Origin of the sequence: Paenibacillus amylolyticus, from assembly GCF_051136285.1 — a bacterium.
GTDB classification, from domain to species: domain Bacteria; phylum Bacillota; class Bacilli; order Paenibacillales; family Paenibacillaceae; genus Paenibacillus; species Paenibacillus amylolyticus_F.
In genome coordinates this window covers 692,058-807,400 of sequence record NZ_CP194938.1, presented here as the reverse complement: position 1 = coordinate 807,400, position 115,343 = coordinate 692,058, and the positions used below count along the sequence as shown (strand labels likewise).

95 protein-coding genes, 1 pseudogene and 1 other annotated feature (2 of these 97 cut by a window edge) are annotated in these 115,343 nt (G+C 45.5%); of the genes and pseudogenes, 82 read left to right on the top strand and 14 right to left on the bottom strand.

Translation table 11 applies throughout. The features are described from left to right. The 4 genes from ACR8BL_RS03565 to asd all read left to right on the top strand — a co-directional run. Positions 1 to 1,526, top strand: partial view of an ATP-binding cassette domain-containing protein gene (locus tag ACR8BL_RS03565; RefSeq protein ID WP_434751340.1) — the 3' portion only. 259 nt of this gene lie to the left of the window's left edge; the window shows 1,526 of its 1,785 coding nt (coding positions 260-1,785); the start codon falls outside the window, past its left edge; its stop codon occupies positions 1,524 to 1,526. A gap of 141 nt (positions 1,527 to 1,667) precedes the next feature. After that, positions 1,668 to 1,967, top strand: a complete 300-nt coding sequence (locus tag ACR8BL_RS03560) for a hypothetical protein (RefSeq protein WP_434751339.1) — start codon at positions 1,668 to 1,670, stop codon at positions 1,965 to 1,967. 106 nt (positions 1,968 to 2,073) lie between these two features. After that, positions 2,074 to 2,712, top strand: a complete 639-nt coding sequence (locus ACR8BL_RS03555) for a GNAT family N-acetyltransferase (protein ID WP_434751338.1) — start codon at positions 2,074 to 2,076, stop codon at positions 2,710 to 2,712. A 95-nt stretch (positions 2,713 to 2,807) separates the two neighbouring features. Then, positions 2,808 to 3,168 (top strand) — a binding site (T-box leader). A gap of 163 nt (positions 3,169 to 3,331) precedes the next feature. After that, a complete protein-coding gene (gene asd / locus ACR8BL_RS03550) occupies positions 3,332 to 4,417 on the top strand; it encodes an aspartate-semialdehyde dehydrogenase (RefSeq protein WP_434751337.1) in 1,086 nt (361 codons plus the stop codon). A gap of 100 nt (positions 4,418 to 4,517) precedes the next feature. Here asd and ACR8BL_RS03545 read toward each other — a convergent pair whose 3' ends face one another. After that, complete coding sequence (locus ACR8BL_RS03545) at positions 4,518 to 5,486, bottom strand: bile acid:sodium symporter family protein (protein WP_434751336.1); 969 nt, start codon at positions 5,484 to 5,486, stop codon at positions 4,518 to 4,520. A 140-nt stretch (positions 5,487 to 5,626) separates the two neighbouring features. Between ACR8BL_RS03545 and ACR8BL_RS03540 the strand changes: the two genes are divergently transcribed. The 4 genes from ACR8BL_RS03540 (at position 5,627) to ACR8BL_RS03525 (ending at position 10,930) form a co-directional block, all read left to right on the top strand. Beyond that, positions 5,627 to 6,097, top strand: a complete 471-nt coding sequence (locus ACR8BL_RS03540) for a DUF6376 family protein (RefSeq protein ID WP_434751335.1) — start codon at positions 5,627 to 5,629, stop codon at positions 6,095 to 6,097. A gap of 266 nt (positions 6,098 to 6,363) precedes the next feature. Next, positions 6,364 to 7,119 carry an SDR family NAD(P)-dependent oxidoreductase gene (locus ACR8BL_RS03535; RefSeq protein WP_434751334.1) on the top strand — a complete coding sequence of 252 codons (756 nt, stop codon included), beginning with the start codon at positions 6,364 to 6,366 and terminating at the stop codon, positions 7,117 to 7,119. Between the two features lie 489 nt (positions 7,120 to 7,608). Then, entirely contained in the window at positions 7,609 to 8,406 is a 798-nt protein-coding gene (locus tag ACR8BL_RS03530) for a sulfite exporter TauE/SafE family protein (RefSeq protein WP_434751333.1), read from the top strand. Between the two features lie 127 nt (positions 8,407 to 8,533). Next, positions 8,534 to 10,930: a polyprenyl synthetase family protein gene (locus ACR8BL_RS03525; RefSeq protein WP_434751332.1), complete on the top strand. Its 2,397-nt coding sequence runs from the start codon at positions 8,534 to 8,536 to the stop codon at positions 10,928 to 10,930. Positions 10,931 to 11,097: 167 nt separating this feature from the next. Here ACR8BL_RS03525 and ACR8BL_RS03520 read toward each other — a convergent pair whose 3' ends face one another. Further along, positions 11,098 to 12,867, bottom strand: coding sequence for an ABC transporter substrate-binding protein (locus tag ACR8BL_RS03520; protein ID WP_434751331.1), 1,770 nt, complete (start codon positions 12,865 to 12,867; stop codon positions 11,098 to 11,100). A gap of 159 nt (positions 12,868 to 13,026) precedes the next feature. Between ACR8BL_RS03520 and ACR8BL_RS03515 the strand changes: the two genes are divergently transcribed. The 3 genes from ACR8BL_RS03515 (at position 13,027) to ACR8BL_RS03505 (ending at position 18,379) form a co-directional block, all read left to right on the top strand. Continuing rightward, a complete protein-coding gene (locus ACR8BL_RS03515) occupies positions 13,027 to 14,265 on the top strand; it encodes an MDR family MFS transporter (RefSeq protein WP_434751330.1) in 1,239 nt (412 codons plus the stop codon). Between the two features lie 602 nt (positions 14,266 to 14,867). Then, positions 14,868 to 16,613 (top strand): ABC transporter ATP-binding protein, encoded by a 1,746-nt coding sequence (locus ACR8BL_RS03510; protein ID WP_434751329.1) that lies wholly within the window; start codon positions 14,868 to 14,870, stop codon positions 16,611 to 16,613. Then, a complete protein-coding gene (locus ACR8BL_RS03505) occupies positions 16,610 to 18,379 on the top strand; it encodes an ABC transporter ATP-binding protein (RefSeq protein WP_434751328.1) in 1,770 nt (589 codons plus the stop codon). The genes ACR8BL_RS03510 and ACR8BL_RS03505 overlap by 4 nt, the downstream gene beginning before the upstream one ends. Positions 18,380 to 18,546: 167 nt before the next feature. On the opposite strand, the gene cyoE is transcribed toward ACR8BL_RS03505, so the two are convergent. Then, entirely contained in the window at positions 18,547 to 19,464 is a 918-nt protein-coding gene (gene cyoE / locus ACR8BL_RS03500; RefSeq protein ID WP_434751327.1) for a heme o synthase, read from the bottom strand. A gap of 433 nt (positions 19,465 to 19,897) precedes the next feature. Between cyoE and ACR8BL_RS03495 the strand changes: the two genes are divergently transcribed. Further along, on the top strand, positions 19,898 to 20,812 hold the full coding sequence (locus ACR8BL_RS03495) for an NAD(P)/FAD-dependent oxidoreductase (RefSeq protein ID WP_434751326.1): 915 nt from the start codon (positions 19,898 to 19,900) through the stop codon (positions 20,810 to 20,812). Positions 20,813 to 20,918: 106 nt separating this feature from the next. Here ACR8BL_RS03495 and ACR8BL_RS03490 read toward each other — a convergent pair whose 3' ends face one another. Next, entirely contained in the window at positions 20,919 to 22,451 is a 1,533-nt protein-coding gene (locus ACR8BL_RS03490; RefSeq protein ID WP_434751325.1) for a collagen-like triple helix repeat-containing protein, read from the bottom strand. 262 nt (positions 22,452 to 22,713) lie between these two features. Here ACR8BL_RS03490 and ACR8BL_RS03485 point away from each other — a divergent pair, with 262 nt between their 5' ends. Both ACR8BL_RS03485 and ACR8BL_RS03480 read left to right on the top strand, forming a co-directional pair. Next, positions 22,714 to 23,301, top strand: coding sequence for a TetR/AcrR family transcriptional regulator (locus tag ACR8BL_RS03485; protein ID WP_434751324.1), 588 nt, complete (start codon positions 22,714 to 22,716; stop codon positions 23,299 to 23,301). A 73-nt stretch (positions 23,302 to 23,374) separates the two neighbouring features. Further along, on the top strand, positions 23,375 to 24,856 hold the full coding sequence (locus tag ACR8BL_RS03480; RefSeq protein WP_434753000.1) for a DHA2 family efflux MFS transporter permease subunit: 1,482 nt from the start codon (positions 23,375 to 23,377) through the stop codon (positions 24,854 to 24,856). 111 nt (positions 24,857 to 24,967) lie between these two features. Here ACR8BL_RS03480 and ACR8BL_RS03475 read toward each other — a convergent pair whose 3' ends face one another. After that, positions 24,968 to 25,948 carry an alpha/beta fold hydrolase gene (locus tag ACR8BL_RS03475; protein ID WP_434751323.1) on the bottom strand — a complete coding sequence of 327 codons (981 nt, stop codon included), beginning with the start codon at positions 25,946 to 25,948 and terminating at the stop codon, positions 24,968 to 24,970. Positions 25,949 to 26,154: 206 nt separating this feature from the next. On the opposite strand from ACR8BL_RS03475, the gene ACR8BL_RS03470 reads away from it, so the two are divergent. Continuing rightward, positions 26,155 to 27,132: an MBL fold metallo-hydrolase gene (locus ACR8BL_RS03470; protein ID WP_434751322.1), complete on the top strand. Its 978-nt coding sequence runs from the start codon at positions 26,155 to 26,157 to the stop codon at positions 27,130 to 27,132. Positions 27,133 to 27,180: 48 nt separating this feature from the next. Here ACR8BL_RS03470 and ACR8BL_RS03465 read toward each other — a convergent pair whose 3' ends face one another. Continuing rightward, a complete protein-coding gene (locus ACR8BL_RS03465) occupies positions 27,181 to 27,768 on the bottom strand; it encodes a LysE family transporter (RefSeq protein ID WP_434751321.1) in 588 nt (195 codons plus the stop codon). A gap of 132 nt (positions 27,769 to 27,900) precedes the next feature. On the opposite strand from ACR8BL_RS03465, the gene ACR8BL_RS03460 reads away from it, so the two are divergent. Continuing rightward, entirely contained in the window at positions 27,901 to 28,455 is a 555-nt protein-coding gene (locus tag ACR8BL_RS03460) for a helix-turn-helix domain-containing protein (RefSeq protein WP_434758317.1), read from the top strand. A 103-nt stretch (positions 28,456 to 28,558) separates the two neighbouring features. Here the strand turns inward: ACR8BL_RS03460 and ACR8BL_RS03455 are convergent, their stop codons facing one another. Beyond that, positions 28,559 to 28,687 (bottom strand): DUF4023 family protein, encoded by a 129-nt coding sequence (locus ACR8BL_RS03455; RefSeq protein WP_090924048.1) that lies wholly within the window; start codon positions 28,685 to 28,687, stop codon positions 28,559 to 28,561. A 211-nt stretch (positions 28,688 to 28,898) separates the two neighbouring features. Between ACR8BL_RS03455 and ACR8BL_RS03450 the strand changes: the two genes are divergently transcribed. Beyond that, the gene (locus tag ACR8BL_RS03450; protein ID WP_434751319.1) at positions 28,899 to 29,651 is read left to right on the top strand and encodes a TrmB family transcriptional regulator; all 753 of its coding nucleotides are present in this window, start codon (positions 28,899 to 28,901) and stop codon (positions 29,649 to 29,651) included. Positions 29,652 to 29,798: 147 nt separating this feature from the next. Further along, a complete protein-coding gene (locus tag ACR8BL_RS03445; protein WP_434751318.1) occupies positions 29,799 to 30,962 on the top strand; it encodes an MFS transporter in 1,164 nt (387 codons plus the stop codon). A gap of 236 nt (positions 30,963 to 31,198) precedes the next feature. Here the strand turns inward: ACR8BL_RS03445 and ACR8BL_RS03440 are convergent, their stop codons facing one another. Continuing rightward, a complete protein-coding gene (locus ACR8BL_RS03440; protein WP_434751317.1) occupies positions 31,199 to 32,632 on the bottom strand; it encodes a glycoside hydrolase family 1 protein in 1,434 nt (477 codons plus the stop codon). Between the two features lie 165 nt (positions 32,633 to 32,797). On the opposite strand from ACR8BL_RS03440, the gene ACR8BL_RS03435 reads away from it, so the two are divergent. Continuing rightward, complete coding sequence (locus ACR8BL_RS03435) at positions 32,798 to 33,766, top strand: LacI family DNA-binding transcriptional regulator (RefSeq protein WP_434751316.1); 969 nt, start codon at positions 32,798 to 32,800, stop codon at positions 33,764 to 33,766. 180 nt (positions 33,767 to 33,946) lie between these two features. Further along, positions 33,947 to 34,240 carry a DUF3817 domain-containing protein gene (locus tag ACR8BL_RS03430; RefSeq protein WP_434751315.1) on the top strand — a complete coding sequence of 98 codons (294 nt, stop codon included), beginning with the start codon at positions 33,947 to 33,949 and terminating at the stop codon, positions 34,238 to 34,240. Between the two features lie 177 nt (positions 34,241 to 34,417). Here the strand turns inward: ACR8BL_RS03430 and ACR8BL_RS03425 are convergent, their stop codons facing one another. Further along, a complete protein-coding gene (locus ACR8BL_RS03425) occupies positions 34,418 to 35,254 on the bottom strand; it encodes an AraC family transcriptional regulator (RefSeq protein ID WP_434751314.1) in 837 nt (278 codons plus the stop codon). 119 nt (positions 35,255 to 35,373) lie between these two features. Here ACR8BL_RS03425 and ACR8BL_RS03420 point away from each other — a divergent pair, with 119 nt between their 5' ends. The 23 genes and pseudogenes from ACR8BL_RS03420 (at position 35,374) to ACR8BL_RS03310 (ending at position 68,388) form a co-directional block, all read left to right on the top strand. Continuing rightward, positions 35,374 to 36,831 carry an alpha-L-fucosidase gene (locus ACR8BL_RS03420; RefSeq protein WP_434751313.1) on the top strand — a complete coding sequence of 486 codons (1,458 nt, stop codon included), beginning with the start codon at positions 35,374 to 35,376 and terminating at the stop codon, positions 36,829 to 36,831. A 731-nt stretch (positions 36,832 to 37,562) separates the two neighbouring features. Next, the gene (locus tag ACR8BL_RS03415) at positions 37,563 to 42,800 is read left to right on the top strand and encodes a S8 family serine peptidase (RefSeq protein WP_434751312.1); all 5,238 of its coding nucleotides are present in this window, start codon (positions 37,563 to 37,565) and stop codon (positions 42,798 to 42,800) included. Between the two features lie 225 nt (positions 42,801 to 43,025). Then, entirely contained in the window at positions 43,026 to 44,213 is a 1,188-nt protein-coding gene (locus tag ACR8BL_RS03410) for a GntR family transcriptional regulator (protein WP_434752999.1), read from the top strand. Between the two features lie 317 nt (positions 44,214 to 44,530). Further along, positions 44,531 to 45,832 (top strand): glycoside hydrolase family 125 protein, encoded by a 1,302-nt coding sequence (locus tag ACR8BL_RS03405; protein ID WP_434751311.1) that lies wholly within the window; start codon positions 44,531 to 44,533, stop codon positions 45,830 to 45,832. Between the two features lie 22 nt (positions 45,833 to 45,854). Further along, complete coding sequence (locus tag ACR8BL_RS03400; protein ID WP_434751310.1) at positions 45,855 to 47,234, top strand: extracellular solute-binding protein; 1,380 nt, start codon at positions 45,855 to 45,857, stop codon at positions 47,232 to 47,234. Between the two features lie 64 nt (positions 47,235 to 47,298). After that, on the top strand, positions 47,299 to 48,165 hold the full coding sequence (locus ACR8BL_RS03395; protein WP_090924060.1) for a carbohydrate ABC transporter permease: 867 nt from the start codon (positions 47,299 to 47,301) through the stop codon (positions 48,163 to 48,165). A gap of 27 nt (positions 48,166 to 48,192) precedes the next feature. Then, positions 48,193 to 49,017 carry a carbohydrate ABC transporter permease gene (locus tag ACR8BL_RS03390; RefSeq protein WP_123063799.1) on the top strand — a complete coding sequence of 275 codons (825 nt, stop codon included), beginning with the start codon at positions 48,193 to 48,195 and terminating at the stop codon, positions 49,015 to 49,017. A gap of 12 nt (positions 49,018 to 49,029) precedes the next feature. After that, positions 49,030 to 51,822, top strand: coding sequence for an alpha-mannosidase (locus tag ACR8BL_RS03385; protein ID WP_434751309.1), 2,793 nt, complete (start codon positions 49,030 to 49,032; stop codon positions 51,820 to 51,822). A 297-nt stretch (positions 51,823 to 52,119) separates the two neighbouring features. Next, entirely contained in the window at positions 52,120 to 53,118 is a 999-nt protein-coding gene (locus ACR8BL_RS03380; RefSeq protein ID WP_434751308.1) for a Gfo/Idh/MocA family protein, read from the top strand. Positions 53,119 to 53,385: 267 nt separating this feature from the next. Next, on the top strand, positions 53,386 to 54,309 hold the full coding sequence (locus ACR8BL_RS03375; RefSeq protein ID WP_434751307.1) for an AraC family transcriptional regulator: 924 nt from the start codon (positions 53,386 to 53,388) through the stop codon (positions 54,307 to 54,309). A gap of 12 nt (positions 54,310 to 54,321) precedes the next feature. Further along, on the top strand, positions 54,322 to 55,437 hold the full coding sequence (locus tag ACR8BL_RS03370) for a Gfo/Idh/MocA family protein (protein ID WP_434752998.1): 1,116 nt from the start codon (positions 54,322 to 54,324) through the stop codon (positions 55,435 to 55,437). A gap of 192 nt (positions 55,438 to 55,629) precedes the next feature. Then, positions 55,630 to 56,343, top strand: a complete 714-nt coding sequence (locus tag ACR8BL_RS03365) for a glycosyltransferase (RefSeq protein ID WP_434751306.1) — start codon at positions 55,630 to 55,632, stop codon at positions 56,341 to 56,343. Positions 56,344 to 56,611: 268 nt separating this feature from the next. Next, the gene (locus ACR8BL_RS03360) at positions 56,612 to 57,364 is read left to right on the top strand and encodes a FadR/GntR family transcriptional regulator (RefSeq protein WP_434751305.1); all 753 of its coding nucleotides are present in this window, start codon (positions 56,612 to 56,614) and stop codon (positions 57,362 to 57,364) included. After that, complete coding sequence (locus ACR8BL_RS03355) at positions 57,361 to 58,572, top strand: M20 metallopeptidase family protein (RefSeq protein ID WP_434751304.1); 1,212 nt, start codon at positions 57,361 to 57,363, stop codon at positions 58,570 to 58,572. Before ACR8BL_RS03360 ends, ACR8BL_RS03355 begins: the two co-directional genes overlap by 4 nt. Then, complete coding sequence (locus ACR8BL_RS03350) at positions 58,569 to 60,140, top strand: ABC transporter substrate-binding protein (RefSeq protein ID WP_434751303.1); 1,572 nt, start codon at positions 58,569 to 58,571, stop codon at positions 60,138 to 60,140. Before ACR8BL_RS03355 ends, ACR8BL_RS03350 begins: the two co-directional genes overlap by 4 nt. Before the next feature lie 105 nt (positions 60,141 to 60,245). Further along, the gene (locus tag ACR8BL_RS03345; protein ID WP_434751302.1) at positions 60,246 to 61,163 is read left to right on the top strand and encodes an ABC transporter permease; all 918 of its coding nucleotides are present in this window, start codon (positions 60,246 to 60,248) and stop codon (positions 61,161 to 61,163) included. Between the two features lie 15 nt (positions 61,164 to 61,178). After that, on the top strand, positions 61,179 to 62,111 hold the full coding sequence (locus tag ACR8BL_RS03340) for an ABC transporter permease (RefSeq protein ID WP_434751301.1): 933 nt from the start codon (positions 61,179 to 61,181) through the stop codon (positions 62,109 to 62,111). Positions 62,112 to 62,129: 18 nt separating this feature from the next. Next, complete coding sequence (locus ACR8BL_RS03335) at positions 62,130 to 64,268, top strand: S9 family peptidase (protein WP_434751300.1); 2,139 nt, start codon at positions 62,130 to 62,132, stop codon at positions 64,266 to 64,268. A gap of 353 nt (positions 64,269 to 64,621) precedes the next feature. Then, positions 64,622 to 65,799, top strand: a pseudogene (locus ACR8BL_RS03330) (IS110 family transposase). A gap of 211 nt (positions 65,800 to 66,010) precedes the next feature. Next, a complete protein-coding gene (locus ACR8BL_RS03325) occupies positions 66,011 to 66,373 on the top strand; it encodes an Asp23/Gls24 family envelope stress response protein (protein WP_434751299.1) in 363 nt (120 codons plus the stop codon). A 66-nt stretch (positions 66,374 to 66,439) separates the two neighbouring features. Continuing rightward, entirely contained in the window at positions 66,440 to 67,048 is a 609-nt protein-coding gene (locus ACR8BL_RS03320; protein WP_434751298.1) for a GNAT family N-acetyltransferase, read from the top strand. Positions 67,049 to 67,151: 103 nt separating this feature from the next. Next, positions 67,152 to 67,757: a pentapeptide repeat-containing protein gene (locus ACR8BL_RS03315; protein ID WP_434751297.1), complete on the top strand. Its 606-nt coding sequence runs from the start codon at positions 67,152 to 67,154 to the stop codon at positions 67,755 to 67,757. A gap of 64 nt (positions 67,758 to 67,821) precedes the next feature. Continuing rightward, positions 67,822 to 68,388, top strand: a complete 567-nt coding sequence (locus ACR8BL_RS03310) for a TetR/AcrR family transcriptional regulator (protein ID WP_434752997.1) — start codon at positions 67,822 to 67,824, stop codon at positions 68,386 to 68,388. Between the two features lie 362 nt (positions 68,389 to 68,750). Here ACR8BL_RS03310 and dapA read toward each other — a convergent pair whose 3' ends face one another. After that, positions 68,751 to 69,620: a 4-hydroxy-tetrahydrodipicolinate synthase gene (gene dapA, locus ACR8BL_RS03305; RefSeq protein WP_434751296.1), complete on the bottom strand. Its 870-nt coding sequence runs from the start codon at positions 69,618 to 69,620 to the stop codon at positions 68,751 to 68,753. A gap of 122 nt (positions 69,621 to 69,742) precedes the next feature. Between dapA and ACR8BL_RS03300 the strand changes: the two genes are divergently transcribed. The 7 genes from ACR8BL_RS03300 to ACR8BL_RS03270 all read left to right on the top strand — a co-directional run bounded on the left by ACR8BL_RS03300 (position 69,743) and on the right by ACR8BL_RS03270 (position 77,160). Then, positions 69,743 to 70,654, top strand: coding sequence for a LysR family transcriptional regulator (locus tag ACR8BL_RS03300; protein WP_434751295.1), 912 nt, complete (start codon positions 69,743 to 69,745; stop codon positions 70,652 to 70,654). A 299-nt stretch (positions 70,655 to 70,953) separates the two neighbouring features. After that, positions 70,954 to 72,108, top strand: a complete 1,155-nt coding sequence (locus ACR8BL_RS03295) for a glycosyltransferase family 2 protein (RefSeq protein WP_434751294.1) — start codon at positions 70,954 to 70,956, stop codon at positions 72,106 to 72,108. A 48-nt stretch (positions 72,109 to 72,156) separates the two neighbouring features. Then, positions 72,157 to 73,452 carry an aminotransferase class III-fold pyridoxal phosphate-dependent enzyme gene (locus ACR8BL_RS03290; RefSeq protein WP_434751293.1) on the top strand — a complete coding sequence of 432 codons (1,296 nt, stop codon included), beginning with the start codon at positions 72,157 to 72,159 and terminating at the stop codon, positions 73,450 to 73,452. Between the two features lie 35 nt (positions 73,453 to 73,487). Beyond that, entirely contained in the window at positions 73,488 to 74,519 is a 1,032-nt protein-coding gene (locus ACR8BL_RS03285; RefSeq protein ID WP_434751292.1) for a zinc-dependent alcohol dehydrogenase, read from the top strand. A gap of 38 nt (positions 74,520 to 74,557) precedes the next feature. Further along, on the top strand, positions 74,558 to 75,802 hold the full coding sequence (locus tag ACR8BL_RS03280; protein WP_434758316.1) for an MFS transporter: 1,245 nt from the start codon (positions 74,558 to 74,560) through the stop codon (positions 75,800 to 75,802). Between the two features lie 81 nt (positions 75,803 to 75,883). Next, positions 75,884 to 76,477 carry a DUF1349 domain-containing protein gene (locus tag ACR8BL_RS03275; protein ID WP_434751290.1) on the top strand — a complete coding sequence of 198 codons (594 nt, stop codon included), beginning with the start codon at positions 75,884 to 75,886 and terminating at the stop codon, positions 76,475 to 76,477. A gap of 35 nt (positions 76,478 to 76,512) precedes the next feature. Continuing rightward, positions 76,513 to 77,160: an HAD family hydrolase gene (locus ACR8BL_RS03270; RefSeq protein WP_434751289.1), complete on the top strand. Its 648-nt coding sequence runs from the start codon at positions 76,513 to 76,515 to the stop codon at positions 77,158 to 77,160. Here ACR8BL_RS03270 and ACR8BL_RS03265 read toward each other — a convergent pair. Beyond that, on the bottom strand, positions 77,151 to 77,966 hold the full coding sequence (locus ACR8BL_RS03265) for a helix-turn-helix domain-containing protein (RefSeq protein ID WP_434751288.1): 816 nt from the start codon (positions 77,964 to 77,966) through the stop codon (positions 77,151 to 77,153). The genes ACR8BL_RS03270 and ACR8BL_RS03265 overlap by 10 nt on opposite strands. A 225-nt stretch (positions 77,967 to 78,191) precedes the next feature. On the opposite strand from ACR8BL_RS03265, the gene ACR8BL_RS03260 reads away from it, so the two are divergent. The 22 genes from ACR8BL_RS03260 to ACR8BL_RS03155 all read left to right on the top strand — a co-directional run bounded on the left by ACR8BL_RS03260 (position 78,192) and on the right by ACR8BL_RS03155 (position 103,069). Next, on the top strand, positions 78,192 to 79,325 hold the full coding sequence (locus ACR8BL_RS03260) for an NAD(P)/FAD-dependent oxidoreductase (protein WP_434751287.1): 1,134 nt from the start codon (positions 78,192 to 78,194) through the stop codon (positions 79,323 to 79,325). Between the two features lie 24 nt (positions 79,326 to 79,349). After that, entirely contained in the window at positions 79,350 to 79,640 is a 291-nt protein-coding gene (locus tag ACR8BL_RS03255) for a hypothetical protein (protein WP_434751286.1), read from the top strand. A 33-nt stretch (positions 79,641 to 79,673) separates the two neighbouring features. After that, positions 79,674 to 80,216: a GNAT family N-acetyltransferase gene (locus ACR8BL_RS03250; RefSeq protein WP_434751285.1), complete on the top strand. Its 543-nt coding sequence runs from the start codon at positions 79,674 to 79,676 to the stop codon at positions 80,214 to 80,216. Positions 80,217 to 80,311: 95 nt separating this feature from the next. After that, positions 80,312 to 80,989 (top strand): response regulator transcription factor, encoded by a 678-nt coding sequence (locus tag ACR8BL_RS03245; RefSeq protein ID WP_434751284.1) that lies wholly within the window; start codon positions 80,312 to 80,314, stop codon positions 80,987 to 80,989. Beyond that, complete coding sequence (locus ACR8BL_RS03240; protein WP_434751283.1) at positions 80,982 to 82,352, top strand: sensor histidine kinase; 1,371 nt, start codon at positions 80,982 to 80,984, stop codon at positions 82,350 to 82,352. The genes ACR8BL_RS03245 and ACR8BL_RS03240 overlap by 8 nt, the downstream gene beginning before the upstream one ends. Positions 82,353 to 82,600: 248 nt before the next feature. Beyond that, positions 82,601 to 84,055, top strand: coding sequence for an alpha/beta hydrolase family protein (locus tag ACR8BL_RS03235; RefSeq protein WP_434751282.1), 1,455 nt, complete (start codon positions 82,601 to 82,603; stop codon positions 84,053 to 84,055). Position 84,056: 1 nt separating this feature from the next. Continuing rightward, positions 84,057 to 86,186, top strand: a complete 2,130-nt coding sequence (locus tag ACR8BL_RS03230; RefSeq protein ID WP_434751281.1) for a serine hydrolase domain-containing protein — start codon at positions 84,057 to 84,059, stop codon at positions 86,184 to 86,186. Between the two features lie 199 nt (positions 86,187 to 86,385). Then, a complete protein-coding gene (locus tag ACR8BL_RS03225) occupies positions 86,386 to 88,104 on the top strand; it encodes an ABC transporter ATP-binding protein (protein ID WP_434751280.1) in 1,719 nt (572 codons plus the stop codon). A gap of 286 nt (positions 88,105 to 88,390) precedes the next feature. Continuing rightward, positions 88,391 to 88,852 (top strand): MarR family winged helix-turn-helix transcriptional regulator, encoded by a 462-nt coding sequence (locus ACR8BL_RS03220; RefSeq protein ID WP_434751279.1) that lies wholly within the window; start codon positions 88,391 to 88,393, stop codon positions 88,850 to 88,852. Continuing rightward, the gene (locus ACR8BL_RS03215) at positions 88,849 to 89,961 is read left to right on the top strand and encodes a threonine aldolase family protein (protein WP_434751278.1); all 1,113 of its coding nucleotides are present in this window, start codon (positions 88,849 to 88,851) and stop codon (positions 89,959 to 89,961) included. The genes ACR8BL_RS03220 and ACR8BL_RS03215 overlap by 4 nt, the downstream gene beginning before the upstream one ends. 470 nt (positions 89,962 to 90,431) lie before the next feature. Further along, positions 90,432 to 91,265: a class I SAM-dependent methyltransferase gene (locus tag ACR8BL_RS03210; protein WP_434751277.1), complete on the top strand. Its 834-nt coding sequence runs from the start codon at positions 90,432 to 90,434 to the stop codon at positions 91,263 to 91,265. Between the two features lies 1 nt (position 91,266). Further along, positions 91,267 to 91,896 (top strand): pentapeptide repeat-containing protein, encoded by a 630-nt coding sequence (locus tag ACR8BL_RS03205; protein WP_434751276.1) that lies wholly within the window; start codon positions 91,267 to 91,269, stop codon positions 91,894 to 91,896. A gap of 105 nt (positions 91,897 to 92,001) precedes the next feature. Continuing rightward, positions 92,002 to 93,498, top strand: coding sequence for a DEAD/DEAH box helicase (locus ACR8BL_RS03200; protein WP_434756548.1), 1,497 nt, complete (start codon positions 92,002 to 92,004; stop codon positions 93,496 to 93,498). 147 nt (positions 93,499 to 93,645) lie between these two features. Then, complete coding sequence (locus ACR8BL_RS03195) at positions 93,646 to 93,996, top strand: MmcQ/YjbR family DNA-binding protein (RefSeq protein WP_434751275.1); 351 nt, start codon at positions 93,646 to 93,648, stop codon at positions 93,994 to 93,996. A gap of 68 nt (positions 93,997 to 94,064) precedes the next feature. After that, on the top strand, positions 94,065 to 94,964 hold the full coding sequence (locus tag ACR8BL_RS03190; protein WP_434751274.1) for an alpha/beta hydrolase: 900 nt from the start codon (positions 94,065 to 94,067) through the stop codon (positions 94,962 to 94,964). Between the two features lie 182 nt (positions 94,965 to 95,146). Next, entirely contained in the window at positions 95,147 to 96,700 is a 1,554-nt protein-coding gene (locus tag ACR8BL_RS03185) for a hypothetical protein (RefSeq protein ID WP_434751273.1), read from the top strand. Positions 96,701 to 97,065: 365 nt separating this feature from the next. Beyond that, a complete protein-coding gene (locus ACR8BL_RS03180) occupies positions 97,066 to 98,220 on the top strand; it encodes a type III polyketide synthase (protein ID WP_434751272.1) in 1,155 nt (384 codons plus the stop codon). After that, complete coding sequence (locus tag ACR8BL_RS03175; protein WP_434751271.1) at positions 98,207 to 98,935, top strand: methyltransferase domain-containing protein; 729 nt, start codon at positions 98,207 to 98,209, stop codon at positions 98,933 to 98,935. The genes ACR8BL_RS03180 and ACR8BL_RS03175 overlap by 14 nt, the downstream gene beginning before the upstream one ends. Continuing rightward, the gene (locus ACR8BL_RS03170; protein ID WP_434751270.1) at positions 98,932 to 100,071 is read left to right on the top strand and encodes an NAD(P)/FAD-dependent oxidoreductase; all 1,140 of its coding nucleotides are present in this window, start codon (positions 98,932 to 98,934) and stop codon (positions 100,069 to 100,071) included. Before ACR8BL_RS03175 ends, ACR8BL_RS03170 begins: the two co-directional genes overlap by 4 nt. A 176-nt stretch (positions 100,072 to 100,247) precedes the next feature. Continuing rightward, positions 100,248 to 101,438, top strand: a complete 1,191-nt coding sequence (locus ACR8BL_RS03165; RefSeq protein WP_434751269.1) for a PLP-dependent aminotransferase family protein — start codon at positions 100,248 to 100,250, stop codon at positions 101,436 to 101,438. A 153-nt stretch (positions 101,439 to 101,591) separates the two neighbouring features. Further along, the gene (locus tag ACR8BL_RS03160) at positions 101,592 to 102,443 is read left to right on the top strand and encodes a lysostaphin resistance A-like protein (protein WP_434751268.1); all 852 of its coding nucleotides are present in this window, start codon (positions 101,592 to 101,594) and stop codon (positions 102,441 to 102,443) included. 17 nt (positions 102,444 to 102,460) lie between these two features. Then, positions 102,461 to 103,069: a TetR/AcrR family transcriptional regulator gene (locus tag ACR8BL_RS03155; protein WP_434751267.1), complete on the top strand. Its 609-nt coding sequence runs from the start codon at positions 102,461 to 102,463 to the stop codon at positions 103,067 to 103,069. A gap of 244 nt (positions 103,070 to 103,313) precedes the next feature. Here the strand turns inward: ACR8BL_RS03155 and ACR8BL_RS03150 are convergent, their stop codons facing one another. Continuing rightward, the gene (locus tag ACR8BL_RS03150) at positions 103,314 to 103,739 is read right to left on the bottom strand and encodes a MaoC family dehydratase (protein WP_434756547.1); all 426 of its coding nucleotides are present in this window, start codon (positions 103,737 to 103,739) and stop codon (positions 103,314 to 103,316) included. Positions 103,740 to 103,936: 197 nt separating this feature from the next. Between ACR8BL_RS03150 and ACR8BL_RS03145 the strand changes: the two genes are divergently transcribed. From ACR8BL_RS03145 to ACR8BL_RS03110, 8 genes are all read left to right on the top strand, one after another. Beyond that, on the top strand, positions 103,937 to 104,812 hold the full coding sequence (locus ACR8BL_RS03145; RefSeq protein WP_434751265.1) for an AraC family transcriptional regulator: 876 nt from the start codon (positions 103,937 to 103,939) through the stop codon (positions 104,810 to 104,812). Positions 104,813 to 104,897: 85 nt separating this feature from the next. Further along, a complete protein-coding gene (locus tag ACR8BL_RS03140) occupies positions 104,898 to 106,175 on the top strand; it encodes an ABC transporter substrate-binding protein (RefSeq protein ID WP_434751264.1) in 1,278 nt (425 codons plus the stop codon). A 230-nt stretch (positions 106,176 to 106,405) separates the two neighbouring features. Beyond that, a complete protein-coding gene (locus ACR8BL_RS03135) occupies positions 106,406 to 107,296 on the top strand; it encodes a carbohydrate ABC transporter permease (protein WP_434751263.1) in 891 nt (296 codons plus the stop codon). Between the two features lie 15 nt (positions 107,297 to 107,311). Further along, entirely contained in the window at positions 107,312 to 108,193 is an 882-nt protein-coding gene (locus ACR8BL_RS03130) for a carbohydrate ABC transporter permease (protein WP_434751262.1), read from the top strand. Positions 108,194 to 108,358: 165 nt separating this feature from the next. Continuing rightward, positions 108,359 to 110,119, top strand: a complete 1,761-nt coding sequence (locus tag ACR8BL_RS03125; RefSeq protein ID WP_434751261.1) for a spore germination protein — start codon at positions 108,359 to 108,361, stop codon at positions 110,117 to 110,119. Positions 110,120 to 110,159: 40 nt separating this feature from the next. Next, positions 110,160 to 111,275 carry a GerAB/ArcD/ProY family transporter gene (locus ACR8BL_RS03120; RefSeq protein ID WP_434751260.1) on the top strand — a complete coding sequence of 372 codons (1,116 nt, stop codon included), beginning with the start codon at positions 110,160 to 110,162 and terminating at the stop codon, positions 111,273 to 111,275. Further along, positions 111,247 to 112,470, top strand: coding sequence for a Ger(x)C family spore germination protein (locus ACR8BL_RS03115; protein WP_434751259.1), 1,224 nt, complete (start codon positions 111,247 to 111,249; stop codon positions 112,468 to 112,470). The genes ACR8BL_RS03120 and ACR8BL_RS03115 overlap by 29 nt, the downstream gene beginning before the upstream one ends. 69 nt (positions 112,471 to 112,539) lie before the next feature. Continuing rightward, a complete protein-coding gene (locus ACR8BL_RS03110; protein WP_434751258.1) occupies positions 112,540 to 112,758 on the top strand; it encodes a hypothetical protein in 219 nt (72 codons plus the stop codon). Positions 112,759 to 112,984: 226 nt separating this feature from the next. Here ACR8BL_RS03110 and ACR8BL_RS03105 read toward each other — a convergent pair whose 3' ends face one another. Beyond that, complete coding sequence (locus tag ACR8BL_RS03105) at positions 112,985 to 114,265, bottom strand: stalk domain-containing protein (protein WP_434751257.1); 1,281 nt, start codon at positions 114,263 to 114,265, stop codon at positions 112,985 to 112,987. A gap of 426 nt (positions 114,266 to 114,691) precedes the next feature. Between ACR8BL_RS03105 and ACR8BL_RS03100 the strand changes: the two genes are divergently transcribed. Then, complete coding sequence (locus ACR8BL_RS03100) at positions 114,692 to 114,841, top strand: hypothetical protein (RefSeq protein ID WP_434751256.1); 150 nt, start codon at positions 114,692 to 114,694, stop codon at positions 114,839 to 114,841. Between the two features lie 109 nt (positions 114,842 to 114,950). After that, the gene (locus ACR8BL_RS03095) at positions 114,951 to 115,202 is read left to right on the top strand and encodes a hypothetical protein (protein ID WP_434751255.1); all 252 of its coding nucleotides are present in this window, start codon (positions 114,951 to 114,953) and stop codon (positions 115,200 to 115,202) included. A gap of 94 nt (positions 115,203 to 115,296) precedes the next feature. Here ACR8BL_RS03095 and ACR8BL_RS03090 read toward each other — a convergent pair whose 3' ends face one another. After that, positions 115,297 to 115,343, bottom strand: partial view of a hypothetical protein gene (locus ACR8BL_RS03090; protein WP_434751254.1) — the final stretch only. The gene runs 379 nt beyond the window's last position; only the last 47 of its 426 coding nucleotides appear in the window; its start codon lies beyond the right edge, outside the window; its stop codon occupies positions 115,297 to 115,299.

Below are 115,343 nucleotides of genomic sequence, written 5' to 3'. Positions count from 1 at the left end.
AGTTTCCGGAACAGCAATTGTTTGCGCGGAATATCAAACGGGAGTTCCTGTATTCATTACGCCCTTATCATCTGAATAAAGCCGAGCAGGAGTTGCAGGTTGAAGAAACGCTGGCACATTGGGACCCTCCTCAAGGGGACAACAGTGAGCGGCGTTTTCAGTTGCACAAATCTCCTTTTGCCCTAAGCGGTGGAGAAAAACGAAGGCTAGGGCTTGCACTTGGTCAAGTGACAAAACCAGACTGGCTTTTGCTGGATGAGCCTAGCGCAGGTCTTGAGAAACAGAGTGTAGCGCTGCTTCTGAAATCACTGCATGGGCATCGTGTGGCAGGGGGAGGAGCCGTGATCGCTACTCATGATCTGGATACGTTTTTACCACACGCAGACCGTGTGCTTTTATTGAAGCAAGGTCGTCTTGTTGCAGATATGACCCCGCTCGAATTACATAACGAGCCAGAGCGGCTGGTGCAGGCCGGGATTGGTCTACCGCCATCGATGCGACTAGCAGAACAGTTGCGGGCAGCAGGAGTGCAGATCAATTCTCCAACGATAACGCCGGAAGAGATGGCGGAATCAATTATGCGAGCAGCAAAGGAGAGGACATCGACTTCGTCCAACGGCGAGTGCGATAAAGGGACAGTAGCATTAGCGAAAGGAACATCTTCAGGATTATCAACAGCAGTTAATTCAAAAGCAGATGCCCATGTATCCCTGGAACCAGCTCCAGCGTTTAATGATGTAGACATAACGTCACCTACTCTGAGTTCTCCCAGCGATTTGAAGAGCATGATGGACCCTCGCTTAAAATGGACTTTGTATGTTTTGCTCGTTACAGCAGCAATGCTTCAGCATCAGTGGGGCGGATTGACCTTAACTTTGATGCCTGTGGTCGGTGCGCTAGCTTTACTGCCGCGTCAGATGCTGATGGGCTGTATCAAGCTGATGAAGCCGCTATTGATCTTTTTTCTCCTGTCTACAGCGTTATCAGGCAGTACTCTGACTACGGGAGAAGGCGGGTTTCAATGGGGGTTTTCTCTAACACAGGCTGAGGGAACATTATTGAATCTTTACCGCTTATTCATCGTAACGCTTGCAAGCTTGTGGTTCTCGCTAACAACGCCGTACGGGCGAATGGTTGAAGGACTGAACTGGGTACTGGCTTATGGTCGAAAGATAAGGCTGCCTGTAGCCTCGTTTGCACTTGCAGTATCACTCATCTTTCGGTTTATTCCGCTACTCTGGGGTGAGTGGCAACGGTTCTCCCTGATCGTACGGGCGCGGGGAAAAGTGGCACTGAAACCCAACTCGGTACGCATACGGGATCTGGGACCCATGGTTATTCCGCTGCTCATGGCGCTGTTCCAGCGTGCAGAGGATATGACGATTGCAATGGAGATGCGTAAGGTGAGAGAGAACAATGCGTTTGGCGCTCGTTCCTCACTGTTGTCGTGGAGCAGGCGGGATACCCGAATTGGTATCCTTGGGTTGCTCGTATTTGCCGTGCTGGTATCGTTGCGGCACTTGTAATGGCGCGGATGGAAGTGCTGATTCGCTTGCGGCATCAGCAGCTGAAACGCAGTGTTTTCCAAGAAAAATGCATAAAATCTTCCCGCTTCGCCCACCTTAAAGGTGCGTTGATCATCTCAAGACGATCAGGAGGCACGAGTGATGGATGAGAAGTTTTTGCAAGAAGACAGACATGAATATACCGATGTGTCCACCGTAGAATCACAGCGGAATGACATTACGCTTGAGGAGTTTCCAGAGGGCCCTTACGGTTCATCCTTGCTGTCTGAATCGCTTGGGAAGAGCTCCCCATGGCGGGTGGATCAGAGGACTGCACACCGTTTTGATTACGAGAATCATGAGCTTCATGAGGGAGAGGTTCGGGATTATCCGGGTCAGGATGTTTTTGATGAAACGGTACCGGATGATGTGCATGAACCTCAATATCCAGGCAAGATGTAAGGATGTTCTGTTAGCTTAGATTAAGCTTCACTCACTTTAACCAAGCCTCCGACAGGATCATCCTGTATGGGGGCTATTTTGGTTTTATCTTTTTGGTTATAATTGGATGAGTTATTTTGAAACGTATGTTGAAGAGTATGCGAACCGGATGGGGGATTGGAACATGAGAGAAATCAACTACAGCAGTTATTATTGGCAGGATGAGAAGATTCGTTTGCGTGCTTTGCGTGAGGAAGATTGGGAGACGCATTTTTACAACCGTTTTGACACGCCAGCACGCAGGCTTCTGGAATGTGCAGTAGAACTGCCACCAACACATGAAGAATCCAAAAGATTTGCTGATTCCTTCTCAGGATTTACAATGGCTCATGGTCGTTTGATGTTTACAATTGAGGACATGCACGGTAGCAATGTTGGCGCAGTGAACCTAAACAGTATTGACGAGAGAAATGGCACGTTCAGTATTGGCATCCAGATTGACAGGGATCATCGGGGCCAAGGATATGGAACAAGAACCATTCGTATTTTGTTAAAATACGCCTTCTTTGAACGCAGGCTGAATAAGTTTAATGACGCTGTTCTCGAAGGGAATGAAGCTTCTGCTGCGCTGATGAGAAAACTTGGATGTGTACAGGAAGGGGTGCGTCGTCAAGTTGTGTATACGGATGGCAAGTATCATGACCTGCTTTTATTTGGTTTAACCAAAGAGGAGTTTGTGTTAAAAGAGGGACTTAAATCGGTTTAAGAGGTAAATAATGAAATAATGAGTGAACTGGAACATCAATTATAAAAAAAATGTGTTTACTTCCGTACTGGAATTTTGATATTATAATCGCAATATCAAATGCAACGACGAGACGAGTAGATAAAAATCATTCTTTCATCAGAGAGCTCCGGCAGCTGAAAAGGAGTAAAGAAACTTTTATCGAATAAAGACTCTGAGCAGCACATCGGAATCAGCTCAAGCTGAAGGATGGTGTGACAGGTGCTCCTGTTATAGAGCTAAAGTATAAACGGATGAGGACAGCATCTCAATTAGTTGAACTTTTATTTTACACAACAACGGAGAGTTTCGTGTAAATGATAATTATCTCAACTTATATTAGGTAGCTTGGTCATCTTTCACATACTTGAAGAGGTGAATATGGCGACATATTTTCGAATCTGGGTGGTACCACGAGTGTTCAATCTCGTCCCTGAGACAATGTCTTGGGGATGGGATTTTTTGGTTTTTTCGGAGCCGTGATTACACGCTTTGAATTGGCCTGAATAGTGTGAATGATAGGGGAAATGAAAGCTTCCAATCCCATGTACAATGAGAATAACAAATGATCTCATTCAAATCGAAAGGAAATGATGATTCCATGTCAGCAAAATTAAAAGTCGGTATTGTCGGAGGAACAGGAATGGTAGGTCAGCGTTTTGTAGACCTGCTGGATCAACATCCGTGGTTTGAAGTAACAGCGATTTCTGCAAGTGCCAACTCGGCAGGCAAAACATATGAAGAGTCCGTTCAGGGAAGATGGAAGCTTGCGGTTCCGATTCCTGAGCCGGTGAAAAACATTGTGGTACAAGATGCATCCCAAGTGGAAGCTTTTGCGAGCCAGGTAGATTTTATTTTCTGCGCGGTAGATATGAAAAAAAATGAAATTCAGGCACTGGAAGAGGCTTATGCCAAAACGGGTACTCCTGTGGTGTCCAACAACTCCGCTCATCGTTGGACCGCTGATGTGCCGATGGTTGTGCCTGAGATTAACCCGGGTCATTTGGCTGTTATTGAAGCACAGAGAAAACGTTTGGGTACAACAACAGGTTTCATTGCTGTAAAACCAAACTGCTCCATCCAGAGTTATGTGCCAGCGTTACATGCGTTGCGTGAATTTAATCCAACACAGGTTGTTGCTTCAACATATCAGGCAATCTCTGGTGCAGGAAAAAACTTCACGGACTGGCCTGACATGTTAGATAACGTTATTCCTTACATTGGTGGCGAAGAAGAAAAAAGTGAGCAGGAGCCACTTCGCATCTGGGGTAGTGTTGAGAACAACCAGATCGTCAAAGCATCCGCACCACTCATTACGACACAATGTATTCGCGTGCCGGTAACTGACGGACATCTGGCTACTGTGTTCGTGAACTTTGAGAAAAAACCGAGCAAAGATGAAATTTTGGAGCGTTGGTTGCAGTTCAAAGGCCGTCCACAAGAGTTGGCTCTGCCAAGCGCACCGAAACAGTTCATTACGTATTTTGAAGAAGAGAACAGACCACAGACCAAGCTGGATCGTGATATCGAGCGGGGGATGGGCGTATCTACAGGTCGTTTGCGTGAAGACTCCCTGTATGATTACAAATTCGTGGGATTATCCCATAACACGCTTCGCGGAGCAGCAGGCGGTGCTGTACTGATTGCAGAACTGCTCAAAGCGGAAGGATACATTCAACCGAAATAAGTGATTTTCTTATATAATGTGAAAAGGCTCTTGAATCTGTCATCTCCAAGTGACAGTTCAGGAGCTTTTTTCATTCTATTTTGTGCAAGTGAAATCGAAGTCAAGCCGCTGAAGTTTTGTCCGAGTTGCGCAATAGCTCGGAACGCCTGCCGAGCAAGTACCCTGAAAGGGAAGCGAGCATCTGCTGGAATACCATGCCTAACACGACAGGAACGGCAACAGGCGGCGGGAAATAAGTAACTGCAAGAACGGCGCCAGCGCTAATATTACGCATCCCGCCGTTAAAGACAAGAGCCACTTGATCTGCTTCATTCCAGCCCAGCCACTTCGCTATAAAATAACTAAGCGCATAGCCGAAGGAAGCGAGGAAAACAATGATCACTGCAAGCCCGGCCAAGCGCCAGTTGAAGTTAGCCAGATATGGTGCAACCACGGAGCCATTAATAGCAACGACCGAAGCCATAAACAACTTGGATAATGGATTAAGCCGAGGGCCCCATACAGGTACGATGCGTCCTTTAGTCCATTCATTGAGGAGCATGCCCAGCAGAGACGGAAACACAATCATCCAGAAGAGGCTGCTCATCATGGCTGCCGTATCGAGGGTAACACTTGTGCTAACAAGCAGAGATAACACACCAGGCACAACAAACGGAGCTAGCAAGGTATCGATGAGTATAATGGAAAGCGTAAGCGCAATATTTCCCCGGTAGATACTCACCCATATAAAGCTGCTAATCCCTGTCGGAATAACAGCAGCGAGAACAAGTCCTGTGATGGTATAAGCATCTGTTGGAAACACCAGATGACCCATGCCCAGCGCGATAAGTGGCATAGCCAAATGCAAGATTAGCAGACAAACAAACAGGGGAAAGGGCTTTTTCAGCACATTCACAAAATCTCGTACGCTTAGACTAATGCTACCTGCAAACGTCATGAAGGCAAAAAGCCAAGGTGACAAGTACGTGTAAGAAGATAAAAAACTGCCGCACAATACACCAATGATAATACTGCTGGGGGTAATCAGTGGCATGATGCGGTTCAAGCGTTGATTCAAGACCTGAAGCATAATGATGACATCCCTTTATTGTATGATTCTCCTATTATACATCGTAATGCAAAGGCACGCAGACTCATTTGAATATAGCATTGCGAACAAGTATCATTAGAAGTGGAACCATCATTTGAGATGAAGAAAGGGAGATGATCATGCCCAGGCAAAAAAGAACACGCAAGATTATGATGACTGCTATTATCGTATCCAGTATGCTTCTGATGTCCGCTTGTTCTATCGTGGAGCAAGCGAATCAAAGTTTGAATTATGTAAGCGGTGCGACAGATTATATAGAACAGGTATCAAGTGCTGGAACGGAGCTGCAACAACTTGCAGCGGATGCCGTTAACAATCCGGGGGTAACGGGTCAGATTCAAGAGAAGATCGATCTGATTCAAGCGGAAGCGGCAGAATTTTCCCAGTTGAGTGCGCCCGCAATTGGAGAGAATATTCATGAAAATCTCGTTAGTTATAATAATCAACTGACAGAGGTTGTTAATCAATTCGAGACAACGATCGCCGAGCAGGGGGTTACTGCAGAGAATTGGGAAAAAACAGGAATTCCGGAATTGATTAATAACATCAACAGTCTGAAAGATCCGCTTAGCGGTTTGCAAAATGAATAATTTGTTTAATGAATAGATAAGTGAAATTTTTCCTTCTCGTTGAGGGGTATGAAAACAGGATGGAACCAAAAGACGGGTAATCTCGAAGACTACTCGTTTTTTTTTGCATATTTAATTCGTAAAAAGAAAAACTACATACAGTCCAGATCAATTTTGATTATTTGACAAAAGAATTGTAGATTAGTATTATAGGTTAATATACATTTATATAGTAACTAACTTTTTTTAACTAACATCAAATATACTTAGCAAAGGGGATCTATGTTATGTCCGAACATACAGGAAAAGTCATTATTATCACAGGCGGAGCAAGCGGAATCGGAAAAGAAACAGCATTACAGTTAGCTGCGCAGGGAGCGACAATCGTTGTCGCGGACTTTAACGAAGATGGTGCCAAACAGGTTGCGACTGAAATTGAGGCAGCTGGTGGCAAGGCCGGAGCTTACAAAGTGGATGTATCCAAAGGTGAAGAGATTAAAGCATTAATGGATTGGACTGTCGAAAAATATGGAACATTGAACGGTATTTTCAACAATGCGGGTATTGGTCTTGTAAAACCGTTTCTGGAGATGGACCCGGAATCCTATCACAAAGTCATTGATGTAGATCAGCATAGCGTATACTACGGCATGTATTATGGCGCGAAGAAAATGGTTGAATTAAACGTGCAAGGTACGATTGTAAATACGGCTTCGATCTATGGAAGTGTGGCAGCGGTAGGTAGCTTTAACTATAACGCGGCGAAAGCGGCAGTGGTTATGATGTCCAAATCTGGTGCACTCGAACTGGCGGAGCATGGAATTCGTGTTCTCGGAGTTGCCCCTGGTTTCATTGAAACTCCAATTTTGGGAGAAAACAAAGCAGTGAAGGATGCACTGGCAACTCAGCACATGCGCGGGGAGTTGATTCAACCCGAGAAAGTAGCGAGTGTAGTGACTTTTCTGTTCAGTGATGCAGCAAGTGCGATGAACGGAACAACAGTCGCGGTTGATGATGGTTTCCTGAGTTTCAAAACAAAATAACGGGTTGAACCTGCTTCGAAATCACACGGCGCTTGAAACAAATAAAATGGCACAGGATGTTTTATCCTGTGCCATTTTATTTGTTCACTTTTGCAATAGATCGTATGAAATGTCGAATCTCCCCGAAGTATGGGAGTTCGTGATACAATAAAATCACTGACTCGTTTTATCCATTTGTGGTGTCGTAAACAATACGGACGCCCAGTGAGCCATAACTTTCTTCTTTATAATGACAATGAGTGCAGGTTTTGACGGAGCATAATGCATCGTGATGTGCTTGTAATTTTTCGTTACAGCGAGGACAGGTGTTCACAAAAAGTGTCTTCAACACGTTGAACATGCTTAATCACTCATTTCTGATTAATTTACTTGGTTTTAAAGTATTATAACCGAAACGAAGTGTCATGTATACGTTTTTTGAAATATAAATATAGTCCTTATTTCGGTCTTTAATCTTCAAACTATTCTCTGAAAGGAAGCGTATAACCGATGGATCTTCTGCTCTTTTTCATCATGTTTATACTGGGTCTAATCGGTTCATTTTTCTCCGGCCTGCTTGGCATTGGTGGAGCAATTATTAATTTTCCCTTGTTGCTGTATGTCCCGGCAATGGCAGGTCTCACACCGTTTAACGCGCATCAGGTGTCAGCCATCAGCATGTTTCAGGTTTTCTTTGCATCGCTTGCAGGTGTAGTTGCCTTTCGCAGAAAAGCAAAAGCAGGCAAAACAGGTGGTGCTGTCATCGATTCCGAACTGGTGCTGTATATGGGAAGCAGCATTTTAGTCGGCAGTTTGATGGGTGGTTTTATCTCGGGCATGCTGGACGAAGGTATGATTCATCTGATTTATGGGATTCTTGCCATCATTGCAATTGTCTTAATGCTCATCCCGAGCAAGGGACGATTGGATACAGACGAACCGTTAACGTTTAATAAAATCATTGCTTCAAGCACATCGCTTGCCGTTGGCATCGTGTCAGGTATCGTAGGGGCTGGTGGAGCTTTTGTACTCATTCCTGTTATGCTGACGGTTCTGAAGATTCCTGTTCGAACAACGATTGCTTCTTCCCTCGCGATTGTGTTCATCTCTGCGATTGGGGGTGTCATTGGCAAGCTATCTGCCGGAGATGTCCCGGTGGAGCCGATCATCTACACTGTGTTTGGCAGTTTGATTGGTGCGTCACTTGGCTCCAGAGTAAGTTCTATGATCAATGTGCGTTTGCTGCGGTATGCGTTGCTGCTTCTCATTGCCATTACAGCGGTTAAAGTCTGGTCTTCCATGTTCTAGATCGAATCAACGGTTCGTACTATCTTATACATGAGCGATTACGTAACCAAATGTCTCAATCGCCGTATATAGGATATAAACATGAACGGAACATGTTTAATTTTAACTGAAGTTGAGGTATCAACCGATGAATAACTTACTTATGGATCAGACCAAGGCCGAAGAAAATGCAGATGAAGCTTACCATGTGGCGGAGCAGAAAGCATCTCAATATTTTGCAAAGCTCTCTCAGCAGCTATTGAATCATACACATATACATGCACTTATAGAAGATTTCAGAATTTGGCAGAAAAAACATATACATCGATTCGACTGGCTATCCTGGTTTGCTGGCAAAAGAAAACCGGATTCCAAAGATATTCAGAAATATATCCATTGGCTGAATGTGACGGGCAAGATGGATGATTATCTCGACCGCAGTATCTCTTATATCTACATGCGTGATCTGGGGCAGGCACTGGATACTCCGCAAACAAAAGATAACATTCAGCGTGTAGCCAAAGATACCAAAAACTACTTTATGCGTTCTGGGAGCGAGCAACAACATCAGGCTGATTACATTAGCCCTGCAGCATTATACCGATGGGGTCAACGTGAGCAGATCGAAGAAGCCGTCATCTGGGTGATGGATAAATTGAAACATGTTGCAGCAAACCTCCCGCCAGAACTTGATGCGGCACAGGCGCAGCGAAAACTGATCAAAATTATTCTGGGCGTCGTGCTTCATGTCCATGACGAGCTGACAGAGGAGACCCCGCGCGAGGAACGGATTGCAAGACTGGATGCAGCCATTCGACTAGGTTATTCCTACGGATTAACCTACCCTTTTGTGGATGATCTTCTGGATTCTCAGGCGCTTACCGCAGAGGAGAAGGAACAATACTCTGCGATGATACAACAAGCCCTTCTTACAGGTATTGTGCCTGATCTTGGCGAGTGGAAGGGGCCGCAGCTTGAAGTAATTCGATATGTTCACTCCGAGCTTCGAGAGGCCTTTGAATATATTCGGAATTATCAGCGTGAGGAGATGCGGCGCACTTTTTTTGAACAATCGTATGTGTTCTTTCACTCCCAGGAGATGGATCGCAGCAAGAAATTATCCAATGCACATTATACTAATGAGGAACTGTACATTCCGATTATTATCAAATCGGCATCGTCCCGGTTAATCGTGCGTTCTGTTCTCAGCGCTCCGGAAGACGAAGGGTTTGATCTACGCACGTTTTATTACGGGATATATAATCAGCTCGCGGATGATTTTGCAGATATGTTCGATGATATGCAAGATGAGGCAGTGACACCATACACGTATTATTTAAAATATCGAGACCTTCGTCCGGATCTTATGAATCCCTATGAATTGTATTGGACGGTTATCTCCTATCTAATCCATGATGTCTATGATAATAACGCCAAGGCACGGGAGGTTATACTGGATCGTGCGATTAACGGACTGAAGCGTTGCAGAGAACGATTAGGACAGGTGAAGTATGATGAAGTCATGAACATCTTTGCCTCAGGGCAGCCTGAACTTAATCATGTGGTACAGCAAATGGTGCGAAAAGCGGATGATGTAGATTTTCTGGACAAATTGTTACGGGATCAGGTTGTACTGCAGCTCAGCAATGATAAACAGGAGAGGGAAGCATTCCAGCAGACGATTCGAACGGTGCGTGAACAGATCAATGTAGAGTTGCAAATCAACAAGCCCGTTGAAGAACTCGAAATGAAAGGCAAACTGATGGATGCAGCGAATTACAGCCTGCAAGGGGATGGCAAACGCTTGCGTCCAATTCTGACTTGGGTGATGGGCGTACAGGAGTATGGACTCGCGGAGTCGGCGATTATGCCGTTGTTAAGATCCATGGAATATATGCATACGGCTTCGCTCATCTTTGATGATCTGCCCACTCAGGATAATGCGGAGACTAGGCGTGGGCGTTCTACGCTTCATCAGCTGCACAACAGCGCTACAGCAGAGCTAACCGGCCTGTTTCTGATTCAACGGGCTATCCGCGAACAGTCCTCACTGCATCGGTTTGATGCGCAAACGGTATTGAAGCTGATTAAATATTCGGCTGTGAAAGCAGAAGATATGTGTATGGGTCAGGCGATGGATCTGGGTTCAAAAGGAAAAGCGCTGTCCCTGGAGGAACTGAATACGATCTGTTTTTACAAAACAGGCATTGCCTTTGAGGCAGCGCTGGTTATGCCAGCTATTTTGGCAGCAGTGAAAGAAGAGGAGATCGACGCATTAAAAACGTTTGCGTATCATGCTGGCATAGCCTTTCAGATTCGGGACGACCTGCTGGACTATGGAGGAGATCACCGGGTGCTTGGTAAACCTGCCGGTCAGGATGAGCGTAATAACAACTCTACCTTTGTATCCGTACTAGGGGAGCTTGGCGCTCAGAAAGCGATGTGGGAGCATTACTGTCTCGCCACCGATGCATTACGTCTAATGCCCAAACCGATACCTTTTCTGAAACATTTGCTGGATTATCTGGTCGGTCGTGAACGTTAACAGTAGTGCTGAGATGAGGATGGTGTTGTATATCCATTCATTTGCGCCATATAAAAACAACGAATCGACCGAATTTAGGTTTATAAGAAAAACCCTCGCCCGTATTGAATCGGAGCTGAGGGTTCTTTCTTTTGCGTTCCTTTTTCCGGTGCAATGGGCAAGAATGGTCACGGATTTTTGATCCATAACTTTGAAATATCCAAAAAGCCAAACTCGGAAGTCTGCATGCCATAGATACTCTGGTGCAGTTCAGCTTTTTTGTTCATATGACAGCCGTACAACATCCAGCCGTTTTCTCGTAGCAAGCCTTCAGCCTGTTCCAGAAGCTCAGTTCGCGCTGAATGTGGAAGCCGCGGGAATTCGTCCAATACGTCGTCGAATATGGATTGTATCTCAGGTGTTATATACTCATGTAAGGTGTTGCTTTGGTTTTTGAAAAAATGAATCATGCCATACTGCCAATCGTCCTCCAGTATTTCTTCTCTCAAAATCAAAGGTGCGTCTGAGGTCTTCACAACATCGAGATAATCATCAAAAGGCTCCAGTTCAATCTTTAGCCCAATTTGACATGCGCGTTGTTGCAGCCACTCGGCGACGTCCGAATCTTTATTTTTTTTATAAGATAACAAGTAGGGCTCGCCTTGATAACCAGATTGTTCAAGCAATGTTTGGGCATCATCTAGTGATGCAGACCTCCAGTGTCGGGCAGCGCTTTTCCATGGCAGAAAACTGCTCGCGGGTGTAATTCGATTTTTACCCAGTTCATTCACCAGTGTGACCGGATCATAAATGATGCGCATTGCCTGGCGGAAGGACAACCGATGATGACAGCCCGGAGTATGAAAATTGAAAAGCATATACTGACAGCCCAGTGCAGGATAGTCAATATAATGTGGTGTCTCATGGCTGCTCTCAGGCAGGCTAAGCCGATCAGTGCCAGGCAAATCATAGTACCCATCATGCGAAGCTGGCTCGGGAAGGAACCAGATATGAACCTGATCCAGATGAGGACGGATGCCATAATAAGCATCAAATGCCGTAAGTTTAATCACTTCTTCACTCATCTCGGTGATCTGAAATGGGCCTGTGCCAATCAATGTCTGATTTGAATCATGATCTGCAGGCAGTATTGTCATGCGGATGCAACTGAACAGATGCAGAAAAAAACGGTTGGCACGGTACAGTACAAATCTGATACAGTGATCACTGATCACATCCGTCTGCTTAATGTCGCGGTACAGCCACAGAGATGAACAGTTCGTCTCGAATAAGCGCTGCAAGGAAGCTTGAACATCTTGCGAGGTCATCACGCGCCCGTCATGGAAACGAACCCCTTTTCGCAAATAAAATACCCATTCCCGATGATCGCTGTTGCACTCCCATGTATGCGCAAGTGCAGGCAGAAAGGTATCGGTATCAGCATCGTATGTAATCAGCGTGCTGCATACCTGTCCCAGCAAATAGGTTTCAAAGGCCGTGTATACAGAAGCGGGATCCAGATCGCCAAGTTGACGTGATCTCAATATTCGAAGCGTATCCTGTCCGGAGGCGGTTTCGGTATAACTGCGGAATCCCATCTGTTGATGAAGGGTGGCCATAAGCTTTTCCCGCATGAGATCATCGATTTTAACGCTTCCAATCAGTTCGATGGCTTCTTTCAACTTGCCTTTGGATAAAAGTGCGGTGAAGTTAAATTCCAATGCATCATTCAGACTCCGCAGCAGTGTAAGCTCTGAATGGTGGCCTCGTCCACGTCCCGGCTTCCACTGGATAAAATGTTGTTCTTCCAGTTTCCGTAGAATAAATTTGACGTTCCGTGGAGTACAGCAAAGGACGGAAGAAAGATTTTCGATTGTTATGCGTACTGGTTCACCGGGTTTCAATGAGAGCGGCTCTGATGCAGCCAGTCGTAGAAAGTGGGTGTATATCATGTCCATGCAAGATGCTCCTCCATAAAGGTGAAAAGTGCTGCCGAACTATTACACTTTTATTTCCCCCTTTTATCTATACAATTATACATATCAGGATGACAGAATTCATCCATTTTCGAAGCAACATGATAGATAGAGAGAAGCAGCAAGATAGGAGAATGAAAGATGAAGCAAGTTTTAAAGCAAATACATCCGCTGGCCTGGACGATTATTATCGGAACGATGTTCGGACGCCTCGTGACGTCGATGAGCATTCCGTTCCTGTCTATCTATCTGACACGAGTGCTTGAAGCTACTCCGACTCAAACCGGAATCACGGTTGCAGTAAGCTCGCTGGCAGGAGTCATGGTCAGCTTTTACGGGGGATATATCTCAGATCGGATCGGACGCAAGATCGTCATGCTGGTGTCGGTGTTTAGTTGGGCCGCTGTGTTTTTTATTTTTTCAGCAGCAGAGCATTTGTGGGTGTTCTTTGTTGCCAATACGTTAAACGGTTTATGCCGGGCTGTGTTTGAGCCAACGTCAAGAGCGTTGTTATCCGATATTACTTCACCACAGAACAAACTACTGGTGTTTAATCTGCGATATGCTGCGATTAACCTGGGGGTTGTGTTTGGACCGATTATTGGATTCCAGTTGGGATCATCGGAATCGACATTTCCTTTTATCATCTCGGGACTTGTTTATATCGCTTACGGTCTGATCCTGGTTCTGCAATTCAAGGTGCATCATGCCAATCTGCCGGAACGTCTGGATGTTGCTGCACCTCGCCTTCGTGAAGCACTTATGACAACCGGGCGTGACCGGGTATTTCTGCCGGTGCTGATCGGTACAACATTTTGTGTGCTGGGTTACGGCCACTTTAGTTCCACATTAGCGCAGTATTTGGCGAGAAGTCCTATTTTTGAAAATGGGAGTCAGATGTTCTCGTACATGCTCTCACTCAATGCGGTCACTGTGCTGGTTATTCAATATCCGCTCGTCCGTACCTTCCGTAAAGCGCCGCCGCTTGTGCCGCTTATTTTGGGTAATCTTCTCGTTGCTGCAAGTCTGTTGTTATTTGGTTTAGCTGACGGAATTGTGCTGATGATGTGCAGTGTTATTCTGTTCACAGTAGGGGAAGTACTGCTCTTTACGATGATGGATATGCTGATTGATCGAATTTCCAAGCCGGAATGGAAAGGAACATACTTTGGTACAATCGGTTTCAACAATATAGGTAGTGTAGCTGCTCCGGTCATTGGAGGGCTGCTCCTAAGCCAGTTTGGTGCAGGGAACGGACCTGCAGTGTTTATCCCTATTGCATTGACGACGGCACTTGGAGTTCCATTTCTACTCATCGCACACAAGCGACTTGTTCGTAGAGAAAAGGAGCAACCTGAACCTGTACAAGTGGGGTTGTAAGGGATGAATTTAATAACAATTCAGTTAATAATTATGTTGACGTATAAACAATGAGCGAATACAATAAACAACAAATATGTGAAACGGGTGGGATATACGATGATTGATCAGCCAGCGCAGAACCTTCAACCAATAATTGAATATGCATGAGCATAGTGACATCATATTCTGGTAGAATATTGACCATGTTTGGACAGTCCAGCTTACTGCAATCCTGTCTGGACGCTCATTCATACTGCGATGTTAGAGAAGAAGCTGAAATGAAACATTTTCTGGCTGGCTTTTCAATCCAATCAAGCTGTAGATGAACTTCATTCATCTATGGCTTTTTTTATTCCATCAGACTGTTTACATGGAAAGGAGTAGGAGCAAGGATAGTGTTAGTTTGAAGTAGTTATAATTCAGATCTATGAATATGGATCACACTAAGAAAGGAAGAATGAACTATGGTTAACCGTCCTGAACAACGTGTTTCTTATGGAGGCAATGCTGACTACACTAAGCTACTACATGATTCATCATAGCGTAAGAATTGCAGAAGAGATACGAAAGATTAAGTTCGAATAGATCACAATTAATTTAACATTAAAGAGGTGGGGCTCATGCCCAAAACAGAGAAACGCTCCATGTCATGGCTACTGCGATATTTAAAGCCGGTCAAAGGGAAATTGGCTGTGCTTATGGTCATGTTGTTAACGTCAACAGGGCTACAGCTTCTCAATCCACAGATTATTCAACGATTCATTGATACAGCTGCAAGTGGTGGTATTCTTGGTGATCTGATGCAACTTGCGGGACTGTTCCTGCTCATCGCTGTGACCAATCAACTTATCACGATAGCTGTAAGTTATCTGGGGAATGACGTGGCCTGGCGGGCAACCAATCGGATGCGCGGAGATCTGCTGAAGCATTGCTTGCGGCTGGATATGCGTTTTCATAACGTGAAAACACCAGGAGAGATGATTGAACGTGTCGATGGCGATGTGACTAGCATTTCGAACTTCTTTGCGATGTTTATCGTGCAGGTTATCGGAAGTTTTGTCCTGCTTGCAGGCATACTGGGATTCATGTTTACGATTAATGTACCGATTGCACTGGTTATGACGGTATTCACGCTTTTATCTATTCTGTTCATGGTGGTTATTCGTAACCTGGGGGTCGAATCTTCCAAAAATGAGCGGGCTGCCAGCGCTTCGCTGTTCAGCTTGATCGAGGAACGAATTGCTGGAATTGAGGATGTGCAGGCGAATGGACACGTACCTTATGTAATGAATCGCTTTTATCGTACGATGCGCACTGTTTTTCTCAAAGGTCGAAAAGCATGGATGTTACGGGTGATTCCGTGGAACACCACGGTTGTCCTGTTTATTATATCCGTGACGGTTGTTTTGCTGCTGGGCGTGCACTATTACATCGAGGGTGAGATCAGCATCGGAACCTTGTTCCTGATCTATCAATATAGCCAGATGTTAAATGAACCTATTGAGTTGTTAGGTGATCAGGTACAGGAGTTCCAAAAGGCAAAATCAGGTATGCTTCGTTCGCGCGAGTTATTGTCATTGCGAAGCGAGATTCAAAACGGAAGTGAAGAAAAGTTGCCTGATGGTCCGCTTGGCCTGGAATTTAATCAGGTGCACTTTAGCTACAACGAAGATAAACCTGTGCTTCAGGACATTACATTTGTAGTGAAACCGGGAGAACGTCTGGGGATCATCGGTCGGACGGGAAGCGGGAAGTCAAGTCTTAGCCGTGTGCTCCTGCGTTTGTACAATTTGGATCAGGGGACGATTCGCATTGGTGGAACCGATATTACGAAGTTGTCCATGCAGGCTCTTTATCGCAGAGTAGGTATGGTTACACAGGATGTGCAGTTATTTGATGGCACACTGCGTGACAATCTGACTTTGTTCAATTCGGAAGTGTCGGATGTAATGATCAGGCAAACAACCGAGCGGCTGGGACTTAGTCAGTGGATCGATACTCAGCCTGAGGGACTGGATACACATTTGAGTGCAGGGGGTGCCTCGTTATCTGCGGGGGAAGCTCAACTATTTGCTTTAACCCGAGTATTTCTAACGGAGCCTAGTCTGGTGATATTGGATGAGCCTTCTTCGCGACTTGATGCAGCGACCGAGAGTCTGCTTCAATCGGCGATTGATGAGTTGATGAAGCGCTCTACAGGCATTATTATCGCACACAGACTCGCCACACTGGAGAAGGTAGATAAAATGTTGGTTTTGGGCGGGGGAAGATTGCTGGAATTCGGATCAAGAGAAGAGTTAGCCAATGATCCGGCCTCCCATTATGCAAGGCTTCTCGTTACGGGCCGAGAGGAGGAACTGGCATGAATGTCACGGGATTTATAGGGCGTCTATTTCGCTTCAAGCCTTACCTGTTTCTAATTAACGGCTTGTTATGGTGTATATTTCATTCGCTTCCGCTTGCAATGGGGCTTGGTATGCAGTGGTTCTTTGACCGGACAGCGACGGGAAGTACAGATTACATGTGGCTTGCTGTACCATTGATTGTGATTGGGCTGTTCCGGTTGACACGGGTGGGAACTTTTTTTGTAGCTTTCCATGCCTGGGTTACGTATATGTATCATATTCAAGCTATTTTGCGGACGAATATGCTGGCTGGTATTATGCGCTGGCCGGGACGAAATCTCCCTGCATCACCGGGTGAGGCTATGAGCCGTTTTCGGGATGACGTGGATGAAGTGGTTGAATATATTGAATCCTGGGTGGATTTCTGGGGACGATTGGTTTTTGCGGTAGTTTCAATTATCATCATGGCCAACATTAACTGGAAGATTACACTTGTCGCCGTTTTACCGCTCCTGGTCGTGACATTGCTGAATAATTTGTCGGGTAATCGCGCGAGAAAGTATGCACAGGTTAACCGGGAAGCAACAGGTCGCATTACGAGTTTTATTGCAGAGACGTTTGGGGCAGTGCAGGCACTAAAGCTTGGTCAGGCGGAAGAACATGTCTCCACACGATTCAATCAGCTCAATGAAGAACGACGTCAGGCTGCTCTGCGAGATAATCTGTTCAAACAATGGATGAAATCGCTTAATCAGCACGTACTGAGTATATGTACAGGGCTTATTCTGTTGATGTGTGCTGCTGAGATGAAGGCTGGTCACTTCACAGTGGGTGATTTTGCCTTGTTCACCAGTTATCTCGTCAATATCGGGTTCAGCATTTCTTTGTTCGGATACATGGTGTTTCAGCATAAAAGACTCAAGGTGTCTTATGACCGTATGCGTACACTCTTTCGTCCAGGTGAAGAGGATCAGATTATGGATAAACGGGAAATCTATCTGAATGAAGATCCTCCAGAGCCAGTAAGTAAACGAAGAGACCCCAATGAGAAATTGCGTAAACTTGAAGTTAGCGGACTCAGCTATCAGTATGCGCAGTCTTCAAACGGTATAAAGGATGTTCATTTCAAATTAAGACAGGGTCAATTTCTTGTCATTACGGGTCGAATCGGTTCGGGTAAATCCACTTTGGTTCGTACACTGCTGGGGCTGTTGCCCAAGCAGCAGGGTGAGATTCTCTGGAATGGAGAGAAGGTAGATCCTGCAACATTTCTTATGCCGCCCAGAGCTGCATATACTCCTCAGGTTCCAAGGCTGTTCAGTGACACGCTGAGAGAAAATATCGTTCAGGGGAAGCGGGAGAATGCAGACGAAGCGTTGGAAAAAGCCATTCGACTGGCTGTATTGGATAAGGACATCAAGCATTTAGATCAAGGACTGGAAACACCTGTAGGACCAAGAGGTGTCATGTTATCTGGTGGCCAGATCCAGCGATCGGCAACAGCACGAATGTTAATGACCGAGGCAGATTTGTTTATCTTTGATGATCTGTCCAGTGCGCTGGATGTGGAGACGGAGCAGCAGGTGTGGGATGGACTGTTTCAGGAGAAAGAAGTTACCTGTATTGCGGTATCTCACCGAAAGGCAGCCCTCACCAAAGCTGATCACATTATCGTCATGAAGGATGGACGCATTGAAGCCGAAGGAACACTCGCGGATCTGCTTGAAACCAATGAAGAGATGCAGCTGTTATGGCAGGGAGAGCAGGTGCCCGTGATGGTGGGATGATACAGGTTATGATCGGAATAGAAGCATTCGCTTAATAAGGATATTTAAACTAAAAAAAACTAAAAGACAGACAAAAAACCGTACAGAACATGCCTGAATGCAGGCGTTGCATCTGTACGGTTTCTTATTTCTTTTAGAATCATTCAATGGTGTATCCATATCGTTACTTAAGCAATCAAGGAATACGCGATGATAACTAAGAAGATGATTGTAATATGATTAATGGAGAAAATAAACATGCGCTGTGACCATTTTTTTGTTTCTTTTTTGTCAAAAGTAGCCACACTAAGAATGAGCCAGGCCAAGCTTACAAGAAAGGCTACTATGGCGACAAATGGACTCATTGGCCAGAACAGGAAGCTGGAAAGCAACAGTAATACCAGATAAACATTCGTTTGTACATAAGTGCGCCCAATGCCTTTGACAACAGGTAACATCGGAACACCAGCCGCCTTGTATTCATCGAAGCGACGAATGGCTATCCCATAGAAGTGAGGCATTTGCCATAACAGCATTGTTACGACCAGTGCCCAAATTTCGAAATGTCCCAGTTCTGGAGAGATGGCTGCCCAGCCGATCAGCGGTGGAACAGCACCAGACAGGCTTCCTACCTCCGTATTATAGATCGTTGTACGTTTGGTCCACATCGTATATGGAATGACGTAAAGGAACAAACCAAGAAGGCCAAAAAAAGCGGCCGATGGAGATGCGATGTACAGCATGATCGCACCAATCAACGTAATCGTAAACCCAAGAATCAGACCTGCCTTGGTATCGACCCGTCCTGTAACGGTAGGACGTTTCTTCGTACGCTCCATAATCGCATCAATGTCCCGGTCATACAGATTGTTGAACACCCCAGCTGCTCCGATGATTAATGAAGAACCGAGAAATGAAAGTAAAATCGGAACAATATTAGCTGCAATAGATGCATCAAACACATATAAAGCTAGACTTAAACCTGCAAACATGGCGATCAAGTTGGACTTGATGATTCCAATTTTGATCGTATCTAAAAATACTTTAGGAATCGAGCTGTACTCCAGGCTGATATTGGCTTGTGATTCATTATTTAATGTTTTCAAATACTCACTTCCTATTGTTTATACTTAATATAATATGTGTCCATTATATCATCCAATTCATGTTGTGATTTATGTAACACTCTAGTATTTATAATAATGTCATTTGATTGTGAACAATTTAAAAACAAGAACTTTTTTAATTGTTAAAACAACAGTTCTGTGCTACGCGCGTATTTTCATTAGATTGTCATGTTTCCATTGTAGAAATGAAATAAATATATTGCAAATAAGATATAATGTCTATATTATAGATATAAGATGTCTCTAATAGATGTATTTGTATGGCATAAACGATGTAGCCTCATGACTCTGTAAAGGCCTGCTATTAAATATCTCACAGGTGTACACCTTGCAATTAGCTAGTGAGGGAGTACGAAGAGAGCAATTTTTCGTTCTAATTAGAGATATTAAATATCTGGAAAGGGTGATTTCGATGGATAAAGCTCATAATAAATACGATGTTGTAATTGTGGGAGGAGGACCCGCTGGGCTGAATGCTGCGTTGGTACTTGGTAGAGCTAGAAAAAACGTACTTGTCATTGATGATCAAAAACCTCGTAATTGGGTGACTCGGGAGACACATGGTTTTTTAACCAGAGATGGGGTAAGCCCTCGTGAATTCCGCAGAATCGCAAAAGAAGAGATCGCTGCATATCCTTCGGTGCAATTTACATCAGATACGGTTACAGAGCTTACTGGACATGATGGTGAGTTTGTTGTTAAGACAGTCGAGGGAGGGACATATCGTGCGAAAAAGATTTTATTTGCTGTAGGTAAAAAAGATTTGCCTTTGAATATTACGGGTTTATCTGAAGTCTACGGGAAAAGTGCTTTTGTCTGTCCTTATTGTGATGGATGGGAACTAAGGGATCAGCAGCTTGTCATCATTACAAGCGTGGACAAAGCGTTACATATGGCTAAATTAATATCTGGATGGACAAGCCGTTACACCCTTTGCACAAACGGTGATGATTCTATGTCAGAAGAGCATTTGGAGGATCTCTCACGCCATGGTGCTAAAGTATACGAAACACCTATTCAATCGATCATATCCCAAGAGGGCATGATTAGTGGAATTGAACTGAGCGATGGAACGGTGATTTCTTGTACAGGAGTTTTCTTTCAGCCCAAACTTCACACAGGTTCGGAACTGCCAGAGACGATGGGATGTGAGATGACAGAAACAGGTACGATCATCGTAGATGCACAAGGCAAAACGTCTGTTCCTGGCGTGTTTAGTGCCGGAGATGCAGCGTCTGAACTGTATCAGGCAATCACGGCAGCTTCATTCGGGGCGTTAACTGCGGTGAGCATTAACCATGAATTAAATGTTGAAACATGGAACTAGGTCGATAATACGTAGTTCATATAAAAGCGTAACAAAACAAAGTGAAACCGCCAGCGTATTATCGATGTATATCGACGGTGCTGACGGTTTCTGTTTTTCGTTGTTTTTATCTTGAATCCTGAATGGTTGCTGAACTGTTGTTGGCACTGAGGTCGGTTAATGGGTCAAAGGGAGGACCTGTTATGGTTCCTACGAGCAGCGCAATATCTACTGCATTCACAGGGCTTCCCCAGGAATTGCCGGAGAAGACCATAATGGCCTGATCATTGACAAATCCTCTTGTGTTATAGACCACATTGTTAACGATCTCGCCCGTTGTATTCGGGTTAAAATAAGCCGGCTGACGCAACGAGTAGAAAATATTATTCCTGACAATAAGTCCGGTCATGTTACCAATCTGGGTTACAAGACCGCGATTAACAACCCAGCCACTAGAAGGGCCTGCCTGTGGAGGACCGAATATCGTATTGTTTTTCACCGTATGATTTGTGCCACCCAATTGAATAAACTCGACTGCATAAGGATTGTCACTTGTCAGGGTCAAGCCGTCTACCGTGACTCCGCTTCCGATGATGGTGAGTGGGACGACTGCAGCCTGTAAAAGAATAATGGTATTCGGATAACCCTGGAGTGTTATTCCGGCCTTGTTAATCGTGATGTTCGACGTAATCGGATAAGTTCCCCCAAGGATATGAACTGTACCTGTCGGGGAAACTGCGGTTACACCCTGCTGAATCGTTCCAAATGGGCTGGCTTGCGTTCCATTCCCTCCGACTGCTCCCTGCAAGACATATACGTCAAATGGATTAGGCTCAAATGTACCAGTAGCACCTGTTACCCCCGTGGCACCAGTTGCACCAGTACTTCCCGTCGCGCCGATGGCTCCAGTAGTGCCCGTTATGCCAGTTGCACCAGTTGCCCCGGTTGGTCCTTCAGGGCCTCCTGACGGCCCTGTATCTCCAGTAGCGCCAGTCACGCCTGTCGCACCGGTGGTCCCGGTAGCGCCGGTCACGCCCGTGTCTCCAGTAACACCGGTAGGTCCGGATAAGCCTGTGCTGCCCGTCGCGCCAGTTAAGCCTGTCGCACCGGTAGTCCCGGTAGTGCCCGTCGCGCCCGTGTCTCCAGTAACACCGGTAGGTCCGGATAAGCCTGTGCTGCCCGTCGCGCCAGTCACTCCTGTAGCACCGGTGGTCCCGGTAGCACCAGTCGCCCCCGACACTCCTGGGGAGCCTGTCGTGCCAGTGGCTCCAGTGGCTCCGGTTACGCCCGTAACCCCGGCCGTATTATCGCTACCCGTCCACTCCGAGTTTACGAGCCGATGGGCAGCGATTAGTGCTCCAGCACTGTTTTTGCCCCATAATGACAACAGGATATCATCCGGGGTTGAACCTGTTACCGTAATAACATACTCGAAACTGTCCAGATCAGCGTAATAATTACGTGTCACTACTGCGTTGGGCAAAAGAGAAATCTGTTCACTAACATACAACGAGCGTGTCGCACTCAGTACATAGCCCTGTATGAGTACGATAGCTGTAGTTACAGAATTCACATTATCAATCTTGATGGAGACGGTTTGTGTAGGTCTAACACCGTTAACGGGACTATTATCGATTGGGCCTGTAAGCAAAACAGCCAAAGATTCCTCCTCCTTTTTTAAAGAAAAATACAAAAAAATATCATGAAGCATGCTTATGTATGTATATTCCATAACATCTGTGAAATATGCAGGTACGTTACAGAAAACGAGAAATTCGCAGTATCCGGCTTCATTGCTAAGTTTTGAAAAAAAGGATGTTATTTTTCTGCAAAATTTTAATTAAATACATTGACTTGTCTTATGTGAGCGGGTTTAATTATATAGACCGATTGTTATAATTTATTGAAGGAAGTGGCTTTCTTTGAGTGAAAAGTCAAATGCCAGAGATCTTATTGTTGGCACAGCAGCGAGACTTTTTTTTTCACAAGGGTATCATGCGACCGGTCTGAGCCAGATCATTAAGGAGAGTAACACGCCGAAAGGCTCGTTATATCATTATTTTCCGCAGGGAAAAGAAGAGCTTGCTCTCGAATGTATTCAATCCGCCAATGCACATATCATGCAAAAGTTTGAGGAAACCTTTGCGGCCCATGAGACGACTGCAGAAGGTATTCGGCAATTCATCTATGATACTGCCCATGAAGCCGAAGCCTCTAACTATACCGGGTTTTTGCCATTCAGCTTCTGGGCTGCTGTGGAGACCTCCTGTATCAGTCAACAGTTACGTATGGCTTCACAGAACGTATTTGCAGGTTGGCAGGGTATCATTGCAAAGCATCTCATGTTGGACGGAATTGATGAAGGGAAGGCTCGTGAGACAGCACTACTGGTTATTTCCCTGATAGAAGGCGCATTGATCATTACGTTGACCAATCAGGATAAACAGCCCATGCTTACGGCTGCTGATTATTTGTCAGTGGTAGCGAAGAATGTTAACAAGAATCAATAGGTTGTACCAAGAGAAAGAGAGAAAAAAGAAATCGTTGGATACGTTTGAGGAGGATGGGATCGTGGAAGCTTCCATGAAGGCTGATACAGCAAAGGATCAGCAAGAAACACAGCAGTACAAGGTTTTCCCGATTTTGTTTGCCATGTTGCTGAGCGGGTTTATTGGTTTATTTGGAGAAACGGCGCTGAATGTCGCTTTGACACCACTAATGGGTTTACTTGAGGTTGGACCAACAACCATTCAATGGTTAACCACAGGATATTTGCTTGTACTCGGTATCCTTGTACCCGTCTCGGGTTTGTTGTTGCAATGGTTTACGACGAGGCAGCTGTTTACAACATCTTTAATATTCTCTATTGCAGGAACATTGGTTGCTGCGATTGCACCTAGCTTTGAGATTTTGTTGGTAGCTCGGGTGTTACAAGCGGTGGGAACCGCACTATTGCTACCATTGATGTTTAACACGATATTGGTGATTTTCCCGATTGAAAAACGTGGAGCAGCCATGGGCTTGATTGGTCTGGTTATCATGTTTGCACCAGCAAGCGGCCCAAGCATTTCGGGTCTGATTCTGGCGAACTTGAGCTGGCACTGGATTTTCTGGATTTCCTTGCCGTTTTTCCTGATCTCCTTAGTGTGCGGATTGTTATTCCTGCCGAACATCTCCAAGTTGACCAAGCCCAAGATTGATGTGTTGTCGATTGTCTTGTCTACGCTAGGGTTTGGCGGTATCGTTTATGGTTTCAGCAGCGCAGGAGGACATGGTGAATCTGGCGGAGGCTGGACCAGCCCGGTTGTTATCGCTACGTTAGCCATTGGTATTGTGGCATTGCTCTTGTTCAGCATCCGTCAATTGAGTATGAAAGAACCCGTGATGAATCTAAGAGCGTTTAGATATCCGATGTTTACGATTGGCTTGCTCTTGGTGTTTATCTGTATGATGATGATTCTGTCATCCATGCTGATTCTGCCGATGTATCTGCAGCAGGGGATGGCTGTTACAGCACTTACCGCTGGATTGGTTTTATTGCCTGGTAGTCTGTTGAATGGATTTTTGTCTCCTGTCATGGGAAGATTGTTTGACAAGTTTGGTCCAAAATGGCTTGTAATTATCGGTATGGCCACCGTTGCTATTGTCCTGTACTTGTACACAGGCATTGAAGCCACAACGCCACTGATTAAGATTATTCTGCTGCATGTCTTCATGATGGTAGGAATTTCGATGGTGATGATGCCGGCGCAGACCAACGGATTGAATCAGTTGCCGCGTGAGTTTTATCCTCACGGTACTGCAATTATGAATACACTTCAGCAGGTATCCGGCGCTATTGGTACAGCTGTTGCCGTAAGTATTTTGAGTGCCGGACAGACTCGGTTCCTGAGCAATGTAGATAACCCGCAAAATCCAGAGAATATTCTTGCAGGATTCACATCAGGTGTACAGAATGCCTTTGTTTTTGCACTTGTTCTGGCCCTTGTTGGTTTTGTTATCGCACTGTTTATAAAAAGAGTGAAGGTCGGCTCGGCTGATAAACAGCAGAGTCCAATGCACTAAACCAATAGATAGAATAAGAGCGATGTTCCCTTCATATGCAAGGGAACATCGCTCTTTCTGTCTTTCTGGAAACGATCTTTTTGGATCGATACGGCTGTTCGTTTATCTCCATTATTTCTGAACAAGTTCCAGGATTTCATCTGCCACCATATCCGGGTGGTATTGATGAATGTAATGCTCCGTATCCTTGACAGTTACTTGTTTGGATGAAGTTGACCAGGATTTGAATTCAGCTTGTGTTTTGATCCAATCCGGTTCCGATTTACCAAAGTAATCTGCGGTCAGAATCGTAAGCGGGAATGGAAAAGGCTGTTTATTAGCTACAACAACTTTGGCATTGGCTTGCATCTCGCGTAACTCATCAACCGTGTTGGCGTTCCCGTAGTTCAGCAAAAGCGCCGTTTTATCCGCTTTTTTCAGATCTTCTGGTACCAGCTTCAACTCATTTCGATTGGCATTCGAAGTATCTACGACTTGCTGAGCTTGCATACTGAGTCGGAAGAGACCGGTTTTGATACGGAATTGATTCGCGAAACCACCAATGGTGTCCGCCGGGTTATCTTGATCCGTTGCGTAGTATTCAGGACTTCCACCGTCAATCATCACGATACCTTTGACCAGATCAGGATAATTCTGTGCGAATCGAAGTGTCTCCAATGAGCCAAGGGAATGAGCTACAAGTACGTAAGGTGGTTTTTGTCCAGAAACCTGGAGCAATTCATGCAATTCGTCAGCTACCGTGTCTACATCCCGCTTTTTATCGGTTCGATCACTGTATCCATAGCCAAAGCGGTCATATACCGCAAATTTCGTGTTAGGAGCAAGCTTTTCATATAATGGATAGTAGTCTACATAAGGATTGGCCGTTCCCCAGCCTGAGGCAAGAACGACAGTGACATCGCCTTCTCCACCTGTATACAGGTGCATCTTATCTCCATGTACTTCATATAGCTTGCCTGGTGGTGTAAATGTTTTTTCATCCTGTGAAGAACTAACCTGCTGATAGATCAATCCGGAACTTAACAGAATAATGATTAACGAAAGGTCGACAATCAGAAATTTAACAAGTCTTTTACGCCATTTTTTGCTCATGGTTGCTCACACTCTCTCTTGTTTTTCTATATCATATATGCCAAGTCTTATACGTGTGGAAACAGTATCTTAATTCTAGCTTAACGCAACCATGGGTCTCTCATTCACACAACATTGAATATCGGTATTCGATGAATTAATATGAAATAAGATTATAATTTCTCCATAAGACAAACTAAGGAATACGGGGAACAGAAGGGTGAACGATGACGAAATACGAAAATCAGATTCCAACAACCGCTGGAATGAACATAAAGTCTCTGACAAGTATATTGAGGGATTCCATGCGCAGACATGTGGAGCGAAGACCGACAGTGAATATACCCGTGGAGCACTATCAAGCTGCTTCAACGTTGGTTGCGTCTGATCACACACAGGTGACGTGGTTTGGACACTCGGCATTTCTACTTGAAATGGAGGGACACAGATTGCTCTTTGACCCCATGCTGGGTGATCGACCGTCACCCGTGTCCTGGGTGGGTACGAAGCGTTTCAGCAAGGAGCTGCCCATACAGCCAGAAGACTTTCCTGCTTTGGACGCCATCGTGATCTCTCATGATCATTATGATCATCTTGATGCTTCTTCTATTCGCAAATTAAAAAGCAAAACCAATCGTTTTATCGTTCCACTTGGGGTACGCAAACGGTTGATTAAATGGGGCGTACCTGCTGACCGGATTACGGAGCATCAGTGGGGAGATGAATTTTCCTTCAAGGGCCTGACCATTGCTTGTACGCCTGCTCGTCACTTCTCAGGAAGAGGACTGTTTGATCGAGATTCCACATTATGGTGCTCATGGGTCATTGCCGGGCGGGAAACAAAAGTGTTTTTTAGTGGTGACAGCGGTTATGGTCCTCATTTCAAGGAGATTGGAAGCAAGTATGGGCCATTTGATCTTACCTTGATGGAATGTGGACAATATGATGAACGCTGGTCCAACATTCATATGATGCCTGAGGAAACGGTACAAGCCCATCTGGATGTGGGCGGAAATGTATTGATCCCTGTTCATTGGGGAGCGTTCACGCTCGCCTATCATGCATGGAATGAACCGGCAGAGCGGGTTACCCTCGCCGCACGAACCTTGAATGTACCGATCGTTACACCGGTTATAGGTGAAACGGTTGTGTTCAATGGTGAAGCTCATGAGATGCGTTCCTGGTGGAGAAGAAAACAGGAGTAATTATTACAAACTAGCGTTCCACTCAACAGATGAGTGGACGCTTTTGTTTTATTTGATAAATGAAATCGCGGTAAAGATCAATATAAGACCCATGATGATATTAAAAGGTCGTTCATATTTTAACAGGAACTGTTGAAATAAACGTCCACCCAATGCCCAGGTGAGATTCGCACTGATCCCAATCAGGGTGAGCAGTAGCGAGTATAGTATGAGTTGGGCATGTGACTGTGTATAGGGCAGGACAAACACCGACAGGGCTGTAAGCCCGTATAAGATGACCTTGGGATTGATCATTTGAAGAGTGAATCCAAACGAAAAGGAATAATGAATCTTTGACTTGTCCTCAGCCTCGCTCTTAGCAGACGTGCTCTTCATTATTTTGAAGGCCAGATAGAGCATGTAAATACACCCAAATACATTTAAGGCCGGGGTAATGACCGGGATGTACTGATAAAGAATAAGGTTGAAATAACTGGACAGCATCATGATAAGAAGACATCCGGCAGCGACTCCGCTAATAAAAGGAAATGTACATTTGAAACCTTGTTCCTTTGCATGAGACATGGCGATGATGTTGTTGGGTCCTGGCGTAAAAGAAGCAATCATTGCGTAAGTGACTAAAGATAAAATATCCATGTGTTCTCCTTGTAAGATTAGATTGTATGTTATAATGCACTATAAGGTCGTTATAACGTATGTATGTTATGATTGTACATTATGTGCTGTATATTGCACAAGAGGACTATGAAGAAGTGAGGTGTATTTTTCGTGGAAAATATTAATTTGATTTTGGCTCGGAACCTCAAGCAAATCAGGGAACAAAGAAAGCTGAGCCTGGACAAGGTCGCAGAAATGTCAGGCATTAGCAAGACGATGCTTGGTCAGATTGAACGAGGGGAATCCAATCCGTCGATTGCAACGGTCTGGAAGATTGCAAACGGGTTAAAAATATCATTCACTGCACTTATTCATGAACCGCAGTCTGACGCAACTGTTCTCATGAAGGAGGACATCAAAGTTTTGCGGGAAGATGGGGGAAGAGTCCGGATCTATCCTCATTTTTCTTTTGAAGAAGGGCGTCGTTTTGAAATGTATATGATGGAGATGGACGAGAAGTCATCGTTGAGTGCTGAACCACACATTGAAGGGGCTGAGGAATTCATAACCGTGTATGAAGGGGAAGTCACGATCCGAGTAGGGGAAGTGGAACACAAGTTAAGGCAGGGAGATTCGATTCGTTTCAAGGCAGATCTGCCACATGGTTACGATCATTCGGGAGCAGGCAGTAACAAACTAAGCATGGTCATACACTATTCCAAGTAGTAAGGAATATGATGCACTCACCGATGTGAGGCACCATATTACGTCTGTATTCATCTGCTTCAATGTTTGAATCAAAGCTACGTGGTTCATGATTACTGCGTTCTTATTTGTTCGTGGAGTGCTGTTTGTTTGGTAACTTGTCTCCGGGTGTTCCTTTACCATTGTTTTTGTTGTGGCGCGCTTTCTCCGCATTTTCATTAACCTTTTTCACAAATTCTTGTGTACTTTCCATCCGGGTTCATGCTCCTTTCCAAAACAGGGAATGGGTAATTCAAGCTTAATATAACCAGCAGCAGTTCATTTTATTTGAACAGTCACCAGGAAACTGGACAGGTACTGAACAGGTATTTAAACTAGATATGAGTTGAACTTTTTTTCGAGTGTTTCGTGTAAACATTTGTAGTCCAACACAATAAGAATGGAAGGGATGTCTTAAACTACATATGTTACAAAAATTCGGGTTTACCCAATATGAAAGTCAGGTCTATGAGGCTATACTTGCGCAGGATGAGCCGCTTGATGCGACAACGATTGTAGGCACCTCGAACGTACCTAAGGCCAAGATTTATGAAGTACTCAACCGTTTGATTGATAAGGGGATCGTGCTGACAACGATGGATGGCAAGAAAAAACTGTACATGGCAGTGGATCTGCAAACGGTCATTCACAAAATCAAACTTGATTTTGATAAGGATATCGAAACCTTGAAACAATACAAAATCAAGCGAACCTTCACCGACGAGCATATCTGGACGTTAAAGGATGAGTCATCTATTGCTTCGAACATTGAGCAGTTGATTGAAGAGGCGGATTCGTCGATTCTTTTTCTGGCCTGGAATGAGAGGATGGAGAGTTACCGCAGTTTGTTGGAGCAGAAGGAGAAGCAAGGCGTGTATGTAGAAGTGCTAGCGGTTGGTGGTTTGGAAAGTTCTCTGACTCGCAAATACTCACTTATCCCGCTACTTGATGCGCCGGAACCTTCACAACTGCTTATTGTGGATCACGCCTATCTGCTGTTCGCCGGATTGGAAAATGAATCGTGGAAAGCAATCAAGACGATGTCCAAACCCATTGTTAAAGCAATGACGGATTATTTCTATCACGACGTGGCTCTGACACAGATTACCAAAAAATACGGAGATCAACTATTGCAGGACGAAGAAATTGAACGTTTGCTTACGAGATTGATCTACTAGGAAACTATTCTTTCGGAGAATAGTTTTTGTTTTTTATATTTTTGAAAATGAGATGAAAGCAAACTGAAATAATTCGAAATTATTCATTGAACTTTCCTCTTTAATGGGTTACTATCGTAGTTGTAACTTGTTAGGGGGATTTGGAACATGAATAAAAAAGTATATGTTTTGGCGATTGCTGCCTTTGTGGTTGGAACGGTTGAACTGATTTTGGGTGGCATTCTGGATCTGATTGCAACCGATCTTCATCTGTCTTTGGCGAAAGCCGGATATCTGATCTCGATCTTTTCACTTGTATATGCGCTGTCTGCGCCGATCTTGTTAAATGTAACGGCCCGATTTGAGCGTAAAAATGTATATATGGTTACGTTGCTTGTATTTCTAATCAGTAATCTGATCTCTGCATTCAGCGTTAACTTTTACATGTTAATGGCAGGACGCATGCTTGGAGCTGCAGCAGGTTCTCTTATTTTTGTATTATCTCTGACGTTAGCTTCACGCATCGTTGAACCTGAGTACAAAGGGCGCGCGGTTGGCACGATTACGATGGGGGGAAGTGCATCACTGGTTCTGGGCGTACCGATAGGTATCTATGTAGGCAATGCATTTGGATGGCGTGAGGTGTTCATGCTAATTGCCATATTGACTGTACTCGTGATGGTGTCTATTGGCCTCGCGATGGATCGTGTGCAGCCTGCTCCTGCCGTGAGTCTGAAAAATCAGCTTAAAGCACTATGGAATCCGAAAATGCTGGCGATTCACACCACGACACTGCTCGTTCTCGCGGGACATTTGACGTTATATGCGTACTTTACACCGTTTCTGCAGGAAACCATTGGAGCTAGTGCAACGGCGATTACCTTGATCTACATGATGTTTGGGCTCGCCGCAGTTGCAGGCGGGGGTATTGGCGGTATGTTATCCGATCGTCTTCATCCGGCGAAAGCCATTTTGATCGTGCTGGTTCCGTTTATGATCAGTATGGCGGTTATACCGTTTACCACGGGACTGCCTTTGATCGCTTTTCTGCTGCTGTTAAGTGTCTGGGGGGCTCTAAGCTGGACGGTTACACCGGTGCAAAATAGTCTGATTATCAAGACCTCACCTGAAACATCTGAAATATTGATTAGTACTAACTCAGGTATAGCCCATGCGGGTATCGCGCTCGGAACCTATATTGGCGGCCTTGTTATTGACCATTCATCCATTATGAACACGGGATGGGTTGGCTCGATCCTTGTATGTGCCGGACTTGTTACAGCCGTTCTCGCAATTAGTATGAAAGAAAAGCATGCTCATGTGATGGCTTGAGAATAGGAAGCATGCCTCATTTCAGATAAAATAAAACCTTTGTATTTCCGAAATTGCGGAAGTGCAGAGGTTTTTTTTTGTGATTTAATGAGCAGTGTTATTGGGAATAACGTGGTTATTGCATCGGGATAAAAAAAAGACCTCTCTCGGCATACGGATCAAGCTGAAAAGCCGCACTGTGGCGAATTTCTTGATCTCGTGTTGCCGAAGAGAGGTCTCCTTTTATATCATGAAGCTTAGCGCTTCAGACTTTTTCCGTTGCTGCTAATAATCTCTTTGTACCAGTGGAATGATTTTTTGCGATAACGCTCCAATGTGCCTGAACCATCATCGTGACGGTCAACATAGATGAAGCCATAACGTTTTTTCAGCTGAGCGGTGGATGCACTCACAACATCGATACAGCCCCATGAGGTGTATCCCATAATGTCTACTCCATCTTCCAGTGCTTCGCCAACCTGAACCAGATGGTCATTCAAATATTGGATGCGGTAGTCATCTTCCACGGTTTTCTCGCCATCCGGACCTGTAATTAACTCGTCTACTGCACCAAGACCATTTTCAACGATAAACAGCGGTTTCTGGTAACGGTCATAGAACATGTTCAACACATAGCGCAGTCCTTGCGGGTCAATCTGCCAGCCCCACTCACTCGCAGGCAAATACGGGTTAGGGATTCCACCGATCAGATTTCCTTCACCAGCCACTTGTTTGGCAGGATCAGCCGTCTGACATGTGCTCATGTAATAACTGAAGGAGATGAAATCCACGGTGTTAAGCAGTATCTCTTGATCGCCGTCTTCCATATGAATTTCAATACCTTTTTCACGGAAGTAACGTTTCATGTACCCAGGGTAGCGTCCACGGACGTGCATATCACCGAAGAAATAGTTGCTGTGTTCATACTCCATCACTTTGATGACATCATCCGGGTTCGGAGTTAACGGGTACGTCGGCATACTCAAAATCATACATCCAATCTGAGCATCAGGGATGATCTCATGACACAGCTTCACTGCGGACGCACTTGCCACGAGTTCGTGGTGGATGGCTTGATACAGATCCTGTTTGCTCAGCTTCTCCTTAGGTGTGAAGATTCCTCCACTCATGAATGGGAATTCAAGAATGGAGTTAATCTCGTTGAAGGTAAGCCAGTATTTGACTTTGTTTTTGTATCGATTAAAGACCGTTGTTGCATAGCGCTCATAAAAGCCGATCATCTTCCGGTTAACCCAACCGTCGTATTCTTTGGCAAGGTGCAGTGGTGTCTCATAGTGAGATAACGTGACTAAAGGTTCAATACCGTATTTGCGGCATTCGTCAAACAGATTGTCATAAAATTGCAAACCTTCTTCATTCGGCTCAAGCTCGTCCCCTTTAGGGAAAATGCGAGACCACGCGATGGAGGTGCGGAATACTTTGAACCCCATCTCGGCAAACAGCTTTACATCTTCCTTATAACGGTGGTACAGATCGATACCGATCAGCTTCATGTTATCTGCGGTAGGCTCTTCTGTGATCGGACCCATGACACCTTGAGGAGCTACGTCTTGTGTGGACAAACCTTTGCCACCCTGATTATATGCACCCTCAGCCTGGTTCGCGGCAATGGCACCACCCCATAGAAAGTTTTCGGGAAATGAATACGTTTGATTCGAAGATTTGCTCATATATATCGCTCCATTCGTATAATTCATGGTGAACCTGTGTGAAGTTCACTTTATTCTCTCCAAAAAAGCTTAAACGTTGTAACGGGTTACACGTCAAGTTTTACTTTTGCAGAGGAGATGAGGCATACTATATTTGGTGTTTGTTCGCAGGAAAGGAGCATCGGAATGTCCAAATTTGATGAAATCATGAAACGCTCCGGTTATTCGAGAGCCACAGTATCCCGGGTGATCAACCGTTCGCCTCATGTCAGCGATGAAGCCAGAAGGGTGATTACCGAAATTATGAAAGAGCTGGATTACATACCGAACCGAAATGCGGTATCTTTGTCTACAGGACAGACGAAACAGATCGGGATCGTAACGGCCATGATTGATGAGCTTAGTTTGACCTTTATTAACCAATTTATGGATACCGCGATGGATTACGGATTTCAGACGATTGTTTATACGTCGCGAAGTGATAAACATATTGAGTTACAGGCATTCGAGGATTTACGGAGTAAACGTGTGGACGCTGTGCTGATTGTGACTTGCGTCAATGATCCGGGCGAATTGAAAGCTTATATGCAATATGGACCGATAGTGTCCTGGCAACGCATGGGGAATGATGAGATTCCTTCCATTGCCATGGATCAGGCTCAAGGGTACAGGTTGGCACTGGAGCATCTGGTGTCGAAGGGTTACACACGTATTGCCAATGTGTTTGGCCGTAGGGGCAGTTTGAATACACAGAGCCGGCGCGAAGCATATGAGACATACATGACAAGTAAAGGTTTACCTGTCTGGCGTGAAGCTTATCAATATTCAGTATTTACTTCATCCGACGGGGAAACAGCCTTGCGACGAATGGTCGAAGGGGGCGAACTACCGCAAGCGGTGCTCTGTTCCAATGACTATGCTGCGATAGGCATCATGAGTGAGGCGCGCAGACAGAACATACGGGTTCCTGATCAACTTGCCATTGTGGGATTTGATGATATTGAATTGTCGCGTGTGCTCGAACTAACAACGATTCATAATCCAATTGCTGAGCAAGCAAAGCAGGCTTTCTATCATTTGTGGGCCGTATTGGGAAAAGAGGAGCATAAGGCGGCATCACTCGCATATCGGTTGATCGAACGATCAACGACTTGAGTGTGAAGCAATTCTATTCAATAATTTTTCAAATTTAAAGTAAATTCGACTCGTGTTCATGCTTTATACTGAGAAAGAGCTTACATCCGTTGTCTGAGAATGGAGATACAGCGTTGTAAAGCGTCATGTTGTAAGTTACATATTTCACTAACAATCTTGCGGAAAGGTGAGAACACAGGAATGAACACGGTAACAGGTCGATTCAGAATTGCTGGTATTTGGGAGGGTATATCCTTTCTGCTGCTTGTATTTATTGCAATGCCGTTAAAGTACTTTGCCGATATCTCTATAGCTGTAGCTGTAATGGGGATGATTCATGGTATTTTATTTCCTCTATATCTGATTGCACTAGCACATTTAGGTTTGGTCAAAAGGTGGAAGGTGTCACTTTGGATCATGGGCTTATTGGCGGGGGTGCTTCCTTTTGGAACATTTGTATTCGAGTCGTATCTTCGAAAAAGAGACTGGCAATAACATATAACACATCACGCAAAATGCAAAGTAACGTGAACAACCTCCTGAACAGAAATAGGAGGTTGTTTTTGTATAAGCTTTTGCACATATATGCGAACCTCCTTTCTGCAAGTACGAGTCAAACATCCATTTTAATCCATAATTGAAACTTGTGGGAATTTTTTTTGAGGCGAATTTTCAAGTTTGGGCGATCACAGTCATTTGTTTGCGATATTCTGTCGGATTCAATCCGGTGTGTTTCTTGAACTGTCTGGAAAAATAATATGAATCGCTGAATCCGAGATTGTCGGCAATTTGGGTCATCGTCAGAGAGGTGCAACTAAGCATCTCTTTGGCCTTGTCTATTTTTCGGCTGGTTATGTAGTGAATAGGGGGCATACCCATCTGCTGTTTGAAAAAACGAATGAAATAATTCGGATGCATATGCAGCATCTGAGCCAAATCCTGAACGGACATGTTCTCTTCGATATGTGCATCGATATAGGTGAGTAGGGTGGACAATTTTTCAACAACGGGCACGTTTAAATAGCTAATCTGATCCAGTTCCAGGTTCATGATGTAATGGGACAGCAATTCGGTCAGTTTACTTTTGGCCATCATATGTGCGTAAACTTCATTGGAATTCGCATAGGTAAGCACACTATCAAAGATGTTCTGAAATCGTTCGGGCTGACTTACGTTAACCACGTGCGGAAATTGCAGAATCTGAAATAGATTGATCCCCCCGACTTTGGCGGAAAAATGACACCAATATTTGAGGAAAGGCTTGTCACTAATTGAGGAATACGATTGCTTTACCCCTTCTGGCATCAAAAAGAGCTGTCCTGGCTTGGGGTAATATTCCTCATCCCCGATTTTAAGCCAACCTTCACCCTCGCAAATCCAGTACAACTTGCTATAGTCCGGTGTATAGTCCAGATCTCTCCAATGAGGGCCGCAGCGGTTATAGTTCACCATAAACAGATCCACTTGCAGATTGGACAAATAGTTGGTCAGTAGTGTGTGATGATCCATGAGCATATCTCCCTGAAAGTTATTATCGTCCATCTAATCGTTAATGTTCTGCATGTGCAACGGTACCCTGCCAAACTACAATACAAATGTAGTCAATTAGGGAAGGGTGGGAATTGCACATGAACAAAAACGAATATTTGAAGCAGATCGATGCAACAATTGCCGGTGGGAAATTCAAGGATAACTGGACTTCACTTCGTGAATCCAGCGTTCCCGATTGGTATCAACAGGCAAAATTTGGTATTTTCATCCATTGGGGCGTTTATTCTGTTCCGGCTTATGATAGTGAGTGGTACTCACGTAATATGTACATTCAAGGCTCCAAGGCCTATGAACACCACCTTGAAGTGTATGGGAATCATAAGGAATTCGGATATAAGGATTTCATCCCGATGTTTAAAGCAGAGAAGTTCGATGCAGATGAATGGGCAGCTTTATTCAAACAAGCAGGTGCAAGATACGTTATGCCAGTTGCAGAGCATCATGACGGTTTCCAGATGTACAAGAGTTCTATCTCTCACTATAACACATATGAAATGGGTCCCAAACGTGATGTGCTTGGCGAGATGAAAGCCGCCTATGAGAAGCAGGGGTTAACCTTCTGTGTATCATCCCACCGTGCCGAACACTGGTTTTTCATGTCACATGGAAAAGAATTTGATTCTGATATCCAAGAGCCGATGCGGTGCGGGGATTTTTATTGGCCTGCCATGCCGGAGCCAGATCATCAAGATCTCTACGGCTCCCCACCTTCAGATGAATATATGGAAGATTGGCTCATTCGATGCTGTGAACTGGTGGATGAATATCAACCAAGAGTATTTTATTTTGACTGGTGGATTCAAACAGCAGCATTCAAGCCATATCTCAAAAAGTTTGCAGCCTATTATTACAATAAAGGTGAGGACTGGGGCATTCCGGTTGCTATTAATTACAAGCATGAAGCATTCATGTTTGGCACGGCAGTTCCTGATGTGGAGCGTGGACAATTTGCGGAGCTGAAGCCTTATTTTTGGCAAACAGATACGGCTGTTGCAAGAAATTCCTGGTGTTATACGGAAAACAACGATTATAAAACGGCAGAAGAGATCATCCGGGATCTCGTGGACATCGTCAGCAAAAATGGGAGTCTCTTGCTGAATATCGGGCCGAGAGCAGACGGTACGATTCCAGACGAGGATCGGGATATCCTGCTCCTCATCGGGAAGTGGCTGGAGGTCAATGGGGAGGCGATCTACGATACCTCGTTCTGGCGCACGTACGGGGAAGGACCCACAGAGGTGAAGGAAGGGCAATTCACGGATGGGGATACGAAGGTTTTTACAAGTGAAGATATACGCTTTACGGTGAAAGGCAGCAGTCTGTATGCCACGGTTATGGTATACCCGGATAATGGAATCGTGCACATTAAATCGCTGAGCGAAGGATCTTCGCATTTTCATGGCATTATTAAGAATGTTCAAATTCTGGGATATGAGGAGCAGCCGATGTGGGAGCGTAATGAAGATGCTTTGACGATAACTACAACGGGTGTGAAGAGCATTGTACCTGTCGTATTTAAAATTGACCTGGATTAAGTATAATTACAAGGGAGAATCTGATTGTGGAGAGAACCGGCGAGCAGGCTGGTTCTTTTTTTGTGTTTTATAAAAAGAGGGTGACTGTTAAAGTGATAGGGGGTATAAAGACCTTGATGTTGAAATTGAACAACTTATATAGTGCACGATTGCGAAAGTTGTAGGAGGTAAGGTTAGAGACAAAAGACTTATAAAAGCATGATATAGACTTATTTTCTAATATTTTCAAATAAAGGTCTTGTATGTATCGCACTTTGAATCTATACTATACCAATAAAATCCAATTTAAGCCTAAATTTAACTTATATATGTAATTTAAGATGTATTCTTCCATCCAACCCGCATGTATCACCCGGATTCACTTACCCACTTCATGGCAAGCGTTCTGCTAACGCTTCTGAATATCCTCCACACGAATGCTTATTGACATTCAATCACACAATGATGCCACCAACACCAATGGTGGATTACTTCAACTATGCGCTTTGCACCCAACCATATCTCTTCGCGTATATTTTGACCTATGGCCAATTTATCCGGATATAAACCCTGTATTTACCTAACCAGACCTGTAAAGGAGGTGAGGCTATATGTGAAATGAAAAGCAAAGTTAGACAGAGCATCTTATGATTCTTATTTAACCGCCACAGAATTAACGATTGGCTTCTTTCACAGAGAAGGGTATTTGAACTAGACCAAACTATAAAGCCGGGTAAAAGGAGTGGAAAAGTTTGATTAAATTAAAAACGTTACGCAAGCCCGTCTCCATGGGGCTCTCGCTTCTCCTTGCATTTTCAATGGTACTTCCGGTTTCTGCACAGAACTCATCTTCCTCCAAAATCGATATGAAGTCCAGCCTGGCTGAGATTTCAACATCCAAAGTGAATGCCAAACTGACCAAAGCATTTGAAGGCAGCGAATATGTAACCTATCTTGTCAAAATGAAGGAACAGGTGGACACCGCAGCTGTCTCCAAACAAGCGATGGAAAAAGCAACGATTGCCAAAGAAACACCTTCGGCAACCAAGTTGTCTGTACGTAACTCGGTGGTTAGTTCCCTTCGGGAAACCGCCTCACGGACACAATATTCTATTGAACATTATCTTGAAAAGGAAATTGACCTCGGCAAGGTCAAAGAATATAAAAGTTATTTTATCGTGAACTCTCTCGCTGTCACCAGTACCAAAGAAGTGATGGAGCAAATTGCTTTGCTGCCAGAGGTAGAGAAAATTCTGCCGAATGAAACGCGATATCTGGATAAGGCAGAAGTAAGCAAACAGCCAGCAGTGAAAGACTCCGCTTCCCAAGGGACAGCTACCAAGGAAGTGGATTCGAGCGTAAAAAAGCAGACGGAGAATGTGGAATGGAACCTTGATTACATCAATGTACCTGCAGTCTGGGAGCGAGGCATTGACGGCACGGGCATCGTGGTTGCCAATCTGGACAGTGGCGTGGATTACACGCATCCGGCGCTTCGCAGTAAATGGCGTGGTCTGGACGCTTCAGGCAACGTCGTTGATCCAGAGCTAAGCTGGTACGATCCGCATAGCCATGCATCTCTTCCTGCTGATGCAGACGGACATGGTACCCACACCATGGGAACGATGGTGGGTTCTGAAGCAAACGGCACCAATCGGATTGGCGTTGCACCTGGTGCAAAGTGGATCGGCGTCCGCATTTTTAATCCGGAAACAACGGATGCCATTATTCTGGATGGTGGACAATGGCTCATTGCTCCAGTGGATGCCGAGGGCAACCTGCATCCAGAGCTCGCACCGGATGTTGTAAATAATTCATGGGGCGGAGGAGCAGGGCTCGACGAATGGTTTAGACCGATGGTTCAGGCATGGCGTGATGCTCAGATTTTCCCTGAGTTTTCTGCGGGAAATGTAACCTTGACCAATCCGGGAGGCCCAGCTTCAGTTGCGAATCCAGCCAACTATCCTGAGAGTTTTGCTACAGGAGCAACCGACATTAACGGTAACTTGGCTTCCTTCTCATTGTTAGGACCGTCCCCGTATAGTGAAGTCAAACCGGAAGTATCCGCCCCTGGTGTGAACATTCGTTCATCCGTGCCTGGAGGTACATATGAAGGTGGATGGAACGGGACATCCATGGCAGGTCCGCATACGACAGCACTTGCCGCACTGTTGCTTCAAGCCAACCACTCTCTTAACGTGGATCAGCTGGAGCAGATCATTATGGACACAGCAACACCGCGAACGGATAACAAGTATCCAATTTCCCCGAATAACGGTTATGGGCACGGGATCATTAACGCGCTGGATGCGGTTGGATCGGTTCTGGAAGGCATCGGAACCGTCTCCGGAAGAGTGGTCACAGCCGGAGATGATCTGGAAGAGCCGGTATTACAGCATACCCCGGTCAATACAGCTTTTAAAGGTTTGGACATTCCTTTGACGGCACGTGTGACAGATAATGTTGCGGTGGTTTCCGTTGAAACATATGCCAGAACCAAAGGTTCGAAGCAGTACACATACCTGCCAATGAACCGGATTGAAGGAGACACGAAAGCAGGTACTTACACAGCGACAATTCCAGCTTTCCTGATTGAGCCAGAGGGCGTTGAATATTATATTCGTGTCAATGATTATGGCAACAATGGTTTCGAAAGCACGGTATACAACATTGCTGTATCCAATGGAGTGAAGCCAGGGTATTTCCAGGATTTTGAAGCGGATCAGCTTGGTTTTACTACGGGCGGTGCAGGAAGCACCTGGGCTTGGGGAGCACCTGTGAGCGGACCGAAGGCTGCTTATTCAGGTGACAAAGTCATCGCTACGAATCTGCAAGGCACATATTTGCCTAACAGCAATGCCTACTTGCTTGCTCCGCCTATTGATTTGACAGAAAGTCCTGAAGGGGCATTGCTAACCTTTAAGCATTGGTATGACATAGAGAATAATCTCGATTTTGGCAAGGTATACATTGCTTCTGAGGATAGTGACTATGTATTTGAGGAACTGCTCAGTTACACAGGAACTAGCGGAGGATGGAAAACGCAGTATATTGATCTTCGCGAATATGCCGGACAGCAGGTGTTCATCCAGTTCAATCTGACCAGTGATGCTACAGTTCAGAAAGCTGGCTGGTATATCGATGACTTCGCGGTGCAGGAACTGGACGATATTGCTCCAGAAGCGCCTTCAGCGTTGTCCGCAACAGCAGATATTCTGGGTAACGTTACCCTGAACTGGACGGGTTCAGATGATGAGGATCTTAAATCTTATGTTGTCTACCGTTCCGAAACGGCCGGTTCCGGTTATGAGTCTCTCGGTACGGTGAAGAAAACCTCATTTACGGATACGGCTACGGAGTCGAACACTACGTATTATTACACCGTGGCGGCGCTGGATTACAGTGGCAATGAAAGTGAGAAATCCAATGAGGTTTCCATCACCATACAAGTACCGGAAGATATTTATATCGATTCGTTTGATGGAAACGATGATAATGGCTGGACGCACGCCGGAACCAAGGACGAGTGGGAGCGAGGTATCCCGTTAACCGGCCCTTCAAGTGCGGTATCTCCGCCTAACGTTTGGGCCACCGACCTCGACAACACGTACGAAAATGGTTCGAATTATTCACTGATCTCTCCGGTAATTGATCTAAAGGATGTGTCCGAAGCGACGCTTGCGTTTAATCACTGGTACGAGATCGAAAGTGGATATGATTTTGGATATGTTGAAGCAACCAAAGACGGAGGAACAACATGGACGGAACTCGGCAAATTCTCGCATAGTACGAACGGGAAACAGTGGACGCCAGTGTTCTACGATCTGAACGCACTGACTGGCAATGACGTTCAATTGCGCTTCAGATTAACCTCGGATAACAGTGTAGTGAAAACAGGTTGGTTTATTGATGATTTCCGTGTGCTGGGTGTTGCTGCAGAAACGGTAACAAAGGATGAAGCCGTTGTACTTTCGAGTGACAAACCTAAACCGAACTATGATAATCCATGGTATAAAGTGACCAGAACAGACAAGGCAGAGTTTAATAAAACCAAACAACAAGAGCCTGCTATCGACAAACCGGGAACAGGTTCGGTTCAGCCGCAGAGTCTGCCAGCCAGTGCAACGGTAACGGTACTTGAAACTGGACGCTCTGTGAAAACAGATTCATCAACAGGTAAGTACAGCTTCACACATGTTGCAGGAGAGTATACGTTAAAAGCGGAGGCTTACGGTTATTATCCGCAAAGCAAAACGGTAACCATCACGGATGGTAGTGAAGCCAAAGCCAATTTCAATCTGGAGACGATCCCTTATGGACAGATTAAAGGGATAGTGAAGGATGAACGCACAGGTCAACCGCTAGCCGATGCCTCGGTGCTCGTCGTGGAGGATGCCAAGGTAGCAGAGGTTCGTACAGGAGCAGACGGAAGCTTTACTCTTCAGGTGTTGGAAGGAAGTTATACGTTGTCCGTGCAGGCAGCGGATTATTACAACAAAAAAGTTACGGTGACTGTACCGGGCGACGGTACGGTAGAGAGTAGCATCGCATTGAAACCATTTATCGGTTTCCCTGGTGAGATTGCTTATGACGATGGTACAGCCGAGAATGCCAGAGCTTTTAATGCTGCTGATAACGCGTGGGCCGTTCGAATGACTCCGGAGCTTGAAACAGCACAAGTCACGGGTGCTTCGTTCCGGTTCTGGAATACGGAGTGGCCTGTACCTGGAGGAACATCTTTCCAATACGCGGTTTATGATGCATCTGGCGCTGGTGGAGCACCAGGTAAACAGCTTGCCGGGCCGTTCGATGGTACGGCACTGCGAAATAATCAGTGGACTTCTGTAGAATTCCCTGAGCCCATTATTGTGACAGGTGATTTCTACATCGTTTATATCCAAAGTTTGGCGGGTACAGCTGCTCCTGGGCTGGCTACCGACGAGGACGGGACTTATGCGGCCCGGAGCTGGCAGCGTGTGAGTGGGGCATGGAGCGCATCGCCTGCTGGAGAGGGAAATTACATGATCCGTGCGGTTGTGAAATATCCGGTTAATGCGCCGTTGCTTACAACGCTAGCAAATACCTATACCAATCAGTCCACCTTTACGATATCCGGAACATCGCCTGCTTCCGGAGCGCAGATCAAGTTTTACAATGGCAAGGATGCTGCAGGATCAACAACCGTAAATAACGGGAAATTCTCACATGGCGTGAAGCTGCGGGCGGGTGTTAATGTGATTACCGCAGAAGCCGTCATTAATGGTAAAACGACAGATCGTTCGCTTCCAGTCATTATCATTCTGGACCAGACCAAACCTCAGGTGAACCTTGTCAGCCCGGCGGAAGGAGGCCGGATCAACACTGAAGTAGTTCATGTGACGGGCAGTGTAGTGGAACAATTCCTTAACAAAGTCACCGTCAATGGGCAGACCGTGCAAGTTGACAGGGACAGAAAATTCAGTCAACGTGTACTGGTGAACGAAGGTGAAAACATCATTACCATTGTGGCAACCGATCTTGCCGGTAATAAAACGACGGTAACACGTAAAGTATACGTTGAAACCGGAGTACCGGAACTTACTGATATCACCCCGGCGGAAGATGTAAACATTATATCGGGTGAGCCTGTCAGCGTCTCCTTTACAAGCAAACCTGGCTTGCAAGCTTCTTTCCGAATTCAACTGCCTCTGAATCTGAACGCAAGTGGTGCGGGAGAAGTGCCTCTGGTGGAGACAGAACCGGGTGTATACACAGGCACATATACTACACCTGCTTCTCTTGTGCTTGAAGGTGGAGTCATTGTGATTCAGGCACAGGATGCAGCGGGCAATAAGGCCGAGGCTCAAGCGGCCGGAAGATTGTTTGTCCGTGCCGCACAAGAAGAAGTGGAGAAGCAGCCGGCTCCGGAGAAAGAAGCTGAGGCAGGGAGTGACCTGAAATCGGATCAAACCGGCGCAGGTTCTAATCCCGCAGAAAGTCTTGAACCATAAACTGATCAGCAAGAGGGTATCACCTACCGACGCTTTGAGATGATCTAAATGGAAGTTCTGTAAGGTATAATCAGCGTATGATAAAAACGGTAAGCCTGAAATTAGGGCTTGCCGTTTTTTGGTTTAATCTATGCATACGTACAATAATTCTCATCTTTCCTTCACTTTAATGATATATCATGATATATTAGGGTATAAGACTGATGAAGTGAAGTGTTTATGGAGGTGCTTGTATTGGGGAAAGACTCGGCTTCCAAGCCGATGTATGAACAGATATTTGAGTCGTTGAGAGAACGAATACAGCAGCAGCAATATAAAATTGGTGATCGTGTTCCATCGGAAAAAGAACTATGTGACGAATTCGGCGTGAGCCGGATTACAACGAAGAAAGCGCTGGAAATGCTGGCAAATGAACAGTTAATTGTTCGACAGCCGGGACGTGGTTCTTTTGTGGCTGATACTGCCTTGGATGAGTTAGGACGTGAAGCTGCGTCAGCAGCAACCAAAGGACTTAGGCAGGAGCGTAAACTGCTCATTGGTCTGGTCATTACCAACTTCAGTGATATGTATGGAACGGAACTTTTATATGGCATGGAGGAAGCTTCACGAAAACATGACAGTTTTCTTGTACTTAGACGCTCTTTCGGTATTCCCGAGCAGGAGGAACAGTGTATTCGTGAGTTGCTGGAGCTTGGGGTAGACGGTTTGATTATTTTTCCTGCACAGGGGGAATATTTTAGTGACGAAATTTTAAAACTCGTTGTTGGAAAGTTCCCGTTTGTGATGATTGACCGTTATTTAAAAGGCATTCCCGCTTCTTCGGTCAGCACAGACAATGTCAGAGCAGCAAGAGAAGGGACAAAGTATTTGTTTGATCTGGGGCATCAGCACATTGCCTTTCTGACGCAACCTCCAGTGAATACAACGACCATTGAGGAACGAATTGAAGGTTTTATTGAGGCACATAACGAACAGGGTATACTTGTGAATCGAGAAATGTGGGTGGAGTCGATCCTTTCGTCCTTGCCGAATGAGTTCGATCCTGAAGCCAAGCATCGTGACGTGCAGAAGCTCGTTGCCCATTATCAAAAACACCCGCAGATTACAGCGGTTTTTGCCGCTGAATATGACATTGCTCTGCTTGCGTTAGCGGCCGCAGAACAACTGGATATGCGCGTACCCGAAGAACTGTCCATCCTCTGTTTTGACAGTCCGCATACCGAAAGGCACTCGCGAATCACCCACCTCAAGCAGAACCAGTTTGATATGGGGGAAAAGGCGTTTGAGATGGTGTTGCAGCATATGCACGCTCAAGAACCCAGCGGGGTCAAGCGTGTTGTACTGCCTGCATCCTTGGTGAAGGGGACATCGACAAGTCAGGTAAGAGAGCATGCGGTTTCTCAACCCAAATAAGTGGGTGAGGTTCAGAAGTTTGATGGACATGATGGAGAAGAGTATACGAATATAATGGAGGCTTCGGTGACGGAGTCTCTTTTTGTTGTGCAAATGCAAGCCAGGAAACATCCCGGTTCCAATATAAAATTGTGACGGGTTGAATACAAGGCCTATTGTGCATATGATCTTATTGCCTTTAATGACAAAAGTTAACATATCATTTGAATGATTTTATTCAAATAACATGATGATATAAAATTAAATATATTGACATAACATTTAATTCGTTTTAGGATGATGAAAGCGGTTAAACTTTTGATGTTTAAGGAGGACTCATGCACACAACGAGAAAAGATCAGAACATTTCTCCTTCCATTCAGCAGATGATCAGCAAAGTGAAGGCTGGCTTGCCAGACCATCCCAAGCTTGTGGAGATGTTTGAAAACTGCTTTACCAATACATTAACAACGACGATTCAGCGTAAGGAAGACGGAACAACATTTGTCATCACCGGGGATATTCCCGCAATGTGGCTCAGGGATTCCGCAGCTCAGGTCAGACCGTATCTCATTCTTGCTTCCGAAGATCAGGAACTGTCGGATATGATCGCCGGGCTGGTTGAAAGGCAACTGAGATACATTCTGTTAGACCCTTATGCAAACGCTTTTAACGAAACAGAGAGTGGTAATGGCCATCAATCGGACCTAACGGATATGAATGCATGGATCTGGGAGCGGAAATACGAGATCGATTCACTGGCGTATCCGATTCAGCTTAGTTACCTGTTATGGAAAAACACAGGCCGAACCGATCAGTTTAATGCCACGTTCCGTGACGCCGTCAACGAGATCATCTCTTTATGGCAAGTGGAGCAGCATCATGAGAGCCGTTCCCCATATACATTTCAGCGTCTGGACGCCCCCGAGACGGATACACTCGGAAGAGAAGGCCGAGGCACGGAGACAGCTTATACGGGCATGACCTGGTCCGGTTTCCGTCCGAGTGATGACAGGTGTGAGTACGGATATCTGATTCCATCCAATATGTTCGCGGTGGTAGCCCTCCGATATGTAGAGGAGATTGCATTTGCGCTACTGGATGAACCTGTGCTGGCTGAGGCAGCTCGGAAACTAGCGGAACAGATCGATGAAGGGATTCGGAAATACGGAATTGTGGAACATCCTGACTACGGGACAATCTATGCGTATGAAACGGATGGAAAAGGCAATCACAACCTGATGGATGATGCCAACGTACCAAGCCTCCTGTCTTTACCTTATCTCGGTTATGTTTCGGAAGATGACGAGATCTATCAGAACACCCGCCGATTCATTTTGTCCGCACAGAACCCTTATTTTTACGAAGGTTCTGCGGCTTCCGGAATGGGTAGTCCGCACACACCGGAAGGATATATCTGGCATATCGCTTTATCGATGCAGGGACTGACCTCCGTGGATCTGAAAGAAAAAATGAACATGCTTCAGCTGATCCAGCGGACGGATGCGGATACAGGTCTGACGCATGAAGGTTTCTCGGCGAATGATCCACATGAGTATACCCGTCCATGGTTTTCCTGGTCCAACATGTTATATAGCGAACTAGTTATGGATTATTGCGGATTCCGCATACAGAAATAGGACAAAAAAAGGAGACCCCGACATGAGAAAATTTTCGATGAAACTGCCAGTGGCAGCTGTGATGACTTCTTTGCTTATTCTGACGACTGCTTGCTCAAGCGGCAGTACTTCCACAGGTACGACTAGCGATGGAAAAAAAGAAGTAACTGTATCGTTCCGTTCCTCCGGTTCAGAGGATACTCTAACGAAGTTTTTTAAATCCGGATTGGTCGAGCAGTTTGAGAAGGAGCATCCTGATATCCAGATCAACATAGCCCCTGTGCTTGCAAGTGAAGGCGATTACACCTCCAAAATGGTGTTACAGATGAAGTCGCCGGATACTGCCCCTGACGTCATTGCCGAGGATACCTCCATCATTAAATCGGACGCGGCAGCAGGTTATCTGCAACCTTTGGACGAGCAGGTGAAAGGCTGGGCGGATTGGAACGACAAAATTATCGATAACCTGAAAGCCGGAGTAACCGGCGAGGATGGCAAAATATATGGTATACCAGCCACTTCAGATACACGCGGCATCTGGTATAACAAAGAGCTGTTCCAGCAAGCTGGACTGCCTGTTCCGTTCAAACCGGCAAGCTGGAATGAAGTTCTTGAAGCAGCGCGTATGATCAAGCAGAAGCTGCCCGGCGTAACGCCGCTGAATCTCATTGTGGGTAAAGCCAACGGTGAAGGTGTAACGATGCAGACGTTGGAGATGTTGTTGTATGGTACAACGGATACGCTCTACGACGATGCAACGAAGAAATGGGTTGTGAACAGCCCGGGGTTGCTGGACTCCTTCAAATTCATTGATCAGGTGTTCAACCAGGACAAAACTGGACCAACCATGCAAGTAGCACTCAACGGACAAGCAGGAAGCATTGCGTTCCAGCAGCAATTTCCACAAGGCAAGCTGGCAATGGCGGTTGATGGAAGCTGGGCTGGTTCCACATGGGCAGCAAATGGGGCTGCTCCGATTCCGAATGTAGAAGAAAAAATCGGTTTTGCACCGTTCCCGACACAAAATGGGCAGGAACCAGGTGCGACCACGATGTCTGGAGGCTGGGCATGGTCCGTTCCCGCTCAGGCGAAGAATAAAGAAGCGGGCTGGACATTTATTGAGTTTCTGATGAACAAAGACAATGCAACAGCGCGTGTTGTTGCCGAAGGCAGTCTCAGTCCACGCAGCGATTCAACAGAAGTGGAAGGATACACGGATCGCCCTTATACGAAGGAAGCGCAAGAGCTGTTGAATGTGGCTCACTTCCGTCCGGCCAATGATCAATATGCAGCGGTATCTGCTCAATTGCAAAGCATTGTGGAGAGCATTGCCTCTGGCAAACTCACACCGGAAGATGCCATCAAGCAATTCAAGGATAATGTCTCCCGATCGGTGGGAGCGGAGCATATCGAAGAAAAATAACATCGATAGATTCGGAGGGGGAGCGAAAAACTCCCCTTTTTCCGGTTCGAATGGAGAGTGACGTATGAAAAGAAAAGCCCCGGGCTCATTTCTGTTTCTGATGCCTTCCGTAACGCTGTTACTGGTGTTTTTTATTGTGCCGATTGTGCTGACGATCTGCTTCGCCTTTACCAATATGGCATTGACAGGTGCCGCAGCCAAAAGCCTGGAATTCGTAGGATTCCAAAACTTTATCAACATGTTTCAAGACCCAGACTTTCGAATCAGTGTATGGCGTACGCTGGTATTTCTGATCTTCTCCGCAGTGATTGGTCAGGTGGTGCTCGGATTTATTCTTGCATTACTTATGAAAGAAAAAAATGTTACCTTCCGCCGAATCATCGGCATTATTGTTATCGCTGGTTGGGTCACGCCGGAAATTGTTGTGGCGTTCTGTATGGTAGCCTTTTTCAGTGACAATGGTTCACTGAATCAGATTCTGGGCTGGTTCGGCGTGAGTCCAATCTCGTGGCTGTTCAGTTTTCCCATGGTGAGTGTCATTATCGCCAACATCTGGCACGGAACGGCTTTTTCCATGATGGTTTATCAGTCTGCACTGGATGATATTCCGAAGGAAGTCGAAGAGGCAGCCATTATTGACGGTTCCACCGGATTCCAGATCATTCGCCATATCACCATTCCAATGGTGAAAGGCTCTATCGTTACCAATATGATGCTGGTTACTTTGCAGACGCTGGGTGTGTTTACCCTGATTTATACAATGACGGGTGGTGGCCCGGGTACATCTACACAGACCTTGCCTATATTTATGTATAATCAGGCATTTGTGAATTACCAATTCGGATATGGTACAGCCATTTCTCTTGTGCTACTGTTCATTGGCATTATCGCCAGCCTGTTCTACATCCGTTCAATGAAAGTAAAAGTGTAACGATGAAGGAGGTGTCATGTTCTTATGATGGTCAAACACGGTATTCAACGCAAAATCCAGTACGGTATTCTGGTTTTCCTCGGCCTATGTTTTTTATTGCCGTTACTTTGGATTATTCTGGCATCCTTTGATCCGAACGCACAGCAAGGCATCAAGATGCCTGCAACGTGGACACTGCAAAATTTCAAGGATGTACTTGGGGATGAAAGTAATCTGCGCTCGTTCGGGGTAGGTCTGATTCTGTCAGGAGGGCAGGCGGCACTTGTTGTCGCTGTATCTGTGCTGGCGGCCTATCCATTATCACGCTACGAAATGCGGTTTAAGAAAAGCTTTTTATTATCCATTCTGTTTATGACTGCTTTGCCGATTACAGCTGTAATGGTGCCGGTGTTCCAGATGTTCCTGTTCTTCAAAATGCAAAATTCCATTATTGCCACAATGCTTTTCCTGACGGCTTCATCTCTTCCATACGGAATCTGGATGATGAAAAACTTCATGGATTCTGTTCCGATTGATCTGGAAGAATCCGCCTGGATTGATGGTGCATCGGTCTGGAGAGGCTTGCGAAGCATTGTTGCTCCGCTGATGCTGCCAGGCATTGCAACCATTGCGATCTTTACCTTTTCAGGCAGCTGGGGCAACTTTTTTGTACCTTACATCTTGCTTCAGACTCCGGAGAAATTGCCGGCATCAGTCACGATTTATCAATTTTTCGGTAGTCATGGCATGGTGGAATACGGCAGATTGGCCGCATTTTCGATGTTATACACGATGCCTTCGGTAGTACTCTATATTTTCTCTCAGCGTTATATGTCCAAAGGATTCAGCATGGGCGGAGCGACAAAAGGATAGGAGGATACACATATGACGAACCAAAAAACAGCGCATCTGATCTCGCACACGCACTGGGATCGGGAATGGTATATGCCATACGAGCATCATCATGTGTTACTGGTTGAACTGATGGACAAGCTGCTGGGTACGCTCGACCGGGACCCGGAATATCGGTACTTCCATCTCGACGGACAGACCATCATTCGGGAAGATTATTTACAAGTTCGGCCAGACCAGCAAGAGCGTTTGGATCGTTACATTCGTGAGGGACGCATTCAATTTGGCCCGTGGTATGTGCTTCAGGACGAGTTTCTGACGAGTAGTGAGGCTAACTTGCGCAATCTGCTCATTGGGCATCGAGATGCCAAACCTTTTGGAATCATCTCCAAAACCGGGTATTTCCCGGATTCGTTTGGCAATATGGGACAGGCTCCGCAGATTTTGCAGCAGGCCGACATCCAGAATGCGGTCTTTGGGCGCGGGGTAAAACCTACCGGCTTCAACAACGCTGTTGTGGATGCAGAAGCGTATGAATCTCCCTATTCAGAGATGATCTGGCGTTCCCCGGACGGTTCGGAAGTGCTCGGTATTCTGTTTGCCAATTGGTATTGTAACGGGATGGAAGTGCCTGTAAATCCGGAGAAAGCACGAGAATACTGGGATAAAAATCTGCAGGATGCCGAGAAATTCGCATCAACATCACATCTACTCTTCATGAACGGATGTGATCATCAACCTATTCAGACGGATCTGCCTGAGGCACTTCGTACCGCTTCCGAGCTGTACCCTGAAGTGAAATTTGTACACTCCAATTTTGAAGATTATATCGAGGCGGTATCGCAGCAGGTTCCTGATCATCTGACAACGATTGAAGGGGAGCTTCGCAGTCAACATACGGATGGATGGGGAACGCTGGTCAATACGGCCTCTGCGCGTGTGTATCTGAAACAGTTAAACCAGCGAGGTCAGACGTTGTTGGAAAAAGTAGCAGAACCCCTGGCAGCCATGGCCCATATAGCCGGGGTTAAGGAATACCCGCATCATCTGCTCACGCATGCCTGGAAGATGCTTATGCAGAATCATCCACATGACAGCATCTGTGGCTGTAGTGTAGATGAAGTGCATCGCGAGATGGTAACCCGGTTTGCCAAGAGCCGGCAACTCGCCGAGAAGCTGGTATGCCAGACCTCGCAAGCAATAGCGGAATGCATTGATGTGCAGAATGCAGAAGCTTGGGCAGAGGATGCCGTTTTGTTCACCGTGTTTAATACGGCTGGCTGGACGAGAAGCGGCATCATTGAGAAAGAACTGATCATAGCTAAGTCCTTTTTCCCGGAAGGTCCGAATCCGCAGGCTCTTGCACGCAGACTGGAAGAAATCGTGCTGCAGACATATCAGGTGACTGATGCAGAAGGCAATGTATACGCAGCCGAAATCCTTGACCTCGGTGTCCACTTTGGGTATGAGCTTCCGAAAGACCGCTTCCGTCAGCCGTACATGGCACGGAAAGTTAAGGTGATTTTTCAGGCAAATCATGTTCCGGCACTTGGATATCAGACGTATGGTCTGGTTCCTGTCGGGGAACGCGTAGAAAGGCTGACGTCTGACGTTGAAGTTAACGTTGATATTGAAGCGAACGTGATGGAGAATGAATATCTGCGAGTAAGTGTGGGGGAGAACGGAACGATCACACTGACCGATAAACGCTCTGGAACAGAATATAGCGGACTGAACGTTTACGAAAATACAGGGGATATCGGTAACGAATATGTGTATCGTCAGCCGGAAGGTGAGCAAGCGTTAACCACCGAACATCTCAAGGCTGAGCTGCGTCTTGTGGAGCATTCTCCCTATCGTGCTGTAATGGAAAGTATGCTGCATTGGAACATTCCAGCTGGGGCAGATGAGTTGTTTGAACGGGAGAAGCGTTACATGGTTCCTTTCACGGAGCGTAAGGCTCAGCGTGTTCAGGATACTGTTCCTCTCACGATCACAACAACATATACACTGGAAGCAGGCAGTGATATGGTCAAGGTAAAGACTGAATTTAACAATCAGGCCAAGGATCATCGTCTGCGTGCACTGTTCCCTTCCGGGCTGATGACGGACAATCATTATGCCGATTCCATCTTTGAAGTTGCCAAACGGCCGAACACGCCGGCGAAGGAGTGGGTGAACCCGAGCAATGCGCAGCATCAGCAGGCATTTGTTCATGTAACCGATGGTAACGCTGGGCTGATGATCGCGAACAAAGGACTCAATGAATACGAGATTAGGCAGGAAACCGTAGGAAGTACGATTGCTGTTACCCTTCTGCGAGCTTCATCCGAGTTGGGAGACTGGGGTGTTTTCGAGACACCGGAAGCTCAATGTCTAGGGTCTCAGTCGGTGGAGTATGCTATCCTTCCGTTTGCAGGCGATGCAGCGAAATCAGGTGCTTGTGCAAGTGCGTATACGTATCCTATCCCGTGGACGACAGTGCAACTCGGAACACGGGCTTATACGTATGAGCAGGAAGCACAGCCAGTAAAGGGAACGAATAGAGGGGAACTGAAATTACCACTGAGCAAACAGTGGCTTAACTGGCAAGCCGAGAATTCAACGCTGGCATTTTCTACATTGAAGATTGCGGAAGAAACAGGAGATGTCATTGCGCGTTGGTTCAACTTGAGTGCTGATTCGGCTGATTTACATGTGCAGACTGGTTTTGAGTGTGCCTCCACTTATGAGAGCGATGTGCTTGAACGGGTGAAGGGTGCGATTGAAAATCATCAGACGGTGGCGGGGCATAAAATCGTTACTCAAGGTTACCGGCATGTGTGATACAGAACGAATAACAGAGTTAGCTGAAGTTTAGAGTTAAAATGTTGGATCAGAAGCCGCCTTCGAGCGGCTTTTTCATGTTTAGGGAGATTGCAGGCGGCTTATCTTATGAGCTTAGCCAACACGCAGTGGAGAATATCTAAGAGAATGAAAAGTTGGATGTACATAGAGTTTTATAGATACCATGTCGTAATATTATATATGAATTGTCGTGAGTTTCGATTAAAAATAGATGGATCATGTGATACCTTATAGATACATTGTCAGAATATTATATACTACGGAGGGAAGACACTCGTGACCATTCGAATCGGCAAAATCAGTTTATGGCATGTTCATGCATGGGACTACATTAAGCAAGCACAGGAACACGAGGATACAGTGATGGCAGGTGTATGGGATGAAGATCCAGAGCGTGGGCAGGAAGCCGCTGATCGCTTGAACGTGCCTTTCTATGCATCGCTTGCGGATATGTTAGCTCAAGACAACATTGATGCGGTAATTGTGGATGCACCCACACGTCTACATGAAGAGGTGATTACGGCTGCTGCCAAGGCAGGCAAACATATTTTCACTGAAAAAGTCATTGCTGCGACACAAGTGGAATCTAATGCTATCCTGAGAGTAGTTCAGGCAAACCGGGTCAAAATGACCGTTTCTCTTCCACGTCTATATGCAGGGTATACAGCCACTATTCAAGATGTCCTTGAGCGAGGATTACTAGGCCAGGTTACATACGTGAGGGCACGATTATCTCATGATGGAGCCATCACTGACTGGTTGCCGCCGCATTTTTATAGCCTCCAGGACTGTCAGGGCGGTGCATTGATTGATCTGGGCTGTCACCCGATGTATTTAACCCGGTTGTTTCTGAATCAGGAAGTGACAGACGTACACGCACACTTTGGTTATATCACAGGCAAAGAAGTTGAAGATAACGCAGTGGCAACACTCTCCACATCATCAGGAGCCATCGGGGTAGTGGAAGCGGGATTCGTGAATAGTCACTCGCCGTTTGCCATTGAAATACATGGCACCGAGGGCACGTTGTTATATGGTACGCCTGAGCCAAAATTGTTGATGCGTACGAAAGCAGCGGAAGGGCAGTATACCGATTGGACCGAAATTCCTGTTGCTGAAAATGTGGAAAGCGCATTCAATCAATGGATATCCCATATCCAGCAGGATACAGAAGACAGCGCCAACATCAACATGGCGATGGAATTAACTCGTCTGATGGAAGCAGCCAATCGCTCAGCGAAGGAAGCAAGACGGATTTCGCTGACTGAGTTGTGAAGTTTTTGATAAGAGGGCCATACAGGATTAGATTGGATTATATAAGTTGAATGATTTATTTGCACTGCGTTCGCCTAAAAGCTTTCTGAAAGAAAGCTACATCGGAAGCATACGCTTATCAACGGATTTTCCCTTTGGAAAAGGGAATCAAAAAAATCTGGGGATAACAGCGATTGTAAGGTTATCCTGTCATCGGAGTGGACTGTGTAAAACCCTTAGTTCAACTTATATAGATTCGTCCTGTAAGGCGTTAAGGAGGAAGGCATCTTGAGTCTGTATCCGTATGAGAAAATGCTTGATCGGCAGGATCTCCTGGAGCGGCTTGATATTACCGTGGTATGGGGGCATTACGAGATTCGTGTGCTGCGATTTCATCTGACGACGTTTCCCGCGGGACGTATTGTCGATTTTCATAACCATGCGGAGTATGAGTTTCATCTGATCCCTAGAGGTAGAGGCAGGGTTATCATTGATGAGCAATCCCATGCGCTATCGGAAGGCATGCTCTATCTCACTGGGCCGGGGGTTGTTCATTACCAGGAGGCTGATGCCGAGCAGGATATGGATGAGCTGTGTCTTCATGTGGATATCGTGCACGAACCAAGAGAGCACGTCGACCCATGGGAAGCTGCGGAATCGGAAGAAACGATGGAGAAACTGAAGACACTTCCACATGTTCCGGTTCAGGATTATCACCGGGCGATGCTCTGTTTTCTCGAAGCCTATGAAGCCTGTGATCACAAGATGGTCGGATATTATACCTCGATCAAACAGCTGGTCGTTAGCATTTTACTAAAAACGGTTCGCGCTTATGATACAGGCGGGATTCGAGCCGAAGCACCCGTAAGGGATATGGCGGTGTACCGATATGATTATGCCGTTCAGTACATGGAGGCCAATCACACATCTGCAGTTACGCTGGAGCAAGTTGCCGAGAAGCTGAATATTAGTAGCCGCCAGTTGCAACGAATCTTTAATCAGATCCAGCCAGGTATGCCGTTCAGTCGTGTGCTGGAGGACATTCGCCTGCGTGAGGTGTGTCGTAATCTACAGGAGAGCAACGAGTCCATCGAGCAGATTGCGCTTGCTTCCGGTTTCAACAACGCGAATTATTTACATGCTGTGTTTCGTAAACGACTCGGGATAACCCCGTCGGCTTTTCGCAAAATGAAACAACCAATACTAAAGTGAGGGTGACTTATGATGAATAAAGTGTATCGCATTGGAATTATCGGTTGTGGCGGGATCGCAAACGGCAAACATCTGCCAAGTCTGAGTAAATTGAATAACGTGGAGCTGGTTGCTTTCTGTGACATTGTGGAAGCGAGCGCTATTGAGGCGAAGAAACAATATGGTTCAGTGGATGCAAAGGTATACACGAATTACCAGGAGTTGCTGAAGGATGCGTCGCTGGATATTGTACATGTGCTTACACCGAATATTTCCCACGCAGAGATTTCGATTGCTGCGCTGGAGGCAGGCAAACATGTCATGTGTGAAAAACCGATGGCGAAGACAGCGGCAGAAGCACAGCTTATGTTGGAAGCCGCAGAACGTACGGGGAAAAAACTGACCATCGGATACAACAACCGTTTCCGTCAGGACAGTATGGTTCTGAAGCAGCTGTGCGAGGCTGGGGAGCTGGGATCGATTTATTTTGCCAAAGCCCATGCCATTCGCAGAAGAGCCGTTCCAACTTGGGGTGTCTTTCTGGATGAAGAGAAACAAGGTGGCGGGCCATTAATTGATATTGCAACACATGCACTGGATCTGACGTTATGGATGATGGACAATTATCAGCCGAAAGTTGTGCTTGGTACGACGCATCACGAGCTCTCCCAGAGAGAAAATGCAGCGAATGCGTGGGGACCGTGGGACCCTAAGAAGTTCTCGGTGGAGGATTCAGCCTTTGGTATGATTGTTATGGAAAACGGGGCAACCATCATGCTGGAATCCAGCTGGGCGCTGAACTCACTTGATGTGGATGAGGCTAAATGCAGTCTGAGTGGCACCGAGGCAGGGGCTGACATGAAAAATGGACTGCGTATTAACGGCGAGAAGTTCAGCCGCTTGTATACCAGTGAAATAGAACTCAGCTCGGGCGGCGTGGACTTCTATGAAGGACAGTCCGAAAATGCGCCGGATGTAGAGATGCGCAAATGGATTGAAGCGATTGATCAGGATTTGGAGCCTGTAGTTACACCGAAGCAGGCACTGGTCGTATCGCAAATTTTGGAAGCTGTTTATGAGTCGGCACGAACAGGTAAAGCTATTTATTTTAATAATAACGCAGAAGGTAAAATCAATTTTACTTTTTGATGCCATTGCCCTCGTTGTGCTACAAAGCAATGAGTAATAAGTAATATGGAAAAGTTGTTCTCCGAAACCTTTGTCCGTTTATCCGGGCAGAGGTTTTTGTGTTATTTTTCAGGACTAGGGGGGAGCAGTCTATACCTGGTATGAATCAAGCACATAGGATGACAGAAAATGAGCTGAAAAGAGGGGGATGTTTTGACCAGACGTCATACTTCTCTGGGAGTATCCATCGTTGTTTGCACCAATCGTCCGCAATTTCTTGATAACATCCTGCAAAATTACAATCGTCAGCGTTACAAAGGAAAGGAACTGATCATCATTCTGAATCTGGACAGGATGAACCTGCGTTTGATTCGGAAAAAAGTACAGAAATACGCCAATGTCCACGTATACCGGGTACCTGAGAGGGTATCACTGGGGCAGTGTCTGAATGCCGGAATAACGAGAGCCCGCTTTTCACTCCTTGCGAAGATGGATGATGATGACTACTACTCTCCTTACTATCTGGAAGAACAAGTACATGCACTCCGGCGAACTGGAAGTGATATTGTGGGCAAACACTCCTGTTTGGTTTATCTGGAAGCATCCCGAACATTGTTGGTAAGGTCACCGGGCGAGAGTAATAAACCTGTGGAATTTATTCAGGGAGGCACGTTGCTATTCAGGAAAAAGGTGTTAAAAAGAGTTCGCTTCACCGATCGTTCTGTTGGAGAAGATGTCACATTTCTTAGACAATGCAGAAAGAGAGGGTACAAAACGCATGCAACCTCACCTTACAACTATGTATATCTTCGCAGGCAAAACAAGGCAAGTCATACCTGGAGAGCGGAGGATCAGTTCTATCTCGAAGGAAGCGAGCGTCTGGCTGTAACCCGAAATTTCAAACCTTTTGCCAATAAAGAGCTATAGAAGATCGACAAATAGGGGATAAGGGTGTCCTATTCGTTCTCGTTTGCAAAAAAAATGATAGGTGCATATTCTCAATTTAAAGAGGTTCTGACCCGTGGCAGAGCGTCTTTTTTCTGTTGGTCAAGTTAATCTTCATCTAATAGATTGTAATTTTGAGATGATTAATAAAATAAATATTGGATTTTATCAAAAAAGTATTGCATATAAGTTTAGTCGGAATTATATTAATGGTATAAGGTCTAGACCATATACAGATCGGAGTGTTTAGATGTCTAATCCATTCTCCTTTCATTTCGAAAAAGTATCGACTAAAAAGGTTAGTGAGTTTATTCGGGAGCAGCTGGAGGAAGCCATTATTTTAAAAGAGTTGATGAGTGAGGAGCAGCTTCCGGCTGAACGGGATTTAGCCGAGATGTTCAATGTAAGCCGCATTACGGTTCGCGAAGCGCTCTCCGCACTGGAAGATAAAGGACTGATTGAAAAAAGAGTTGGAGCCAAAGGTGGAACCTTCGTCCTTCCACTGACAGCCAACTCGCATAAACGTACAAGAGAAGAGATCAAACGCGGCTGGGCTCAGATGCTCAAAGTGTTTGAATATCGGACGATTATTGAGCCGGAAGCGGCTTTTCTGGCTGCCGAGCGGATCACCGCAGGTGAGCTGGAGCTTCTTCATAACTATGTGGAGCAGAGCATCGAGCCGGATTGTACGAGGGAGTGGTTCAGAGCATTGGATGTGAAATTCCATCTGACCATAGCCAAAGCGTCGGGTAATCCGTACTGTGAGAGAGCTGTCAGACAGATTCGAACCAAGATTAACCCGGCGCTGGATCTGATGCCTTACGATGAACGAATCCGTTCCGTGAACTACGAGGTACATATGGAGATTCTTGAAGCGCTGAGGTCACGAGAAAGCATAAAATCCAGAGATACGATGAAAAGACATATTGAGTTCTCGGCTGATGCCATCTATGCACGGCTGGTGTCTGAATCAAAAGTACACGAAAGGAATGACAGCCAATGAAACAATCGGATTTAATACAGCTGGCTCAGCCATTGCAAGCCAAGTTAAGTGCCTGGCGCAGAGACTTACATCGCCATCCGGAGATCGGTTATGAGGAACATCGTACTTCTGCTATTGTAGCTGATCATCTGGAAAGCCTTGGACTTGAGGTTACCCGTCATGTTGGACAGACCGGAGTAACCGGCCTGCTTCGTGGAGAGACAGATGGCCCTACCTTTGCACTTCGGGCTGACATGGATGCCTTGCCTATTGAGGATCAGAAAACGGTGGAATATCGTTCGACTATGAAAGGTAAGGCTCATCTCTGTGGTCATGACGCGCACACATCCATCTTGATGGGGGCAGCTGAACTGCTCACAGGGCTTGGCAAACCCAAGTCTGGCAATATCAAGTTCATCTTTCAACCTGCGGAAGAAGGACTTGCCGGTGCAAGATCCATGATTCAAGATGGGGTACTCGAAAATCCAAAGGTGGATGCGATTGCGGGTCTTCACATGACGCCCGGTCAGGACACGGGAACAGTGGGTGTGAGTCAGGGGGTTGCCTTTGCATCAGCTGATCCGCTTGTCATCAAGATTCATGGTCAGGGAGGTCACGCAGCTCGACCGCATGAAGGCATTGATGCCATTGCCGTATCGGCTCAGGTAATTACTGCATTGCAAAACGTAGCCAGCCGGATGGTTGACCCGCTTGAACCTGTCGTTGTCACGATTGGTAAAATTACCGGAGGTTATATGGGAACCGCTATTGCACCTGAAGTAGAGATGATCGGAACGGTTCGCACCTTGTCTCCTGCTGTGCGCGAACGGATGCCAGCCCTGATCCAGCAAGTAGTGAGCGGGGTGTGCAGTTCATTCGGAGCTGAATGTGAGGTTGTCTATGGGGACGGTTATCCGGTTGTGGTGAATGACCTTGGTATGGTTGATCTGCTGACCGATATCTGTGACGAGGTTAATGCGCAGAAGGGGTGGAGTTATATCAAACCGTCGACAGGCGGGGAAGATTTTGCTTTTTATTGCGAACATGTACCTGGTGTGTTCTTCCGACTGGGATCAGGCAATGAAGAGGCACGTACACGGTATCCGCTTCATCATCCGAAGTTTGATCTTGACGAAACGGTTATGCCATATGGCGTAGGCCTGTTGTCAGCAATTGCGCTTGAATTTTTGGCTAGAAATACAACTTCCAAGGGGGAAGAATCACAATGAAAAAGAGACAATGGACAGGCTTGTGGATTACCTTGCTGGCAATCGTGATGGTACTGAGTGCATGCGGCGGAGGCAACAAAGGTGCGACGAACAATACAGCATCTGAGGGAAGCGGGAGCAAAGGTGCAGCTGCCAGTAACACGTTAACGATTGCGGCAGCAACGGATATTGAAAGCTTTGATCCACACAACAATAACAATACCGCTAGTGAAGCTGTGCTTGTAAACGTGTTTGATTATTTGATCAAAAATGACAGTCAGCAGAAAAAGGTATCTGCGCTCGCCACTTCATGGGAGCAAGTGAACGATACAACATGGAGATTCAAGCTGCGTGAAGGCGTAACATTTCACAATGGTGATCCGTTCACATCCGCTGATGTAAAGTTTACGCTGGAACGTGTAGCTAAAGATAATACGCTGAAACAAAATAGTTACTTCAAAAATATCGTTGAAGTTAAAGCAGTGGACGAGCATACAGTAGATATCATTACCGATGGACCAGACCCGTTGCTACTTAATCGTTTGTCCAAAATGGGTGCTGGCATCCTGCCAGCAAAATATATTGCAGACAAGGGTATGGATGCGTTCCTGAAAGAGCCAGTAGGCACCGGACCATACAAATTCAGCAAATGGACGAAGGACGACCGTGTTGAGCTTGTGAAAAATGATAAGTATTTTGGTGGTGAGCCGAAGTGGAATGAAGTGGTGTTCCGGGTGATCCCTGAAGCTTCCACGCGTGTCTCCGAATTGCTTGCTGGCGGAGTTGATGTTGCTGCAGCGATCCCGCCTACGGACATTGCACGTGTCGAAGGCGAAGCAGACAAAAAGATAGTCAAAGCACCAATTCAGCGTGTTCTCCAATTGATCTTCCGTCAGACTGAGGGCAGCATCACAGCTAATCCAAAGGTGCGTGAGGCGATTGATCTGGCGATCGACAAACAAGGTATTGTAGACAGCATCGCCGGCGGAGCGGGCATTGTTACACGCACATCTGTTACACCAGGCAACTTCGGTGCAGACCCGTCACTGTACAAAACATCGTTGTACGACTTGGAGAAAGCAAAACAACTGCTGAAAGAAGCTGGCTACGCTGAGGGGAAAGCAGAGATGACTATCTCAGTCTCTTCCCAGTACAAGGAACAGGCTGAAGTTGTTGCAGCGATGCTGGATCAGGCCGGATTCAAAATCAATCTGGACGTACTGGAGCCAAGTGCATTTAGCGAGCGATACAGCTCCAAATCATTCAAAGAAATTTTCATGATTGGTATTGGTAATTCCCTGTTTGATGCTTCGAACAACTATAACCGTTATATGGTGGAAGAAGCCAAAGGGGAGTCCGATTACAACAATCCGGAAGTGGAGAAGCTGCTGCAATCTGCACTTGTGAACATGAACCCTGAGTCTCGTGAAAAAGAATACCAGCAAGTACAGCAGATTTTTGCTGAAGAACGCCCGGCCGTGTATTTGTATCAGATGGAAGGCGTGTATGGAACCAATGACAAAGTGAACTTTGCACCACGCAGTGATGAGATGTTCTACGCGGACGAGATTACATCTGCTGCAAAGTAAAATCAGGTTTATAACCACCTGTCATTGCATCAGTAAGTCAGAACGGCAGGGACTGAATGAACAAGTTCCTGCCGTTCTTTTTTTGGAATAGGAGGTGAGCCGGGAGTGGGCAAATACGTATTTAAATCCTTACTGCAGGTCATTCCGGTCCTGTTTATTGTGTCATTAATCGTATTTATTCTTGTTCGGGTAACGGGTGATCCTGTTGCTTTGATGTTACCTGAAACGGCTACGGCAGAAGACCGGGCTGTGTTAACGCAGGCATTGGGGCTGGATCAGCCTCTGTACACACAGTATGTGAAATTTTTGGGCAATGCGATACAGGGGGATTTCGGTCAATCCTTCCGTTACGGGCAACCTGCACTGGAGCTCGTGCTGGAGCGATTACCTGCCAGTTTTGAACTGGCCGTAGCTGCGATGTTGTTTGCAGTATTGATGGCAGTGCCTCTGGGAGTGATCTCGGCGGTGAAAAGGAATACGTTTACCGATCTGCTCATTTCAGGCATTTCGGTGATTGGGAAGGCGATGCCGAACTTCTGGATGGGCATTATGCTGATCCTGCTGTTCTCCGTTATGCTGGGTGTTTTGCCCGTTTCGGGTCGGGGAGGGTTATCACATCTGATTCTGCCTGCATTTACGCTGGGCGTAGGACTTGCTGCACAGATGACAAGGCTGATCCGGTCAAGCATGTTGGAGATTCTGAATCAAGATTATATTCGCACGGCTCGCAGCAAAGGTCTCGGACGAATGACGGTGATTGCAAGACATGCGTTCCGCAACGGATTAATTCCGGTGGTGACGATCATGAGTCTTCAGTTCACCAGTCTGATCGGGGGTACCTTGATTACAGAAACGGTATTCTCTTGGCCCGGTTTGGGGCAACTGCTGGTTGTGGCTGTAAATACACATGATATGGCAATTGTACAAGCAGCTGTGTTTGTCATTGCATTTATTGTGGTGGTTGTAAATATTCTAACGGACGTGTCTTACAGACTGTTGGACCCACGTATCAAATATGACTAGAAGGAGGTGCGATCGATGAGAGACGGCGATGAAACATCCGTTCTGGTTACAGAACAGGATCACAACAGACAGCGCACGATTGCCGGAATTCAGTCCATCTGGCAACAGCTAATCATCAGCAAGACCGGTTTATTCGGTGCAGTGCTTGTATTGGTTGTTGTCCTGATTGCTATAGCCGCACCTCTGTTAACGAGTCATGATCCGGCAGCAGTGAATCCGCTGAATCGTCTCAAACCCCCTGCATGGCTTGAAGGTGGAACGGCTGAGTACTGGCTGGGAACCGACAACCTCGGTAGAGATATGTGGAGCCGTATCGTGTATGGGGCACGCGTATCTTTGATTGTGGGTATGGGGGCGGTCATTGTCTCGGGTATTCTTGGAGCAATTCTGGGACTGATATCGGGATTCTACGGAAAATGGCTGGATGCCGTTATTATGCGTGTGGGCGATGCGTTTATGGCTATTCCGACGATACTTTTCATGCTTGTTGTGATGGCTATTGTTGGTCCGGGTATGACTACACTGATCTTTGTGATCGGTTTAACGAACTGGGTTCCATTCACCCGTGTAGTTCGAAGTGAAGTGCTCAGCATCAAAGAACGTGATTTCGTGTTTGCAGCCAGGTCTATCGGTGCCAAAAACGGACGTCTGATTATCAAACATATTTTGCCTAACGTAATATCGTCGTTTATTGTCATCTGCGGTATGAATGTAGGCACAACGATCATCATGGAAGCTTCGCTGAGTTTCCTGGGACTAGGGATCAAACCGCCGGATGTATCGTGGGGAGGCATGTTGAGCGATGGACGTCAGTATATAGCCACGAGCTGGTGGGTTGCGACATTTCCGGGTCTTGCTATTACGTTTACCGTGCTTGGTGTTATTTTCCTTGGTGATTGGTTACGGGATGTACTTGATCCTCGCACAGAGTCAACTCAAAAATCATGACGGAAGGGAGATATGGATATGAAAAAAAGCCAGATTACACCGGAGGATCTTGTTCACTATCGCTGGATCAGTCAGCCGGTGGTCAGTGCAACCGGACAAGTTGCATACGTTGAACAGACCGTGGATCAGATGAAGAACGAATATAAAACACAGATCCGAAGAATTTCGCTTGATGGTACAGAAGATGTAGCGCTGACGGATGGTACGAAAGATACCTCGCCAGCATGGTCACCAGACGGCAGCAAGTTGACGTTTATTCGCCAGGCTCAGGCTGGTAAAGGACTATGGTTCGTTCGGGCGGAAGGGGCGCAACCGGACATGCTCATATCTCCTGAACGTAAAATCGTGAGTTACGTCTGGTCACCCGATGGGAAATATATAGCGTTTACCAGTAAAGTTGAACCTGATCCCACTCCGTTGAATGCTGTTCCATCCGGGACTGATGAGCCGGCGAAAGCTCTAAACGTTGAAACAGCTGCTCAGCAGGCGCCTTTATTACGCGGTAAAGTCTATGAGCGTACTACGCCAAAAGCCGAAGGTGCAGGGTGGTGGGATGGTCAGTACAGTCATCTGTTTCTATACGAGATCAAGAGTGGACACATACAAAAGTTAACGTCCGGACTGTGGAACATTACTACACCAGTCTGGTCACCGGACAGCCTGAATCTTGCATTTATTTCTAAACAAATACAGCAGGAAGGAGTCGATCCAGATTTACTTCATCACACGGATGTCTATATGGTCAGCGTTGAGTCGGGGACAGGAGAAGTTCAAGAACCCTTCAAAGTAACGGACTCCACTCTCCAGATCAGCCAGTTTTCTTTTACAGCCGATGGAAAGCAACTGATCCTGATAGCCAGTGATCGTGAATATGGGAGTGGGAGTCATCATCAACTCTTTACACTTCCAGTGCAGCGGGGGATACCCAGGCTATTCGCACCTGAATTAGATATGCAGATCGGCAATGCTGCGCTGGGAGATATGAAGTCGGCAAGTGCCTCTCCTTCGCCAATCATAAGTCTCTCGTTTCCACACCAGGCGGTATATGTTCTGGGAACGCATCATGGAAATGTCGATGTCTACCGGATTCAGACGGACGGAAGTTACGAAGTTATCACCCCTGCAGGCGAGAAAGATGTCTATCAATATACGATCTCAGCGGATGAGCAAACGTTGGTTGTAGCTGCTTTGACGGATAATCATCCGGGAGAGCTGTACACCGTAGAAATGAGAAGCGGTAAAATGACTAGACTTACTCATCGCAATGATGAATTTATGGCTAAACGCATTGTAAACGTGCCGACAAGAGTTGAATTCACTTCATCGGACGGCTGGTTGATTCAAGGGTGGCTAGCGATTCCCGATGTAATGCAAGACACATATGCGGCTGAAACTAAGGTTACTACATCCGCGGGGTCACCATCTGCATCTACAAGCCAAAGTTTAGATGCATTACAAGCTCACCGTAAATTGCCGTTAATACTACAGATTCATGGTGGTCCTCATGCGATGTATACCGGATCATTCAGTCATGAGATGCAGACACTTCTTGCCGAAGGTTATGCAGTATTATGGGTTAATCCCCGTGGCAGCATGGGTTATGGACAGGCGTTCGCCAAGGCTTGTCGTGGAGACTTCGCTGGCGGTGATTATCGGGATCTGATGGAAGCTGTGGATTATGCGTTGTCAACGTATTCGACTCTGGATGCATCCCGCATGGGGGTTGCAGGTGGCAGTTACGGGGGTGTCATGACGAACTGGATTGTCGCTCACAACAATCGTTTCAAAGCTGCTGTGACGCAGCGCTGTATCTCCAACTGGCTATCCATGTATGGCACAAGTGACATCGGTATTTCTTATGTGGAGGGCGTGATTGGAGGCAATCCGGCGGAGCATGCTGCATACCTGTGGTCCCGTTCTCCGCTCGCTCATGCGCACAACATCGAAACACCGCTGCTCATCATGCATGGCGAACAGGATTATCGAACACCCATTGCTCAGGCTGAGGAGTTATATACGACGCTGAAGCGTTATGGTAAAACAACCAGGCTGATCCGTTATCCGGGTTCTAATCATTCACTGCTCAAGAGTGGCAAACCTTCTCTTCGGGTAGACAGCTTTGAACAGGTGAATGCCTGGTTTAAGGAGTATTTATAACTCATAAGACGTAGAACAAATTAGGGAGACAATCTCTAATATAAACTTCTAACATAGAAGAAAAACCTCATATGAAAGAAACGAAAAACCGCGATTCATGCGGTTTTTTCGTATTATCAGGTTAGCCAGTAATTACTGGTTGGCCTTTTTTTGTGGTCGTTTTACGATGGGGGAAGCCGGGAGAACGTGGCGGTTTTAGGGGCTAGGACCTCGTAACAAAAACAGTTCTCCCACGACCTCCAAAAGACCATGTTTGGGCTGGTAGGGGCAGTTGACCCCGTATAACAAGCGAAGCTATGGGTTTGGAACCATCGTGGAAAGGACCGGCGAAACGAAAGACAAGGAGTGAGGACATGGAACCTGTTGTTGGTGTAGATGTCGCTAAAGGTTCAAGTGTGATACAGGCATTTCAAAAACGAAATGAGCCCGTTGGTAAAGCTATCGTCATTGAGCATGTTGCGAGTGGGTTCGAACGATTCACGGAGATATTAGGCGCCCTTCAAGCCGAAACGGGAGTTGAGCCAGTGGTTGTTTTGGAGGCGACTGGACATTACCATCGTGCCTTAGTGTCCTGTCTGAATCGGAGCGGCTACACCTACTACATTGTGAATCCCTTGCAATCCAAGCGAGCCAAGGGAACACAGTTGCGCAAAGTTAAAACAGATGCTGCAGATGCTTGGCATCTGGCAGAGATGTACTATCGCGGCGACGTGAAACCACATCGAAATTGGGATGAGATGTTTACAGAACTACAGCATTTGACTCGGCAGCATGAGTTTGTCACGGGAATCTTTGTGCAGGCGAAGCTGAACAGCAGAGCCTTGCTGGAGCAAGTTTTCCGGCGTATGAGCAGATATTTTACAATGTGTTTTCAACAACATCATTGACCGTGCTGTCTCATTGTTTGGAGGGAAGTGTGACGAATTGGAATGAAGTCATTCAGGGTAATTCGGGACGATCCCATTCCAAGCGATGGGCCCATGAAAAAGCGAGAAAACTGGAGGAAGTACTGAATGAATGGAGAGAAATTCGGCGTAGCCCTGCTCAAAGCAAGGCACTGCTTGGAATGGTCTCTTTATTGCTCGCGATGATTCGGCAACTGGAGGAACTCGAAAAACAAATGGAGGAACTCGCAGAAAATCTGCCTGAAGTGGAACTAATGAGAAGTATTCCGGGAATTGGAACGAAACTGGCCGCAGCCATTGTAGCTGAACTAGGTGATGTGAAACAGTTTAGAGATGCGAAGCAACTTGTAGCGTTTGCGGGCCTTGACCCCGGGATTTTCAGTTCAGGAAAGTTCACAGCGACAAGTACACGAATCACGAAACGAGGCTCTAAAAGGCTCAGACGTTCGCTATATTTAGCGGTTCAATGTGGAATGCGAAAGAATGCGAATGCAAGAATCCGCTCGTACTACGAGAAAAAAAGAAACGAGGGCAAGCCCTACAAGGTGGCCGTGATCGCCTGCGCAAACAAGCTGTTGCATCACATTTTCGCCATCTTGCAGAAGGGCCAGCCCTACCAAGTATAATCCATATTTAACCAAAACCTCCATTGCAGTGGAGGTTATTTGCATTGGTCGAAAAAAGTATAACATGAAAAGAAAACTCATCCAAGCTGAAATGCTTGACAAACATTAGCTGGTTTTTGTTTTATACAGTAAAAGTTGAATTCGGCTTTCGGATGATATACAATTTAATTAAATGATAGTATTTTCTATCAAAAATATCGGAGGTGATCATATGATGATCAAACAAACAATAGGCCATGTCCAAATATCCGATGAAGTCATCTCCAAATTGGTCGGTAAAATAACGGGGGCTACTCGTGAGATTTCTTCCATGTCGGCTGGATTGGTTGAGAGTATTAGCAAAATATGGAGTGGTCGTAGCCTGCAAAACGGCATTACGATTCGCAGAGTAGACAATAGCGTGGAGATCAACGTCAAAATTATCGTTCTTTACGGTAGTAAAGTACACGAGGTTTGCAGAGAGCTGCAACATAAGGTCATTGATCAGGTTGAACATCTTACAGGATTATCGATTCAAGCAGTTAACGTTTTCGTGGATGGCATTACATCCGAACCGCATTCGTCCAAAGTTTAGAGCGAGCGGCTATAACAAGTGACCATAACAAGCGAACATAATACACAAACATTAGGAGTGAAAGTTATGAGCCAAATATCCATTGTAAAAGCAAATCCTCAAACCGCTGTTGGAGGAAAATTAACAGAGATGGCGCTGGACTATATGAAGTATTCTTTGGCTGGTTCCAGAGAACCCGCAGTTATAGATAACACATTTCAGAGGCTGTGGAAGGCACGAAATAATCGCTTTAGTCACGAGTACGCTTATGAAGCGGTGCGGGAGGGGAAAACACTTGGTATGATTATGTGTTATCCGACGACGCTGATGAACAAGCTGGCATGGACGACGTTCTCTCAGCTGTTTCATATACATAAATGGAAGCTGATCGGATACAACTTGCGGAACTGGAAAGAGTTCTATACCATGGTGACGTTAAAAGAGGCAGAGAATGATGAATATCATATCGGGACCATTGCGGCTTTACCCGAAAGCAGGGGGCTTGGGATCGGAACAGAGTTGATCGGACATGTGGAGAAGCAGGCCGTCCGGCAAGGATATTTCAAATCTTCGTTAACGGTCAAACAGGAGAATGTGGGTGCGATCAAGCTTTATGAACGTCTGGGATACAACAAGGTAGGAAAGATCGATAAACCAGCTGTATCCATGTACAGGATGTCAAAAGTACTTGTCTAATTCAGTCGTATCCGTATGGTATAGTAGAAATAGGTAGTTATTAAAATATATTAATAGTCCAAAATGACTGCGACGTTAGACGATACCAAACGAGGTGTAAGGAATGTATCAATATAAGGATCAGGAGTATGAGGCCGTTCACTTTGAGGGACGTGATCTGCGTTACGGCGAGTTAATTCGTTGTGTGTTCAAGCGCTGCACGTTCATGAACGCTTCCATGGAAGAGATCGAAACGAGCCATTGCCGTTTCATTGAATGTGATTTCAAGGGTGCATTGATGAATGGGTCCATGCATACGGAGTCTGCGTTCGAAAACTGCCTGTTTGGTGGTGCGAACTTGTTTGCCTCGAAGTTTACGGCTTGCAAAATGACAGGATCGGATTTCTCCGGTGCCCAGATGGATGGCATTACCCTTGTAAAAGGAGACTGGTCTTATACCAATCTGAGACATACGCGTCTCGGAAGACAGGATTTGCGTGGTATTCGATTTTTTGAAGCCGATCTAGCTGAGTGTGATTTATCCAAAGCTGATCTGCGTGATTGTGACCTGACGAGAGTGTCAATGAGCAAGGTGAAGCTACAGGGAGCTGATCTGCGGGGTGCCATTTTAGACGGAATTGATCTGAAATCTTTGGATTTAAAAGGGGTACGTATGGATCGTGAACAGGCCGTTCTGATTGCACGCTCCTTCGGAGCCAAGGTGGATTAGTCCGCTCGAATAATTTACATTCTATTGGATGGAATATAATTTTGGTTCCGAGGTGTCGTTTATGATGAAAAATGAGAAGTTAACGTTCAAGCAAAATCGAATGTTTACCATTCTGGACGAAGCAACGAAGCTCCTTATAGAGAAGCCAAATGCGTCGATGAACGACATTGCTGAAGCTGCAAATATCGGAATTGCAACGTTACATCGCTATGTGGAGAGTCGTGAGCAACTGATGATTCATCTGGCTTTGCGTGCGATTGAGGTTGTTAACGAGACATTGCAGCATGTGAAGCTTGATGAGGAGCGGGTCGAACGGTATATCCCCGAGCTGATTGAAGCACTGATTCCACTGGGTGATAAGATATACTTTCTGGCTCATGATGCAACCGTCAATTATAATGCCGAGATTGAAGGGGCAGATCAGAAGCTGAGAGAACCGGTGTTACATGCTATTGGTGTACTACAGGAGAAAGGTTTTTTTCGTTCGGATGTGGACAAAACATGGATTGTGGAGGTGCTGTATTCCATCGTCTTTCTGACTTGGCAGCAAGTGATCAGTGGAAATATCGCCAGAAATGCGGCACCTGCGCTTGTAGTGGACACGTTCTATCACGGTTTTGTTGCGAGATGAGCTGAAAAGACAACATGAACTTCATCCAATTCAACGTTGTTGCTAAGATGGAGTGTTAAACAAGTGCACAACAAAAGCCGCAGAAGAAGCTGCGGCTTTTTATATTTCGACCTATTGCTATGTTCTATATAAGTTGAACTATTTATTTACACTTTAACGGAGAGGGAAGAAAAAACCTGAAAAGCGAAGCTAAAAGCTTTCTGAAGGAAAGCTACATCGGAAGCATAGGCTACACCTTTATCACCGGATTTTTCCCTTTGGAAAAGGGAAATCCATAAAATCTGGGGATAACAGCGATTGGAAGGTTATTCTGTCATCGAAGTGTTCCGTGTAAAAACCTTTAGTTCAACTTATATAGGTATTTACAGTGCGATTTTTGCTTTTAACTGTTCGGATGCTGGCATCAAAGGCAAACGCAGCTGAGCAGAAGCGATAATACCTTGCTGAGCAAGCAGATGTTTCAGCATAGCGGGAGCTGGCTCCTCAAATAGATTTTTAATAAACGGAACCAACTGTGTGTAGAGACGGTGAGATTCTTCTTTTTCACCCGCAACAAAACGGTTATATACTTCCAGGAAACGCTCTGGATTGATACTTGCCGATGCCATCATACCACCAGCTGCACCTTTCGTTAACATATCGTAGAAGAATGTATCATCTCCGCACAAAATGGGCTTGGAGCCGCAACGTACAAGTTCGGTCATGAGGTCGAGGTTATTTGTACTATCTTTAAGGCCAATAACGCCATCGATGTTCATAATTTTCTTCATCATCTCTATGGAAACTCTAACCCCTGTACGGGCTGGAATTTCGTATACCATTACCGGGATGCCTACCCCAGCTGCCATGCGGAAGTGCTCATAAATGCCCTCTTCCGTTGGTCTGTTATAGTATGGAGTAACAACAAGAACAGCGTCAGCGCCGAGTGCTGCTGCTTTCTTCGTTCTCGCTACCGTTGAAGCGGTGTCATTGGTTCCAGTTCCAACCATAATGGGTACGGACGAGTTAATACTGCTCAGTGTTTCCTTTGCGGCTTTCACAAGCTGTTCCACTTCATCCCATGTCACGGTTGGTGATTCTCCTGTTGTACCATTAATCACCAAGCCATGAATACCGCTGCCTGCCATAACTTTGATGTAATTTTGGAACGAAGGAAGATCAAGCTCGCGCTCCTGGGTAAAAGGTGTGATTACAGGTATATAAATACCTTGAATCTGTTGTTCGGTTAACATCGTATAACCCCCAAATGTATGTTGGAATTCCATTTCATCCACTTTACCATGGGAAAAGGTATCATAGTTAGCTATAATAGATGATGGGTGTTATCAATAATATTGATGATGTGAGGGAGTACATGATGGATTTAAATTATTTTCAAACCTTTCGCGAGGTTGCTTTGCGACAAAGCTTTACGAAAGCGGCCGAAGAACTTGGCTACGCGCAGTCCAGTGTCACAACCCAGATTCAAAAGCTGGAAAAAATCTATCAGGTCAAGCTGTTTGAACGATTTAATAACAATAAAATTCGGCTGACTTCGGCTGGAGAAGAACTGTTCAAGCTTTCGGGACAGTTGCTAGAGATATTTGAACATTCGCAAGAGAAGCTGACCAAGCAGGGCGGGGGTTCACTTACCATTGCTACGATGGATTCGCTTGCGTCCTACTATCTGCCTGTGCCCATTCAGACCACACGGAAACAATATCCCGAGCTTGGGATTCGGCTGCAGACGGATCGAGAAGATCTGATTTTGCAAAAAGTAAGAGAAGGCGAAGCGGATGTCGGTCTTATTCTTGCGAATGCTTCACCCGAGTCGGGATTGCAGTGGATCACCATTCGGGAGGAGCCGCTGGTGCTCATCGTGAATTCGGATCACCCACTTACGACTAAGTCCGAGGTTGCACTCAGCGATCTGGCGGACGAGGAGTGGATCATGCCGGAGGATTCGTGCAATTACAGACAGCTTCTGGAGAAGGTGCTCAGAACCAATGGAATCCCCTATAAAGTGGGATTGGAGCTTGGGAGCCCTGAAGCGATTAAACGTAGTATTATGGCTGGGCCAGGTATCTCGCTTTTGCCACGTATGATTGCCATGGATGAGATCCAGAGACAGCAGCTCACAGTGTTACCATTAGTTCATACGGACTTTACACTCGAAATTCAACTTGTTATTCATGCCCGGAAGTGGATCTCTCATGCGCTTCAGCAATTCATTACAAATCTTGGTGCGAAAGAATCGGATTGGTTGCCTGCGAGAGCGGAAAGCTAATCTAGGAAAAGAATAGATATTACGGAGCAACTCTTGATAGGTCTGCCGCATGTGATGTGGAGCCCAATCGAGAGTTTTTTTGATTTATTTCAAGATTCAGATATTGATAGTGTTCAGAATTTAAGATTTAAAACTTCCAATAAATGATATAAATTTCTATTATATTCAAATCATCACCGAATTAAGACCAACTTTTTGGATGAAGGAGGCTAAAGGGGAAGCATTCGTTATATGACTGCATATGTCTATGTTCTGTACGTTTTCATCTCATGATTATGCACTTCATTAGGAGGGATCACATGCTCTACACGATTATTGTACCTGTCAATCAAGACTATAACATTCTGAACCTGTTTACTGATTCACTGCTTCGGACCGTTAGTCCGTCAACTCAGATTATTTTCATCAACGATGGTTCCGGATCAGCTGTCTTCCAGCATCTGGACAGACTGAAACAAGATATTAGAGAAGATGTAACGATTGAGATTCTTCAGCATGATTTTCCACTTGGCTGTGCTGTATCCATTAATAGTGCTCTGGGTCGTGCTGAGGGAGAATATATCTTCTTCCTGGATTCTGACACTATTCTACAGCCGAATTGGCAATCCATGATGAAAGAAACGCTGGACACTGACATTACGATTGGCATGATCGGTGGGGTCCTGTTATATCCGCAGACTGGTGGTGTGCAGCATTGTGGTATCGCGTTTGCTGACACGATTGGACGACATTTGTTCCTGAATGCCTCCCCGGATGATATCCCGAAGCAAACCTTCTCGGTGCAGCTTGTTGTGTTTGCAATGTTTGGTATGAAGCGGGAAGTGTATGAGACGATTGGCAATCTCGATGAGAAATTTTTCAACGGATATGAAGATTTTGATTATCAGATGCGTGCCAGAGCAGCGGGGTATGATACGGTCATTAACCCGAACATACAGGCATATCACTGGGAACGAAGCAGTGGCATTCATCGCAACTTCAACCGTAAGAACAATCTGGCACGATTCTGGAAAAAGTGGGGGAGTCAGATCGAAGCTGACGTATGGCCTTTCGTATTCGGTCATCTAAAAGAACAGTTGGAACATCAACGCGAATATGAGCATCTGCCCATGATCGGAATCGATCTTGCTGAAGTGCGTAGTGACGCGGATACATTCTGGGCCAGGCTCGAAGAGAAGGGAATTGCTCCACTTGCCGAAGTGCGTGATTACTCCAACCGCTTTAACTCCAATGGAGCGATCTGGTTGCCTCAAGTGTTAGGCAAGGAGCTGATTCATAGCGAAAACAGGTTGCTTTTCCTGGTGGACAACTTCGCCCGTTTGCTAGAGAACCGTTATTGGATTGAGATGAGACATGCCCACCGGGACAAGGATCTAATCATTGACCTATATGGCAATGTGATTACGATGGATCGAATCTATGATGGATGCTGGCCGGGAACTAAAGTGCGATGAGTTAAGCGGCGAGATACCATAATCAAGCAAAAGGGAGGGAACCTCAAAATGAGCGATCAAAAGAGCACGTTGGACCGTGCCGTAAGGTTTACCCAGAATCTGGAGTGGTTGGAGAAAGTCAAAAAGGTGATTCCAAGTGGATGCAGCACATTAGCCAAAGCTCCAGAGCGTTTGTTCCCTGGGCACACCCCCGTCTGTTGTGCGGAGGCACATCATTCCCGATTTACGGATATTGACGGTAATGAATGGCTGGATTGTGAGATGGCGATGGGTTCGGTTCCTTGGGGTCATGCCAGACGTGAAATTCAGCTTACCGTGATTCATCAGTTGAAAAAAGGAACAGGCTTTTCGCTTCCAGCGGATATTGAACTGGAATGTGCCGAGTTAATTGTGGAACGGTTTGAGGGGCGTTATCCGTCCCTTCGTTTCACCAAGAGCGGCGCAGATGCGGTAAGCGGCGCGGTGCGGCTGGCCCGTGCGGGAAGCGGTAAAAGTAAGGTGATTGCAACGGCTTATCATGGATGGCACGACTGGTCTGCGTACGGTTATTACGGTAGTCAGACGAAAGAACGTGGTATTCCGGTTGATATTGAGCGTTCCACGGTCTGGATCAACAAGCCTTCCTATACACATATCCAGGAACAGATTTCTGCTCTGGAGGATATCGCTTGTATCGTCTTGTGCCCGAACGAGTGGAAGAAGGACGAACTTGAGAAGGTGGTAACGTTATGTCGTTCCTTGGAGATCATTATTATATTCGACGAGGTCACTTCGGGAATACGAATGGGCAAGCAAGCAACTGCGGGCGAATATGATATCTGGCCAGACTTGCTCTGCATTTCGAAGGGGATGGCCAATGGGCTTCCACTTGCAGCAGTATTGGGGCCAGAGCACCTCATGTCTCTTGCTGGACAAGTTCGGTTTAGCAATGCTCATTCCAGTGAGACAACAGCTCTCGCGGCCGCTATTGCTTGTGAAAGGTTGATGAAAAAGACAAAAGTGTGGCCGACATGGCGAGAACCTGCAACTCGGATCATGAAACAACTGGAATCCGAACTTGTGCTGTTAGGTCTTACCGAGCAGTTAGCTCTAAGAGGTACCTATGCAAGTTTTTACATTCACTCCATTGAAGAGGAAAACTTTCAGACCGACCCGTTCCGTGAATTTGTTGTGAAAAGAATGGCTCACTATGGCATCTTCACCAAAGGTTACTTTATCTTCTCCGATACCCACACACGGGAGGAATTGATCTGGGTGGAGGAGGCGCTACTTCAGATTTTGTCTGATTGGAAAGAGAACCAGAAGCATCTGAAATATGCCAATCTGGAATTGTCTGAACAATAAATTATAAATTACCTAATAAATCAGGAGGTTTTTCTATGAAAGCACTCGTATATCAGGATTTAAAACAGGTGGAACTGCAAGAGATTGAGGAGCCTGGCATTCAGAAAGCAAATCAGGTCAAAGTGAAAATCTATGGATCAGGTATCTGCGGCACGGATCTGAACATTGTAAAAGGTAAAGTACCTGCAAACAAAGGAACGGTTATCGGTCATGAAGGCGTTGGAACCGTTGTTGAGGTGGGGGAGGAAGTACGTGGCGTTCGGGTAGGAGACCGGGTTCTCGTTGACCCAACCCAATCCTGCGGTTACTGCTCTTATTGTCGTGAAGGTTTGTTCATTTACTGCGAGAATTTCGATGATTATCAGGTAGGGATGACCACACATGGGACTTTTGCCGAATATTTTGTCGGGGACGAAAAATATATCTATCCCATCCCGGATTCCATGAGCTGGGAAACGGCAATGATGATTGAACCTCTGGGGTGTGTGCTGCAAACCTTCATGAAAGCAGGCGTGAAGCCCAGTGACTCTGTGCTCGTACTTGGTTCAGGTGCCATTGGTTCACTGTGCCAGCTTGTGAGTAAACGATTGGCAAGACTCACGGTGGGTACGGAAATTGACCCTTATCGCAAACAATTTGCAGAAGGTATCGCGGATCATGTGTACTACCCGCAGGATCTAACACTGGAGAAGGTATACGAGATCAACAATAACAAAAAGTTTGACATTATCGTGGATGCTGTAGGGAATCAGCTTCATGTCGGACTTGAGCTGATTGCCAAAGGCGGACGGATTATCCCCATGGGATATGACGACAGCTACGAAGTAACTTTTAAATCAACCCATGTCATTAACGATGGAATCAGTATCATTGGTGCAGTAGCTGTACACTCCATGATTAGCACAGCGTTGAAATTCGCACAAAGCATTCCTGAACTGGAGCAGATGGTAACGGCCAAAGAATATTTGACGGATTATGAGCAGGCATTCAATGGCACGATCGGTTATGACCTGCGTAGTGGTGAAAAGCTGCCAATGAATTCGGTGAAAACGGCTCTGATCCTGTAAGGTTGTGGAGATTCGCAGAGAGAAAGAAGGGATATGGAGTGAAGCTGCTTCGGGATTTGCCGAGAAATCCGCGGTATTCCATTTTACTTGAGCCGGTATGGGCCATTCCGGGAACGATTGTGTTGTTCTACGCCCCTTTATATATGAAAGAAGCCGGCCTGGCCGACATTGAGATTGGTATCATTAATTCGGTGAATCTTTATTTTGCCTTCATATTTCAGCTGTTTGCAGGGTCTGTGACCAACAAGCTGGGACGTAAACGAACGACGCTGATCTTTGACTTGCTCGCCTGGAGTGTGCCGATGTTGATCTGGGCGTTTTCACAAAATTTCTGGCTGTTCCTTATTGCGTATTTGCTCAATGCGACATCAAAGTTTGTCACGGTGTCTTTCAATTGCCTGATCATCGAGGACGTGGAGGAACATAAACGATCCAAGGTGTTTGCCATTTTGAATATGATCATTACGGGTGCGGGAGTACTTACGCCAATTGCAGGTGTTGTGATTGCAGATTTTGGCATTGTGCCAACACTGGCCAGCATTTATTTTGTGGGCGGCCTGTTGATGACAGCGATGTTTTTCATTCGTAATCGCTACACGGACGAGACTGAAGTTGGCAAAGAGCTCATGGGTATACACAGCAAGACCCGTGTACTTCGCAGCCTTGGCGATAGCCTGCGTCTGTTTGCAGGATCGTTCTACAAGCGCAGATTATTTCCTATTATTTTAATTACAGTGCTATCCAATCTCGTGCTGCAATTGAATTTCTTTCAGGTTATTTATTTCAAAGAGCAGTTGCGCTTTGATGATCGTATTATTTCATTTATTCCGGTCGTGACCGCTGTTACAGTCATGTTGTTATATCTGGTTATTCTTCCACGCCTGAAGCGGAGGTCGGAAGAGAAGTATGTGAGCTTTTCCATTGTGCTCAGTACCGCGGGCGCCGTGTTATTTCTTCTGATACCGGCCGGGAATATGCTGATGCTGTTTTTCACCCTTACTGTGCTTGCAGCGGGAAACTTCATTCTGCAAACGTATCGTGATTCGTTACTGATGAACCGACTGGGTACACATGAGAAGGCGGACATGTTCTCAGCTGTACAGACAGTGATGACGTTGACGGCAATCCCTTCCGGCTATTTGACCGGGCTGTTGTATCATCATAATCCGGTTCTTCTATTCGGCGTCATTCTCGCATTATACATCGTGTTGATAATTATCATGTTGTTCTTACATGATCCGCAGCAGCACTCCCAAGTGATCGAACCCTACAAAAATATGTAGAAGAAGGGCTTTTCTGTATATTAGCCGAATATATAAAACGGTGAAAATACAGTTGAATGCAGATATCCTTGGGAGGTTTGAATGATGAATGTAATGACAACGGAAGCAAGAGAGCATCTGAGCTGGATGAATGAGCCGCACAATTGGTCATATACGGATCAAGGTGGGCTGATCGTAGAGGCGCAGGCAGACTCTGACTTTTTCCAAGACCCGGCAGGCAAGCATATTCGGGCGACAGCCCCGTTCCTGTCCTTGCCCGTATCCGGTGATTTCGAGATGACCACACAGCTGACGGTGGATATGAAACATCAATATGATTCAGGTTGCCTGATGGTCATGGTCGATGAGCGAAACTGGTGCAAACTATGTTTTGAATATGATGGTAAAGCAGCAACGATTGTGTCTGTAGTCACGCGTGATGGGTCATCCGATGATTGTAACTCTACTGAGGTTCCTGTATCTGATCCTTACCTGCGTATACGAAAAGTGGAGGGATGCCTGTCCTTCTTTTACTCCCCGAATGGGGAAGAATGGAAGTTAATTCGTTATTTCGGTATGCCGATGGATGGGGAGATTCGAGCCGGAGTTGTTGCACAGTCTCCAACGGGAACAGGTTGTACGTGCCACTTTTTATCCGTAAACATGACCCAGCCGGACTTGACTGCCCGCTTCTGACTCGTCTCTTCACCATTGGTGAGGGAGGCATAGGGATGGTAAAAGCACTCATTTTTGATTTTGACGGATTAATTGTCGATACAGAGACGCCTTGGTACTATGCATTTCGCGACATCTATGCAGAACACGGGGTTGAACTGCAGCTGGACCTTTGGTCGAAAAACGTGGGGACGTCCTTCGAAGAATTTCATCCCTATCAATATCTGGAGCAGGCACTGCAACGAAAAATCGATCACGAGCGTATGCAATTGCTCTCTGAACAGAAATACGAAGCATATTTGGGACAAGCTGTTATTCTTCCTGGGGTGCTTGAACTGCTTCAATTGGCCAGAGACCATGGCATTCAGCTGGCCGTTGCATCCAGTTCAACACGGGAGTGGGTACACGGATATTTGCTGAAACTGGACTTGTTGCACTATTTTGATATCATTCATACGTCAGAGGATGTAAAAAGAGTGAAGCCAGACCCTGAACTGTATGTTCTGACCTTGCAAAGTCTTGGCGTCAAAACCAGCGAAGCAATTGTATTTGAAGACTCGCCGAACGGATTGAAGGCGGCAAATGCCGCAGGTATCCGTTGTTATATCGTGCCAAACGAGGTTACGCGCAAGCTGCAATTTCCCAAGCATGAACGCCGGTTAACCTCGCTGGCTGAGATAAGTATGGAGCTCCTCTATTCTTGAAATTGCTTGCGTAGCTCGATAGGTGAGATTCCTTCATATTTTTTAAATACAGAACCAAAGTAACTTGCACTGTTAAAACCGACAGCTCTGGCAATCTCATGTGCCGTTACATCTTTCTGCTGCACCAGCATTTCTTTGGCCTTGAGCAAGCGATAACGAACCAGGTATTCAAGCGGTGTCATATGAAACTCCTTCTTGAATATCCGGTTCAAATGCTGCTCGGTCACGTTCATCTTCTCGGCCAATATAGAGAGGGAAAGGTCTTGCTGATAGTATTGTTTCATAAAAGCAACGAGTTCTGCCAGTCGCAATCGTGCTTCTGTGCGCTCATAAGTGCTATAACGTTCAGCCTCAATGGTTAACCTGACTAAAAATGTATAGAGCAGCATAGAGCCATGCCAGATATAATCCTTGTGACGGGACTGGAGTGCCAGTGTGATCTCACGCAACAGGAGGCCAAGCATGCCATCCGGTTTGAAGGCGCGCAGCTCCCCGATCTGCAAGGAGTGCAGAAAACGCGGCAAAATATAGCCATTAAATGACAAACAATCGAACTGTAATGTAGTGTCAGAATTGTTATAACGATAGGGTACCTCTGGAAACATGATAAGTGCTGTTCCTTTGCGTACAGACAACTCAAGATCCTTTGCTGCAATTCTCCCTGTTCCTCCGATGCACTGTACAATGGTGTAATCCCGTGAATGGTCGCTCCAATCCATTAATTCATTAACGGTCAACCGGTTTTGCCCTGTAATCACGAGAGGCATATCGGGCTCCAGCAGATTTCCCATGTTAGGTTTCGGCATCGTTGAATTATTCCTCTTTTCGTTAAAGGTCTTGTGCGCAGGTAACATGATTAGAGCATGAAAGAAACCTAGAAAGAATTATATTACATATTTGGGATTGTTTTAAATTTGTTAACGTCTTGAATGTTGTTTTTCGAAAACGGTATCCGTGTGACTCAGCTTGCCAACAGAATGTGAAAAAGGTTACGCTATGTGAATGAATGGACGAAGGAAAGGGATACTTGCATGAATAAAATCATCGTAGTCGGAGCGGGAATATTAGGTTCATCTACGGCTTATCATTTAGCAAAATCAGGAGCGGAAGTGCTGCTTATTGATCGGAAAGATGCAGGGCAGGCCACGGATGCGGCTGCTGGTATCATCTGTCCATGGTTGTCACAACGCCGGAATCAGGACTGGTATCAGCTTGCCAAGGCGGGCGCGCGTTATTACCCTCAGCTTATTGCTGAGTTAGAGCGGGATGGAGAAACCGAGACCGGATATGCGCAGACAGGTGCACTCAGCATTCATACAGATCTGGACAAGATTAACAAGATGGTGGAACGGGCCAAACTGCGGAGGGAAGATGCGCCCGAGATTGGAGCGATTACATGTCTGAATGAAAAAGAAACCCGTGAACGTTTTCCTTTACTTGGGGAAGGTTATTCATCTGTACATATCAGCGGCGCTGCCCGGGTGGATGGGAGAGCGCTACGTGATGCGTTGATCCGCTCTGCACAGCGGCACGGGGCTTGTGTGATTGAGGGCGAAGCGGAGCTTCTCTCTGAGGGCGAACATGTAACTGGTGTTAAGGTGCAAACGGAGCAATATGTAGCGGATCAGGTTGTGGTGTGTGCTGGTGCATGGGCGAATGAATTGCTGAAACCGCTGGGGATTCATTTTAAAGTCCATTATCAGAAGGCTCAGATTGTACATTTACGTGCTGCTGATCAACAAAACACAGGGAGTTGGCCTGTAATTATGCCGCCTTCAGATCAATACTTACTAGCGTTTGCAGATCAGAAGATGGTTATTGGCGCTACACATGAAAATGATGTCGAGGGATACGACACACGAATTACTGCCGGAGGTATGCAGGAAGTATTAAACAAAGGACTGGAGTTAGCACCTGATCTTGCAAACTGTACAATGGATGAGGTTCGTGTTGGTTTTCGCCCGTTCACGCCGGGTTTTCTACCGGTCATGGGACAGGTTCCGGGATGGTCAGGTCTGATCACAGCCAACGGACTCGGTGCTTCGGGTCTGACCATGGGGCCTTATATTGGCAGTCAACTTGCGAGGTTGTCACTCGATATGGAACCGGAGATCAACATCGAAGCGTATGATGTAAGTAAAGCCATTGAGATAAGTGTGGAATAAATAGCTGCCTAAAGAGGTGAGAACTTGACATATTCACAGCGTTTATCAGGTGGAGCAAGTCTGTCCGATATGTTGCATTTGGAACAGCAGATCGATCTAGTAAAAGAGGAGCGACAAGTTGCTTCTGACAAGTTAAGGCGATATGAGCAAGAATGGAATAAGATTAAATCTGAATCGCAGGAGGAAGAAGCAATCTTAGAGAACGAGGAAGCAGAAGCTCTGACAAAAAAGTTTGTAGACGCACGAACTCATGTGAATTCGCTGACAGCACAGCTTGAAGAACTCGAGACCGTTTTGGATGAGATGGTGGATTAGAGAGTCTGAATAAAAGGTAAGGAATGATTGAATATGAAATATGAGGCGGAACGAATTTATATCCGAGCTTGGACGATAGAAGACGCTTCGCTGCTTCAGGAATTTCAGGCAGGCAACCGAGAAGAAATTGAGAGCATAACGGCCAGTGAACGAGATGAAGCATTTTATAGTCTGGACGGACAGACTCAGTTGATTGAGAAATGGGTAGAGCAAGCAAAAGAAGGAACCCGATATTCTTTCGGCATTTTTCTTCAAGATACAGATGAACTAGCGGGTGAAACTTCACTGTTTCGAATTGAACTGAATGGTGCAGAAAAATGGGTAATCGGTTACGCAACGGATCGGCTCCATCAAGGTAAAGGTTATATGAGCGAAGCGTTGAAACGTGTGCTTCTTTTTGCCAAACATGAGACGGGAATTACGCAAGTGGAGGCTGGGGCTGTTCCAGACAACACGGGTTCCATTCGTGTGCTTCTAAAAGCGGGCTTTCAGGAGAGCGGCACACACGATGTACCTATTCGGGGAGTGATGAAAAAACATAGGATGTTTACAATATCCCTGAAGGACATGGAGTAAGCGAAGGGCACCCGAATGAAATGACGAAGGAACTAAATTAATGAACTGTCGTTATCAATGGATAACGACAAGTTTATCCCCAGAAGGAGAAACATATGGCTACTATATTAGTTGCAGACGATGATGCGAATATTCGTGAGCTTGTCTGTTTGTTTTTGCGAAATGACGGATTCGAAACCGTAGAGGCTGTGGACGGCCATCAGGCGCTCACGTTATACAAGGAACGCTCCATTGATCTGGTGGTACTGGATATCATGATGCCGATTATGGACGGCTGGACCTTGTGCAGAGAATTGAGACAAATGAACGCAGATCTCCCCTTACTTATGTTAACAGCAAGAGGTGAGACTTGGGAAAAGGTGAAAGGTTTCGAGCTGGGAACGGATGATTATTTAACGAAACCGTTTGACCCTCTGGAGTTAACTGTACGTGTGAAAGCTTTGCTGAAACGTTACAAGATTGGCTCCACACACATGATACAGTTTGGGGACGTTACACTGGATCGTCAGAGTTACAAAGTTATTCTGGGTACAGAGTCGTTAACTTTACCACTCAAGGAATTTGAATTGTTGTACAAGCTGGCCGGAACGCCGGGACAAGTCTATACGCGGGAGCAATTGATCGATCAGATCTGGGGGCTGGATTACACAGGGGATGATCGGACGGTTGATGTACATATCAAACGTTTGCGCGAACGTTTTGCGACGACTTCAGATTTTCAGATTGAAACCGTGCGTGGCCTGGGATATCGGTTAGAGGTCAAGCATGATTAAGTCTTTGTACATCCGGGTCGTTGTGACTTTTCTGGTTTCTGTAATTGCAGGGACCGTATTTGCTTTCCTCTTGTCCACCTGGATTTTTGAAGATCAGCTCAATGAAAATTCACATATCAATATACGTAACTTTGGTCAGGATGTTGTACAGATATACAAAACGCTGCCGTTATCCGAAGCGGATGCATTCGTCAACAAAATGAAGCAACTCGATTTATACTATATTCGGATGTATGAGCCGTCAGGACAGTTCCAAACGTACGGGAAGGCTATTGATCATAACCCGATTTCAGTGACGAAAGAGCAGCTTCAGAAGGTACTCGAAGGAGCAGTAGTCGAGGCGACACCGAATGGTCTGGGCACAGTTCTGCTGGGATTGCCAGTCCGGACGAGCAATGGAACTCGAGCCATGTTTCTGGAAACCTTGTCGCCGCCCGCTGCTGCAGCCGTGATCCAATGGGGTACGATCTTTGCCACCTCATCTCTGGCCGCCGGTAGTCTGATCATTTTGATTGCTTCCATGTATCTGGTAAGACCGATCAAAACATTGACTCAGGCAACCAAACGTATCGCAGCAGGTGATTTCAATGTAAAGCTGAACATCAAGCAATCTAGTGAACTAGGCACACTCGCTCGCAGTTTCGAAGATATGATGAAGGATCTGCAGCAGCTGGAGCAGATGAGAAGAGATTTTGTAGCCAACGTCTCACACGAGGTACAATCACCGCTCACTTCCATATCAGGATATGCTCAAGCGTTGAAGAAGGTAGAGTTACCGGATCAGGAACGAGGACGGTATCTCGACATTATTATCTCAGAGGCGAAACGGTTGTCTAAAATGAGTGATAGTCTGCTCAAACTCAGTATGCTTGAGTCACAATCCCATCAGCTGCAACTCGCAACTCGTGATCTCGGTGAGCAGATCAGGCGGGTTATTGTTGCATTACAGCCTCAATGGTCTGCCCGGAATATCCGGTTTGAGCTTGATTTACAGAAGGTTCAAGTCAAGGCGGATCATGATCAATTGAATCAGGTATGGACCAACATTATCAGCAATGGGATTAAGTTTTCAGAAGATAACGGTTTAATTCACGTCAGGATGGAACGGGATATCAGGAATGTAACCGTGCGGATATCGGATAATGGCATTGGTATTCCTGTCGAGGATCAAAAGCGTATATTTGAGCGCTTCTTTAAGGCTGATCGTTCACATAGCCGTAAATATGACGGCAGCGGAATGGGGCTTGCGATCACCAAACAAATTGTTTCGTTACATCAAGGGGATATTAAGGTGGCAAGTAAGGTAGACCAAGGAACAACATTTATAATCACCTTGCCAATCAGTCCACCAATGGCAGAATAGCCGTCTTGCCATGTCATGTTTGTTGATTACTTATAATGTTAGGCAATGCTCCAATTCTAATTTGCTACGTTCATGTACAAGTTCGCTTGTATGTGAAACGTAGCATTTTTAGTTTGTTCATGTTCTGTTCATATAACCTTCACGGACAGTACATGTTCATTAATTAATATTTGGTTAAGCCAGGTCAATACATGTACATGGATCTAACACTCGATGAAGTGGGGCTATTAAAAAAGAGGGGGATCTAAATGAGATTATTTGAAATACTTTTAACGTTATCCTGTTTCACTCTGTTTATTGATTTATGGTTTATTAAAAGAAATGCACAGAAAATAGGTGTGGCTCTTGGCGTGGTTACTGGCATTTTGTTCGTAGTTCAATTGTTGGCTGAGGGATACAGATGGCAGATGCTGTTGATCTATATCCTGACGGTCCTGCTTATACTCATCGTTCTATTCAAGCGCGTGAAGAAGAGTATGACTATCAAAACAGGGAAGCTGTTGAAATACAGTACAGCCTCGTTAATCATTATTCTAATGGCATTATCTGTCTGTTTGATGGTGTACTTGCCTGTCTTTCATTTGTCTAAACCGGATGGACCAGAGAAAGTGGGCACTCAAACCTTTCATTTGACGGATTCAAGCAGAGATGAGGTCCTCACTGAGGAGCAGGGTGATAAAAGGGAACTCATGATTCAGATTTGGTATCCTACTGAAAATAAAGATAACAACAAGCGTGAATTTCTTTTCCCTGAAGATAAGGAAATGTTCAAGAAGTATGTTCAGACATACTCTAATTCTTTAAACCTGCCTGACTTTGTGTTTGATTACTGGAAGTATAGTAAAACGAACTCATATAAAGATGTAGAAATATTGCCCTCAACAAGTCCTTATCCTGTAGTACTGTTATCCCATGGCATGGGAACCAGCAGGGTTTTACATGCATCACAGGCCGAGAATCTGGCCAGTCATGGTTATATTGTGGTAACCATCGATCATACGTATAACACCTTTGCTACTATTTTTCCAGATGGACGTGTAACGGATTATAGAACCAAGATGAAAACCATTGACGACCGTAGAAAAATCGGGGAAATATGGACACAAGACGTGGAGTTTGTAATGGATCAGATTGAAAAGCTGAATTCAGGCGCAATCGAGAGTCAATTCCAAGGAAAGATAGATTTAAATCATATGGGCGCAATGGGTCATTCGTTTGGGGGTGCTACAGCGTTTAACACCACTTATTTAGATAACAGAATTAAGGCCGGAATTAATATGGATGGCTCACTATACGAAGTGGAGAATCGAGACGTTATTAATAAGCCGTTTATGTTCATCAGATCAGGAGTTTTCAAGGCATGGTTGGAAGAGTTTAAAAACAATACAGATTCAGATAACGAAGTGATTAAACAACTTACAGATGAGCTGAACATTATGAAAAATGTAATCCATCATCAAGGAAATGTGATTTATGTAGAAGGAACCCAACATTTCAATTTCACGGATCTTCAATTCTATTCACCGTTGATTAAACTGACGGGCATCACGGGAGATATCGATGGCAAAAGAGGCTCGTGGATCGTTAATCAGTATGTACTTGATTTTTTCAATAAACATTTGAAAGAAACGGGTGGAAAACTGCTCGAAGGACCAAATGACAGTTATCCTGAAGTGAAATTTATAGAGTCGGAGGTGTTATGAAATGAAAACAGAAGAAAAAAGGAACAAAGGCAAGAGTTTGCTCCAGAAAGTAGTCCAAAGACGGACTTCAATTGCTATGTTGAGTCTGGTGATGCTGTTGACTCCATGGACTGTTATGGCTGCACCAGATGTCAATAAGAGCAGTGACCTGACGTATGAATCAACCAAGAAAACGGTGATGGAAAAGGCCCAGTTATTAACCGAAACATACGGGACAACAAGTGTGCAGTTCGCTCTTATCGATCAGGGAGAGATTATAGTCTCTGGACAGACAGGCAAGAATGACCAGCATGGGAAAGTACCTCTAACATCGGATACGATCTACGGCATAGGATCAACAAGTAAAATGTTTCTTGCAGCTTCTGTTATGAAGCTTGTGGATGAAGGTAAGGTGAATCTGGACCTGCCCGTGACGAACTATATTCCAGAATTTAAGATGAAAGATCTTCGCTACAAACAAATCACACCACGCATGTTGTTGAATCATTCGGCTGGTCTTCTTGGTACTTCAAGCCACAATGCAACAATGTATGGGGATAATGATACATTTGCACATGATACTTTCTTGGATCAACTAGCGACACAGAATTTGAAGGCAGAGCCAGGAGCGTATTCGGTATATTCTAACGATGCATTTACATTGGCTGAACTTCTGGTTGAGAGAGTCAGTGGGTTGAGCTTTACAGCATATATACACAAATATTTTACAGAGCCTCTGAACATGAATCACACCAAAACACCACAGGATGTAGTCAACTCGGCAGAAATGGCGGCAATTTATTCTCCTTTGTATGAGGGTCAGCTTCCACAAGAGAATTATAATATCATCGCTACCGGAGGTATATATTCCACCGCTAAGGATCTGGTGAAATTTTCACAAATCTTCACAGGTGAGGTTCAAGGGATTCTTTCCAACAAGTCGGTAGAAGCGATGGAGCAAAAAGAATACCAAAGAGGCATGTGGCCAGAAGAGAGTGATACTTCTATATCTTACGGATTAGGGTGGGATAGTGTGGACTTGTTCCCATTCAGTGACTACGGTATCAAGGCTGTTACGAAGGGTGGGGATACCGTATCCTATCATTCATCCCTGGTCGTACTTCCAGAGCATAATTTGGCTGCAGCCGTTACTTCTTCAGGAGGTTCGAGCGCACTCGATCAATTCATAGCGAGCGAACTGTTACTTAGCGCACTCGAGAACAAAGGTATAATTCAAGAACGCAAGCCGGTTAAATCGTTCGGCGTACCTGTGAAAGCTGATATGCCAAAAGCGATGTCTGAGTATGCAGGATTTTATGGAGGAAATAACTCCGTATCGAAAGTGGATGTGAACACTGCCGGAGAACTGTTGATTACTCCCCAAATCGTTCCGAATAGTCCTTCGAGTCAGTACTTCTACACGTCGGATGGAACATTTGTGAATAAGGAAGGCACAGAAAAATTAAAATTTGTTGAAGAGTCGAACGGTCATGTTTACTTGTGGTCTCGATCCTATCTTTCTGTACCTGGGTTAGGACAACTTGCTTTCTCGGAATATACGGCACAAAAGCTCGAAAACAATCCATTGCCCAAAGATATTCAGGCGGCATGGGATCAGCGTGAAGGGAAAAAGTATTATTTGATGAATGAAAAATATAGCTCCACGGTATATCTGCATGCTTCAACCATTATTCCATTGTATACAGTGAATGGGGTTCCGGGGTATATGATCAACCACAAAATTGTTGGAGCCGACCATGCAGTGAATCAACTTCAGATTCCCGGTATGGCTGGCAGGGATGCGAGGGATATCTACTTTTCCAGGAAAAATGGTATGGAGTATATTAATTTAACAGGCTATGAATACGCAAGTGAAGAGATTGTTAAAGTACTTTATGCAGGCAAGCAATCCAAGATAACCATTCAGCCAGATGCTAATGCCAGATGGTTCTCGGTACCCGCAGCAGCCAAAGGTAAGATCATGACGGTGAAGATGCCTGCAAAAGGAGCTTTTGCAGTATATGACCAGACAGGTGTTTGTATTAATCACACTGTAATTAGTAGTAAGAATGAGGTAGTCTTACCCGAAAACGGCCGTATTGTATTTGCGGGTGAGGCTGGCTCTCTATTTGAAGTTTCATTGAAAAAGTAAAAAACGAAGTAAATCATTCGATCATCTCCATCGTTCGATCGTATTCGCAGAAATAACATACAAAAAGTCTTCTCTATGATATGGAGAAGGCTTTTAGTTATAGATAAACGAGAATAGGTTTACATGTTTTGGAAGACTGTATAGAATGGTATACACTGTATAGACCGAATATGAATATGGAGAGTGAGTGTGAATCGAAATGCTTCGTCGTTTTTTTTCGTATTATCGACCGTATAAAAAACTGTTTTTGATCGATTTTGGCTGTGCTGTATTCGCGGGGTTGCTGGAGTTGGCATTTCCGCTTGCTGTTAGTAAATTCATTAATGAGCTGCTACCAGGACAGGACTGGCCACTTATTTTACTTGCTTGTATCGTATTATTATCCATCTACGCACTGAATACGGTATTGAACTATGTCGTTACATACTGGGGGCATATGCTGGGGATTAACATTGAAACAAGTATGCGGGAGAAAATGTTCGCTCACCTGCAGAAGCTTTCTTTCCGGTTCTTTGATAATCGCAAAACTGGGCATCTGATCGGTCATCTCACGAATGACCTTAACGATATTGGCGAAGTAGCTCACCATGGACCAGAGGATGTATTTATCGCCGTGATGACGCTGATTGGTTCGTTCTGGCTGATGGCCAATATTAATCTGGAACTGGCTTTGTTGACGTTTATCATTATCCCGATTATGGCGTGGGTTATTATCATATTCGGTGGACGGATGACCAAGACGTACCGGAGACTCTTCGGTGATGTAGGTAACTTCAATGCACGGATTGAAGATAACGTAGGTGGGATGCGTGTGGTTCAGTCTTTTGCCAATGAAGAGCATGAGAAAAAGCTGTTCGCTGAAGATAACGCTAATTTTCGTCTAACCAAACTGCTCGCGTATAAAACGATGGCAAAAAGCATCTCGGTCAGTTATATGATGATGCGTCTTGTTACCGTGTTTGTGATGATCAGCGGAGCGTGGTTTTACATTGACGGCAGAATCAACATGGGCGATTTTATGGCATTCCTGCTCTTGTCGAATATTTTCTTCCGCCCGATTGAGAAGATTAATGCCGTAATTGAGAGCTACCCAAAAGGGATTGCAGGTTTCAAACGTTATCTGGAGATCATTGACACCGAGCCTGAGATTGCAGATCGCAACGATGCGGTTGAACTGCGTGAGGTGAAGGGCGATATTCGCTTCGAAAATGTGTCGTTTGGTTATGAGTCCAGCCGGCGTATTCTGAATCAAATTAGTTTGTCGGTTCGTCCGGGGGAAACGGTAGCATTTGTAGGGCCTTCGGGTGCAGGGAAAACGACGATTTGCAGCTTGCTTCCGCGCTTTTATGAGGTAGAGGAAGGCCGAATCACAGTAGATGGCGTCGACATTCGTGATATTAAGCTGCAATCGCTACGCAAACATATTGGGATTGTACAACAGGATGTATTTCTTTTCTCAGGCACGATTAAAGAAAACATTGCTTACGGCGACCTGACGGCGACCGAGGATCAGATCTGGGAGGCGGCCCGCCGTGCTTCATTGGAAGATTTGATTCTGAGCCTGCCGGACGGCATGGATACAATCATTGGAGAACGTGGAGTCAAGCTCTCTGGAGGGCAAAAGCAACGTTTGTCCATCGCCCGTATGTTCCTCAAAAATCCGCCCATTCTGATTCTGGATGAAGCGACATCTGCTCTGGATACGGAAACGGAAGCACTCATCCAGCAATCTCTTGCCGAATTGTCTGTTGGCAGAACAACACTGGTGATTGCTCACCGACTGACTACGATTAAAAATGCGGATCGCATTATTGTGGTGAATACCGATGGTATCGCTGAACAAGGCAATCATGAAGAGTTGGTTGCTGCCGGAGGCATCTATAGCCGATTGCATCAAGTTCAACATAATCACTCGTAGGATGCTTCGCCAAGTTCGTTGAGTAATTTGAGTAATAGAGCCGCGCATTGCGCGGCTTTTTTGCGCCTAATCAAGTACAAAGTGTATAGAAATACCCTTTGTACTAAGGTGAATGATTCACTGGGAGGTGTGAATGAACTTGACCAGTTCTGTGCTACGCCACATACAGTTGTATTGCATTGCTGACAGGTATGTTCTAAATGTAATATGGAAAAATAATGTTGACACTGTCCACAAACTTGATTATTATAATGTTGACATTGTCCACTAACAGGGAGGCTTCGCGATGAACTCTCAGCATATTCTACCGGAAGTTTTGGCGGATATACGACGGTTTAACCGTTTCTATACGAATATACTCGGGGTGCTTGATAAGCATATTCTCGGGACAGGGTATTCTTTTGCCGAAGTACGGGTCATCATCGAGATTGGCATGCGGGGCGAAAGCATTGCAAACAATCTGGTCGATACACTCTCGATTGATCGCAGCTACATGAGCCGCATTGTGAACAAGCTGGCCAAGGAAGGGCTGCTCATTAAGGTGGATTCTACTGAAGACAGCAGGGTTAGTCTGATTCGTCTGACGGACAAAGGGCAGGTGCTGTTTGATGAACTGAATGACCGATCCGATCAGCAGATTTTGAAATTAATGCAGAACCTGAGTGAAGAAGAGATTCAAGAGGTCTATACCTCCATGATGAACATCCAAGAGAAGTTGAACAAGAAGGCAGGAGAGAGGGCACGATGATACGATTTGAATGTGATTATAACGAAGGTGCACATGAACGCATTCTTCAGCGATTGATAGAGACTAATATGGAGCAAACGAGTGGTTATGGCACAGATGCTCACTGTGAGCGTGCTCGTTTGTTGATTCGGCAGGCATGCGGAAACGACGATGCAGATGTACATTTTCTCGTCGGAGGTACGCAGACCAATACAACGGTGATTGCTTCTATTCTCCGTCCACATCAAGGTGTCATTGCAGCGGTGTCCGGTCATATTGCTGTTCATGAGACAGGTGCGATTGAGGCGACAGGACATAAAGTTCTCACGGCTCCGAGTCTGGATGGCAAAATCACCGCTGCACAAGTTCAAGCGATCTATGATGCTCACAAGCAGGAATCGTCACCGGAGCACAGCGTACAGCCTGGCATGGTATACATATCTCAACCGACCGAATATGGCACGATGTACAGCAAAGCTGAACTTGAAGAGTTGTATGCGGTGAGCCGAGTGTGTGGTCTGCCATTTTTTATCGATGGAGCGCGTCTGGGTTACGCTCTTGCATCCAGAGATTGTGATATGACGTTGGCAGATCTTGCGAGCTTGTGCGATGTGTTTTACATTGGCGGAACCAAGATTGGTGCATTGATGGGCGAGGCGGTGGTCATTTTGAATGACACGTTGAAGCGGGACTTCCGTTATATTATGAAGCAAAAAGGCGGCCTGCTAGCTAAGGGCAGATTGCTTGGTATACAGTTTGAAACGTTGTTTGAAGACGGTTTGTATCTGGATATTTCGCGTCATGCGGTAGATATGGCTTTGAGAATTCATGATACGCTTGTGTTGCACGGGGTGGAATTCCTGTATGCTTCTCCAACGAATCAGCAGTTCCCGATTCTGCCAGATTCTTTATTGGAACAGCTTCGTCAGCACTATACGTTTACATTCTGGGAAAAGGTAGATCACTCTCGCAGCGCGGTTCGCTTTTGCACCAGTTGGGCGACTCGCCAAGAAAACGTGGATGCGCTGACGCGTGATATTGTAAAACTGTTACAAGGGAAACAGCTTCAAGTTCAAACTGAAACAACTGCTGAGTCGGTTGCCGAGTTACAGACAGTGGCGCTGGTATAAGTGCTGGTGTAAGCGTGCTGGTGGAAATGCAAGTGCAAGCCCGAGGGAAAGCTAACGTGCAAGTGCTAGTGCAAGTGAAGCACGGATCTTGAGATACAGGCTTAATGGTGAGAATAGGATGAGGGCTTAAACGCTAACGATCATGACAGAGCTTATTTGGGGCGTATAAGCGCCAATCTTCTCCAAACTTATTGCAGGAGATTAAGCCAGCTTTTGCCATGGATTCTGCCTAAAATAGAATGGGGGGTGTCTTGCAGGTGATATGCAACCTGAGGGCACGCCTTTTTTTATTTTTGCGTAAAATTATCTGAAGAACGTTTCATCTTAGAATTTGATCAGACTAGACTAGATTAAACTATGATTGGATTAAATAAGATTACATACGTTATTAAATAATCGATTGACATCACTCTCAGATTGATTTAAGTTATTAAAGATACTTTATGTCTCTAATATAAAGGAGAGATGTTATGAATACCGAAGAGCAAGAGCAACTTTTTTTAATAAAAGGCTCACAGGATAAGAATCAGTTCAACGAATCGGACCATTCTATACACCCTCTAAAATCAATCCAATCCATACTCTCGATGCAATCGAAGCTCCCTATACAGTCTGAATCACTATTATCGATGTTGCAGCCATCTCCAGGAGAATGCATTCTGGATGTGGGATGTGGGAATGGCGCACTAACGGCTAAGATTGCGGCAACCGGAGCGATCACCACCGGGATTGATTTTTCGGAAGAGAGCATTGCACAGGCAATGGAGAAATATCCCGAACTGGATTTTCAGACAGCAGATGCTGGTCATTATCAGACGCCGGAGCGTTATGATGCTGTTTTTTCTCATGCCGCATTACATTGGATGTCCGATGCCCCGGCAGTTGTGCAAACCATACAATTGGCGCTGAAGGAAGGCGGGCGTCTGGTCACTGAGTTTGCAGGAAGCGGTAATACGGCGATCCTTCTTCATGCGGTTCGGGACGAGTTACTTGCAAGAGGATACAGTTGGGAAGGGCGTAACCCGTGGTATCACCCTACCGTGGGAGAGTTTTCAAGTTTGCTTGAACAGCAAGGATTCCGGGTGTTATTTATCCAACATATGGATACGATCAGACCTTTGAAACAGGGAGTCCGCCAATGGTTGAGCAGCTTTGCTTCGTATCTTTTCCGGGATATTGAACCAGATGAACAGGAAATGATTATGGAGAATGTCGAAAAGAAAGTAGAAGCGCAGCTTTGCCATGAAGGGCAATGGAATCTGGATATTTCCAGGCTGCGAGTTGTTGCGATCAAAGGAGGCTAGTATGAAAATAGAGAAACCCAAGCTACAGGAACATTTGCTTGAACCTGAGCCGATGTATACATTTGAATCAAAAACAGAATACAGAGACAGGTTGATAGAGAATATAACGCTGGATTTGCAGGAAGTGAGCAAGGCAGCATTTGAGAACGTTATCTTCCGGCATGTAACCATTCTGGAATCCTCACTTGAACACTGTGAATTTACAGATGTGCGGTTTGAACACTGTGATTTTTCCAATGTGAATCTGCAAAATACATTTATGCATCGCACGGAGTGGGTGAATTGCAAGCTGGTTGGTACGGACTTTTCCGGCAGCAGGTGGCAAAATGTGAGCGTTTTGCAGAGTGTATGTGACTATAGTAATTTCCGGTTTGCGCATCTCAAACAGGTTGAATATTCCGAGTGTAGCTTGATCGGTGCTGACTTTGCCTATTTGAAATTACAGAAGATCACATTTGGCGCATGCAAGCTGAATCAGGTAACGTTTACCGGAACAGCAATGAAGGGTATGGATCTGAGTGATTGTGAATTGGATGCTCTGGTTCTTACAATTGAAGATTTAGCTGGGTGTGTCATTGCACCGCATCAAGCGGCTATCTTTGCAGGGTTAATGGGGCTTATCATTAAATAAATATCAAAAAAGTATACAGAATCCTTTTTAAATGTTATCCTTAACTGTTACGTGTGACATAAAGATTCGTTTTATGTAGAGATTTGCGTAAATGAAGGAGATAACATGACATTTCAGGAATTAAACATTATCCCTCCGATTTTGGAAGGGTTGAAAAGAGCTAATTACACCAAACCTACTCCGATTCAGGAGCAGTCCATACCAGCAGTGCTTGCAGGCCGAGATTTACTCGGTTGTGCCCAGACGGGAACAGGCAAGACTGCAGCATTTTCGGTGCCCATTATTCAGTTATTGAGTGAAAGCAGCCAAGGGAAACAAGGGGCTTCAGGAAAGCCGGCAGATAAAAAGGCAAAGTCCGTTCGTGCGATTCGCTCGCTCATTTTGTCCCCGACCCGAGAGCTTGCCATCCAGATATCTGATAACATTAAAGTCTACAGCAGATACACCGACATTCGTTCGGTTGCAATTGTGGGTGGAGTATCTCAAAAGGTGCAAGAGCGTGCATTGCAGCAAGGGGCAGATATTGTCATTGCTACACCTGGACGTCTGATGGATCTTGTGAATCAGAAGCAGATTGATCTGAAAATGGTGGAGATTCTCGTACTGGATGAAGCTGACCGTATGCTGGATATGGGCTTTATCCACGATGTGAAACGTATCATTGCCAAGATGCCAAACAAAAAACAGACTTTATTTTTCTCAGCAACGATGCCGCCAGAGATTGTGAAGATGGTGCAAACCTTGCTGGTGAATCCTGTGAAAGTAGAGATTACTCCGGTTTCTTCAACCGTAGATCGCATCAAACAATCTGTATATTTGCTGGAGCATGGCAAGAAACAGAACATGTTGAATCATATTTTGCAGGATGAATCCATAGCTACCGCACTGGTATTTACTCGCACGAAACGTGGGGCTGATCGGGTTACGCGGGATTTGGCTAAAATTAATGTGACGGCACAGGCCATTCATGGCAACAAGTCGCAGAACGAACGCCAGCGGGCACTGAACAATTTTAAAAGTGGTGTAACGCGTGTGCTCGTAGCAACCGATATTGCAGCAAGAGGAATTGATGTAGAGGAATTAACTCATGTCATCAACTTCAATCTGCCCAACATTCCAGAGACGTATGTTCACCGTATTGGACGGACGGGTCGAGCTGGTAAAAGCGGGATGGCTATTTCGTTCTGTGAGAAGGATGAGCTTCCTTTCCTGAAAGATATCGAGAAAGTGATCAAAAAATCGATTCCCGAGGTGAAGGATCATCCTTATCCGATGACAAACATGCCTGCATTTGCACAAATGAGCTCAACGAAACCGGCTTCCAAAGCTTACGGCGGCAAGCCTGCTAAAAACAAAACAAATCCGGCTCGCAAGCCGAAGTCCGAATGGTTTACCAAGCGGGATAAAATGGCATCCGGCAGCAGAGCCGAGGATCGCCATACGAGTGGTTCACGTCCTGCACGTAGTGAGCAGTCGAATCCCTACAAAGGTGGAGAGACATCTCGCACAACCCCTAAAGGGGAGCACAGCAAAACAAAAAGCCGTGCCTCCTATCAGGGCCAACAGCGCCGGGGCAAAACGCGCAGTGACCAAGCCACATAACTGAACGACAATATATTGAGCCTTCTCCGATTTTGGAGGAGGTTTTGTTTTGTTATTTGTATTGTTAAATGTTGAACTGCATTTACAGCCAAACATACATTCGGTAAAATGGAAGACAGATGAATGAAGTGTATAGGGGGCAATGGGATGGAAACCATGATGAATTATTGTCTTGCCAAAAAAGGAGCCGTTAAAGAATTTTCATTCGGGCCTGAAACAGCCGTAATTAAGGTAGCGGACAAAATGTTTGCTCTTCTGTTTGAAGGGAGTGGAGAGCACAGCCGTTTGAATCTGAAATGTGATCCGATTATTGCAGAGAACCTGAGAGAGCAGCATAAGGCCGTTAAGCCCGGTTACCATATGAATAAAAAACACTGGAATACCGTGATGCTCGACGGCTCCCTGCCGGACGAAGACATATATGCCATGATTGATCACTCCTATGACCTGATCGTGCAGAAGCTACCAAAGAGGATTCAGGAGACGCTGAGCGAATAGAATGAATGATGCCACATGGAGTGGTGTCAGTATCCCCGTTTGGAACAAAGACGAAGGAGTGAATGGGAATGGATCAACAGCAGCAGATTGCCATGGTTCAACAAATGCGTCAGCATAGCTCGGGAAATGATCAAGGACTCCAACCAAGTATTACATATGATGTTACAGTAAAAGAATACATGATCCCCACTTCGGCTGGAGACACGCGAGTACTGGTATATGTGCCCAATCGGCAGAACGAACCAGCTTTAACTTTGCCCGTGTTCTTTAACATGCATGGCGGAGGATTTGTGCTGGGGCAAGCGGACGGGGATGATCCCTGGTGCCGTTTAATTGCAGATCGTGCAGGATGTATGGTTGTGAACATTGATTATAAGCTAGCACCTGAACACAAATTTCCAACAGCGGTTTATGAGTGTTACGATGTGGTGAAATGGGTCCATACTCACGCAGATGAGTTCTCTGCTAATGTATCGATGTTCGCTATTGGCGGTCACAGTGCCGGAGGGAATCTGGCTACGGCGGTATGTTTGCTTAATCGGGAACGTGGGAATGAGTTCCCGATCTTGCTGCAGATTATCGATTATGCTGTATTGGATCTGGCAACAGACCCGGCGGAGAAACCTGGTTTTCCAGAAGCGATTCCAGCCGATGTGGCTAGGACTTTTAATACGATGTATCTGATGAAACCAGAGGATGCTTCGAATCCGCTAGTTTCTCCTATACTCGCCGATTCGCTCTCTAATTTGCCTGAAGCGCTGATCATTACTGCTGAGAGAGATTCTCTAGCCCAGGAAGCACGTGCATACGCAGCGAAGTTGGAAGCAAGTGGCGTGAGCGTGACTCTTAAGGAATACCAGGGAGCAGTCCACGGCTTTACACATCATGGCGATCTTCAGATGGCTGAAGATGCGTGGTATTTGATGAGTGACAAGTTGAAGGGTGTTTTTAACCAAGCTAGCGTTTAAAAAACGTTAACTTTAGGGGGAGCCGTCGGTAGGCGGCTTTTCGTAGTGACAAAGGCAGGAATTTTCCTAATGTAGGGCTTTATTCACAAGATAAACTGGATTGTTGATCCTGGTAAGCTTATATCTCTCAGTTTTATAATAGTACTGAAAGTTTTTACACTACTTTTAGACAGGAGATTAAGATGAAAAAACGTCATTTTACAGTATTCTTACTATTTTTGTTATTTTTTTGGGGTTACATCTTTCCAGGAAAAGTAGCAATGGCTAGTGAGGAAGAAGCTGGAGCAAAGCAAAAAATATATTTTCAATGGATGTATCATACTTATTCGCAGAACGAAACGAAAGAGCCTATCGTTCGAAAGACGATTGTAGATTATTCGACAGGTCTGTTTACTCATGAAGATACGGTAATTGATTTTATAGACAAATCAAAGGACTATTCTTTTAGTGAAGCAGATGGATCGAATACAAAGAGCCCTTGGATTAGGTACAGCACGTTATACACTGGATCTACTCAGCAAATTTTGAAATTCGATAGTCGCTCTAACAAGGTATCCATAATAGGAAATGTAAATAAATCTACGGGTACAATTGATGCAATTTATCCAGATGCGAACATGTATGTTGTCGAAAAAGGAACACGTGAGTATCTCGTATATTCATTAACAACGAATAAGTTAATACATAGAACTAAAGAAAGACCTTCCGAACACACGAGTCTTTATGTAACAAATTTGTTATTTCATAATGATTTCGATCCAGAACCAACTAAAGGTTCGTTATATGTTACGCCAGGGAAATATTACGTTTCTGGCCGAGGTTATGTCGACAATCCCGGTGAATATTCTTACGAGATCAGGCCAGATGGGAGCAAGCGCAGACTAGGTTCCTATAGAAAAAAAAACACGGATGACTACGTCTACAAGAAAATGTTAACTTCATCTACAATGTATAAGCAAACGAAGCAAAAAAGAATGTTCAAACACGAATTGATTATTAACGGCAAGGCACATACATTACTCGAATCCAATTCAGCTAAGGCGAATTACATATTCGGTGTTGCGCAGTTTAGTCCTAACGGGAAATATGTTGTACTCTGGGTTAACTATACGGAGAATGGCCGTCGCGTTCCTGGAAAGGAAGAATACCGTATATTTGACACCTCATCCGCGAAACTAATCCAAACGATCCCTATTAATACGACAGGTGGATCTTCTGCGATTGACTTCGGACTGGGTTGGGTGAATAATAATAATACGGATCACATTATGCAATCTGGATTGTTAAATAAAGGTGCATTACGAGTCATTGGCTCTAATCTGATGACACCTTCCAGAAGCGGAAATGTCATTAACGCTTCAAGTCAGAGAGAGTACTTTTATACATTTGACCTGGCCAATTATTTAACCATTAATGATCCTGTGCCAGTTAAATACCAAGGGGAATATATGCAATTCCAGGGTCAAGGAACATTCAGAGCGATGGACTCTACAATCTATACTCCTGTAGATGAGTTAGTGAAACTGATCGATGGCAGTGTAGATCGCAGTAAGAATGAAATCATCGTGAAGTATCAAGACAAGTCTTTCACTCTAAATCCGGATAAACAAATCAGGTGGAAGAATAGGATCTATTATCCTTTGAGAGAGATCCTGACCGGGGTATCGTTAAAATTACTGGTCGAATCCAATTCGAAAGCAGCTGAAGATTGGAAAGAATTAAGGATCATCGATTAATCTAATGTTGGAATGAGGAAACATACAAGTAGTCAACGAGATATAAATAGAATAAAAATAGATATAGCGCCTTCTAAAGATGATCACAGCCGCATGCAATCTGCATCGGAATGATTCATCTTGGAAGGTGTTTTTTATGAAATTTTAAAGTTCCCTAAACAGGGCTTCTGAGTAAGCAGGCATCTTAATAAAATATACAGTCATAGCTAAGAACTCGTCATTGAGAAACAGTGATGTTACGTTACGGTTTAATCATCTGTGCTGTTATTTTATATGCATCAATACCATTTTGGGGGTTACAACCTTTTCATAAAGGGTAAGAGGTGTTAATTACAGGAAATCATAACCAAAATCAGGAGGTTATTATGAATCCAAACAACTCGAGTGATATCGCCATCCTTGGTATGGGGACAGCTCTCCCTGCGCACATGGTAGCTCAGCCGGAAATCGCGGAGCTTATCGCTTCTTCACTACATGATCGACCGGATCTGGCCCGCTTTGCCAAGCGCATTTTCAGATCATGCGGTGTAGAGACACGGTTTACCGTGGAACCGAGTTATCTTGGCTCTCTGGATGAATGTCGTTATATCTCTTCGGGTGAACAGCCTGAGATTCCGACGACACGGGAACGAATGGATACATACCAGCGGGAAGCACTCCCTCTGGCGATCAAGGCAGCGGAAGAAGCGATGGAGGACGCGCGGATCTCTCCCGAAACGATAACTCACATGATAACGGTCAGCTGCACCGGGCAGTATTTACCGGGACTCGACGTGCAGCTCATCCAACACTTTGGACTTTCTGCTCGTGTGAATCGATTACCGCTCATTTTTCAAGGCTGTGCAGCAGGATTAAAAGCCTTACAGATGGCACGTGACGTTGTGCAGGGTGCACCAGGCTCTCAAGTGTTGATTGTTTGCGTGGAGCTGTGCACACTTCATTTCCAGCCGGTAAAGGATCGGGAAGCACTGTTTGCGGCATCGTTCTTTGGGGACGCAGCTTCCGCATCCATCGTGGGCACGCCTGAAGAGAGGCATAGAGACTACTTAAGTTTGGGAACCGGATATTCGGTGCTTTTGCCAGATTCGACGGAGGACATGACTTGGGAAGTGGCTGATTACGGATATGATCTACATCTGTCGCCCCGAATTCCGAAGTTGCTGGGAAACCATCTCCAAGAAGAGTTAGGTCTTTTGCTGCAGAGCGAGCAGCTTCCTGAACTGTGGGCGATCCATCCTGGCGGACGAGGAATCGTAGATTCTGTACAGGAAGTCATGAGTCTAAGACCGGAACAGACGAAGTACAGTCGGGATATTTTGAGAGATTACGGTAATTTGTCCTCGAATACAATTCTGTTTGTGCTTCAGGCGATGCGTATGGATATGAAAAAGCTGGAACAGTTGTCTACGGAAGGCGTAGCGATGGCTTTTGGGCCTGGACTTACGGCAGAACTAATGAAATTCACCTATGTTCCAGCTATAACATCGGTAATGGAGGAGCAGGCTCATGTCCTTCTTTAGAAGATTGGGCAGTCGTGCCAAGGAAGAAGAATTGATGGATGACTTCTCCGTGGGCGGAGAAGAATTGCGTGAAGCGCTTCGGCATCTGCGGCGGTTGAACAAAATATTTGCTGCGCCCGGCCCTACAGTATCAGGCATCGATAAATTGTGGAACTCCATGGGCAGACCGGATGAGCTGACAATTCTGGATGTGGGCGCTGGTTCAGGAGATGTGAATCTGAAGTTGCTACAATGGGCGAAGGATCGAGGTATCGATATGCATATTACGTTGGTGGATCTGACGGAAGAGGCCTGTGAAGAGGCCAGAGAGCTATTCCATCACGAGCCGCGTGTTCGAGTAAAGCGTGCTGATCTAACTACGCTGCCAGATGCTGCAGCCGATATTGTGACAGGATCGCAGTTTATTCACCATTTTGAGGGAGAACAGCTTGTAGATATGGTATCTCATATGCTGCGAGCTTCCAGATATGGCGTGGTTATCAATGATATCCATCGTCATACGGTGTCTTATAAGGCGGTATGGATTACAACAAGGCTTATTTCGCGTAATCGTTATATCCGTCATGATGGGCCGCTGTCGGTAGCGAAGGGATTCACAGACCAAGATTGGCGGGAACTTAAGCAACGGTTGAACCATGACACAATGACCTATGAGTGGAAACCGTTGTTCCGATATTCTGTGGTGATTCCTCAAAAGGGAGGTGCACTAACATGACGAGATCAAAGGATGTGATCATTATCGGGGCGGGTATTGCGGGCAGTAGCTGTGCCATTGAACTGGCTCGGCAAGGATACCGAACGCTGCTGCTGGATCGTCAGCAGTTTCCACGCCATAAAACATGTGGAGAATTCATGTCTCCCGAAACGAGGGAGATGCTGGAGCATCTGGGCATCCATCTGCTGGAGCAGCAGAAGACCCCCAGCAGCATGGATCATGCCCGAATTACGATGCCGGATGGTGGCGAGATTGAAGCACCTTTGCCTGGATTTGCATACGGGATAAGCCGATATGAGCTGGATCAGCAGCTGCACCAGCAGGCACATGCTGCCGGAGCTGAAATTTTGACCAAAGTGAACATCACTTCTATTCAGCAACTTGAGGATCATCGTTATGAAGTGGAGGTTAAACAGGGTAACGAACGAATATGTTATCAAGCCAAGGCTGTCATCGGGGCATACGGTAGTAAAAAACTGCGAGGATCAAACAGCGCAGAAGGACTCCGAGACGAGACGATCTATGTCGGTGTCAAATCTCATTACAGAGGCATCGACATACCAGCGAGAGTGGAACTCTATTTTTGCGATGGCGGCTACGTTGGAATCTCTCCCATTGAAAATGATACGGTAAACGTTGCAGCACTCCTGACGTTGGATTCCGTGCAGGGGAGCGGCAAATCAGTGCCGGAAATCTTGCAGGCAGCAGCCAAGACGAATTCAAGTCTTGCAGCCCGTTTAACAGAAGGTGAAACCGTTCAGGGAACCCAAGTATCTGTTGCACCATTGCAGCTATCCAACGTACCGGAGCCATGGTCTGATTATCCACATATTGGAGATGCAATGATGGTGATTCCACCCTTGTGTGGAGATGGCATGTCCATCGCCCTTCGTTCTTCGATCCTCTGTTCGCGGTGGACAGATGCATATCTTAAGGACGAAATTGACTATACCGAGTGGCAAAGCGAGTACACACTCGAAGCCAAGCGTGAGTTTGCTCCATTGCTTCGAAGGGCGAGAACCATTCAGAATCTTGCTTTTGCGAAAACCAATCGCTTTTATCCGACCCTGGTTCGACTTTTCCCTGGATTGGCAAGCTATGTTGTCAAAGCTACGAGACTATCCGAGATGAAATAAAGCTGCCGCTGGCGGCTTTTTGTCGTTGTTCAAGGACATCTAGGGCATAAATTAGAATAATTAACATGTAACTTGGCGGCGGACGCTTTGGCAAATCGAGAAATGCTCGTATAATAGAGTCTAATGTATCATTCGAGACAGAAGTCAGATCAGATGCCGAGAGGATGTTATTGAAGATGAATTATACCTTTTCCAACCGGATTGCATCTTTGCAGCCGTCCATTATTCGTGAAATTTTAAAAGCTTCTTCAGGTCAAAACGTAATTCCATTCTCCGCGGGCAATCCCGCACCGGAGACGTTCCCCATTGAAGCGATTCGTACCTTCACTCAATCGATTCTGGAACAAGACCCGGTTACAGCGCTGCAATATGGTATCACGGAAGGTTATGTACCGTTGCGCGAAGCACTACAGCAGCATTTGGGTCAGAATTTTAATACAGGCAAGCCATCTGACCAGCTCTTCATCGTGTCTGGAGCACAACAAGGGATTGAGCTTGCATGTAAAGTCCTATGTAATGAAGGCGATACGATTATTTGTGAAAGTCCCAGCTTTATCGGCTCCTTGAATTCCTTCCGTGCTTCCGGTGCAAAACTTGCGGGTGTTCCGATGGAAATGGATGGCATGGATATGGATAAGTTAGAACAAGCGCTACAAAATGAGCCGAATGTGAAAATGATCTATGTCATTCCAAGCTTTCAGAACCCAACAGGGGTGACGACGAGTCTGGAAAAACGCAAAGCGATCTATGCATTGGCGAAAAAATATGGCGTGATGATTTTGGAAGATAATCCGTACGGGGAGCTTCGATTCAATGGCGAGGACGTGCCAACCATTAAATCGATGGACGAGGATGGCTTGGTGATCTATGTAGGCTCGTTCTCCAAAATTTTGTCGGCCGGACTTCGGGTTGGCTTTGTACAGGCTCCGTATGAAGTTGTGGAGAAGATGGTTGTAGCCAAGCAGGGAGAAGATGTACATACTGCGATGCTTCCGCAGATTTTGGCTCATCGTTTCATGACCGAGTATGATTATGCCGGACATATTAACCACATTCGCCAAGTCTATCGGAGAAAGGCTACATTAATGATGGACAAGCTGCAGGAGCATCTGGGTGACGCTGTGAACTATACCCGTCCGGATGGCGGACTGTTCCTCTGGTGTGATCTGCCTGCTCATATTCCGATGGTGGATTATGCCAAAACGGCGGCTGCCCAAGGTGTAGCTGTTGTACCAGGGAATGCGTTCCTTGTTAATGAGCAAGATCCTTGCAATGCAATTCGATTGAATTTCTCGACACCATCTGATGAACAAATTGCCAAAGGTGTGGAGATCCTTGGACATGTGTTAAGAAACTCGTTTTCGTAAAACCATTGAATGATCACACAAAAAGCCGCCCTCGGGCGGCTTTTTGTGTGATCATTTTAGCCAGTAAATATCGTTGACAGAAATGATTTGGATGTATATATTGTATTTACCGACTATGTAGTCGGTAAATACAATAAGAGATGGATGTGTGTCATGGAAAGAAATTATGGCCTTCAGCCGCCAATACCATTGGGTTTAAAATCCGCAGCAGGCTTCTTACTTATTTTTATAATTTGGCAAGGCGGTACTTTATTATGGTTCAATCTACTTCACATTCTGATTCCCGCTACTCGTTCTGGATTACCCCAATTGATCACACTTTATTTGTCTTTTTCTTTCCTAATTCTCGGCGTCTACATGATAACCAGGTATTTCTTTAAAATCCCTTTTAGAATATTTTTGTTTGAAGGTAAAAGACCTGATTTCCGCAAGTTTGCTATTTATTTTGTATGGTACTTCACTGCGCTTATCCTGTATGTATTTGTCGATATCGCCATGCATCCTCAAGCTTTTACGCTTAATTTTGATCCACTTCCGTGGTTAGGGGTACTCATAGTTACTGCTCCTTTGATTTTGTTTCAAAGTGCTGCTGAAGAGATTTTATTTAGAGGTTATATGTACCGTATGTTCAGATCATTAAGAGGTGGTGTATTCTGGTCTATCTTGGTTACTTCGCTAATCTTTACTCTTCTTCATGGTTTTAACCCCGAAATGCTGCATTACGGGATTTTTGGACCCCTGTATTATTTGCTGGTAGCGCTCTTTTTGGGAACTGTAGCTTGCCACACGAATGGTCTGGCTGCTCCCATCGGTATTCATTTTGCTACGAATATTTTTAATACATCCATATGGGGATATGGAACATCGACTTTGGAAAACATGGGTTTGCAAAATATTGTATACCGCCACACATTAGATATGCCATTTGCATTCTTTGGGATTTTTGTTATCGTTATCTCATATGTTGCTTTTCAAGTATTCAAGCATAAAAGGAACCGTTCATAAGGTTCCGGGAGGAGCTTATGACCAGAAGACGATTGCCAGCAGAAGAAGCTAAAACGATTATTTTAAACCATGCTAAACAGTTATTTATTGAAAAAGGCTATGATCGAGCTACTATGGATGACTTATGTGCGTTGACACAGATGAGCAAAGGAAACTTATACCACCACTTCAAAAACAAAGAGGTATTATTTCTCCAACTGCTTACTCAGCATACCGAACAAATGTCACAAAAATGGCTTTATTTGATGGAGCAATCTTCGTCTCCCAGCGAACAGTTGCTTGAAATGGCTGATTTATTCGGAAGAGACTGTGAGAATCCATTAATCCACGCACTTGGAGAATATTCCAGAACACTTTCTAGCGAATCCGAGTCATTGACTACATTAAAGGAGATCACCGAAGTAGCCTATTCTGCAATTAGGCAGGTGTTAAAGACGGGGATTAACCAAGGCATTTTTATTAATGAAGACATCGAAACATTGAGCTTTGGAGTCATGTCAACATTGGCTGGAGCGACACAGCTCTGCCTAACCATGCCAAATTTAAGCGGGGACGAATATGCAGCTCTGCATGTCAAAGCGATTAAGTTGCTTTTAAAGGGAATTACTATGGATGATCTAAGCTGAAATAAGCGAATAGTCTTGCCAACTGCTTAGGGCAATTTTTCCTGATATGGGGTTCGATTTAAGGATAGAAGGGATTGTTATAGGCTTGTCCAGGGAGTCGTCACTATTCGGTTGTTTGTAGGGTACAAACATTCCACTGAGTAGACGACTCATTTTTTTATTATTTTTGTAGTTAACCAACAAGAAACCATGTCGGTAATTTTTCTTCTCAGTTATTACGACAATACATAATGAGCCTCCCCTTTTAATTATCCACCAGCGCACTCAGCTCCGCCCGAAATACATTCTGACCTTTTTGGTTAAAAGTACTGAGCAGCACCGTCACCGTGCCATTCCCGGTTCGTCTCGGACGAAGTTCGGTGACTTCAGCGGTAACGTGAAGTTCATCCCCTGGATAGACAGGTTTCAAAAATTGAATCTGGTTCATACTTGTTCCAGCGATAATATGCTCACCATACACGCCAACATCGATCCATAGATGGAACGTGACGTTCAGGGTCTGCATGCCCGATGCAATCAGACCTCCAAAGCGTCCTTTTTTCGCTTTGTCCTCATCCAGATGCATATATTGCGGATCGTAAAGTTCGGCAAAACGAATGATGTCCTCCTTCGTTAAGTGAACCGACTCGGTTTCATAACGCTGTCCTATTTTAAAATCGCTGAATTTCATGTTTGACCACTCCGATTTCTTTGAATTTCCTTAGCATATATTAACATGCTTATGTTCAATCTCCCTAACCGTTGAGATCGGAAAATTTGGATGTTTGGTCCTATTTTAGATAGAATATGAGAAACGGGGAAGTACATTCAGGCATAAGTATAGAAACATGAGGCAGATGTGTATGGAAAAAAGAGGAGGCAAATGGCATGGGCGTACCTACTTTTCTGGAAACAGGTCACATGGCCGACGGGTTTCCCATTCGGTTAATTTATACAGGAGCAGAATTCAATTACGCCGCACATTGGCATGATGAAGTGGAACTTGTCGTTGTGAGTGGAAAGCATGCGCGAATTGGTGTAAATGAGCAAATGTTCGAACTGAACCAAGGAGATACGATTCTGATCAAGCCGGGGGATGTGCATTATTTTATGCCAGGCACCGGACGGCTGACGATTCTGTTGTTTCGGCTTGAATTGTTAACCGGGAGCTTCACGAGTGAAGCGGAGATGCAGGAGCTAGGGACACTTTTTAATCAAACGTCCATCATTCCGTGCAACAGTCAGTTCCACCCGAGTCCTTATATTGATGCAATTGCAACGGAGATAAAAAATCAGAAACCCGGTTACCGCTGGCTTATGGTATCTCGGTTATATGATCTGATCGTCCTGCTACTGCGTACTGCGCCACCGGCTCCACATAAGGCTACGTCATCATGCTGGCCTTGTGTGTCTTCCAAAAAGTTCGAGTTTCTTGAAGCGGTCTGCGAGTACCTGGAAGAACACTACGCCGAACCGATTAAGCTGGAACAGGTGGCGGAACACATGAAGTTCAGTAAATTCCATATCTGCAAACTATTCAAAGAGATCAAGGGAATAACGCTAATGGAATATTTAAATCATTTTCGCATTATTAAGTCGGAGTGGGCGCTTTTGTTTCGTCAGGAATCCATTTTGGAGATTGCGATCAGCCATGGATTTAACAATGTGAATTCTTATAATCGTCTGTTTAAAAAATATAATAACTGCACGCCGTCCGAATTTCGCAAACGTCATCGTTCCAATATCACAAAATATCAAGGATGATTGACAATATTTGTAGAGAAAGCTACCGCTCAAATTCTTATACTCAAATAAAATGTAAGCGTTTCCTTTTTAGGGAGGGTACTTTATGAAGAAATGGTTCAAGCGATGTGCTGTACCAGTCATGGTGCTTGCAGGCACAATCATGCTGTTAACAGGTTGCCAGACAGGAACGTCCAATGGTTCCAAGCAACAGGAGATCACGGTCTGGAGTTTCACAGATGAAGCAGGCTACGCCATTGAGAAATTCGAAGAGAAGTATCCAGATATCAAAGTGAATTTCGTTAATATTCCAGGCAACTTTTACCTGACCAAGCTCAAATCAGCACTTCAGACCAGTTCCAAAGCACCCGATGTGTTTATGATTGAGAATGGAAATATTCGGGAACTCATTGATGTACCTTATTTGGAAAACTTGTCAGCTGCACCATACAACGCAAACGAGTTAATTAAGGAGCAGTACCCTTTTGTGCAGGCTAATGAGCAGGATAGTGAGGGAAACGTCAGGGCGATTGGATATCAAGGCACGCCTGGTGGCATCTATTATCGCCGTGATCTGGCGAAAGAATATTTGGGTACCGACGATCCAGAGAAAGTCAGCGCTCAGATTGATACATGGGAAAAGATTTTTGCTATCGGAGAAAAAGTACAAGAACAAAGTGGCAACAAGGTGCATGCACTGGCGAACTGGAACGGGATAGCCAACTCCTACGATGGCATTCCTTGGGTGAAGGAAGGGAAGCTGGTCATTGATCCCACATACTTGAAGGTGCTTGATCTGGTACGTGAGGCACGGGAACGGCGTGTACTTGCTGAGTATGAGGATGGAAGCGCAGGTTATGCAGCCTCGATGCAAAAAGGAGAGGTCATGTTCTACCCGGCAGCGACTTGGGGACTTCAGTTTACGTTTAAAGCCAATGCACCCGATACCGAAGGCTTATGGGGGCTGGCACACGGGCCTTCGTCCTTCAGTTCAGGAGGGACTTACATTGCGATGTATAACAAGAGTGACCAGAAGGATGCCGCCTGGAAATTCATTCAATTTTACAACTTTGACCATGAATTTTTGAAGGGGCTTGCCAAAGAGCAGGATTACTTTACGAGTAACATGGTTGTGAATGACCAGCTTGCGGACTCGCTCACCTCGGCCTACCTAGGTGGACAAAAACATTTTGAATTTTTCTCGGAGGCCGCCAAGCAAGTTCCGGTGTATGAGCGAACCAAATATGACGGCATTATCAACACTGATATCTATCGAAATCTGCTGCAGCTGTATCTGAATGGTGATATCCAGACCAAGGAGGACGTGATCAAACGCATCAAGCGCGATGTACGCTTAAGGTTCCCGGAACTAGAGGTAGAGTAAGTTTACTACTCCAGAACCTATGAAGTTAGCTAAGCGTTTACACAAATAACGGAGAGGACAGAAGAAAGCTGGAAAAGCGAAGCGGTCGCCTTTATAACCGGATTTTCCATTTTAGTAAAGGAATCAAAAAAATCCGGGGATAACAGCGATTGAAAGACTCTTCTGTCATCGGAGTGCTTGTGTAACCATCGTAGTTCGCTTTAGGTCAATTAATGATTGGGGGACAGCGTATGTTTGCCAAAACAATTCGCAAAGACCATTACGGGTACTACTTTATTGCTCCTTTTTTTATTGTGTTTGCCATCTTTGGGCTGTATCCGATTCTGTACTCGTTATATATCAGTTTCACGAACTTCGACGGAATCACCACGCCTGAGTTCGTCGGGATCGGTAACTATGTCGCCGTGCTTCAGGACCCGCTTTTCTACAAAACGTTATTTAATACGCTCTTTATTTGGGGGGTGTCGGTAGTACCGCAATTGACGGTATCCCTCGTGCTGGCATTTATTTTAAACGATAAGTTGTTAAAGGGTCGGGATATTTTCCGGGCCGTGTACTTTTTCCCCAACATCGTCACCGCGGCTTCGCTCGGTTTGCTTGTCAGTCTGATTTTTGATTGGCAGTCAGGCGGACTAAATCATTTCCTTATGCAAGTAGGTTTGATTCAAGATCCGATCAATTGGAAAAATGACCCTTGGTTTATGAGGCTAATCGTGTCGTCGATCCTGTTTTTTCAGTATTTCGGCTACTCGATGGTCATCTATCTGGCCGGTCTGCAGGGGATTGACCCGGCGTTGCAGGAAGCCGCCCAGATTGATGGAGCCAAGAAAAAACATATCTTCATGCATATCGTCGTGCCGATGCTTAAACCGATTATTCTGTTCCAGATCATTACATCGATCATTGGTGGCATTCAGATTTTCGATCAGCCGTTTACCTTGACGAATGGTAATGGCGGTCCGGACCGCGCGGCAATGACCAGCATTATGTACCTCTATAATGTGGCGTTCCAGAGTACACGTTTTGGTTATGGAGCTGCCATTGCATTTTGTCTGTTCGTCATTATCATTCTGTTATCGGTTGCATCCTTCATCATGACCAAACGGAAGAGCCGTTCATAGGGAGGGAGAGATTGTATGCAAACTGCTAAGGTTGCCGCGCAACGAGAGGCCGTAGTTCAGCATCATGCGCTTCGTCAGCGGCTGACATTGGGGAAAATCCTCATTTATCTGTTTCTGATCGCCCTCGCTGTCTTGTGTGTGATTCCGTTTTACCTGATGCTGATTTATTCCACACATAACAATGCGTCGATTGCTTCGACTTTTACGTTTCTTCCGGGTACATTTCTGGTGGACAATTATGTGAATATGGCTTCGAAAATTAACATTTGGCGTGGCTTCGCCAACAGTTTTTTCATCGCTGGCAGCTCTACAGTGCTGTCACTGTATATCGGTGCTTTAACGGCCTATGGTTTTGCCAAGTTTAACTTCAAAGGACGCACGGGATTGTTTCTGTTTCTGCTCGCGACGATGATGGTTCCGGGTCAACTGGCGCTAATCGGGGTATACCGGCTGTTCAGTACGCTTGGCCTGCTGGACAGTTATGCAGCGATTATTTTACCTGCGGCGGCGAATGCCTTTAACGTATTTTTCATCAAACAGTTTATGGAGAGCAGTATTCCAGATGAGATCATTGAATCATCCCGCGTGGACGGTGCGAATGAGTTCAGAACATTTAATCAGATTGTACTGCCTATCCTTGGGCCAGCGATCTCAGCTCTGGGGATTTTCACCTTTATCGGGTCATGGAATAACTTCCTGACACCACTCGTACTCTTTTTCTCCCTTGATAAGTATCCGCTGCCCGTGTTGGTGGCACTAGTTCAGGGATACTACGGTATGGATTACGGATTGTTGTATTTGGGAGTAGCGATTTCCATTTTGCCAATTATTGTTGTGTTCGCCGTATTTTCGAAACAGATTATCGGAAGTGTCGCTTTGGGTGCTGTTAAAGGATAGTTACATGCACACAATCTGCACAGTGTAAGTTAATATTAGCTTAGAAGAGAGTCGCTCGCGGAGCGGCTCTTTTCGTCGTTTGCACTGCATATTTCTGGTGAAGGAAGCAAATGATATCTTTTACTGAGAATACTTGGACTTATCGGAGGAAAGGGGGTGGAGCCCATGAGTCAAAACAGTCAAAATACAAATACCAACTCAAGCACAAACTCAAATACGAATACGAACTCAAGTACAAATACCAACTCAAGCACAAATAATAATACAGACACCAATTCAAATTCAAGCACCGCAGAACAACAGGATTCGAAGCAAGATACAGATCAGTCTACCGAGCAAAATATGAAACAGGATACAAAAGAAGAACAGAAAGAACAAGAACAAGATCAGCAAGAAAAAGAAAAAGAAAACGGCGAAAAATCAACACAGAATACCGATCAAAACGCGGAGAAAAATACGGATCAGGATTCAAACGAGAAAGAGAAGAAGAAAGAGAAAAAAGGCAAGGATCAATCGGATCAAGAACAAGAAGAAACGCATCAGGACTTGCCCTTAACAGGGGATCTGGCTATTGATGAAGAAACATTGCGCGCCGTTTTTACGGACTGTTCTGATGTGATATTTCATTCTTTCGAGACTGCGGGCTTCACCTCGGCGCTATGTGTATATTGTGTGGGTTTATGTGATACTGAACGGCTTGAGCGTCAGGTGTTAGCGCCTGTTCAGGAGATTGGCATGGAGTCTGCTCAGGTTCCTCTGTCTTCCGTAAAAACCGTGGAAACGTCTAAACAGGCCGCAGAAGCGATATTGGAAGGAGAAGCACTGCTATTGCTGGAAGGTTCCAACGTAGCAACTGCGTATCCGCTCTACAAAGCCGCGAATCGTTCGACGGAAGAGCCACTAGCTGAATCGACAGTTCGTGGTGCAAGGGATGGCTTCACCGAGTCACTCACAACAAATCTTTCTTTGGTTCGTAAACGGCTCAAAACACCTGCACTAAAATTCCGAACACGCACCGTTGGAGAAAGCTCCAATACCAGCATTGCACTTGCTTACGTAGAGGGTATTATAGATGCCTCTTTGGTGAAAGAGGTAGAGCAGCGACTGGATCGGTTAAGAGTCCGCGACATTCTGGAAAGTCAGTATATTGAAGAAGATATCATCGATCAGCGATTCTCACCTTTTCCTCAAATGATTGCTACTGAACGTCCGGACGTTGTGGCCTCCAATCTGATGGAAGGGCGGTTTGCGATACTGGTGGATGGAACACCGTTCACACTGGTGGCTCCTGTAACCCTATTTTCCATGCTTCAGTCACCTGAAGATTATTATCAATATGTGTTTATGAGCGTATTTCTCCGCTGGCTGCGATACGTATTTTATGTTCTGTCACTGCTACTGCCCTCGGCTTATGTCGCGATCACGACCTATCACCAGGAGATGATTCCTACAGTGTTACTACTCAGTATCGCTAGAGCCAGAGAGGAGATTCCTTTTCCCGCACTTGTAGAGGCACTTATTATGGAAATTGCCTTTGAAGCACTCCGGGAAGCTGGTGTTCGCCTGCCCAAACAGGTAGGTTCCGCGGTCAGCATCGTCGGCGCGCTCATTATTGGACAGGCTGCAACAACGGCTGGTATCGTCTCCGCTCCGATGATTATCATCGTTGCGATTACAGGGATTGCATCCTTTATGATTCCACGCTACTCCGCTAGCATTTCGACACGATTGCTTCGTTTTCCCATTATGCTTTTGGCTGGAACGCTGGGTTTAATCGGGGTTATGTTGGGTATCATTTTGATCGTCATTCATTTGAGCAGTCTTCGCTCATTTGGGGCGCCGTATCTGTCTCCAGTTGCACCGACGAATGCCAAAGGGTTGAAGGATTTATGGTGGCGTCCAGCGCCTTGGAACAAGCCGCGTTAGTGAATTAGATTTATAATCATGGAAAGGTGGGGGAGGACTTATGTTAACTGACCAAGGAAAAATATCCGATACACAGCTGGCGTTTATGATCTTCCCAGCTGTTATTGCAACAGCCATCTTGTCTGTACCTGGAATAACGATGCATTATGCCGGACATGACATGTGGTTATCCCCCATCATTGGATCTATTTTTGGACTCGCAACGATCGGTATATCACTTGGACTGGGTCGTATGTACCCTGGGAAATCTCTCATTCAATCCAGCGTACTTATTGCAGGCCGCATTCCCGGCAAAATTCTGGGCCTTGTCTACCTTTTGTTTATGCCCCATTTAACCGGGCTGATTATTAGGGAGTATGGTGAGTTCATTGCGAACAATGCACTTCCGCGCACACCGATGTTTGTCATCATGGGCACAATGCTTTTGGTGTGTGCGATTAACGTCAGACTTGGTATTGAAGTGGTTGGTAGAACGGCTCAGGTTTTTGTGACACTCGTGATGGTTATGCTCGGCCTCGTCTTTGTACTGCTCATTGGAGAATTGCATCCGGCTGAATTGTTTCCTTTTATGGAAAATGGACCATTACCTGCTGTCAAAGGAGCACTGGCTCCTGCCGCATGGTTCAGTGAATATATCGTGATTGCCTTTCTGCTGCCCTATGTGAATCGCCAAAAACGAACTACGCGTGTCCTGCTCGGCTCTTTATTGACAACAACGGTGGTGATGACCGTGATTAATGTGGTTTGTCTATTTTTAATTGGAGATTTGACGGACACATTTGTTTTTCCGGTGATGATCGCTGCCAGGTATATTACGATTGCGGATTTTTTACAGCACATTGAATCGATTATTATTGCCGTCTGGATCTTTGGGATTTATGTGAAAATCTCGGTGTTTCTGTATATATTCGTGACATCGACCGCGGAATGGTTTGGGCTGAAGGATTACAAACCTTTGGTGAGTTCGCTTTCCTTTCTGTGTATCATATTTTCGTTTTGGATAGCATCAAGCGGGTCGGGATTATCCAGTTTGGTGAGTCCTTCTGCCAACTTTTATACGATCACTATATTGTTGATACTTCCGGGGCTTACCTACGGTATTGCTTGGGTGAAGAAGGGGTGGGCGTATGTGCGAAAAAAACGAACGAATGCCTGATCTCATGAAAAGCAGAATGATATCAGTATGCAGGACACTGCTATGGAGCTGGTTATGCTGTACATTGCTCACGGGATGCTGGGATCGCATTGAGATTAATGATCTTGCCATTGTACTGGCAACCGGAGTGGATTACAAAAATGATCAGGTCGAACTGACATCACAGATATTTGTACCCCGCAAAGCGGGAGGAGGAGACAGCAGTGGCAGTGGAGGCAGTCCTAGCGGAGTGACACTGACAAGATCTGCTGAAGGGCATACCATTGCAGAGGCTCTGAATCGCTTGCAAAGGAAAATGCCGAGGAATATGTTTTGGGGGCACTGTGAAGTAATTATTATTAGTGAAGACGCCGGTAAAAAAGGCATACGCGAATATATCGATTTTTTCCTCCGATACCCTCAGATCAGGGAACATGCCTACATTTTTTCGACACCTGAACCTGCCAAAAATATTCTCGCCTTGCTCGATCCGTTGGAAAGAAGCTCTGCTGAGTCATTACGTGAGATGGCCAATATGAAACTGGGTACACGGACAACCATTCTGGAACTTGCTCAATCTATTGAAGGACCTAACCAGTCTGTGATTCTATCCCGTATGTTGTCACTTCCGCCTGAAGAGGGGCAAGATAAATTAATAACGACACCGTATATCAAAGGGCTAAGCCTCTATAAGGGCGACACATATATTCGGAGTGCGCATGAACCGTTAACTGTTGGCATTCTAACGCTGGCCAATGAGTTAAACAACATCATCATGCCCGTGAATGTGGAACCGGAAAAAGGATCTTATTCCATTCAACCGCTGGAGGTGAAGACAATTCTGAAGCCGAACATTTCAGCTGGACATTGGAGTATGAAGGTGGATGTGCAGACGCGGGGAGAAGTCGTGTTAAATACAACAGATGGTGATCTTACAGATCCTGTTGTCATGAAAAAACTGGAGGAGACCTGGGCATCACAGCTGAAGGAAATGGCAAAATCAGCACTACGTTTAACGCAACAGGAGATGCGAACGGATCTGTTTAAGTTCGGGGTGGAGTTTCGCAGATATTATCCTAAACAGTGGAAGGAACAGGAAGCAGATTGGGAGCGGTTGTACTCCGATCTCGATGTAGACATACAGGTACATGCGCGAGTTGTACGTACAGGGAAATCTGCCGGGCCTCAGGGAATCCCGGATGAGCATGGGAGTTGAAGGGTCAGCGCAGGCAGTAGCGGTTTTGCTCAAGGTGATATAGTTCTCATGGACAGAAGGTGATGAATAATGAAAGTAGCATCCATGCTAGGTATTCTATTGCTAGCCGTAACGATCGTCTATATAGAATGGAAACGCAGCGAAGAGAAAAAGGCCCGAATGATATCAGCAGGAGTAAGCGCAGTGAGTGCGATCATTGGTATCATCCTGCTGTTTGATCCCCGATTGCCGGGGCCGGGTGTAATCATCAAACTTTTGTTTGGTGGTTTAGATAAAGTGATGAAGTAAATAGGAGGGCAGGTGAGCCAGAATAAGAGTTGGAGGGCAAAAAGAGAGTGAAGAGAAGAGCAGAATAGAAAACATAAGAGAGTTAGAAACAAAAGAAACAAAAGAAACAAAAGAAACAAAAGAAACAAAAGATAAAAAGGCACGCTCCTATTTATATTAAGGGAACGTGCTTTTTTTTGGAAATTACATATTTATTATTCAATCATACATCAGACAAGTTACTCTGTTATTCCTTGATTACCGCTGCATGCACAGCTGATACCATTTCAGCGTTGTACGTACGGAACAGCCCCAGCCGCCAGAAGGCTGCGCCCTTCAGATCGTAGCGTTTTGCAAGCCCCAGCTTGTCCCCTACAGATGCAGGTGTCTCGCTATTGATGCTGATGCCAAGTAACAGCTTTTCCTTAGGCACACCCGCTTGGAGCGCGAGTGTGATAGCCTGATCGACCAGACTGTTTGGCTCTGCAACCTGGGCTTTGGTTCCTGCCGGATTATACTGGTAGGCCATAATGATAAGATCATCCGCTATCGTAGCCAGCGTTGTGTACTCATATCCCTTGTACGCACTATTAAGCGGAGGAACAACCAGAGAGATGGCAATCTCTTGAGGCAGCGATTCTCTGAGCTGTTTCACATACTGATTCAGCAATTGCTGCTGCTGTACCGCATCCAGCTTAAATCCCAATCCCTCAAAATCAAGCACAACCCCGCCGAAGCCATACTCCTGAACGGCGTTTTTAATGCCGTCAATGGACTTTTGGCGTAAACTGCTATCACTCAATACTTTGGTTAACTCACCATTTCCATCCAGGGCATAAACCATCAGGCTTGGCTGGATTTGCTGACGAGCTGCATCAGCCACAATCGATTGGGGTGTCACTTCGCCAGCGGCAGCTGGAATCTGGTACTCTTTTCCTTCAAGTGTAAATTGACCATCCCGATCAATCCGACTCCAGCCAAAAGCAACCGAATTCATCGATGGTAAGAGATCAATCTCGTTGTACGCTTTGATGGCATAGAATGCTCTGAGATGCATCTCACGCTGAGGTGATATCATAGAGACGGTTCGTGTAGCCTGATCCCAGCCTGTACGGACGCCGAACTGACTGCTGAATGAACTAAGAGGTATGAGTACACGTCCTTCGCGCTGCACAGGTGCAGCAGTGAGCTTGATTTGGGTACCATTTACAGTGGCTGTCTTGCTCCCCACCTGAAGCACCACTTTTGTTGTTTTATCTTTGGATGTGTTCACCGCGGTTATGGTCTGTGTTTTGTTGTTCCAGCTAATCCCAATGCCGAGTGCTTCTCCGACCGTACGGAAAGGAACATAAGTGACCCCCTGATCAATTCGTGGTGCTGCATCAAACTTTAAGGGCACATGATCCAGTTGCACAGAGATGGCAGGAGCTGCATCAAGTTTATGGGCTTGGGTTGCAGGCAAGCTGCTCATCATGGATAGGATCATGACGGCAGCGACAGTGATTTTTCCAGTACGTCGAATGAACATAAATAGGTGTACCTCCAGGCGTTGTGGTTTTTTCATACAATCTGAAAGTCTATTAAATATATGAAGTAAGATTACCAAAGCATAAAATTTGGCAAATCTATCATAACAAAATTTTCATATTGTTCCAATACGAGAGATGTATAAGGGGCATAACACAAGCTTGATAGAAAATATAGTGGAGTATATGGTGTGAAAGGTGTGACTCTTTCCCGAACTCTACAGGATTTATCTACAATCCCACAGCGGGTGCAACACAATCTACGCAGCTGATTGTAACGTGTATTAATGATTCGCTGAATGCTCCTGTCAGTGTTGAATTGAAAGTATTCAGGTGGGATACGACTCAATTGACTCGGATTCCGATAGGTCATGATTTAGTTGAAATCTTGCCGCAAGCAACAAGGACTTTCATCTATCCACTGATTAATGCAGCATTTTTTTGAAGTGCAAAGTGATTATTTCAGCGCGACAAGCACCATTATTCATGTCTATGGCACGGATTCTACTGGACAGACTATACTGCGCGTTCTTCAATCCGAAATGACGTTAATTGATCGATTCACCAATATCCCTTAACAGAAAAGAGGTGAAGAGATGGCCGTTGTGAATATTACCGGTGCTTTGGCAGGGCATCAGTTTGAACCTTCCATTGCAGTTAACATATTAAATCCTAATATTATGTGTGTTGTTGCTGTGGATACGAATTGACGGGTTTCTGCTCGGTGTGTTTGTTGCCGAGTCTTTCGATGGAGGAGCGACTTTCAGCAACCGTCGTCTAACAACGACGTCCTTTAATCCCGATGGTATCTCTCCAGTACCTACCGTTCTAATCGGAGATTATATTACAGCGGCTACATATGCCCCGGATAATCTGGCTGCGGTGTGGATGGCGACCACACTGCCAACGGGCAAGCTGGATGTTTATTTCGGCAATTAACGTTATGCGTAGATAACCCCATGCCTGTTTGTTCCGCTCTGTGGTTCTACAGGTATGGAGTAACAGGCAGTACATACTAAGCTTAATCTAAAACTTAATCCGAAACGATAAATCCGTCGAAATTTTCAGGACCTACCCGGA

Excerpts from the sequence above, each read along its gene's own strand:
- ACR8BL_RS03555 (WP_434751338.1), top strand. The coding sequence starts at position 2,074 with ATGAGTTATTTTGAAACGTATGTTGAAGAGTATGCGAACCGGATGGGG.
- ACR8BL_RS03505 (WP_434751328.1), top strand. The coding sequence starts at position 16,610 with ATGAATGTCACGGGATTTATAGGGCGTCTATTTCGCTTCAAGCCTTAC.
- ACR8BL_RS03185 (WP_434751273.1), top strand. The coding sequence starts at position 95,147 with ATGAAAAAACGTCATTTTACAGTATTCTTACTATTTTTGTTATTTTTT.
- ACR8BL_RS03420 (WP_434751313.1), top strand. The coding sequence starts at position 35,374 with ATGAACAAAAACGAATATTTGAAGCAGATCGATGCAACAATTGCCGGT.
- ACR8BL_RS03275 (WP_434751290.1), top strand. The coding sequence starts at position 75,884 with ATGATGAATGTAATGACAACGGAAGCAAGAGAGCATCTGAGCTGGATG.
- ACR8BL_RS03235 (WP_434751282.1), top strand. The coding sequence starts at position 82,601 with ATGAGATTATTTGAAATACTTTTAACGTTATCCTGTTTCACTCTGTTT.
- ACR8BL_RS03115 (WP_434751259.1), top strand. The coding sequence starts at position 111,247 with ATGTGCGAAAAAAACGAACGAATGCCTGATCTCATGAAAAGCAGAATG.
- ACR8BL_RS03265 (WP_434751288.1), bottom strand. The coding sequence starts at position 77,966 with ATGCCGAAACCTAACATGGGAAATCTGCTGGAGCCCGATATGCCTCTC.
- ACR8BL_RS03225 (WP_434751280.1), top strand. The coding sequence starts at position 86,386 with ATGCTTCGTCGTTTTTTTTCGTATTATCGACCGTATAAAAAACTGTTT.
- ACR8BL_RS03300 (WP_434751295.1), top strand. The coding sequence starts at position 69,743 with ATGATGGATTTAAATTATTTTCAAACCTTTCGCGAGGTTGCTTTGCGA.
- ACR8BL_RS03370 (WP_434752998.1), top strand. The coding sequence starts at position 54,322 with ATGAATAAAGTGTATCGCATTGGAATTATCGGTTGTGGCGGGATCGCA.
- ACR8BL_RS03435 (WP_434751316.1), top strand. The coding sequence starts at position 32,798 with ATGTCCAAATTTGATGAAATCATGAAACGCTCCGGTTATTCGAGAGCC.
- ACR8BL_RS03310 (WP_434752997.1), top strand. The coding sequence starts at position 67,822 with ATGAAAAATGAGAAGTTAACGTTCAAGCAAAATCGAATGTTTACCATT.
- asd (WP_434751337.1), top strand. The coding sequence starts at position 3,332 with ATGTCAGCAAAATTAAAAGTCGGTATTGTCGGAGGAACAGGAATGGTA.
- ACR8BL_RS03180 (WP_434751272.1), top strand. The coding sequence starts at position 97,066 with ATGAATCCAAACAACTCGAGTGATATCGCCATCCTTGGTATGGGGACA.
- ACR8BL_RS03480 (WP_434753000.1), top strand. The coding sequence starts at position 23,375 with ATGAAGGCTGATACAGCAAAGGATCAGCAAGAAACACAGCAGTACAAG.
- ACR8BL_RS03315 (WP_434751297.1), top strand. The coding sequence starts at position 67,152 with ATGTATCAATATAAGGATCAGGAGTATGAGGCCGTTCACTTTGAGGGA.
- ACR8BL_RS03210 (WP_434751277.1), top strand. The coding sequence starts at position 90,432 with ATGAATACCGAAGAGCAAGAGCAACTTTTTTTAATAAAAGGCTCACAG.
- ACR8BL_RS03320 (WP_434751298.1), top strand. The coding sequence starts at position 66,440 with ATGAGCCAAATATCCATTGTAAAAGCAAATCCTCAAACCGCTGTTGGA.
- ACR8BL_RS03325 (WP_434751299.1), top strand. The coding sequence starts at position 66,011 with ATGATGATCAAACAAACAATAGGCCATGTCCAAATATCCGATGAAGTC.
- ACR8BL_RS03260 (WP_434751287.1), top strand. The coding sequence starts at position 78,192 with ATGAATAAAATCATCGTAGTCGGAGCGGGAATATTAGGTTCATCTACG.
- ACR8BL_RS03355 (WP_434751304.1), top strand. The coding sequence starts at position 57,361 with ATGAAACAATCGGATTTAATACAGCTGGCTCAGCCATTGCAAGCCAAG.
- ACR8BL_RS03400 (WP_434751310.1), top strand. The coding sequence starts at position 45,855 with ATGAGAAAATTTTCGATGAAACTGCCAGTGGCAGCTGTGATGACTTCT.
- ACR8BL_RS03155 (WP_434751267.1), top strand. The coding sequence starts at position 102,461 with ATGACCAGAAGACGATTGCCAGCAGAAGAAGCTAAAACGATTATTTTA.
- ACR8BL_RS03525 (WP_434751332.1), top strand. The coding sequence starts at position 8,534 with ATGAATAACTTACTTATGGATCAGACCAAGGCCGAAGAAAATGCAGAT.
- ACR8BL_RS03165 (WP_434751269.1), top strand. The coding sequence starts at position 100,248 with ATGAATTATACCTTTTCCAACCGGATTGCATCTTTGCAGCCGTCCATT.
- ACR8BL_RS03120 (WP_434751260.1), top strand. The coding sequence starts at position 110,160 with ATGTTAACTGACCAAGGAAAAATATCCGATACACAGCTGGCGTTTATG.
- ACR8BL_RS03425 (WP_434751314.1), bottom strand. The coding sequence starts at position 35,254 with ATGGATCATCACACACTACTGACCAACTATTTGTCCAATCTGCAAGTG.
- ACR8BL_RS03340 (WP_434751301.1), top strand. The coding sequence starts at position 61,179 with ATGAGAGACGGCGATGAAACATCCGTTCTGGTTACAGAACAGGATCAC.
- ACR8BL_RS03150 (WP_434756547.1), bottom strand. The coding sequence starts at position 103,739 with ATGAAATTCAGCGATTTTAAAATAGGACAGCGTTATGAAACCGAGTCG.
- ACR8BL_RS03140 (WP_434751264.1), top strand. The coding sequence starts at position 104,898 with ATGAAGAAATGGTTCAAGCGATGTGCTGTACCAGTCATGGTGCTTGCA.
- ACR8BL_RS03125 (WP_434751261.1), top strand. The coding sequence starts at position 108,359 with ATGAGTCAAAACAGTCAAAATACAAATACCAACTCAAGCACAAACTCA.
- ACR8BL_RS03335 (WP_434751300.1), top strand. The coding sequence starts at position 62,130 with ATGAAAAAAAGCCAGATTACACCGGAGGATCTTGTTCACTATCGCTGG.
- ACR8BL_RS03385 (WP_434751309.1), top strand. The coding sequence starts at position 49,030 with ATGACGAACCAAAAAACAGCGCATCTGATCTCGCACACGCACTGGGAT.
- ACR8BL_RS03175 (WP_434751271.1), top strand. The coding sequence starts at position 98,207 with ATGTCCTTCTTTAGAAGATTGGGCAGTCGTGCCAAGGAAGAAGAATTG.
- ACR8BL_RS03475 (WP_434751323.1), bottom strand. The coding sequence starts at position 25,948 with ATGAGCAAAAAATGGCGTAAAAGACTTGTTAAATTTCTGATTGTCGAC.
- ACR8BL_RS03470 (WP_434751322.1), top strand. The coding sequence starts at position 26,155 with ATGACGAAATACGAAAATCAGATTCCAACAACCGCTGGAATGAACATA.
- ACR8BL_RS03270 (WP_434751289.1), top strand. The coding sequence starts at position 76,513 with ATGGTAAAAGCACTCATTTTTGATTTTGACGGATTAATTGTCGATACA.
- ACR8BL_RS03455 (WP_090924048.1), bottom strand. The coding sequence starts at position 28,687 with ATGGAAAGTACACAAGAATTTGTGAAAAAGGTTAATGAAAATGCGGAG.
- ACR8BL_RS03540 (WP_434751335.1), top strand. The coding sequence starts at position 5,627 with ATGCCCAGGCAAAAAAGAACACGCAAGATTATGATGACTGCTATTATC.
- ACR8BL_RS03285 (WP_434751292.1), top strand. The coding sequence starts at position 73,488 with ATGAAAGCACTCGTATATCAGGATTTAAAACAGGTGGAACTGCAAGAG.
- ACR8BL_RS03515 (WP_434751330.1), top strand. The coding sequence starts at position 13,027 with ATGAAGCAAGTTTTAAAGCAAATACATCCGCTGGCCTGGACGATTATT.
- ACR8BL_RS03100 (WP_434751256.1), top strand. The coding sequence starts at position 114,692 with ATGCAGCATTTTTTTGAAGTGCAAAGTGATTATTTCAGCGCGACAAGC.
- ACR8BL_RS03395 (WP_090924060.1), top strand. The coding sequence starts at position 47,299 with ATGAAAAGAAAAGCCCCGGGCTCATTTCTGTTTCTGATGCCTTCCGTA.
- ACR8BL_RS03245 (WP_434751284.1), top strand. The coding sequence starts at position 80,312 with ATGGCTACTATATTAGTTGCAGACGATGATGCGAATATTCGTGAGCTT.
- ACR8BL_RS03295 (WP_434751294.1), top strand. The coding sequence starts at position 70,954 with ATGCTCTACACGATTATTGTACCTGTCAATCAAGACTATAACATTCTG.
- ACR8BL_RS03520 (WP_434751331.1), bottom strand. The coding sequence starts at position 12,867 with ATGGACATGATATACACCCACTTTCTACGACTGGCTGCATCAGAGCCG.
- ACR8BL_RS03160 (WP_434751268.1), top strand. The coding sequence starts at position 101,592 with ATGGAAAGAAATTATGGCCTTCAGCCGCCAATACCATTGGGTTTAAAA.
- ACR8BL_RS03535 (WP_434751334.1), top strand. The coding sequence starts at position 6,364 with ATGTCCGAACATACAGGAAAAGTCATTATTATCACAGGCGGAGCAAGC.
- ACR8BL_RS03510 (WP_434751329.1), top strand. The coding sequence starts at position 14,868 with ATGCCCAAAACAGAGAAACGCTCCATGTCATGGCTACTGCGATATTTA.
- ACR8BL_RS03450 (WP_434751319.1), top strand. The coding sequence starts at position 28,899 with ATGTTACAAAAATTCGGGTTTACCCAATATGAAAGTCAGGTCTATGAG.
- ACR8BL_RS03190 (WP_434751274.1), top strand. The coding sequence starts at position 94,065 with ATGGATCAACAGCAGCAGATTGCCATGGTTCAACAAATGCGTCAGCAT.
- ACR8BL_RS03350 (WP_434751303.1), top strand. The coding sequence starts at position 58,569 with ATGAAAAAGAGACAATGGACAGGCTTGTGGATTACCTTGCTGGCAATC.
- ACR8BL_RS03240 (WP_434751283.1), top strand. The coding sequence starts at position 80,982 with ATGATTAAGTCTTTGTACATCCGGGTCGTTGTGACTTTTCTGGTTTCT.
- ACR8BL_RS03110 (WP_434751258.1), top strand. The coding sequence starts at position 112,540 with ATGAAAGTAGCATCCATGCTAGGTATTCTATTGCTAGCCGTAACGATC.
- ACR8BL_RS03200 (WP_434756548.1), top strand. The coding sequence starts at position 92,002 with ATGACATTTCAGGAATTAAACATTATCCCTCCGATTTTGGAAGGGTTG.
- ACR8BL_RS03440 (WP_434751317.1), bottom strand. The coding sequence starts at position 32,632 with ATGAGCAAATCTTCGAATCAAACGTATTCATTTCCCGAAAACTTTCTA.
- dapA (WP_434751296.1), bottom strand. The coding sequence starts at position 69,620 with ATGTTAACCGAACAACAGATTCAAGGTATTTATATACCTGTAATCACA.
- ACR8BL_RS03105 (WP_434751257.1), bottom strand. The coding sequence starts at position 114,265 with ATGTTCATTCGACGTACTGGAAAAATCACTGTCGCTGCCGTCATGATC.
- ACR8BL_RS03405 (WP_434751311.1), top strand. The coding sequence starts at position 44,531 with ATGCACACAACGAGAAAAGATCAGAACATTTCTCCTTCCATTCAGCAG.
- ACR8BL_RS03195 (WP_434751275.1), top strand. The coding sequence starts at position 93,646 with ATGGAAACCATGATGAATTATTGTCTTGCCAAAAAAGGAGCCGTTAAA.
- ACR8BL_RS03530 (WP_434751333.1), top strand. The coding sequence starts at position 7,609 with ATGGATCTTCTGCTCTTTTTCATCATGTTTATACTGGGTCTAATCGGT.
- ACR8BL_RS03495 (WP_434751326.1), top strand. The coding sequence starts at position 19,898 with ATGGATAAAGCTCATAATAAATACGATGTTGTAATTGTGGGAGGAGGA.
- ACR8BL_RS03560 (WP_434751339.1), top strand. The coding sequence starts at position 1,668 with ATGGATGAGAAGTTTTTGCAAGAAGACAGACATGAATATACCGATGTG.
- ACR8BL_RS03360 (WP_434751305.1), top strand. The coding sequence starts at position 56,612 with ATGTCTAATCCATTCTCCTTTCATTTCGAAAAAGTATCGACTAAAAAG.
- ACR8BL_RS03250 (WP_434751285.1), top strand. The coding sequence starts at position 79,674 with ATGAAATATGAGGCGGAACGAATTTATATCCGAGCTTGGACGATAGAA.
- ACR8BL_RS03430 (WP_434751315.1), top strand. The coding sequence starts at position 33,947 with ATGAACACGGTAACAGGTCGATTCAGAATTGCTGGTATTTGGGAGGGT.
- ACR8BL_RS03290 (WP_434751293.1), top strand. The coding sequence starts at position 72,157 with ATGAGCGATCAAAAGAGCACGTTGGACCGTGCCGTAAGGTTTACCCAG.
- ACR8BL_RS03390 (WP_123063799.1), top strand. The coding sequence starts at position 48,193 with ATGGTCAAACACGGTATTCAACGCAAAATCCAGTACGGTATTCTGGTT.
- ACR8BL_RS03230 (WP_434751281.1), top strand. The coding sequence starts at position 84,057 with ATGAAAACAGAAGAAAAAAGGAACAAAGGCAAGAGTTTGCTCCAGAAA.
- ACR8BL_RS03145 (WP_434751265.1), top strand. The coding sequence starts at position 103,937 with ATGGGCGTACCTACTTTTCTGGAAACAGGTCACATGGCCGACGGGTTT.
- ACR8BL_RS03445 (WP_434751318.1), top strand. The coding sequence starts at position 29,799 with ATGAATAAAAAAGTATATGTTTTGGCGATTGCTGCCTTTGTGGTTGGA.
- ACR8BL_RS03135 (WP_434751263.1), top strand. The coding sequence starts at position 106,406 with ATGTTTGCCAAAACAATTCGCAAAGACCATTACGGGTACTACTTTATT.
- ACR8BL_RS03215 (WP_434751278.1), top strand. The coding sequence starts at position 88,849 with ATGATACGATTTGAATGTGATTATAACGAAGGTGCACATGAACGCATT.
- ACR8BL_RS03205 (WP_434751276.1), top strand. The coding sequence starts at position 91,267 with ATGAAAATAGAGAAACCCAAGCTACAGGAACATTTGCTTGAACCTGAG.
- ACR8BL_RS03130 (WP_434751262.1), top strand. The coding sequence starts at position 107,312 with ATGCAAACTGCTAAGGTTGCCGCGCAACGAGAGGCCGTAGTTCAGCAT.
- ACR8BL_RS03170 (WP_434751270.1), top strand. The coding sequence starts at position 98,932 with ATGACGAGATCAAAGGATGTGATCATTATCGGGGCGGGTATTGCGGGC.
- ACR8BL_RS03465 (WP_434751321.1), bottom strand. The coding sequence starts at position 27,768 with ATGGATATTTTATCTTTAGTCACTTACGCAATGATTGCTTCTTTTACG.
- ACR8BL_RS03545 (WP_434751336.1), bottom strand. The coding sequence starts at position 5,486 with ATGCTTCAGGTCTTGAATCAACGCTTGAACCGCATCATGCCACTGATT.
- ACR8BL_RS03220 (WP_434751279.1), top strand. The coding sequence starts at position 88,391 with ATGAACTCTCAGCATATTCTACCGGAAGTTTTGGCGGATATACGACGG.